The sequence below is a fragment of the Escherichia sp. E1130 genome, from assembly GCF_005781065.1.
Classification (GTDB): Bacteria; Pseudomonadota; Gammaproteobacteria; order Enterobacterales; family Enterobacteriaceae; genus Escherichia.
The window spans coordinates 1-94,125 of sequence record NZ_VATL01000021.1 but is presented as its reverse complement, the minus strand read 5'-3'; the positions used below and the strand labels follow the sequence as shown (position 1 = coordinate 94,125).

89 protein-coding genes, 5 tRNA genes and 1 pseudogene are annotated in these 94,125 nt (G+C 52.2%); 63 read left to right on the top strand and 32 right to left on the bottom strand.

The annotated features are described in order from the left end of the window. The first annotated feature begins 27 nt into the window (after positions 1-27). Positions 28-103, top strand: a tRNA-Trp gene (locus FEK66_RS19730). A 95-nt stretch (positions 104-198) separates the two neighbouring features. On the opposite strand, the gene hdfR is transcribed toward FEK66_RS19730, so the two are convergent. Next, positions 199-1,038, bottom strand: coding sequence for an HTH-type transcriptional regulator HdfR (gene hdfR, locus FEK66_RS19725; RefSeq protein WP_130209370.1), 840 nt, complete (start codon positions 1,036-1,038; stop codon positions 199-201). 118 nt (positions 1,039-1,156) lie between these two features. Between hdfR and maoP the strand changes: the two genes are divergently transcribed. Then, on the top strand, positions 1,157-1,495 hold the full coding sequence (gene maoP / locus FEK66_RS19720) for a macrodomain Ori organization protein MaoP (protein ID WP_000841001.1): 339 nt from the start codon (positions 1,157-1,159) through the stop codon (positions 1,493-1,495). A gap of 24 nt (positions 1,496-1,519) precedes the next feature. Here maoP and FEK66_RS19715 read toward each other — a convergent pair whose 3' ends face one another. Continuing rightward, entirely contained in the window at positions 1,520-3,040 is a 1,521-nt protein-coding gene (locus FEK66_RS19715) for a YifB family Mg chelatase-like AAA ATPase (protein ID WP_130209372.1), read from the bottom strand. Positions 3,041-3,390: 350 nt separating this feature from the next. Between FEK66_RS19715 and ilvL the strand changes: the two genes are divergently transcribed. From ilvL to FEK66_RS19670, 9 genes are all read left to right on the top strand, one after another. Next, positions 3,391-3,489, top strand: a complete 99-nt coding sequence (gene ilvL, locus FEK66_RS19710; protein WP_001311244.1) for an ilv operon leader peptide — start codon at positions 3,391-3,393, stop codon at positions 3,487-3,489. Between the two features lie 86 nt (positions 3,490-3,575). Continuing rightward, positions 3,576-3,626 (top strand): peptide IlvX, encoded by a 51-nt coding sequence (gene ilvX / locus FEK66_RS19705; protein ID WP_001387183.1) that lies wholly within the window; start codon positions 3,576-3,578, stop codon positions 3,624-3,626. Between the two features lie 2 nt (positions 3,627-3,628). Beyond that, positions 3,629-5,275, top strand: coding sequence for an acetolactate synthase 2 catalytic subunit (ilvG, locus tag FEK66_RS19700; RefSeq protein WP_135495435.1), 1,647 nt, complete (start codon positions 3,629-3,631; stop codon positions 5,273-5,275). Continuing rightward, the gene (ilvM, locus tag FEK66_RS19695; protein ID WP_000983255.1) at positions 5,272-5,535 is read left to right on the top strand and encodes an acetolactate synthase 2 small subunit; all 264 of its coding nucleotides are present in this window, start codon (positions 5,272-5,274) and stop codon (positions 5,533-5,535) included. The genes ilvG and ilvM overlap by 4 nt, the downstream gene beginning before the upstream one ends. Positions 5,536-5,554: 19 nt before the next feature. Beyond that, positions 5,555-6,484, top strand: a complete 930-nt coding sequence (gene ilvE, locus FEK66_RS19690) for a branched-chain-amino-acid transaminase (protein ID WP_000208520.1) — start codon at positions 5,555-5,557, stop codon at positions 6,482-6,484. Positions 6,485-6,548: 64 nt separating this feature from the next. Continuing rightward, positions 6,549-8,399, top strand: coding sequence for a dihydroxy-acid dehydratase (gene ilvD / locus FEK66_RS19685; protein WP_135495436.1), 1,851 nt, complete (start codon positions 6,549-6,551; stop codon positions 8,397-8,399). Between the two features lie 2 nt (positions 8,400-8,401). Beyond that, the gene (gene ilvA, locus FEK66_RS19680; protein ID WP_138211529.1) at positions 8,402-9,946 is read left to right on the top strand and encodes a threonine ammonia-lyase, biosynthetic; all 1,545 of its coding nucleotides are present in this window, start codon (positions 8,402-8,404) and stop codon (positions 9,944-9,946) included. Positions 9,947-10,251: 305 nt separating this feature from the next. Further along, positions 10,252-10,569 (top strand): type II toxin-antitoxin system RelE/ParE family toxin, encoded by a 318-nt coding sequence (locus FEK66_RS19675; RefSeq protein WP_167854263.1) that lies wholly within the window; start codon positions 10,252-10,254, stop codon positions 10,567-10,569. Continuing rightward, positions 10,566-10,907 carry a helix-turn-helix domain-containing protein gene (locus tag FEK66_RS19670; protein WP_130258653.1) on the top strand — a complete coding sequence of 114 codons (342 nt, stop codon included), beginning with the start codon at positions 10,566-10,568 and terminating at the stop codon, positions 10,905-10,907. Before FEK66_RS19675 ends, FEK66_RS19670 begins: the two co-directional genes overlap by 4 nt. A gap of 2 nt (positions 10,908-10,909) precedes the next feature. On the opposite strand, the gene ilvY is transcribed toward FEK66_RS19670, so the two are convergent. Beyond that, entirely contained in the window at positions 10,910-11,797 is an 888-nt protein-coding gene (gene ilvY / locus FEK66_RS19665) for an HTH-type transcriptional activator IlvY (protein WP_135403528.1), read from the bottom strand. A gap of 149 nt (positions 11,798-11,946) precedes the next feature. Between ilvY and ilvC the strand changes: the two genes are divergently transcribed. Beyond that, the gene (gene ilvC, locus FEK66_RS19660; RefSeq protein WP_000024951.1) at positions 11,947-13,422 is read left to right on the top strand and encodes a ketol-acid reductoisomerase; all 1,476 of its coding nucleotides are present in this window, start codon (positions 11,947-11,949) and stop codon (positions 13,420-13,422) included. Between the two features lie 45 nt (positions 13,423-13,467). On the opposite strand, the gene ppiC is transcribed toward ilvC, so the two are convergent. Then, positions 13,468-13,749 carry a peptidylprolyl isomerase PpiC gene (gene ppiC / locus FEK66_RS19655; protein WP_001140251.1) on the bottom strand — a complete coding sequence of 94 codons (282 nt, stop codon included), beginning with the start codon at positions 13,747-13,749 and terminating at the stop codon, positions 13,468-13,470. Positions 13,750-13,835: 86 nt separating this feature from the next. Between ppiC and rep the strand changes: the two genes are divergently transcribed. Next, a complete protein-coding gene (gene rep, locus FEK66_RS19650; RefSeq protein ID WP_001238867.1) occupies positions 13,836-15,857 on the top strand; it encodes a DNA helicase Rep in 2,022 nt (673 codons plus the stop codon). Positions 15,858-15,914: 57 nt separating this feature from the next. On the opposite strand, the gene gppA is transcribed toward rep, so the two are convergent. Both gppA and rhlB read right to left on the bottom strand, forming a co-directional pair. Further along, positions 15,915-17,399 carry a guanosine-5'-triphosphate,3'-diphosphate diphosphatase gene (gene gppA, locus FEK66_RS19645; RefSeq protein WP_135410607.1) on the bottom strand — a complete coding sequence of 495 codons (1,485 nt, stop codon included), beginning with the start codon at positions 17,397-17,399 and terminating at the stop codon, positions 15,915-15,917. A gap of 135 nt (positions 17,400-17,534) precedes the next feature. Further along, positions 17,535-18,800 (bottom strand): ATP-dependent RNA helicase RhlB, encoded by a 1,266-nt coding sequence (rhlB, locus tag FEK66_RS19640; RefSeq protein WP_130209386.1) that lies wholly within the window; start codon positions 18,798-18,800, stop codon positions 17,535-17,537. A 130-nt stretch (positions 18,801-18,930) separates the two neighbouring features. Here rhlB and trxA point away from each other — a divergent pair, with 130 nt between their 5' ends. From trxA to FEK66_RS19545, 19 genes are all read left to right on the top strand, one after another. Further along, positions 18,931-19,260, top strand: a complete 330-nt coding sequence (gene trxA / locus FEK66_RS19635; protein WP_064530526.1) for a thioredoxin TrxA — start codon at positions 18,931-18,933, stop codon at positions 19,258-19,260. Between the two features lie 139 nt (positions 19,261-19,399). After that, complete coding sequence (gene rhoL, locus FEK66_RS19630; RefSeq protein WP_032145636.1) at positions 19,400-19,498, top strand: rho operon leader peptide RhoL; 99 nt, start codon at positions 19,400-19,402, stop codon at positions 19,496-19,498. A gap of 87 nt (positions 19,499-19,585) precedes the next feature. Then, positions 19,586-20,845, top strand: a complete 1,260-nt coding sequence (gene rho, locus FEK66_RS19625; protein WP_001054527.1) for a transcription termination factor Rho — start codon at positions 19,586-19,588, stop codon at positions 20,843-20,845. Positions 20,846-21,083: 238 nt separating this feature from the next. Next, positions 21,084-22,187, top strand: coding sequence for a UDP-N-acetylglucosamine--undecaprenyl-phosphate N-acetylglucosaminephosphotransferase (wecA, locus tag FEK66_RS19620; RefSeq protein ID WP_130209388.1), 1,104 nt, complete (start codon positions 21,084-21,086; stop codon positions 22,185-22,187). An 11-nt stretch (positions 22,188-22,198) separates the two neighbouring features. Then, positions 22,199-23,245: an ECA polysaccharide chain length modulation protein gene (gene wzzE / locus FEK66_RS19615; RefSeq protein WP_130209390.1), complete on the top strand. Its 1,047-nt coding sequence runs from the start codon at positions 22,199-22,201 to the stop codon at positions 23,243-23,245. Between the two features lie 55 nt (positions 23,246-23,300). Then, positions 23,301-24,431, top strand: coding sequence for a UDP-N-acetylglucosamine 2-epimerase (non-hydrolyzing) (gene wecB, locus FEK66_RS19610; protein WP_064530529.1), 1,131 nt, complete (start codon positions 23,301-23,303; stop codon positions 24,429-24,431). Further along, the gene (gene wecC / locus FEK66_RS19605; protein ID WP_130209394.1) at positions 24,428-25,690 is read left to right on the top strand and encodes a UDP-N-acetyl-D-mannosamine dehydrogenase; all 1,263 of its coding nucleotides are present in this window, start codon (positions 24,428-24,430) and stop codon (positions 25,688-25,690) included. Before wecB ends, wecC begins: the two co-directional genes overlap by 4 nt. A 40-nt stretch (positions 25,691-25,730) precedes the next feature. Next, positions 25,731-26,405, top strand: coding sequence for a dTDP-4-amino-4,6-dideoxy-D-galactose acyltransferase (gene rffC, locus FEK66_RS19600; RefSeq protein ID WP_131162284.1), 675 nt, complete (start codon positions 25,731-25,733; stop codon positions 26,403-26,405). Positions 26,406-26,409: 4 nt separating this feature from the next. Then, positions 26,410-27,540, top strand: a complete 1,131-nt coding sequence (rffA, locus tag FEK66_RS19595; RefSeq protein WP_130209398.1) for a dTDP-4-amino-4,6-dideoxygalactose transaminase — start codon at positions 26,410-26,412, stop codon at positions 27,538-27,540. A 1-nt stretch (position 27,541) separates the two neighbouring features. Further along, on the top strand, positions 27,542-28,792 hold the full coding sequence (gene wzxE, locus FEK66_RS19590; RefSeq protein WP_138211528.1) for a lipid III flippase WzxE: 1,251 nt from the start codon (positions 27,542-27,544) through the stop codon (positions 28,790-28,792). Then, on the top strand, positions 28,789-29,868 hold the full coding sequence (gene rffT / locus FEK66_RS19585; protein ID WP_135410610.1) for a TDP-N-acetylfucosamine:lipid II N-acetylfucosaminyltransferase: 1,080 nt from the start codon (positions 28,789-28,791) through the stop codon (positions 29,866-29,868). Before wzxE ends, rffT begins: the two co-directional genes overlap by 4 nt. Beyond that, positions 29,865-31,217, top strand: a complete 1,353-nt coding sequence (wzyE, locus tag FEK66_RS19580; RefSeq protein ID WP_138211527.1) for an ECA oligosaccharide polymerase — start codon at positions 29,865-29,867, stop codon at positions 31,215-31,217. Before rffT ends, wzyE begins: the two co-directional genes overlap by 4 nt. Positions 31,218-31,219: 2 nt before the next feature. Continuing rightward, positions 31,220-31,960 (top strand): lipopolysaccharide N-acetylmannosaminouronosyltransferase, encoded by a 741-nt coding sequence (wecG, locus tag FEK66_RS19575; protein WP_130209406.1) that lies wholly within the window; start codon positions 31,220-31,222, stop codon positions 31,958-31,960. Between the two features lie 190 nt (positions 31,961-32,150). Further along, on the top strand, positions 32,151-33,536 hold the full coding sequence (locus tag FEK66_RS19570) for an amino acid permease (RefSeq protein WP_135408346.1): 1,386 nt from the start codon (positions 32,151-32,153) through the stop codon (positions 33,534-33,536). Positions 33,537-33,638: 102 nt separating this feature from the next. Then, positions 33,639-33,715 (top strand) — tRNA-Arg (locus FEK66_RS19565). A 58-nt stretch (positions 33,716-33,773) separates the two neighbouring features. Next, positions 33,774-33,849: transfer RNA gene (locus FEK66_RS19560), tRNA-His, on the top strand. A 20-nt stretch (positions 33,850-33,869) separates the two neighbouring features. Continuing rightward, positions 33,870-33,956: transfer RNA gene (locus tag FEK66_RS19555), tRNA-Leu, on the top strand. 42 nt (positions 33,957-33,998) lie between these two features. Then, positions 33,999-34,075 (top strand) — tRNA-Pro (locus FEK66_RS19550). Positions 34,076-34,221: 146 nt separating this feature from the next. Then, positions 34,222-35,457, top strand: coding sequence for an anaerobic sulfatase maturase (locus FEK66_RS19545; protein ID WP_135495438.1), 1,236 nt, complete (start codon positions 34,222-34,224; stop codon positions 35,455-35,457). 167 nt (positions 35,458-35,624) lie between these two features. Here FEK66_RS19545 and aslA read toward each other — a convergent pair whose 3' ends face one another. The 6 genes from aslA to hemC form a co-directional block, all read right to left on the bottom strand. After that, positions 35,625-37,280 carry an arylsulfatase AslA gene (gene aslA / locus FEK66_RS19540; RefSeq protein ID WP_130209412.1) on the bottom strand — a complete coding sequence of 552 codons (1,656 nt, stop codon included), beginning with the start codon at positions 37,278-37,280 and terminating at the stop codon, positions 35,625-35,627. Between the two features lie 633 nt (positions 37,281-37,913). Then, positions 37,914-38,504, bottom strand: coding sequence for a hypothetical protein (locus FEK66_RS19535; protein WP_130261204.1), 591 nt, complete (start codon positions 38,502-38,504; stop codon positions 37,914-37,916). Between the two features lie 49 nt (positions 38,505-38,553). Continuing rightward, the gene (hemY, locus tag FEK66_RS19530) at positions 38,554-39,750 is read right to left on the bottom strand and encodes a protoheme IX biogenesis protein HemY (RefSeq protein WP_135490594.1); all 1,197 of its coding nucleotides are present in this window, start codon (positions 39,748-39,750) and stop codon (positions 38,554-38,556) included. A gap of 2 nt (positions 39,751-39,752) precedes the next feature. After that, complete coding sequence (gene hemX / locus FEK66_RS19525) at positions 39,753-41,000, bottom strand: uroporphyrinogen-III C-methyltransferase (RefSeq protein WP_135495439.1); 1,248 nt, start codon at positions 40,998-41,000, stop codon at positions 39,753-39,755. A 21-nt stretch (positions 41,001-41,021) separates the two neighbouring features. Continuing rightward, positions 41,022-41,762 (bottom strand): uroporphyrinogen-III synthase, encoded by a 741-nt coding sequence (gene hemD, locus FEK66_RS19520; protein ID WP_135495440.1) that lies wholly within the window; start codon positions 41,760-41,762, stop codon positions 41,022-41,024. Next, the gene (hemC, locus tag FEK66_RS19515; RefSeq protein ID WP_130237980.1) at positions 41,759-42,700 is read right to left on the bottom strand and encodes a hydroxymethylbilane synthase; all 942 of its coding nucleotides are present in this window, start codon (positions 42,698-42,700) and stop codon (positions 41,759-41,761) included. The genes hemD and hemC overlap by 4 nt, the downstream gene beginning before the upstream one ends. Before the next feature lie 373 nt (positions 42,701-43,073). Between hemC and cyaA the strand changes: the two genes are divergently transcribed. Continuing rightward, entirely contained in the window at positions 43,074-45,620 is a 2,547-nt protein-coding gene (gene cyaA, locus FEK66_RS19510; protein WP_131162276.1) for a class I adenylate cyclase, read from the top strand. A 39-nt stretch (positions 45,621-45,659) separates the two neighbouring features. Here the strand turns inward: cyaA and cyaY are convergent, their stop codons facing one another. Both cyaY and FEK66_RS25730 read right to left on the bottom strand, forming a co-directional pair. After that, entirely contained in the window at positions 45,660-45,980 is a 321-nt protein-coding gene (gene cyaY, locus FEK66_RS19505) for an iron donor protein CyaY (protein ID WP_135495441.1), read from the bottom strand. A gap of 125 nt (positions 45,981-46,105) precedes the next feature. Further along, positions 46,106-46,285 (bottom strand): annotated as a pseudogene (locus tag FEK66_RS25730) (DKNYY family protein); the annotation flags it as partial. Positions 46,286-46,443: 158 nt separating this feature from the next. Between FEK66_RS25730 and FEK66_RS19500 the strand changes: the two are divergent. From FEK66_RS19500 to uvrD, 6 genes are all read left to right on the top strand, one after another. Continuing rightward, complete coding sequence (locus FEK66_RS19500; RefSeq protein ID WP_021581201.1) at positions 46,444-46,647, top strand: lipoprotein; 204 nt, start codon at positions 46,444-46,446, stop codon at positions 46,645-46,647. 36 nt (positions 46,648-46,683) lie between these two features. Further along, positions 46,684-47,508 carry a diaminopimelate epimerase gene (dapF, locus tag FEK66_RS19495; protein WP_052904776.1) on the top strand — a complete coding sequence of 275 codons (825 nt, stop codon included), beginning with the start codon at positions 46,684-46,686 and terminating at the stop codon, positions 47,506-47,508. Next, entirely contained in the window at positions 47,505-48,212 is a 708-nt protein-coding gene (locus tag FEK66_RS19490; RefSeq protein ID WP_130209426.1) for a DUF484 domain-containing protein, read from the top strand. The genes dapF and FEK66_RS19490 overlap by 4 nt, the downstream gene beginning before the upstream one ends. Further along, the gene (gene xerC / locus FEK66_RS19485) at positions 48,209-49,105 is read left to right on the top strand and encodes a tyrosine recombinase XerC (protein ID WP_130209428.1); all 897 of its coding nucleotides are present in this window, start codon (positions 48,209-48,211) and stop codon (positions 49,103-49,105) included. Before FEK66_RS19490 ends, xerC begins: the two co-directional genes overlap by 4 nt. Further along, positions 49,105-49,821, top strand: a complete 717-nt coding sequence (gene yigB / locus FEK66_RS19480) for a 5-amino-6-(5-phospho-D-ribitylamino)uracil phosphatase YigB (protein ID WP_130223381.1) — start codon at positions 49,105-49,107, stop codon at positions 49,819-49,821. The genes xerC and yigB overlap by 1 nt, the downstream gene beginning before the upstream one ends. 83 nt (positions 49,822-49,904) lie before the next feature. Beyond that, positions 49,905-52,067, top strand: coding sequence for a DNA helicase II (uvrD, locus tag FEK66_RS19475; protein ID WP_000383407.1), 2,163 nt, complete (start codon positions 49,905-49,907; stop codon positions 52,065-52,067). A gap of 106 nt (positions 52,068-52,173) precedes the next feature. Here the strand turns inward: uvrD and FEK66_RS19470 are convergent, their stop codons facing one another. Both FEK66_RS19470 and FEK66_RS19465 read right to left on the bottom strand, forming a co-directional pair. Beyond that, the gene (locus FEK66_RS19470) at positions 52,174-53,076 is read right to left on the bottom strand and encodes an S-adenosyl-l-methionine hydroxide adenosyltransferase family protein (protein WP_135495442.1); all 903 of its coding nucleotides are present in this window, start codon (positions 53,074-53,076) and stop codon (positions 52,174-52,176) included. Positions 53,077-53,158: 82 nt separating this feature from the next. Beyond that, the gene (locus tag FEK66_RS19465) at positions 53,159-53,923 is read right to left on the bottom strand and encodes a phosphodiester glycosidase family protein (protein ID WP_135495443.1); all 765 of its coding nucleotides are present in this window, start codon (positions 53,921-53,923) and stop codon (positions 53,159-53,161) included. A gap of 161 nt (positions 53,924-54,084) precedes the next feature. Here FEK66_RS19465 and ysgD point away from each other — a divergent pair, with 161 nt between their 5' ends. Beyond that, complete coding sequence (gene ysgD / locus FEK66_RS26045) at positions 54,085-54,141, top strand: YsgD/CorL family protein (protein WP_212723238.1); 57 nt, start codon at positions 54,085-54,087, stop codon at positions 54,139-54,141. A 150-nt stretch (positions 54,142-54,291) separates the two neighbouring features. After that, entirely contained in the window at positions 54,292-55,242 is a 951-nt protein-coding gene (gene corA / locus FEK66_RS19460) for a magnesium/cobalt transporter CorA (RefSeq protein WP_130209436.1), read from the top strand. A 40-nt stretch (positions 55,243-55,282) separates the two neighbouring features. Here the strand turns inward: corA and FEK66_RS19455 are convergent, their stop codons facing one another. From FEK66_RS19455 to yigI, 4 genes are all read right to left on the bottom strand, one after another. Beyond that, positions 55,283-55,663 carry a DUF2628 domain-containing protein gene (locus tag FEK66_RS19455; protein WP_000032581.1) on the bottom strand — a complete coding sequence of 127 codons (381 nt, stop codon included), beginning with the start codon at positions 55,661-55,663 and terminating at the stop codon, positions 55,283-55,285. A gap of 12 nt (positions 55,664-55,675) precedes the next feature. Continuing rightward, positions 55,676-56,056: a protein YigG gene (gene yigG, locus FEK66_RS19450; RefSeq protein WP_276609507.1), complete on the bottom strand. Its 381-nt coding sequence runs from the start codon at positions 56,054-56,056 to the stop codon at positions 55,676-55,678. A gap of 94 nt (positions 56,057-56,150) precedes the next feature. After that, the gene (rarD, locus tag FEK66_RS19445; RefSeq protein WP_063870049.1) at positions 56,151-57,041 is read right to left on the bottom strand and encodes an EamA family transporter RarD; all 891 of its coding nucleotides are present in this window, start codon (positions 57,039-57,041) and stop codon (positions 56,151-56,153) included. 217 nt (positions 57,042-57,258) lie between these two features. Continuing rightward, on the bottom strand, positions 57,259-57,726 hold the full coding sequence (yigI, locus tag FEK66_RS19440) for an acyl-CoA thioesterase YigI (RefSeq protein ID WP_001277142.1): 468 nt from the start codon (positions 57,724-57,726) through the stop codon (positions 57,259-57,261). Positions 57,727-57,891: 165 nt separating this feature from the next. Here yigI and pldA point away from each other — a divergent pair, with 165 nt between their 5' ends. From pldA to rhtC, 3 genes are all read left to right on the top strand, one after another. Next, the gene (gene pldA / locus FEK66_RS19435) at positions 57,892-58,761 is read left to right on the top strand and encodes a phospholipase A (RefSeq protein ID WP_130209440.1); all 870 of its coding nucleotides are present in this window, start codon (positions 57,892-57,894) and stop codon (positions 58,759-58,761) included. Between the two features lie 131 nt (positions 58,762-58,892). Beyond that, complete coding sequence (gene recQ, locus FEK66_RS19430; protein WP_130209494.1) at positions 58,893-60,722, top strand: ATP-dependent DNA helicase RecQ; 1,830 nt, start codon at positions 58,893-58,895, stop codon at positions 60,720-60,722. A gap of 63 nt (positions 60,723-60,785) precedes the next feature. Then, entirely contained in the window at positions 60,786-61,406 is a 621-nt protein-coding gene (gene rhtC / locus FEK66_RS19425) for a threonine export protein RhtC (protein ID WP_000928845.1), read from the top strand. Between the two features lie 61 nt (positions 61,407-61,467). Here rhtC and rhtB read toward each other — a convergent pair whose 3' ends face one another. Next, positions 61,468-62,088, bottom strand: a complete 621-nt coding sequence (gene rhtB, locus FEK66_RS19420; RefSeq protein ID WP_131162268.1) for a homoserine/homoserine lactone efflux protein — start codon at positions 62,086-62,088, stop codon at positions 61,468-61,470. Between the two features lie 110 nt (positions 62,089-62,198). Here rhtB and pldB point away from each other — a divergent pair, with 110 nt between their 5' ends. The 3 genes from pldB (at position 62,199) to bioP (ending at position 65,004) form a co-directional block, all read left to right on the top strand. Then, positions 62,199-63,221, top strand: a complete 1,023-nt coding sequence (pldB, locus tag FEK66_RS19415; RefSeq protein WP_135495444.1) for a lysophospholipase L2 — start codon at positions 62,199-62,201, stop codon at positions 63,219-63,221. Positions 63,222-63,228: 7 nt separating this feature from the next. Continuing rightward, complete coding sequence (yigL, locus tag FEK66_RS19410; RefSeq protein ID WP_130209446.1) at positions 63,229-64,029, top strand: sugar/pyridoxal phosphate phosphatase YigL; 801 nt, start codon at positions 63,229-63,231, stop codon at positions 64,027-64,029. 75 nt (positions 64,030-64,104) lie between these two features. Further along, entirely contained in the window at positions 64,105-65,004 is a 900-nt protein-coding gene (gene bioP / locus FEK66_RS19405; RefSeq protein ID WP_135495445.1) for a biotin transporter, read from the top strand. On the opposite strand, the gene metR is transcribed toward bioP, so the two are convergent. After that, positions 64,892-65,845 carry an HTH-type transcriptional regulator MetR gene (metR, locus tag FEK66_RS19400; protein WP_000573618.1) on the bottom strand — a complete coding sequence of 318 codons (954 nt, stop codon included), beginning with the start codon at positions 65,843-65,845 and terminating at the stop codon, positions 64,892-64,894. The two genes, bioP and metR, sit on opposite strands and share 113 nt — an antisense overlap. 117 nt (positions 65,846-65,962) lie before the next feature. Here metR and metE point away from each other — a divergent pair, with 117 nt between their 5' ends. Next, the gene (metE, locus tag FEK66_RS19395; protein WP_135495446.1) at positions 65,963-68,224 is read left to right on the top strand and encodes a 5-methyltetrahydropteroyltriglutamate--homocysteine S-methyltransferase; all 2,262 of its coding nucleotides are present in this window, start codon (positions 65,963-65,965) and stop codon (positions 68,222-68,224) included. A gap of 38 nt (positions 68,225-68,262) precedes the next feature. Here metE and FEK66_RS19390 read toward each other — a convergent pair whose 3' ends face one another. Beyond that, positions 68,263-69,078, bottom strand: coding sequence for a dienelactone hydrolase family protein (locus tag FEK66_RS19390; RefSeq protein ID WP_130209450.1), 816 nt, complete (start codon positions 69,076-69,078; stop codon positions 68,263-68,265). A 261-nt stretch (positions 69,079-69,339) separates the two neighbouring features. On the opposite strand from FEK66_RS19390, the gene udp reads away from it, so the two are divergent. Next, positions 69,340-70,104 carry a uridine phosphorylase gene (gene udp, locus FEK66_RS19385; protein WP_000045178.1) on the top strand — a complete coding sequence of 255 codons (765 nt, stop codon included), beginning with the start codon at positions 69,340-69,342 and terminating at the stop codon, positions 70,102-70,104. 212 nt (positions 70,105-70,316) lie between these two features. Here the strand turns inward: udp and FEK66_RS19380 are convergent, their stop codons facing one another. From FEK66_RS19380 to FEK66_RS19355, 6 genes are read right to left on the bottom strand one after another with little or no spacing between them, the layout of a single operon-like run. Further along, complete coding sequence (locus tag FEK66_RS19380) at positions 70,317-71,807, bottom strand: tripartite tricarboxylate transporter permease (RefSeq protein ID WP_130209454.1); 1,491 nt, start codon at positions 71,805-71,807, stop codon at positions 70,317-70,319. Positions 71,808-71,819: 12 nt separating this feature from the next. After that, complete coding sequence (locus FEK66_RS19375) at positions 71,820-72,326, bottom strand: tripartite tricarboxylate transporter TctB family protein (RefSeq protein ID WP_130209456.1); 507 nt, start codon at positions 72,324-72,326, stop codon at positions 71,820-71,822. A 16-nt stretch (positions 72,327-72,342) separates the two neighbouring features. Next, positions 72,343-73,317, bottom strand: coding sequence for a tripartite tricarboxylate transporter substrate binding protein (locus FEK66_RS19370; protein ID WP_138211525.1), 975 nt, complete (start codon positions 73,315-73,317; stop codon positions 72,343-72,345). A 24-nt stretch (positions 73,318-73,341) separates the two neighbouring features. Continuing rightward, a complete protein-coding gene (locus FEK66_RS19365) occupies positions 73,342-73,971 on the bottom strand; it encodes a 2-dehydro-3-deoxy-6-phosphogalactonate aldolase (RefSeq protein ID WP_130261216.1) in 630 nt (209 codons plus the stop codon). Next, entirely contained in the window at positions 73,961-74,965 is a 1,005-nt protein-coding gene (locus tag FEK66_RS19360) for a 2-dehydro-3-deoxygalactonokinase (RefSeq protein WP_135495447.1), read from the bottom strand. The genes FEK66_RS19365 and FEK66_RS19360 overlap by 11 nt, the downstream gene beginning before the upstream one ends. A 23-nt stretch (positions 74,966-74,988) precedes the next feature. Then, positions 74,989-75,756, bottom strand: coding sequence for an IclR family transcriptional regulator (locus FEK66_RS19355; RefSeq protein ID WP_131162263.1), 768 nt, complete (start codon positions 75,754-75,756; stop codon positions 74,989-74,991). A gap of 215 nt (positions 75,757-75,971) precedes the next feature. Between FEK66_RS19355 and rmuC the strand changes: the two genes are divergently transcribed. From rmuC to tatD, 8 genes are all read left to right on the top strand, one after another. Further along, positions 75,972-77,399 carry a DNA recombination protein RmuC gene (gene rmuC / locus FEK66_RS19350; RefSeq protein ID WP_130219483.1) on the top strand — a complete coding sequence of 476 codons (1,428 nt, stop codon included), beginning with the start codon at positions 75,972-75,974 and terminating at the stop codon, positions 77,397-77,399. A gap of 94 nt (positions 77,400-77,493) precedes the next feature. Further along, positions 77,494-78,249 (top strand): bifunctional demethylmenaquinone methyltransferase/2-methoxy-6-polyprenyl-1,4-benzoquinol methylase UbiE, encoded by a 756-nt coding sequence (ubiE, locus tag FEK66_RS19345; RefSeq protein WP_000227958.1) that lies wholly within the window; start codon positions 77,494-77,496, stop codon positions 78,247-78,249. 13 nt (positions 78,250-78,262) lie between these two features. After that, positions 78,263-78,868, top strand: a complete 606-nt coding sequence (gene ubiJ, locus FEK66_RS19340) for a ubiquinone biosynthesis protein UbiJ (RefSeq protein WP_130261219.1) — start codon at positions 78,263-78,265, stop codon at positions 78,866-78,868. Then, complete coding sequence (gene ubiB, locus FEK66_RS19335; RefSeq protein WP_135495448.1) at positions 78,868-80,508, top strand: ubiquinone biosynthesis regulatory protein kinase UbiB; 1,641 nt, start codon at positions 78,868-78,870, stop codon at positions 80,506-80,508. Before ubiJ ends, ubiB begins: the two co-directional genes overlap by 1 nt. A 78-nt stretch (positions 80,509-80,586) precedes the next feature. Next, positions 80,587-80,856: a Sec-independent protein translocase subunit TatA gene (gene tatA / locus FEK66_RS19330; protein WP_130209472.1), complete on the top strand. Its 270-nt coding sequence runs from the start codon at positions 80,587-80,589 to the stop codon at positions 80,854-80,856. Positions 80,857-80,859: 3 nt separating this feature from the next. Continuing rightward, entirely contained in the window at positions 80,860-81,375 is a 516-nt protein-coding gene (gene tatB, locus FEK66_RS19325; protein ID WP_130209474.1) for a Sec-independent protein translocase protein TatB, read from the top strand. Between the two features lie 2 nt (positions 81,376-81,377). Then, entirely contained in the window at positions 81,378-82,154 is a 777-nt protein-coding gene (gene tatC / locus FEK66_RS19320) for a Sec-independent protein translocase subunit TatC (RefSeq protein ID WP_000109937.1), read from the top strand. A 41-nt stretch (positions 82,155-82,195) separates the two neighbouring features. Further along, on the top strand, positions 82,196-82,978 hold the full coding sequence (tatD, locus tag FEK66_RS19315; RefSeq protein WP_135495449.1) for a 3'-5' ssDNA/RNA exonuclease TatD: 783 nt from the start codon (positions 82,196-82,198) through the stop codon (positions 82,976-82,978). Here tatD and rfaH read toward each other — a convergent pair. Continuing rightward, on the bottom strand, positions 82,975-83,463 hold the full coding sequence (gene rfaH, locus FEK66_RS19310; protein ID WP_130209478.1) for a transcription/translation regulatory transformer protein RfaH: 489 nt from the start codon (positions 83,461-83,463) through the stop codon (positions 82,975-82,977). The two genes, tatD and rfaH, sit on opposite strands and share 4 nt — an antisense overlap. A gap of 166 nt (positions 83,464-83,629) precedes the next feature. On the opposite strand from rfaH, the gene ubiD reads away from it, so the two are divergent. Further along, on the top strand, positions 83,630-85,123 hold the full coding sequence (gene ubiD, locus FEK66_RS19305) for a 4-hydroxy-3-polyprenylbenzoate decarboxylase (protein WP_000339804.1): 1,494 nt from the start codon (positions 83,630-83,632) through the stop codon (positions 85,121-85,123). A 45-nt stretch (positions 85,124-85,168) separates the two neighbouring features. Then, positions 85,169-85,870 (top strand): NAD(P)H-flavin reductase, encoded by a 702-nt coding sequence (gene fre / locus FEK66_RS19300; RefSeq protein WP_130209480.1) that lies wholly within the window; start codon positions 85,169-85,171, stop codon positions 85,868-85,870. A 459-nt stretch (positions 85,871-86,329) separates the two neighbouring features. Here fre and fadA read toward each other — a convergent pair whose 3' ends face one another. Further along, entirely contained in the window at positions 86,330-87,493 is a 1,164-nt protein-coding gene (fadA, locus tag FEK66_RS19295; protein WP_138211524.1) for an acetyl-CoA C-acyltransferase FadA, read from the bottom strand. A 9-nt stretch (positions 87,494-87,502) separates the two neighbouring features. Next, positions 87,503-89,692 carry a fatty acid oxidation complex subunit alpha FadB gene (fadB, locus tag FEK66_RS19290; protein ID WP_135495457.1) on the bottom strand — a complete coding sequence of 730 codons (2,190 nt, stop codon included), beginning with the start codon at positions 89,690-89,692 and terminating at the stop codon, positions 87,503-87,505. Positions 89,693-89,880: 188 nt separating this feature from the next. On the opposite strand from fadB, the gene pepQ reads away from it, so the two are divergent. The 4 genes from pepQ to hemG are packed head-to-tail and all read left to right on the top strand — an operon-like array spanning position 89,881 to position 93,873. Then, positions 89,881-91,212 (top strand): Xaa-Pro dipeptidase, encoded by a 1,332-nt coding sequence (gene pepQ, locus FEK66_RS19285; RefSeq protein ID WP_130261222.1) that lies wholly within the window; start codon positions 89,881-89,883, stop codon positions 91,210-91,212. Then, a complete protein-coding gene (locus FEK66_RS19280) occupies positions 91,212-91,826 on the top strand; it encodes an IMPACT family protein (protein WP_001296979.1) in 615 nt (204 codons plus the stop codon). Before pepQ ends, FEK66_RS19280 begins: the two co-directional genes overlap by 1 nt. A 38-nt stretch (positions 91,827-91,864) precedes the next feature. Beyond that, positions 91,865-93,316, top strand: coding sequence for a Trk system potassium transporter TrkH (gene trkH / locus FEK66_RS19275; RefSeq protein ID WP_000545680.1), 1,452 nt, complete (start codon positions 91,865-91,867; stop codon positions 93,314-93,316). 11 nt (positions 93,317-93,327) lie between these two features. After that, positions 93,328-93,873, top strand: coding sequence for a menaquinone-dependent protoporphyrinogen IX dehydrogenase (hemG, locus tag FEK66_RS19270; protein WP_130209490.1), 546 nt, complete (start codon positions 93,328-93,330; stop codon positions 93,871-93,873). Positions 93,874-94,125 lie beyond the last annotated feature (252 nt).

Below are 94,125 nucleotides of genomic sequence, written 5' to 3'. Positions count from 1 at the left end.
AGTCCCGTCCGTTCCGCCACCCTAATTAGGGGCGTAGTTCAATTGGTAGAGCACCGGTCTCCAAAACCGGGTGTTGGGAGTTCGAGTCTCTCCGCCCCTGCCAGAAATCATCCTTAGCGAAAGCTAAGGATTTTTTTTATCTAAAATAAGCCTCTCCGAAGTAAATCCTTCCACCGGCGTCCTTGCCAGCCATTCAGATTAATACACTTCATCTAGTACGTTAATTTTCAATAGATCTCGAATCAGCGCGTGTTTGTCGCTATTTTGCAGCCATATGGCATAGAGCGGCCGTGAAAGTGTTGTACTGTCGACAACAGTATGCAAACCGCCTTTTTTGCGCGCCCAACTTACCGGTAGCCAGGTGCAGCCATTAAGCATTTCAATCTGTTGTTGTGCCAGTTCAGCAGAACTGGTTGTCAGGATTGGAACTTCATCAGCACCGATCAAACCTGTCTCATGCTGTTGAAAATCCGGCCCCCATTCCAGACGCAGATAGTTAAGATCACCCTTTAACTTAGAGGGGGCGCTGGCATAGAGCGCTAAAGTGAAATGTCCCAACAACTGGCTACTAAATTCGTCCATTTTGGGCGCTTCAGTGGTAATAAGAAGATCAAGTTGACGTTCATGTAGCTGTTTTACCAGAGACTGTCGTTGAGCAATCCGCGCTTCAAATTGCAAGCCTGTGTGGGCATCCTGATTCTGATACAAGCGCCCCAGCCACTGATTAAGCATACACTCCCACAGCGAGGCGCTGGCACCGATAGAAAACTCATTATGTCGTGAGGTATGCGCCACCTCCTTGCGGGCGGCCTGCCAGGTGCTCATGAGCGTTTCTGCATAAGGCAGAAGCTTTTCTCCGGCAGCGGTTAAACGGATATTGTTTCTATGGCGGGTGAAAAGATTCACACCTAGTTGATTTTCCAGTTGTCTGATTCGAAAGCTCACGGCTGATTGGGTCAGATAGAGCGATTCCGCCGCTCGACCAAAGTGACGCGTTCGGCTAACTTCCAGGAAAGTTTTTAACAATTCCGTATCCACAGTGCTCTCCGCAAAATTATTTGTCGTTATGATTTAAATGTTTTGTTTTACACTCTGTCAAGCGTAACTAATACTCCGCGCCATAACTAGCTCGGTCAAAGAATTAGGAGCGTGCAGGATGGCGGAAAGCTTTACGACGACTAATCGATATTTCGACAATAAACATTATCCACGTGGATTCTCTCGTCATGGTGATTTCACCATCAAAGAGGCACAACTGCTTGAGCGTCATGGTTATGCCTTCAATGAGCTGGATCTCGGCAAGCGCGAGCCGGTTACCGAGGAAGAGAAACTCTTCGTAGCAGTATGCCGTGGCGAACGTGAGCCAGTGACAGAAGCAGAACGCGTGTGGTCCAAGTATATGACGCGTATTAAACGTCCAAAACGTTTTCATACCCTTTCCGGCGGTAAACCGCAGGTCGAAGGTGCTGAAGACTACACCGATTCCGACGATTAATAAAAAGGGCGAAATGCCCTTTTTTTATGTCAGCAGTTTTTGCAAATGGATGAGCAAGCGGTCAATCGCACGATAGCTAACCGCCTCCTGCAAATGCTGGCGTGTGATGATGTCAGACTGATCAATATCAGCAATGGTTCGTGCTACTTTCAGTAATCGCTGCCAGGCACGAATCGATAACCCCAGATGGATCAGCGTTTCTTCCAGCCACTGCGCATCTGCGCTCTCAAGCTTGCAGAATTGCCGTATTTCCGGGCTATCCAGCCAGGCATTCAGTTTATTCTGCCGCTTAAATTGGCGCTCTCTGGCGGCCATTACACGTTGTTTAACGGTGGCGCTGCTTTCTCCTGGCACTACCGCTTTACTCAAAATGCCGGGGGGCGGTAATGGGATCTCCAGTGAAAGGTCAAAGCGGTCAAGAAAGGGACCAGAGAGTCGGTTGAGATAACGTAATGTTTGTTCTGGTGTGCAGCGGTTATGGTTTCCCTGATAATGTCCGGTAGGGCTGGGGTTCATCGCCGCGACAAGCTGGAAACGGGCTGGATAGGTTATTTTTGCTCGCGTGCGTGAAAGATGGATCTGCCCGGATTCAATCGGCTCTCGCAAGGCATCCAGTGTACGCCGTTCAAATTCAGGTAGCTCATCAAGAAAAAGCACGCCGTTATGCGCCAGCGAAATTTCACCTGGACCTGGAATTGCACCACCGCCCACCATCGCAGTTAACGACGCACTGTGATGCGGTGAGCGGAACGGGCGCTGCCGCCATTGTTTTTGCACTGACTCGGCATTCACCAGGCTTAATATTGCGGCACTCTCCAGAGCTTCTTCATTACTTAAATCTGGCAATAAGCCATTAATACGGCTGGCGAGCATTGTTTTACCTGTTCCTGGTGGTCCAATCAGTAAAAGGTTGTGGCCCCCTGCGGCGGTAATTTCCAGCCCTCGCTTTCCTTGCTCCTGACCGACAACATCACTGAGATCATGTTGTAATATCCGGGATACAACATCAGTTGGTGACGGGCGTTCGAGAGCATGCTTACCTTCGAGAAACGCACAGACAGCCTGCAGATGATCGGCTATCAGGCATCCTTCACCGTTAATTAGCCCCACTTCATCTTCGTTATCTTTCGCGACGATAATTTTTCTGCCTGACTTAATGGCTTCAGTTGCACTGGAGATTGCGCCAGGAACGCCGCGCAGAGCGCCTGTAAGCGCCAGTTCCCCGACTAATTCATATTCATGCAACTTATTGGCTGTAAGCTGTTCAGAGGCTGCCAGCAAAGCAATAGCAATAGGTAAATCATATCGCCCTCCTTCTTTCGGCAGGTCGGCTGGTGCAAGGTTAATGGTGATTTTTTTCGCCGGATATTCATATCCGCTATTGATAATGGCGCTGCGCACGCGATCGCGTGCTTCTTTTACCGTTGTTTCTGGTAAGCCCACCATCGTTAATCCTGGTAGACCTTTACTGATATGAACCTCAACAGTGATCGGGGGTGCGTTTACTCCCAGAGCTGCACGAGTATGAACAATTGACAGTGACATAAGCCCTCCTTGAGCCACTATTATGAGCATAAGAGATCGCTGCTGTAGTCTGCTAGATTGCGTTAATTAGCGGCTGATTCCCGTTTATTTATGCAACGTGAACTGAGTTGTATGAGTGATGGAATAACTCTCGCAAAAATGAGAAGTAAAAAAATTAGCCTCTGAGCGAGGGTAAGAAATATACGGAAATTGAATTTTTTTCACTCACCTTTTTTTATATAAAAAACAATGGTTTTTATCGAAATGATTGGGAATTCAACAAAATATGATTAAAAAATATCTTGTGCTATTCGCAAAATCTATGGTAACTCTTTAGGCATTCCTTCGAACAAGATGCAAGAAAAGACAAAATGACAGCCCTTCTACGAGTGATTAGCCTGGTCGTGATTAGCGTGGTGGTGATTATTATCCCACCGTGCGGGGCTGCACTTGGACGAGGAAAGGCTTAAAGATCAAGCCTTAACGAACTAAGACCCCCGCACCGAAAGGTCCGGGGGTTTTTTTTGACCTTAAAAACATAACCGAGGAGCAGACAATGAATAACAGTACAAAATTCTGTTTCTCAAGATTCAGGACGGGGAACTAACTATGAATGGCGCACAGTGGGTGGTACATGCGTTGCGGGCACAGGGTGTGAACACCGTTTTCGGTTATCCGGGTGGCGCAATTATGCCGGTTTACGATGCATTGTATGACGGCGGCGTGGAGCACTTGCTGTGCCGACATGAACAGGGCGCGGCAATGGCGGCTATCGGTTATGCCCGTGCTACCGGTAAAACTGGCGTATGTATCGCCACGTCTGGTCCGGGCGCAACCAACCTGATAACCGGGCTTGCGGACGCACTGTTAGATTCCATCCCTGTTGTTGCCATCACCGGTCAGGTGTCTGCACCGTTCATCGGCACCGATGCATTTCAGGAAGTGGATGTACTGGGATTGTCATTAGCCTGTACCAAACACAGCTTCCTGGTACAGTCGCTGGAAGAGTTGCCGCGCATCATGGCCGAAGCGTTTGAGGTTGCCAGCTCAGGTCGTCCTGGTCCAGTTCTGGTCGATATCCCAAAAGATATCCAGTTAGCCAGCGGCGATCTGGAACCGTGGTTCACCACCGTTGAAAACGAAGTGACTTTCCCACATGCCGAAGTCGGGCAAGCGCGCCAGATGCTGGCAAAAGCGCAAAAACCGATGCTGTACGTTGGCGGTGGCGTGGGCATGGCACAGGCGGTTCCGGCTTTGCGTGAATTTCTCGCTGCCACAAAAATGCCTGCCACCTGTACGCTGAAAGGGCTGGGCGCAGTTGAAGCGGATTATCCGTACTATCTGGGAATGCTGGGAATGCACGGCACCAAAGCGGCGAACTTCGCGGTGCAGGAATGTGATTTACTGATCGCCGTAGGTGCACGTTTTGATGACCGGGTGACCGGCAAGCTGAACACCTTCGCACCACACGCCAGTGTTATCCATATGGATATCGATCCAGCAGAAATGAACAAGCTGCGTCAGGCACATGTGGCATTACAGGGTGATTTAAACACGCTGTTGCCTGCGTTACAGCACACGTTAAATATCAATGACTGGCAGCAATACTGCGCGCAGCTGCGTGATGAACATGCCTGGCGTTACGACCATCCCGGTGATGCTATCTACGCGCCGTTGTTGTTAAAACAACTGTCGGATCGTAAACCTGCGGATTGCGTCGTGACCACAGATGTGGGGCAGCACCAGATGTGGGCTGCGCAGCACATCGCCCATACTCGCCCGGAAAATTTCATCACCTCCAGCGGCTTAGGCACTATGGGATTCGGTTTACCGGCAGCGGTTGGCGCGCAAGTCGCACGACCGAACGATACCGTTGTCTGTATCTCCGGTGACGGCTCTTTCATGATGAATGTGCAAGAGCTGGGCACCGTAAAACGCAAGCAGTTACCGTTGAAAATCGTCTTACTCGATAACCAACGGTTAGGGATGGTTCGACAATGGCAGCAACTGTTTTTCCAGGAACGATACAGCGAAACCACCCTTACCGATAACCCCGATTTCCTCATGTTAGCCAGCGCCTTTGGCATCCCTGGCCAACACATCACCCGTAAAGACCAGGTTGAAGCGGCACTCGACACCATGCTTAACAGTGATGGGCCATACCTGCTTCATGTCTCAATCGACGAACTTGAGAACGTCTGGCCGCTGGTGCCGCCTGGTGCCAGTAATTCAGAAATGTTGGAGAAATTATCATGATGCAACATCAGGTCAATGTATCGGCTCGCTTCAATCCGGAAACCTTAGAACGTGTTTTACGCGTGGTGCGTCATCGTGGTTTCCACGTCTGCTCAATGAATATGGCCGCCGCCAGCGATGCACAAAATATAAATATCGAATTGACCGTTGCCAGCCCACGGTCGGTCGACTTACTGTTTAGTCAGTTAAATAAACTGGTGGACGTCGCACACGTTGCCATCTGCCAGAGCACAACCACATCACAACAAATCCGCGCCTGAGCGCAAAAGGAATATAAAAATGACCACGAAGAAAGCTGATTACATTTGGTTCAATGGGGAGATGGTTCGCTGGGAAGACGCGAAGGTGCATGTGATGTCGCACGCGCTGCACTATGGCACCTCGGTTTTTGAAGGCATCCGTTGCTACGACTCGCACAAAGGACCGGTTGTATTCCGCCATCGTGAGCATATGCAGCGTCTGCATGACTCCGCCAAAATCTATCGCTTCCCGGTTTCGCAGAGCATTGATGAGCTGATGGAAGCTTGTCGTGACGTGATCCGCAAAAACAATCTCACCAGCGCCTATATCCGTCCGCTGATCTTCGTCGGTGATGTTGGCATGGGCGTAAACCCGCCTGCGGGATACTCAACCGACGTGATTATCGCCGCTTTCCCGTGGGGAGCGTATCTGGGGGCAGAAGCGCTGGAGCAGGGGATCGATGCGATGGTTTCCTCCTGGAACCGCGCAGCACCAAACACCATCCCAACCGCGGCAAAAGCCGGTGGTAACTACCTCTCTTCCCTGCTGGTGGGTAGCGAAGCGCGCCGCCACGGTTATCAGGAAGGTATCGCGCTGGATGTGAACGGTTATATCTCTGAAGGCGCAGGCGAAAACCTGTTTGAAGTGAAAGACGGTGTGCTGTTCACCCCACCGTTTACCTCTTCCGCGCTGCCGGGTATCACCCGTGACGCCATCATCAAACTGGCGAAAGAGCTGGGAATTGAAGTGCGTGAGCAGGTGCTGTCGCGCGAATCACTGTACCTGGCGGATGAAGTGTTTATGTCCGGTACGGCGGCAGAAATCACGCCAGTGCGCAGCGTAGACGGGATTCAGGTTGGCGAAGGCCGTTGCGGCCCGGTTACCAAACGCATTCAGCAAGCCTTCTTCGGCCTCTTCACTGGCGAAACCGAAGATAAATGGGGCTGGTTGGATCAAGTTAATCAATAAATACAAAAAATGGGACGGCACGCACCGTCCCATTTACGAGACAGACACTGGGAGTAAATAAAGTATGCCTAAGTACCGTTCCGCCACCACCACTCATGGTCGTAATATGGCGGGTGCTCGTGCGCTGTGGCGCGCCACCGGAATGACCGACGCCGATTTCGGTAAGCCGATTATCGCGGTTGTGAACTCGTTCACCCAATTTGTACCGGGTCACGTCCATCTGCGCGATCTCGGTAAACTGGTCGCCGAACAAATTGAAGCGGCTGGCGGTGTTGCCAAAGAGTTCAACACCATTGCGGTGGATGATGGGATCGCCATGGGCCACGGGGGGATGCTTTATTCACTGCCATCTCGCGAACTGATCGCTGATTCCGTTGAGTATATGGTCAACGCCCATTGCGCCGACGCCATGGTCTGCATCTCTAACTGCGACAAAATCACCCCGGGGATGCTGATGGCTTCCCTGCGATTAAACATTCCGGTGATCTTCGTTTCCGGCGGCCCGATGGAGGCCGGGAAAACCAAACTGTCCGATCAGATCATCAAGCTCGATCTGGTTGATGCGATGATCCAGGGGGCAGACCCGAAAGTTTCTGACTCCCAGAGCGATCAGGTTGAACGTTCCGCCTGCCCAACCTGCGGTTCCTGCTCCGGGATGTTTACCGCTAACTCGATGAACTGCCTGACCGAAGCGTTGGGCCTGTCGCAACCGGGTAATGGCTCGCTGCTGGCGACCCACGCCGACCGTAAGCAGCTGTTCCTCAATGCCGGTAAACGCATTGTTGAATTGACCAAACGTTACTACGAGCAAAACGACGAAAGTGCACTGCCGCGTAATATCGCCAGTAAGGCGGCGTTTGAAAACGCCATGACGCTGGATATCGCAATGGGCGGTTCTACCAACACGGTACTTCACCTGCTGGCGGCGGCGCAGGAAGCGGAAATCGACTTCACCATGAGTGATATCGATAAACTTTCCCGAAAGGTTCCGCAGCTGTGTAAAGTTGCGCCGAGCACCCAGAAATACCATATGGAAGATGTTCATCGTGCTGGTGGTGTTATCGGTATTCTCGGTGAACTGGATCGCGCGGGATTACTGAACCGTGATGTGAAAAACGTACTTGGCCTGACGTTGCCGCAAACGCTGGAACAATACGACGTTATGCTGACCCAGGATGACGCGGTAAAAAATATGTTCCGCGCTGGCCCTGCGGGTATTCGTACTACACAAGCATTCTCGCAGGATTGCCGTTGGGATTCTCTCGATGACGACCGCGCAAACGGCTGCATCCGCTCGCTGGAGCACGCGTACAGCAAAGACGGCGGCCTGGCGGTACTCTACGGTAACTTTGCGGAAAACGGCTGCATCGTGAAAACCGCAGGCGTCGATGACAGCATCCTCAAATTCACCGGCCCGGCGAAAGTGTACGAAAGCCAGGACGACGCGGTAGAAGCTATCCTCGGCGGTAAAGTCGTCGCGGGTGATGTGGTAGTAATTCGCTATGAAGGCCCGAAAGGCGGCCCTGGCATGCAGGAAATGCTCTACCCAACCAGCTTCCTGAAATCGATGGGACTCGGCAAAGCCTGTGCGCTGATCACCGACGGTCGTTTCTCCGGCGGGACTTCCGGCCTCTCCATCGGCCACGTTTCACCGGAAGCGGCAAGCGGGGGCAATATCGCGATCATTGAAGATGGCGACCTGATCGAAATCGACATTCCGAATCGCGGCATTCAGTTGCAACTGAGCGAGCAGGAAATTGCCGCGCGTCGTGAAGCGCAGGAAGCGCGTGGCGACCAGGCCTGGACGCCGAAAAACCGTGAACGCCAGGTTTCCTTTGCCTTGCGCGCCTACGCCAGCCTGGCAACCAGCGCCGACAAAGGTGCGGTGCGCGATAAATCGAAACTGGGGGGTTAATGATGGCAGACTCACAACCCCTCTCCGGCGCTCCGGAAGGTGCCGAATATTTAAGGGCGGTGCTACGCGCACCGGTCTATGAAGCGGCGCAGGTCACGCCGCTACAAAAAATGGAAAAGCTGTCGTCGCGTCTTGATAACGTGATTCTGGTTAAGCGCGAAGACCGCCAGCCAGTGCACAGCTTTAAGCTGCGTGGCGCATACGCCATGATGGCGGGCCTGACGGAAGGACAGAAAGCGCATGGCGTGATCACCGCCTCGGCGGGTAACCACGCGCAGGGCGTGGCGTTTTCTTCCGCACGGTTAGGCGTGAAGGCGCTGATCGTCATGCCAACCGCCACCGCTGACATCAAAGTTGATGCGGTGCGCGGCTTCGGTGGCGAAGTGCTGCTTCACGGCGCAAACTTTGATGAAGCGAAAGCCAAAGCAATTGAACTGTCGCAGCAGCAGGGCTTCACCTGGGTACCGCCGTTCGATCATCCGATGGTGATCGCCGGGCAAGGCACGCTGGCGCTGGAACTGCTCCAGCAGGACGCCCATCTTGATCGCGTATTTGTACCGGTCGGCGGCGGCGGCCTGGCGGCGGGTGTGGCAGTGCTGATCAAACAGCTGATGCCGCAAATCAAAGTGATCGCCGTAGAAGCGGAAGACTCCGCCTGCCTGAAAGCGGCGCTGGATGCAGGTCATCCCGTTGATTTGCCGCGCGTAGGGCTATTTGCTGAAGGCGTTGCGGTAAAACGCATCGGCGACGAAACCTTCCGTTTATGCCAGGAGTATCTCGACGACATCATCACCGTCGACAGCGATGCTATCTGTGCGGCGATGAAAGACCTGTTCGAAGATGTGCGCGCGGTGGCGGAGCCGTCTGGCGCGCTGGCGCTGGCGGGGATGAAAAAATACATCGCCCAGCACAACATTCGCGGAGAACGACTGGCGCATGTACTTTCGGGGGCAAACGTCAATTTCCACGGCCTGCGCTACGTCTCGGAACGCTGCGAACTGGGCGAACAGCGTGAAGCGTTGCTGGCGGTGACCATCCCGGAAGAAAAAGGCAGTTTCCTCAAATTCTGCCAGCTGCTTGGCGGGCGCTCGGTCACCGAGTTCAATTATCGCTTTGCCGATGCCAAAAACGCCTGCATCTTTGTCGGCGTGCGCCTGAGCCGTGGCCTTGAAGAGCGCAAAGAAATTTTGCAGATGCTCAACGATGGCGGCTACAGCGTGGTTGATCTCTCCGACGACGAAATGGCGAAGCTACATGTGCGCTATATGGTCGGCGGGCGTCCATCGCATCCGTTGCAGGAACGCCTCTACAGTTTCGAATTCCCGGAATCGCCCGGTGCGCTGCTGCGCTTCCTCAACACATTAGGCACGCACTGGAACATCTCTTTGTTCCACTATCGCAGCCATGGCACCGACTACGGGCGCGTGCTGGCGGCGTTCGAACTTGGCGATCATGAACCGGATTTCGAAACGCGGCTGAATGAGCTGGGCTACGATTGCCACGACGAAACCAATAACCCGGCGTTCAGGTTCTTTTTGGCGGGTTAACTCAGCGTTTCGGTTTTCAGGCCCACAAAGTAAAGTGGGCCTAATATCCAGATATGATCTTCCCTCAGTTATTGGGCTTTTCTGCCAGTCCGAAGCATCCACTCATTCAATTTTGCGAGACGTTTTCCAGAAGGCGCTCAACCTGCTTGTGGTGAAACTCGGCTCACAATATCGTTAGCACCGCCATTTTGGTTATTTTTGCACCGCTATCACTTGCACCAGTCAAAAGCAATGTATAAAATTTTATACACAAGGATATTATGTTACTCTCCCTAGCTCTCTCCAATGAAAAAGAAATTCGATGGGTGGGATCTTCTCTGGAGGATCTCCTGGCTTTTCCCAAAACGGTACGTAAAGCCGTCGGTTATCAGCTTCACAAAATTCAGTATGGAATTGAACCCGATGACTGGAAACCGTTTTCAGAAATTGGGGCTGGGGTAAATGAAATTCGTATTCGTGACAACAATGGCATCTATCGCGTTATGTATGTTGCGAAGTTCGTAGAAGCGCTCTACGTTTTGCATAGTTTCCAGAAACAGACGCAACAAACCAGTCAGCACGATAAAAACATCGCCAGAACGCGTTATAACCGGGTGGTGCAACAACGGAGAAACAGCCTGTGATTGCCAAAACTGATAGTGATATTCGCCATGTGACGCCATCTGGCGGTAATGTTTTTGCTGATTTGGGGTTTGATAAGCAGGAAGCTGAAAAGCTTTACGCTGATTCCCTGAGTGAAATTGAAAACACGTTAGTCATCAAAGAACAGCTCATGGAAGAAATTACCCTCTGGATTAAGCAAAACCAGATGAAGCAAGCCGAGGTGGCAACCGTTTTACATATATCACGGCCGCGCGTCTCTGATGTCGTCAACAAGAAATGCAGCAAATTCACCATCGATGCTTTGGTGAATATGCTAAGTCGTATTGGGAAGCCCGTTCGGGTAATGGTGGGGCCGTAAAACTAATTCGGCAAAATCTTCCAGAACGCCTCAATCAGCGGCTCATGCAGCCGCTTTTTTTGTGCGCAAACGCCCAGCTCAAACGGCGTTTTCTCATCGCTGCGCTCTAAAATCATCACGCGGTTACGTACTGGTTCCGGGCTGTTTTCCAGCACCACTTCCGGCAACAAGGCCACGCCGCAGCCGAGCGCCACCATCGATACCATCGCTTCATGTCCGCCAACCGTGGCGTAAATCATCGGGTTGCTGATTTTATTGCGTCGAAACCACAGTTCAATGCGGCGGCGTACCGGTCCCTGATCGGCCATGATAAACGGCACTGTAGACCAGTCCGGCTTCTCTACCGAAACCTGATTACGCACCGGGCACGGTAGGGCAGGCGCGATCAGCACCACCGTCAGATTCTCCAGCATCGAAAACGCCACTGCGCCGGGCAAGGTTTCCGGTTTACCAGCAATTGCCAGATCCGCTTCGCCAGTGACCACCTTTTCCATCGCATCTGCCGCATCACCAGTAGTGAGTTTAATCTCCACTGACGGATGTTCCGCGCGGAAGCGGTCGAGAATCGGAGGAAGATGGCTGTAAGCGGCGGTCACCGAGCAGAAGATATGTAATTCTCCAGAGAGCGACGGCCCTTGCTGATCGATGGTGTGGCGCAGTTGCTGATACTGCAACAACGTTTGCTGGGCGAAAACACGCAGCTCTTCCCCCGCTTCCGTCAGCGTTACCGTGCGGTTATCGCGCACAAACAGCGGCTGACCAAGATCTTCTTCCAGGCGCTGAATCTGCCGTGAGAGCGTGGATGGGCTTACGTGCATCGCCCGCGCGCTGCGGCCAAAATGGCGGCTTTCCGCCAGATGCAGGAAGGTTTTCAGATCGCGTAAATCCAATGGCGCAGCCCTCAATCTTGACGTTGCAGAAATTGCAATGTGACGTTGTGAATATATCAATTTCCGCAATAAATTTCCTGTCATATAGTGAATTCAATCTCGCAAACGCGAACCGAACAATAAGAAGCACAACATCACGAGGAATCACCATGGCTAACTACTTCAATACACTGAACCTGCGCCAGCAGCTGGCACAGCTGGGCAAATGTCGCTTTATGGGGCGCGATGAATTCGCCGACGGCGCGAGCTACCTTCAGGGTAAAAAAGTGGTCATCGTCGGCTGTGGCGCACAGGGTCTGAATCAGGGCCTGAACATGCGTGATTCTGGTCTCGATATCTCCTACGCTCTGCGTAAAGAAGCAATCGCTGAGAAACGCGCATCCTGGCGTAAAGCGACCGAAAATGGTTTTAAAGTGGGTACTTACGAAGAACTGATCCCGCAGGCGGATTTGGTGGTTAACCTGACGCCGGACAAGCAGCACTCTGATGTAGTGCGCACCGTACAGCCACTGATGAAAGACGGCGCGGCGCTGGGTTACTCGCACGGTTTCAACATCGTCGAAGTGGGCGAGCAGATCCGTAAAGACATCACCGTAGTAATGGTTGCGCCGAAATGCCCTGGCACCGAAGTACGTGAAGAGTACAAACGTGGATTCGGCGTACCGACGCTGATTGCCGTTCATCCGGAAAACGATCCGAAAGGCGAAGGCATGGCGATCGCTAAAGCATGGGCGGCAGCAACCGGTGGCCACCGTGCGGGCGTGCTGGAATCTTCCTTCGTTGCGGAAGTGAAATCTGACCTGATGGGCGAGCAAACTATTCTGTGCGGTATGTTGCAGGCTGGCTCTCTGCTGTGCTTCGACAAGCTGGTGGAAGAAGGCACCGATCCGGCATACGCAGAAAAACTGATTCAGTTCGGTTGGGAAACCATCACCGAAGCGCTGAAACAGGGCGGCATCACGCTGATGATGGACCGTCTCTCTAACCCGGCGAAACTGCGTGCTTACGCGCTGTCAGAACAACTGAAAGAGATCATGGCACCGCTGTTCCAGAAACATATGGACGACATCATCTCCGGCGAATTCTCCTCCGGCATGATGGCGGACTGGGCCAACGACGATAAGAAACTGCTGACCTGGCGTGAAGAAACCGGCAAAACCGCGTTCGAAACCGCGCCGCAGTATGAAGGCAAAATCGGCGAGCAGGAGTACTTCGATAAGGGCGTACTGATGATCGCGATGGTAAAAGCTGGCGTTGAGCTGGCGTTTGAAACCATGGTTGATTCAGGCATCATTGAAGAGTCTGCCTACTATGAATCACTGCACGAACTGCCGCTGATTGCCAACACCATCGCCCGTAAGCGTCTGTACGAAATGAACGTGGTTATCTCTGATACCGCCGAGTACGGTAACTATCTGTTCTCTTACGCTTGTGTGCCGCTGCTGAAACCGTTTATGGCAGAGCTGCAACCGGGCGACCTGGGTAAAGCTATTCCGGAAGGTGCGGTAGATAACGCGCAGCTGCGTGATGTGAATGAAGCGATTCGCAGCCATGCGATTGAGCAGGTAGGTAAGAAACTGCGCGGCTATATGACGGATATGAAACGTATTGCTGTTGCGGGTTAATAGCGATTCAGAGTTCAAGGCCTTCTCCTGGAGAAGGCCTTGCTGTTAGTTGCGGTATAACACCTTAATGATGTGGTAACCGAACTGGGTGTGCAGCGGGCCGGTTGGCTCCAGTACAGGACAAGAGAAAACCACTTTATCGAACGCCGGAACCATCTGACCCTGGCGGAATTCACCTAAATCACCGCCGCGTTTGCCTGATGGGCAAATGGAGTGTTTCTTCGCCAGCTTGCCGAAATCGGCACCGTTCTTAATCTGCTCGAGAAGATCCAGAGCCAGTTTCTCTTCTTTTACAAGGATATGCAGTGCTGCTGCTGTTTTTGCCATGATCGTGCCTTGAGTGGTAAGGATGAGGCTGGCTATACTACCACGCTGTTATTTTCCCCTCCCGACTTTCATTGAGCGATTTTCCTATGCGTCTAAACCCCGGCCAACAACAAGCTGTCGAATTCGTTACCGGCCCCTGCCTGGTGCTGGCGGGCGCGGGTTCCGGTAAAACTCGTGTTATCACCAATAAAATCGCCCATCTGATCCGCGGTTGCGGTTATCAGGCGCGACATATCGCGGCGGTGACCTTTACCAATAAGGCGGCGCGCGAGATGAAAGAGCGTGTCGGGCAGACGCTGGGGCGTAAAGAGGCGCGCGGGCTGATGATCTCCACCTTCCACACGCTGGGGCTGGATATCATCAAACGCGAGTATGCAGCATTGGGGATGAAGGCAAACTTCTCGTTGTTTGACGATACCGATCAGCTTGCTTTGCTTAAAGAGTTGACCGAAGGGCTGATCGAAGATGATAAAGTTCTCTTGCAACAGCTAATTTCGACCATCTCCAATTGGAAAAACGATCTAAAAACACCGGCGCAGGCGGCGGCAGAGGCAAAGGGCGAGCGGGATCGAATTTTTGCCCATTGTTATGGACTGTATGATGCGCACCTGAAAGCGTGCAATGTTCTCGACTTCGACGATCTGATTTTATTGCCGACGTTACTTCTGCAACGCAATGAAGAAGTACGCGAGCGCTGGCAGAACAAAATTCGCTACCTGCTGGTGGATGAATATCAGGACACCAACACCAGCCAGTATGAGCTGGTGAAACTGCTGGTGGGCAGCCGCGCGCGCTTTACCGTGGTGGGTGACGATGACCAGTCGATCTACTCCTGGCGCGGCGCACGTCCGCAAAACCTGGTGCTGCTGAGTCAGGATTTCCCGGCGTTGAAGGTGATTAAACTCGAGCAGAACTACCGCTCTTCCGGGCGTATTCTGAAAGCGGCGAATATTCTGATCGCCAATAACCCGCACGTCTTTGAAAAGCGTCTGTTCTCCGAACTGGGCTACGGCGCGGAGCTAAAAGTTTTAAGCGCGAATAACGAGGAACATGAAGCCGAGCGCGTCACCGGTGAACTGATTGCGCATCACTTCGTCAATAAAACGCAGTACAAAGATTACGCCATCCTTTATCGCGGTAACCATCAGTCGCGGGTGTTTGAAAAATTCCTGATGCAAAACCGCATCCCGTACAAAATATCCGGTGGTACGTCGTTTTTCTCTCGTCCTGAAATCAAGGATTTGCTGGCTTATCTGCGCGTGCTGACTAACCCGGACGATGACAGCGCATTTCTGCGTATCGTTAACACGCCGAAGCGAGAGATTGGCCCGGCTACGCTGAAAAAGCTGGGTGAGTGGGCGATGACGCGCAATAAAAGCATGTTTACCGCCAGCTTTGATATGGGCCTGAGTCAGACGCTTAGCGGACGTGGTTATGAAGCATTGACCCGCTTCACTCACTGGTTGGCAGAAATCCAGCGTCTGGCGGAGCGGGAGCCGATTGCCGCGGTGCGTGATCTGATCCACGGCATGGATTATGAATCCTGGCTGTATGAAACATCGCCCAGTCCGAAAGCTGCCGAAATGCGAATGAAGAACGTTAACCAGTTATTTAGCTGGATGACGGAGATGCTGGAAGGCAGCGAACTGGATGAGCCGATGACGTTAACCCAAGTGGTGACGCGCTTTACTCTTCGCGACATGATGGAACGGGGGGAAAGCGAGGAAGAACTGGATCAGGTGCAACTGATGACCCTGCACGCGTCGAAAGGGCTGGAGTTTCCCTATGTCTACATGGTCGGTATGGAAGAAGGATTTTTGCCGCACCAGAGCAGCATCGATGAAGACAATATCGATGAGGAGCGGCGGCTGGCCTATGTCGGCATCACCCGCGCCCAGAAGGAATTGACCTTTACGCTATGTAAAGAGCGTCGTCAGTACGGTGAACTGGTGCGCCCGGAGCCGAGCCGATTTTTACTGGAGCTGCCGCAGGATGATCTGATTTGGGAACAGGAGCGTAAAGTGGTCAGCGCCGAAGAACGGATGCAGAAAGGGCAAAGCCATCTGGCGAATCTGAAAGCGATGATGGCGGCAAAACGAGGGAAATAATCACTCCCTGGGGAAGCCGGAAAAGATGCGTCAGCATCGCATCCAGCACCTTGCACGTTAATGCACTTCCAGCGGCCAGTGGACATAGCTCTGCCACTGGCTTTCCTGATCGATAACCTCTGTACCCAGCGGATGCTGGGTCAGCCAACCTTGTGGCAGCGTTAAGGTCAACTGCTCATGATCGGCCTGTAATTTAATATCTGGTACTAAATCATCACGACGACGGCTGGCAAAAATGATGGCGAGGCGCAGTAAACGACAGAGTTGTTCTGCGACGCGCGGCGGTACGGCATTTTGCTGATGCAGCGATGAGAGATCGACCGGATTCGTCTGGTTGAGTAATAACGTCGCCAGCAGCTTTTTCTGCGCGGGGGTAAAACCGGGAAGATCCAGGTTACGCACCAGATAAGCGGCATGTTGCGGCGCTTGTTTGAAATCAACGCTAAGGCCAATTTCATGAAGCTGACAGGCACTGACCAGTAAATCGCGGCTAATCGCTTCAAGATGCCAGGTATTTTCGACCTGATCGAACAAGTTAGCGGCGAGTTTAGCCACACGCTGTGCTTGATCGGTATCAATCATAAAGCGACGTTGAATATTACGCAGTGTTCGGCTGCGAATATCCTGCTCGACCGCCAGATGTAACATGCCGTAAACCAGGCCTTCACGTAGTGCGCCGCCGGCCAGCGTCATACACTGGATATTCAGCTCGGTAAAAATGGCTATCAGGATCGCCAGACCACTTGGGAATACTAACGCGCGTTCCAGCGTCAGCCCTTCGATTTCCAACTCTTCCAGCCTGCCACAGTGAATAGCGCGCTGTTTCAGTTGCTGCAATTTCGCCAGGGTAATGCGTTCATCCATACCCTGCGCCATCATGATTTCCTGCAAAGCCTGCACGGTGCCGGAAGCACCAACGCACACCTTCCAGCCGTGATAGCGCAATTCATCGGCAACTGGACGTAGCACTTCGCGCGCGGCTTGTTCGGCTGCGACAAAGTTTTCTTGCCCCAGATTACGATCGGCAAAATAGCGCTCAAGCCAGGTAACGCAGCCCATAGACAGGCTGAACAAGGACGTCGTTTGTGCGCCGGTGCCGGTTACCAGTTCAGTACTGGCGCCGCCGATATCTACCACCAGGCGCTGATCGGCACCGCCAGTGGTGTGAGCAACGCCCTGATAAATCAGGCGTGCTTCCTCTTCACCGCTAATGACCTGTACCGGACAGCCAAGGATTTCCTGCGCTTTAGCGATGAAATCACCAGCATTGACGGCAAGACGTAACGTCGCCGTGGCGACAACGCGAATTTGCGAGGGAGGGATATCTTGCAAACGTTCAGCAAACAGACGCAGGCATTGCCAGCCGCGCTCCATTGCTTCATTAGACAGGGCATTTTCGCTGTTCAGGCCAGCAGCCAGACGCACTTTGCGTTTAATTCGCGTCAGCGTCTGGATACTGCCAGCCACCTCGCGCACAACCAGCATATGAAAACTATTCGAACCGAGATCAATAGCGGCATAAAGCGACGAGGTGGAACCCATACTCTTCATCCTTCAATCTGTCTCTGCGTTGGCTGCGTTCTTTCACCCAAATCACTTACTACAATAAGCTCGTCGGGATTCATTCTCTTGCCATCTTGATACAGTTTGAATGATTTTGAGTATGACATTTTTTATTTAACCTGAACGACGACGATTACGCGGAGCGCCAGTACGACGCGGACCATTGCCTGTACGCGGGCGCGTGAGGCGCAGCGGTTTTGGCAGATCGGTCATCAATGCGTCCGGATTGTATTTGCTTACCGGAATTGAGTGACCAATATAGGTCTCAATAGCAGGCAAATTCAATGCATACTCTTCACATGCCAGGCTGATGGAATGACCACTTGCGCCAGCGCGACCTGTACGACCAATACGGTGAACGTAATCTTCACAGTCATCGGGTAAATCGTAGTTAAAGACGTGCGTCACAGCCGGGATATGCAGGCCACGCGCGGCAACATCGGTGGCAACCAGAATATCCAAATCACCACGGGTAAATTCATCAAGAATACGCAGACGTTTTTTCTGCGCTACATCACCCGTTAACAGGCCAACACGATGACCATCTGCCGCCAGGTGACCCCAGATCTCTTCACAACGATGTTTGGTGTTGGCGAAAATAATCGCTCTGTCTGGCCACTCTTCTTCGATCAGCGTTTGCAATAAACGCATCTTTTCTTCGTTAGAAGGGTAGAAAAGTTCTTCTTTAATGCGGTGGCCCGTTTTCTGTTCCGGTTCCACTTCAATATATTCGGCATTGTTCATCTGCTCGAACGCCAGTTCACGTACCCGGTACGAAAGCGTGGCGGAGAACAGCATGTTGAGACGCTGGTTTGCAGGCGGCATACGGCGGAACAGCCAGCGGATATCTTTAATAAAGCCCAGATCGTACATACGATCGGCTTCGTCCAGCACCACTACCTGAATGGCGCCGAGGTTGATGTGGTTCTGTTTGGCGTAGTCGATCAAACGACCCGTAGTGCCAATCAAAATGTCAACGCCGCTTTCCAGCACTTTCAGCTGTTTGTCGTAGCCGTCGCCACCGTAAGCCAGACCCAATTTCAGGCCAGTAGCTTGCGCCAGTGGCTCCGCATCGGCGTGGATCTGCACGGCAAGTTCACGCGTCGGTGCCATAATTAAGGCACGCGGTTGATTCACCTTGCGATCGGCAATCGCAGGATGAGAGAGAAGATAATGAAACGTTGACGTAAGAAACGCCATCGTTTTTCCGGTACCGGTTTGCGCCTGCCCGGCTACGTCACGACCCACCAGCGTTAGCGGAAGGGCCAGTGCCTGAATGGGCGTACAGTTATGAAACCCTTTTTTTTCAAGGGCTTCTACAACTTTCGGATGCAGGGCGAAGTCGGAAAACTTCTGTTCTGTTAAATGTGTTTTGCTCATAGTGTGGTAGAATATCAGCTTACTATTGCTTTACGAAAGCGTATCCGGTGAAATAAAGTCAACCTTTAGTTGGTTAATGTTACACCAACAACGAAACCAACACGCCAGGCTTATTCCTGTGGAGTTATATATGAGCGATAAAATTATTCACCTGACTGACGACAGTTTTGACACGGATGTACTCAAAGCGGACGGGGCGATCCTCGTTGATTTCTGGGCAGAGTGGTGCGGTCCGTGCAAAATGATCGCCCCGATTCTGGATGAAATCGCTGACGAATATCAGGGCAAACTGACCGTTGCAAAACTGAACATCGATCAAAACCCTGGCACTGCGCCGAAATATGGCATCCGTGGTATCCCGACTCTGCTGCTGTTCAAAAACGGCGAATTGGCCGCAACCAAAGTGGGCGCACTGTCTAAAGGTCAGTTGAAAGAGTTCCTCGACGCTAACCTGGCGTAAGGGAATTTCATGTTCGGGTGCCCCGTCGCTAAAAACTGGACGCCCGGCGTGAGTCATGCTAACTTAATGTTGACTTCGTATTAAACATACCTTATTAAGTTTGAATCTTGTAATATCCAACGCTTCCTGTTTTTCTTAAATGCGAAGTGAACAGATTTCTGGCTCGTCACTCAATCCGTCTTGTCGTTTCAGTTCTGCGTACTCTCCTGTGACCAGACAGCGAAAAGACATGAGTTGATGACCGTAAACAGGCATGGATGATCCTGCCATACCATTCACAACATTAAGTTCGAGATTTACCCCAAGTTTAAGAACTCACACCACTATGAATCTTACCGAATTAAAGAATACGCCGGTTTCTGAGCTGATCACTCTCGGCGAAAATATGGGGCTGGAAAACCTGGCTCGTATGCGTAAGCAGGACATTATTTTTGCCATCCTGAAGCAGCACGCAAAGAGTGGCGAAGATATCTTTGGTGATGGCGTACTGGAGATATTGCAGGATGGATTTGGTTTCCTCCGTTCCGCAGACAGCTCCTACCTCGCCGGCCCTGATGACATCTACGTTTCTCCTAGCCAAATCCGCCGTTTCAACCTCCGCACTGGTGATACCATCTCTGGTAAGATTCGCCCGCCGAAAGAAGGTGAACGCTATTTTGCGCTGCTGAAGGTTAACGAAGTTAACTTCGACAAACCAGAAAACGCCCGTAACAAAATCCTCTTTGAGAACTTAACGCCGCTGCACGCAAACTCTCGTCTGCGTATGGAGCGTGGTAACGGTTCTACCGAAGATTTAACCGCACGCGTACTGGATCTGGCATCGCCTATCGGTCGTGGGCAACGTGGTCTGATTGTGGCACCGCCAAAAGCGGGTAAAACCATGCTGCTGCAGAACATTGCTCAGAGCATCGCTTACAACCATCCAGACTGCGTACTGATGGTTCTGCTGATTGACGAACGCCCGGAAGAAGTGACCGAGATGCAGCGTCTGGTTAAAGGTGAAGTTGTTGCTTCTACCTTCGACGAACCAGCATCTCGCCACGTTCAGGTTGCGGAAATGGTGATCGAGAAGGCAAAACGCCTGGTTGAGCATAAGAAAGACGTTATTATTCTGCTCGACTCCATCACTCGTCTGGCTCGTGCCTACAACACCGTCGTACCGGCATCCGGTAAAGTGTTGACCGGTGGTGTGGACGCCAACGCCCTGCATCGTCCGAAACGCTTCTTCGGCGCAGCACGTAATGTGGAAGAGGGCGGCAGCCTGACCATCATTGCAACGGCGCTAATCGATACCGGCTCCAAAATGGACGAAGTTATCTACGAAGAGTTTAAAGGTACAGGTAACATGGAACTGCACCTCTCTCGTAAAATCGCTGAAAAACGCGTCTTCCCGGCAATCGACTACAACCGTTCTGGTACTCGTAAAGAAGAGTTGCTTACCACTCAGGAAGAGCTGCAGAAAATGTGGATCCTGCGCAAAATCATTCACCCGATGGGCGAAATCGACGCAATGGAATTCCTCATTAATAAACTTGCGATGACCAAGACCAATGATGATTTCTTCGAGATGATGAAACGCTCATAAGTTAGTGTTACAGCAAAACGCCACGTGTTTACGTGGCGTTTTGCTTTTATATCTGTAATCTTAGCGGTATACCTGTGATGGTGTGAAAATTCCTGGTTTTTGCGGGTGTTTTATGCGGTTTACATATCAATTGGTTGATTTTTGCTCATTTCTGAGAGATTCAGAAAGTAGTTTCCCTTCTGAATAAAGGTCTTCGTGGGTATACTTCAGCTAATAATTTTCTCTGAGAGCATGCATTGTGAATTTACTGACAGTGAGTACTGATCTCATCAGTATTTTTTTATTCACGACACTGTTTCTGTTTTTTGCCCGCAAGGTGGCAAAAAAAGTCGGTTTAGTGGATAAACCTAACTTCCGCAAACGTCACCAGGGATTGATACCGCTCGTTGGGGGTATTTCGGTTTATGCAGGGATTTGCTTCACATTCGGAATTGTCGATTACTATATTCCACATGCAGCTCTCTATCTCGTTTGTGCCGGTGTGCTTGTGTTCATTGGCGCGCTGGATGATCGTTTTGATATCAGCGTAAAAATCCGTGCCACCATACAGGCAGCTGTTGGCATTGTTATGATGGTGTTCGGCAAACTTTATCTCAGTAGTTTGGGTTATATCTTTGGCTCCTGGGAGATGGTGCTTGGACCGTTTGGTTACTTCCTGACGCTGTTTGCTGTCTGGGCGGCGATTAATGCCTTCAACATGGTTGATGGTATTGATGGCTTGCTGGGCGGGTTATCCTGTGTCTCGTTTGCGGCAATCGGTATGATTTTGTGGTTTGACGGGCAAACCAGCCTCGCTATCTGGTGCTTTGCCATGATCGCCGCCATCCTGCCTTATATCATGCTCAACCTTGGTATTCTGGGGCGTCGCTACAAAGTCTTTATGGGCGATGCGGGGAGTACGCTGATTGGTTTTACTGTTATCTGGATCCTGTTGGAAACTACCCAGGGTGCCACACATCCAATCAGCCCGGTTACCGCCTTATGGATCATTGCTATCCCGCTGATGGACATGGTGGCGATTATGTATCGTCGTTTGCGTAAAGGCATGAGTCCATTCTCACCTGACCGTCAGCATATTCACCATTTGATCATGCGTGCCGGGTTTACTTCCCGCCAGGCATTTGTGCTGATTACCCTTGCTGCAGCGCTACTCGCTTCTATTGGCGTACTGGCAGAATATTCTCATTTTGTCCCGGAATGGGTCATGCTGGTGCTCTTTTTGCTAGCATTCTTCCTCTATGGATATTGCATTAAGCGTGCCTGGAAAGTTGCTCGCTTTATTAAGCGCGTAAAACGCAGACTGCGTAGAAATCGTGGTGGCAGCCCCAATTTAACCAAATAAATGAGGATGTGATGACACAACCAATGCCTGGGAAACCGGCCGAAGACGCTGAAAATGAACTGGATATTCGTGGGTTGTTTCGTACCTTGTGGGCTGGGAAGCTGTGGATTATTGGCATGGGGCTGGCGTTTGCCTTAATCGCGTTAGCGTATACTTTTTTTGCGCGTCAGGAGTGGAGTGCGACGGCGATTACCGATCGTCCAACCGTGAATATGCTGGGCGGGTACTACTCGCAGCAGCAATTTTTGCGTAACCTGGATGTTCGTTCAAATATGGCCCCTGCCGACCAACCATCGGTTATGGATGAAGCCTATAAAGAGTTTGTTATGCAACTGGCATCGTGGGATACCCGCCGCGATTTCTGGTTGCAGACTGACTATTACAAACAGCGGATGGTCGGTAACAGTAAAGCCGATGCGGCTCTGCTGGATGAAATGATCAACAACATCCTGTTTATTCCTGGTGATTTCGCCCGCTCGGTCAATGACAGCGTTAAGCTGGTTGCCGAAACTGCCCCCGATGCTAATAACCTGCTTCGTCAATATGTTGCTTTTGCCAGCCAGCGTGCAGCCAGTCATCTGAATGATGAGCTGAAAGGCGCATGGGCGGCGCGCACTATTCAGATGAAAGCTCAGGTGAAGCGTCAGGAAGAAGTGGCTAAGTCCATCTACGACCGCCGGATGAACAGTATTGAACAGGCACTTAAAATCGCCGAGCAACACAATATTTCTCGCAGTGCGACAGACGTGCCAGCCGAGGAATTACCTGATTCAGAAATGTTCCTGTTGGGGCGTCCGATGCTCCAGGCGCGACTGGAAAATTTACAGGCTGTCGGCCCAGCCTTTGATCTCGACTATGATCAGAATCGGGCCATGTTAAACACCCTTAATGTTGGTCCAACCCTGGATCCGCGTTTTCAGACCTATCGCTATTTGCGTACACCGGAAGAACCGGTAAAACGCGATAGCCCACGTCGTGCCTTCCTGATGATTATGTGGGGCATTGTCGGGGGGCTGATCGGGGCTGGTGTCGCATTAACCCGCCGTTGCTCGAAATAGCAACACAGCTGTGGTGAGCGCAAAGGCGCTCGCCGCTTATTCGAAGAGAATCGATGTGAAAGTACTGACTGTATTTGGTACGCGCCCGGAAGCCATCAAGATGGCGCCGTTGGTGCATGCGTTGGCAAAAGATCCTTTTTTTGAGGCTAAAGTTTGCGTCACTGCGCAGCATCGGGAGATGCTCGATCAGGTGCTGAAACTCTTTTCCATTGTACCTGACTACGATCTCAACATAATGCAGCCAGGACAGGGCCTGACAGAGATAACCTGTCGGATTCTGGAAGGACTAAAACCTATTCTTGCCGAGTTCAAACCAGACGTTGTACTGGTTCACGGTGATACTACCACCACACTGGCAACCAGCCTGGCAGCGTTTTATCAGCGAATTCCTGTTGGTCACGTTGAGGCCGGACTGCGCACGGGCGATCTCTATTCGCCGTGGCCGGAAGAGGCTAACCGTACATTGACCGGGCATCTGGCGATGTACCATTTCTCACCAACTGAAACTTCCCGGCAAAATTTGCTGCGTGAAAACGTCGCTGACAGCCGAATATTTATTACCGGTAATACAGTAATTGATGCGCTGCTGTGGGTGCGCGACCAGGTAATGAGCAGCGATACGCTGCGTTCAGAACTGGCGGCAAATTACCCGTTTATCGACCCCGATAAAAAGATGATTCTGGTGACCGGTCATAGGCGTGAGAGCTTTGGTCGTGGTTTTGAAGAAATCTGCCATGCGCTGGCTGAAATTGCTACCACTCATCAGGACATCCAGATTGTTTATCCGGTACACCTTAACCCGAATGTCAGAGAGCCGGTCAATCGCATTCTGGGGCATGTGAAAAATGTCATTTTGATTGATCCCCAGGAGTATTTACCGTTTGTCTGGTTGATGAACCATGCCTGGTTGATTTTGACTGACTCTGGCGGCATTCAGGAAGAAGCACCTTCTCTGGGTAAACCGGTGCTGGTGATGCGCGATACCACCGAACGCCCAGAAGCGGTGACCGCAGGTACGGTACGTCTGGTGGGGACGGATAAGCAACGGATCGTCGAGGAAGTGACGCGTCTTTTAGAAGACGAAGATGAATATCAAACTATGAGCCGAGCCCATAACCCATATGGTGATGGTCAGGCATGCTCTCGCATTTTGGAAGCGTTAAAAAATAATCGGATATCACTATGAGTTTTGCGACCATTTCTGTTATCGGACTGGGTTATATCGGGCTGCCAACGGCGGCTGCGTTTGCCTCACGGCAAAAACAGGTGATTGGTGTTGATATCAACCAACAAGCGGTTGATACCATCAATCGTGGCGAAATCCATATCGTCGAACCTGATTTAGCGAGCGTGGTAAAAACTGCCGTAGAAGGTGGTTTTTTACGAGCGAGCACGACGCCGGTTGAGGCTGATGCCTGGCTGATTGCTGTCCCAACGCCATTTAAAGGCGATCATGAGCCGGATATGGCCTACGTCGAATCGGCTGCCCGCTCCATTGCGCCAGTGCTGAAAAAAGGCGCGTTGGTGATCCTTGAATCCACCTCGCCGGTGGGTTCAACCGAGAAGATGGCAGAATGGTTAGCAGAGATGCGTCCGGACCTGACTTTCCCGCAGCAGGTGGGTGAGCAGGCGGACGTCAATATTGCTTATTGCCCGGAACGCGTGTTGCCGGGCCAGGTGATGGTCGAGCTGATTAAAAACGATCGCGTCATTGGCGGCATGACGCCAGTTTGCTCGGCGCGCGCCAGCGAACTGTACAAAATTTTCCTCGAAGGTGAGTGTGTCGTCACTAACTCGCGGACGGCGGAAATGTGTAAGCTCACAGAAAACAGCTTCCGCGACGTGAATATTGCTTTTGCTAACGAACTGTCGCTGATTTGTGCCGAGCAAGGAATTAACGTCTGGGAACTGATTCGTTTGGCGAATCGCCATCCACGAGTCAATATTCTCCAGCCTGGTCCGGGTGTGGGCGGTCACTGCATTGCCGTCGACCCGTGGTTTATCGTGGCGCAGAACCCACAGCAGGCGCGGCTTATCCGTACCGCGCGTGAAGTGAACGATCACAAACCTTTCTGGGTGATTGATCAGGTGAAAGCGGCGGTCGCTGATTGTCTGGCTGCCACTGATAAACGCGCCAGTGAACTGAAAATTGCCTGCTTTGGTCTGGCGTTTAAACCGAATATTGATGACCTGCGCGAAAGCCCGGCGATGGAAATCGCTGAACTGATCGCCCAGTGGCACAGCGGCGAAACGCTAGTTGTTGAACCTAATATTCACCAGTTGCCGAAAAAACTGACCGGACTTTGCACGCTGGCGCAGCTTGACGAGGCGCTGGCGACGGCAGATGTGCTGGTGATGTTGGTAGATCACAGCCAGTTTAAAGCCATTAGCGGCGATGATGTTCAGCAGCAGTATGTGGTGGATACCAAAGGAGTCTGGCGCTGATACTGATTACAGTAAACGACTGTGTTGAGGGAGATAGAGAATGCCCGTCCGCGCCAGTATTGAACCACTAACCTGGGAAAACGCCTTTTTTGGCGTTAACAGCGCCATCGTGCGCATTAGTCCTGACGCACCGCTCCTGACGCCAGGCGTTTTGGCGCCGTGGTCACGAGTACAGGCCAAAATTGCCGCATCCAATACCGAAGAACTAGATGTCCTGCAACAGCTGGGATTCTCGCTGGTCGAAGGAGAAGTGGATTTTGCGCTCCCCGTGATCAACGTCAGTGAAAGCCGTGCGGAAGTGGCTCAAGAAGCAGATATTCCAGTACTACGCCAGTTAGCCCGCGAAGCATTCGCCCAAAGCCGTTTTCGTATGCCGTGGTATGCACCCGATGCCAGTGGTCGCTTTTACGCGCAGTGGATTGAAAATGCCGTGCGCGGCACCTTTGATCATCAATGCCTGGTTTTACGCGCGGCGTCCGGCGAGATTCGCGGCTATGTTTCTCTACGAGAGTTGAATGCCACTGACGCGCGCATTGGTTTACTGGCAGGACGCGGCGCAGGTGCTGAACTGATGCAAACGGCGCTAAACTGGGCGTATGCTCGCGGTAAAACAACATTGCGGGTGGCGACCCAGATGGGCAACACCGCCGCGCTTAAACGATACATACAAAGTGGTGCGAATGTAGAAAGCACCGCGTACTGGTTATACAGGTGATCACATGATTCCATTTAACGCACCGCCGGTGGTGGGCACCGAACTCGACTATATGCAGTCGGCAATGGGTAGCGGCAAACTGTGCGGCGATGGCGGTTTTACCCGTCGCTGCCAGCAGTGGCTGGAGCAACGTTTTGGCAGCGCCAAAGTACTGCTGACGCCATCCTGCACCGCTTCTCTGGAGATGGCGGCGCTGCTTCTGGATATCCAACCGGGCGATGAAGTGATCATGCCGAGCTACACCTTTGTCTCCACCGCCAACGCCTTTGTGCTGCGTGGAGCAAAAATTGTTTTTGTTGATGTTCGCCCGGACACCATGAACATCGACGAAACGCTGATTGAAGCGGCGATCACCGACAAAACGCGCGTTATTGTGCCGGTGCATTACGCGGGCGTGGCCTGCGAAATGGACACCATTATGGCGTTAGCGAAAAAGCATAATCTGTTTGTGGTGGAAGATGCCGCTCAGGGCGTGATGTCCACTTACAAAGGGCGAGCGCTGGGAACCATTGGCCATATTGGCTGCTTTAGCTTCCATGAAACCAAAAACTACACGGCGGGCGGTGAAGGCGGGGCGACGCTGATTAATGATAAGGCGTTGATTGAACGTGCCGAGATCATCCGTGAAAAAGGGACTAACCGCAGCCAGTTCTTCCGTGGTCAGGTTGATAAATATACATGGCGCGATATCGGCTCCAGCTATTTGATGTCCGATCTGCAAGCTGCGTATCTGTGGGCGCAACTGGAAGCAGCCGAACGTATCAACCAGCAACGTCTGGCGTTGTGGCAAAATTACTACGATGCGTTAGCACCTCTGGCGAAAGCCGGGCGTATCGAACTGCCGTCGATTCCGGATGACTGCGTGCAGAACGCGCATATGTTCTACATCAAGCTGCGGGATATTGATGACCGGAGCGCGTTGATTAGCTTCCTGAAGGAAGCGGAAATCATGGCGGTGTTCCATTACATTCCGCTGCACGGTTGCCCTGCGGGTGAACGCTTTGGTGAGTTTCACGGTGAAGATCGCTACACCACCAAAGAGAGCGAGCGCCTGCTGCGCCTGCCGTTGTTCTACAACTTGTCGCCCGTCAATCAGCGCACGGTGATTGCGACCTTGTTGAACTACTTCTCCTGATATGTCGCTGGCAAAAGCATCCTTGTGGACGGCGGCCAGTACGCTGGTCAAGATTGGCGCTGGGTTACTGGTTGGTAAATTATTGGCGGTGTCATTTGGTCCGGCAGGACTAGGGTTGGCGGCAAATTTCCGCCAGTTGATAACCGTGCTCGGTGTGCTTGCCGGGGCGGGCATCTTTAATGGCGTAACCAAATACGTTGCCCAGTACCACGATAATCCGCAGCAGCTGCGCCGTGTGGTCGGCACTTCATCTGCGATGGTGCTTGGCTTCTCCACGCTGATGGCGCTGGTCTTTGTGCTGGCGGCTGCGCCAATCAGCCAGGGATTGTTTGGTAATACCGACTATCAGGGGCTGGTGCGTTTAGTGGCGCTGGTGCAAATGGGGATCGCCTGGGGCAACCTGTTGCTGGCGTTGATGAAAGGCTTTCGCGATGCCGCGGGTAATGCGTTATCGCTGATTGTCGGCAGCCTGATTGGCGTTATCGCTTATTATGTCAGTTACCGTTTTGGCGGTTATGAAGGCGCGTTGTTTGGTCTGGCGCTGATTCCCGCGCTGGTGGTAATGCCTGCCGCCGTCATGTTAATTAAGCGTGGCGCTATCCCGTTAAGCTATCTAAAACCCAGCTGGGATAACGGTCTGGCAGGGCAGTTGAGCAAATTTACACTCATGGCGTTGATTACGTCGGTGACCTTGCCCGTTGCGTACATCATGATGCGTAAACTGCTGGCGGCGCAGTATAGCTGGGATGAAGTGGGGATCTGGCAAGGGGTGAGCAGTATTTCCGACGCCTACCTGCAATTTATTACCGCATCGTTCAGTGTATATTTACTGCCCACGTTGTCGCGGCTAACGGAAAAACGCGATATCACTCGGGAAGTGGTGAAGTCGCTGAAATTTGTTTTACCGGCCGTGGCAGCAGCGAGTTTCACCGTCTGGCTACTGCGTGATTTTGCCATCTGGCTACTGTTGTCGAATAAATTTACCGCCATGCGGGATCTCTTTGCCTGGCAGTTGGTCGGCGATGTGTTGAAAGTGGGCGCTTATGTCTTTGGTTATTTAGTGATCGCCAAAGCGTCGCTGCGTTTTTATATTCTGGCGGAAGTCAGCCAGTTCACTTTATTGATGGTATTTGCCAACTGGTTGATCCCCGTGCATGGCGCCCTGGGCGCGGCGCAGGCCTACATGGCAACCTATATCGTCTATTTCTCTCTTTGTTGTGGCGTGTTTTTACTCTGGCGTAGGCGGGCATGACTGTACTGATTCACGTACTGGGATCGGATATCCCTCACCATAACCAAACCGTTCTGCGGTTTTTCAATGACGCGCTGGCCGCGACGAGCGAGCACGCGCGCGAGTTTATGGTTGCTGGCAAGGACGACGGCTTAAGTGATAGTTGTCCGGCGCTTTCTGTGCAATTTTTCCCTGGGAAAAAATCACTGGCAGAAGCCGTTATCGCTAAAGCGAAAGCTAACCGCCAGCAACGGTTTTTCTTCCACGGCCAGTTCAATCCCAAGCTGTGGCTGGCGCTGCTTAGTGGCGGAATCAAGCCCAGCCAGTTTTACTGGCATATCTGGGGGGCAGATCTCTATGAAGTTTCCAGTGGATTGAAATATAAACTCTTTTATCCTCTGCGCCGACTGGCACAAAAGCGAGTGGGCTGTGTGTTTGCCACTCGGGGAGACTTGAGCTTTTTTGCCAAAACGCATCCAAAGGTGCGGGGCGAACTGATTTACTTCCCAACCCGGATGGACCCTTCTCTCAATACAATGGCGAACGATCGGCAACGTGAAGGGAAAATGACCATTTTGGTAGGGAACTCCGGCGATCGCAGCAATGAGCATATCGCCGCCTTGCGCGCTGTTCATCAGCAGTTTGGCGATACGGTAAAAGTCGTGGTGCCGATGGGATATCCATCTAATAACGAAGCGTATATCGACGAAGTTCGTCAGGCGGGGCTCGAGTTATTCAGCGAAGAAAATCTGCAAGTTCTGAGCGAAAAACTGGAATTTGACGCCTATCTGGCGCTACTTCGCCAGTGCGATCTCGGCTACTTTATTTTTGCCCGCCAGCAGGGCATTGGTACGCTGTGCTTACTGATTCAGGCGGGCATTCCTTGTGTGCTTAACCGGGAAAATCCGTTCTGGCAGGATATGACAGAACAGCATTTGCCGGTGCTGTTTACCACTGACGATCTCAACGAAGATATTGTGCATGAAGCGCAGCGCCAGCTGGCGTCGGTGGATAAAAACACCATTGCCTTCTTTAGCCCGAACTATCTGCAAGGCTGGCAGCGGGCGTTGGCTATTGCCTCCGGGGAGGTCGCATGAGTCTGCTGCAATTCAGCGGCCTGTTTGTTGTCTGGCTGCTCTGCACGCTGTTTATCGCCACGCTGACATGGTTTGAGTTTCGCCGCGTGCGCTTTAACTTCAATGTCTTCTTTTCATTGCTGTTTTTGCTGACCTTTTTCTTCGGCTTCCCGCTGACCAGCTTGCTGGTGTTTCGCTTTGATGTTGGTGTCGCGCCGCCAGATATCTTGTTGCAGGCGTTACTTTCTGCGGGGGGATTTTACGCAGTTTACTACGTCACTTACAAAACACGTTTACGCAAACGCGTTGCTGATGCACCGCGCCGTCCTGTGTTTACCATGAACCGCGTGGAAACCAATCTCACGTGGGTGATTCTGATGGGTATCGCGCTGGTGAGCGTTGGCATCTTTTTCATGCATAACGGTTTTTTGCTGTTCCGGCTTAACTCCTACAGCCAGATCTTCTCCAGCGAAGTCTCTGGCGTGGCGTTAAAGCGTTTCTTTTACTTTTTCATCCCGGCAATGTTAGTGGTCTACTTTCTGCGCCAGGACAGTAAAGCGTGGCTGTTTTTCCTCGTCAGCACGGTCGCCTTTGGTTTGCTGACTTACATGATTGTCGGCGGCACTCGCGCCAATATCATTATCGCGTTCGCTATCTTCCTGTTTATCGGCATTATTCGCGGCTGGATTTCGTTGTGGATGCTGGCGGCGGCGGGCGTGCTGGGGATTGTTGGCATGTTCTGGCTGGCGCTAAAACGCTATGGAATGAGCGTCAGCGGCGATGAGGCGTTCTATACGTTTCTCTATCTTACCCGCGACACCTTCTCGCCGTGGGAGAATCTGGCGCTGCTGTTGCAGAACTACGACAACATCGACTTCCAGGGCCTGGCTCCAATTGTCCGTGATTTCTATGTCTTTATCCCTTCTTGGCTGTGGCCGGGTCGCCCGAGTATGGTGCTGAACTCCGCCAACTACTTTACCTGGGAAGTGCTGAATAACCACTCCGGGCTGGCGATCTCGCCTACGCTTATAGGCTCACTGGTTGTTATGGGCGGCGCGTTGTTCATCCCTCTCGGGGCGATTGTGGTTGGTCTGATCATCAAGTGGTTCGACTGGTTGTATGAGCTGGGCAACCGCGAAACTAATCGCTATAAGGCTGCGATTCTCCACAGTTTCTGCTTCGGGGCGATCTTCAATATGATCGTGCTGGCGCGCGAAGGGTTGGATTCGTTTGTCTCGCGTGTCGTCTTTTTTATCGTGGTCTTCGGCGCAAGCCTGATGATTGCAAAACTGCTGTACTGGCTTTTTGATAGCGCCGGACTCATTCATAAACGAATAAAATCATCGCTCCGGACGCAGGTTGAAGGATAACAATGAATAACACCACCACGGCACCGACCTATACGCTGCGTGGCTTACAGTTGATCGGTTGGCGTGATATGCAGCATGCCCTCGATTATCTGTTCGCTGATGGGCAGCTTAAGCAGGGAACGCTGGTTGCCATTAATGCCGAAAAAATGCTGACCATTGAAGATAACGTCGAGGTCAGGGAGTTAATTAACGCTGCCGAATTTAAATATGCCGATGGCATTAGCGTTGTGCGGTCGGTGCGTAAAAAGTACCCGCAGGCACAGGTTTCCCGCGTTGCCGGTGCCGATCTCTGGGAAGAAGTAATGGCGCGCGCAGGCAAGGAAGGGACGCCGGTATTTCTTGTGGGCGGTAAACCTGATGTGCTGGCGCAGACCGAAGCTAAACTGCGCGACCAGTGGAATGTGAATATCGTTGGCAGCCAGGATGGTTATTTTAAACCCGAGCAGCGTCAGGCGCTGTTTGAGCGTATTCACGCCAGTGGTGCGCAAATTGTCACTGTCGCAATGGGGTCACCAAAGCAGGAGATCTTCATGCGCGACTGCCGCCTGGTGCACCCTAATGCGCTGTATATGGGCGTTGGTGGAACGTACGATGTCTTTACCGGTCACGTAAAACGCGCGCCGAAAATCTGGCAAAAACTGGGACTGGAGTGGCTTTATAGACTGCTTTCGCAGCCGAGTCGCATTAAGCGCCAGCTTCGTTTGCTGCGTTATTTACGCTGGCATTACACCGGCGATCTCTGATTTTCCTCTCTCTGTAAAGCGACGGAGTGGTCACTTCGTCGCCTGCCTGTCTTTTTATTACACAAAGCATTCAAATTTTTAATGCTTTATTTGCCATTTCTCCTGAATTACGAAAACATTCGCAACACTCGATGTACCCATAACGATAACCGGTAACACCGGAAAGCATGCAAACACAACACGAGGATTTATGGCAGATAACAAACCAGAGCTACAGCGTGGGCTGGAAGCTCGACATATCGAACTCATCGCCCTGGGGGGCACCATTGGCGTCGGCCTGTTTATGGGGGCCGCCAGTACCCTGAAATGGGCCGGGCCATCCGTATTGTTGGCCTATATCATCGCCGGGCTGTTCGTCTTTTTCATCATGCGTTCAATGGGCGAAATGTTGTTCCTCGAACCGGTTACCGGTTCGTTCGCCGTTTATGCGCATCGTTACATGAGCCCGTTCTTTGGCTATCTCACCGCCTGGTCTTACTGGTTTATGTGGATGGCTGTGGGGATCTCAGAAATCACCGCCATTGGCGTTTATGTCCAGTTCTGGTTCCCGGAGATGGCGCAGTGGATACCCGCATTGATCGCAGTGGCGCTGGTGGCACTGGCGAATCTGGCAGCGGTGCGGTTGTACGGTGAAATCGAGTTCTGGTTCGCGATGATCAAAGTCACCACGATTATTGTGATGATTGTCATTGGTCTGGGCGTGATTTTCTTTGGCTTTGGCAACGGCGGGCAGTCGATTGGTTTTAGCAATCTCACAGAGCATGGCGGTTTTTTTGCGGGTGGCTGGAAAGGTTTCCTGACCGCATTGTGTATTGTGGTGGCGTCCTACCAGGGCGTGGAGCTGATTGGCATTACTGCCGGTGAAGCGAAGAATCCGCAGGTGACGCTGCGCAGTGCCGTAGGCAAGGTGTTGTGGCGAATCCTGATTTTCTACGTAGGCGCGATTTTCGTTATCGTCACCATCTTCCCATGGAATGAAATAGGCAGCAACGGCAGCCCGTTTGTACTGACTTTCGCCAAAATCGGCATTACCGCAGCGGCGGGCATTATCAACTTTGTGGTGCTGACGGCTGCGCTCTCTGGCTGTAACAGCGGCATGTACAGTTGCGGACGTATGCTCTATGCGCTGGCGAAAAACCGTCAGTTACCGGCGGCGATGGCGAAAGTTTCCCGTCACGGTGTGCCGGTTGCAGGAGTGGCGGTATCCATTGTTATCCTGCTAATTGGCTCATGCCTGAACTACATCATCCCTAACCCACAGCGCGTGTTTGTCTACGTCTACAGCGCCAGCGTGCTTCCGGGCATGGTGCCGTGGTTTGTGATTTTGATAAGCCAGCTGCGTTTTCGTCGTGCACACAAAGCGGCGATTGCCAGCCATCCGTTCCGCTCAATTCTGTTCCCGTGGGCCAACTACGTAACAATGGCATTCCTGATTTGCGTTTTGATCGGTATGTACTTTAATGAAGATACCCGTATGTCGCTGTTTGTCGGCATCATCTTCATGCTGGCGGTGACGGCGATTTATAAACTTTTTGGCCTTAATCGCCACGGTAAAGCGCACAAACTGGAGAAATAATCAGCAAAGCGCACAAACCGTAACCAAACGCGCATTTTATTTAAAAAGGGACTAGACAGAGGGGTGGGAAGTCCGTATTATCCACCCCCGCAACGGCGCTAAGCGCCCGTAGCTCAGCTGGATAGAGCGCTGCCCTCCGGAGGCAGAGGTCTCAGGTTCGAATCCTGTCGGGCGCGCCATTTAGTCCCGGCGCTTGAGCTGCGGTGGTAGTAATACCGCGTAACAAGATTTGTAGTGGTGGCTATAGCTCAGTTGGTAGAGCCCTGGATTGTGATTCCAGTTGTCGTGGGTTCGAATCCCATTAGCCACCCCATTATTAGAAGTTGTGACAATGCGAAGGTGGCGGAATTGGTAGACGCGCTAGCTTCAGGTGTTAGTGTTCTTACGGACGTGGGGGTTCAAGTCCCCCCCCTCGCACCACGACTTTAAAGAATTGAACTAAAAATTCAAAAAGCAGTATTTCGGCGAGTAGCGCAGCTTGGTAGCGCAACTGGTTTGGGACCAGTGGGTCGGAGGTTCGAATCCTCTCTCGCCGACCAATTTTGAACCCCGCTTCGGCGGGGTTTTTTGTTTTCTGTGCATTTCATCACTCTCCCTTCGCAATAAACGCCCGTAGTAACTCATTGCCACACGGTATGATTTCGCCCTTAACTTATTGAAGGATGACTTCAGGCAAGGAGCGACCATGCTGCAACAGGTTCCAACGCGTGCGTTTCACGTGATGGCGAAACCGAGCGGTTCCGATTGTAATCTGAACTGTGACTACTGTTTTTATCTCGAAAAACAATCCCTTTACCGTGAAAAGCCAGTCACGCATATGGACGAAGACACGCTGGAAGCGTATGTCCGTCACTATATCGCCGCCAGCGAACCACAAAACGAAGTCGCTTTTACCTGGCAGGGCGGTGAGCCAACGCTGATGGGGCTGGAGTTTTACCGCCGTGCCGTAAAGTTACAGGCGAAATACGGTACTGGCAGGAAGGTAAGTAACAGCTTCCAGACTAACGGTGTGCTGCTCGATGACGAATGGTGTGCATTTCTGGCAGAAAATCATTTTCTTATTGGGTTATCTCTGGATGGTCCGGCTGAGATCCACAATCAATATCGCGTGACCAAAGGTGGCAGACCAACGCATAAGCTGGTGATGCGTGCCCTGATGCTGCTGCAAAAGCATCATGTCGACTATAACGTGCTGGTCTGCGTCAACCGCACCAGCGCGCAGCAACCGTTGCAGGTTTATGATTTTTTGTGCGATGCGGGAGTCGAATTCATCCAGTTTATTCCGGTGGTCGAGCGCCTGGCTGATGAAACAGCTGCCCGCGATGGACTGAAACTACATGCGCCCGGCGATATTCAGGGCGACCTGACGGAATGGTCGGTACGCCCCGATGAGTTCGGTGAGTTTCTGGTGGCGATATTCGACCACTGGATCAAACGCGACGTCGGCAAGATTTTCGTGATGAATATCGAATGGGCGTTTGCCAATTTTGTCGGTGCGTCGGGTGCGGTTTGCCATCATCAGCCAACCTGTGGGCGCTCGATGATTGTTGAGCACAACGGCGACGTTTACGCCTGCGATCACTATGTTTATCCGCAATATCGACTGGGAAATATGCTTCAGCAGACCCTCGCAGAAATGGTAGATTCTCCGCAGCAGCAGACTTTTGGTGAAGATAAATTTAAGCAGTTACCGGCGCAGTGTCGCAGTTGTAACGTGTTAAAAGCGTGCTGGGGAGGCTGCCCGAAACACCGCTTCATGCTCGATACCAGCGGAAAACCGGGGCTGAATTATTTGTGTGCCGGGTATCAGCGTTATTTCCGCCATCTACCGCCGTATCTTAAAGCAATGGCTGATTTGCTGGCGCACGGTCGTCCGGCCAGCGACATTATGCAGGCGCATTTGATGGTGGTGAATAAGTAAAAAAGCGGCCATTTTGTGGCCGCCTGCGGTTGATTGCCGGATGCGGCGTAAACGCCTTATCCGGCCTACATGATCGTGCAAATTCAATAAATTGCAGTGTTCTGTAGGCTGGATAAGATGCGTCAACATCGCATCCGGCAAAGGCAGATCACTGCGATAGCGCCGGATTAGTCAGATTTAATCTGCGCGCGTGGAGGATATTTCTTCAGGATCTCCATATACGCGTGCATTTCGGTTTGCAGTGGTACTCCCATCGGGATATGGCGCACGCCGATAGAATCGCTTTCCTGTGGATCGGTGTAGAGGTTAAACACCGACGATCCGGCTGTTTGCATTACCGTGCCGGTGAACCCACCCTGATACCCGCTCTGGGTATAAGCGTAAGGCTGCTGAATCAGGACGTGATACTTGAACTCATCCATACGCACAGCAGAGAGTTTGCCGTTGAGGAAGTAGTGCTCGGCCTTACGGTTAGACTGGCCGTTTGTTCCCAGGAAGAAAGATGTCTGGTCCACACCATCGATAAAGGTGGTTTTCGGCACTAAATTCGCAACTTTCGCCCCAGGATGCCCCGCCAGATCCAGTGCTGTTGGGAAGAGATCTGCCAGATCAACAATACCGTCAGATTTACGCGGTTGGATCATGCCTTTCCAGTACACGAAAGTCGGAACGCGAACGCCGCCTTCCCAGGTAGATCCTTTCGCTCCACGGAACGGTGTGCGACCGTGCGGAGGCACTTCGGCTTCCGGACCGTTATCGGAGGTGAAGACAATAAGCGTGTTATCCAGCTGACCGTTTTTCTCCAGCGTTTTGTAGAGATTAGCGAACACATCGTTCATCTCTACCATGCAGTCACCATACGAGGTGCGTGCCGGAGAGCTACCCGCATATTTGGCGTTCGGGTAGTTATCGAAGTGACAGCCGCGAGTGCCGTAATAGAGGAAGAAAGGTTTATCACTCTTCGCCATCTTGTCGAGGAACTTAACGCCATATTCCATCCAGCGTTGATCCAGGTCTTCCATATATTTCGGCGTGATGTCAGCAATGGCCTCCTGTTCGCCGCCGCGTACAGCATGAACATCATCTTTGCTAAATGGTAATTGCTTGATGTATTCAGAACGGTCCGGACTCAGGGCGACTTCCGGGTTGACGTGAACATCGCGCCATTCGGTATACATATCGGACACGGAGTTGAAGCCACGGAAATCATCAAATCCGACGTTCTGCGGCTGCGACTCTTTGTTTTCCCCCATATGCCATTTCCCGATAGCCTGGGTGACGTAACCCTGGTCGTGCAGCAATTGCGGCAGGGTGGTTAACCCTTGCAGACCGCCCGGTTGCCCGTACATCGGCGGCATCAGAATGCCGTGGTGGATGGAGTATTGTCCGGTGAGAATGGTGGCGCGGGTAGGGGAAGAACTTGGTTGAGAATATGCAGAGGTTAAAATCAATCCCTGGCTGGCAACGGCGTCAATATCTGGCGTTGGGTTACCTACCGCCACGCCACCGCCATTAAAGCCGACATCCATCCAGCCCACGTCATCCAGTAAGAAAACAACCACGTTCGGTTTCTTACCGGTCTTTTTCTCTAATTCCGCCAGCTTCTGCTGGGTTTCTTTATCCTGTGCCGGATGCTGCATCACAGGCATCATATTATCGGCAATGGTGGTCGCCGGTTTAACCAGGTACTGGTTAGGGTGATCATACCCGGCATAACCTTCGCGCGCGGTAGCGGTTGACGGGGTATCTGCAGCACTGGCCAGCAAAGGAATAGCGGCGGCGATTGCGATCACCAGTAGTTTGGGTGAAAACGAAATTTCCATGCAAAATGCTCCGGTTTCATGTCATTAAATGGATGACGTAATTAAGCATTGATAATTGAGATCCCTCTCCCTGATAAAATGGGTATATAAATAATTATGATGAAAATATATTATTTATTTGCCATGAGAATGAATCGAAAGATCAGGAGAGCGTTTTCAATCCTACCCCTGGTGCGGGGGATATGTAAGGCAGGTTTATTGTATAGTGTTGATTATTGATGCTGTTTTTGATTAGGAGTGTAATTAATATATATATTGGTTATTGAATATTTTTAACAATTCACAGTATTTATAATTAAAGAGAGTAAGGTGCTGGATAATATTTGCTCAGGTAATTATTGCGAATGAAAGAAACCTGGATTGCAGAATTTTCTCATAACAAGTATTAAAGGATGTTATTTCCCGGGCCTGTATGGCATAATAATTGGGTAGATGCTCATTCCATCTCTTATGTTCGCCTTAGTGCCTCATAAACTTAGGAATGACGCAGAGCCGTTTACGGTGCTTATCGTCCACTGACAGATGTCGCTTATGCCTCATCAGACACCATGGACACAACGTTGAGTGAAGCACCCACTTGTTGTCATACAGACCTGTTTTAACGCCTGCTCCGTAATAAGAGCAGGCGTTTTTTTATGGCTGAATAAACAACAGGCTACGTCGCTCTTGCGTCATTGGTTGTGCATTTAGCACCCTTACAAGAGAGCCTACCGTGACGATGGGAAGAAACTGATTATTCTCTATTCCGGTTAAATCGCGTCCGCAGCGAGCGGCGATATCTTCGACCAGCTCTTCTAACTCAACGGCATCGTTTACCAAATCCAGATCTTCGTCCAGTTTATCGTCGGCTTTAAGTGGCAGTGGGTAGCCGATATAGCCGTTTTCTTGCAAGGTATTCCACACAGCCCGAATGATCCATGTATCTACGGTACGAGGGTTAAACTGGCGTGCAAACTGACAAATGGAAAGCCCCTGACGTTTATCGGCCATGATTCGGCGTTTCTCGAGGAGCTTGATTTTATCCTGCTTCGCGGCGGCTATCAGAGACACAATAAAAAGTGATAACCAGAAGATGAAGGTGTTGCCCGTACGCACGAAGGAAATAGTCAGCCAGCCTACGCCAGCCAGAGCAGCACATATCAAAAAGCAGAGTAACAACCTTACCCGAACAGGATTACTTTCAGGCGATGGCAAGCGGAAAAGGTAGCGGGAAGGCATGCGCATTTTTGACATCCTTGTAAAAAAATATCGCCTCTGAACGAGGCGATATAAATTACTGCGGCGGGTTGTTCTGCAACGTCAACATCAAACCGTCGCGGCGCATCGATGCGGCTTCTTCCGGTTTGTGCAGTCTGTCCAGCGCGTCGGCAAGCCATGCGTAATCGTAGGCGTCCGGGCGTTGTTTCAGTGCCGCGCGGAAGGCGAGCGATGCTTCCTGCCATTCACCGTGTTTCATCAGCGACTGACCCAGCGTGCTCCACAACAGCGGGCGATCGCCGACGTTTTTGATTTGCTGGCGTAGCACTTTTTCAAGCTGTTCCGGATTGTTGGTTTTCAGTCGTGGGATCGGCAGCAGTAGGCGATCATCATACTGGCGTTTCAGGCCGTCGATGATAATTTGCTGGGCAGTATCATGATCGTCACATTCAATAAGATGTTCCGCCATTGCCACCTGCAAAGCCACCTGATGACGCGTTTTCCGGCTTTGGTTTTTCCACCAGTTACGTAAACCTTCGCTGCCGTCATCGGCCCGTGCCTGATTCATCAGACCAATCCATGCCTGTTGTTCCAGTATTGCGCGATGTTCTTCATCACCAACGTGGGCTTTCGCCATTGACGGGATTATGTCCAGCAGTGAACTCCACGCGCCGGTACGGATATACGCTTGTTCTGCCAGACGCAGCACTTCCGGATGGCGTGGTGTGACTTCGAGTAACTTATCCACGCCGTGGCGTGCCGCATGATTTTCATTACGCGCCAGTTGCAGGCGAACGCGGGCGATTTCCACCGGAATGGTGTCGTTGCCCGCAAGTTCCGCTGCGCGTTCCAGATGCTGATTGGCGCGCGCTTCATCGCCGCGTTGCTGTGCGGCTTCGGCAGCCAGCAGGTAGTTCACCACCGGCTGTTCAGCGTGATCGGCATTTTTTGACATCAGCTTTTCAACTTGCTGATAATCGCCTTCCGCTAGTTTTAGCAGTGCCTGTTCAGTCTGCTTACGTGCGCGGCGACGCTTACGTCCGACAAACCAACCCCGGGTGTGCGCGCCGGTGCGGAAGATCCGCCGCAGTAGCCACTCAATGGCAAACAGCACGACCATCGCCAGAATCAAAATGATCGCCAGGCCAGTCACGCTGGTTTCGATATTGTAGTTGTCGGTCTGGATCAGTACGTAACCCTGATGACCGGCAATCATCGGGCCGACCACGATCCCCGCAATCAGCAACACAAAGAGCAATAACACTTTTAGCATGGTTATTCTCCTTGCGGCGCGGCTGCCGGAGTATCAGCTTGCGGTGCAGGTGCAGGTGCAGGTGCAGGTGCAGGTGCAGGTGCAGGTGCAGGTGCAGGTGCAGGTGCAGGTGCAGGTGCAGGTTTAGCTTCCGTTGCCCCTGCTGCCGGTTGTGCCAGCAGGTTACGCACGCGAGTCTGCATCAGTTTTTCCAGCATCGCCTGGCTTTGCAGTGTTTCCGGGAGATCCATCGAGATATTTTGCTGGCTTAACTGGTCCACCTCGTCGAGAAACGCTTTGGTGGTGGCATCTTCAGTATCGTAATAAGCACGAACCCAGGTGGAGACGTTCTCCAGCGCCTGGCGGTACGTCTCTTCCTGATGACGCGGCACAGCTTGTGCGGCGACCAGCAGACGGGAACGAATATTTTCGCGCAGATAGATATCCTGATTCGGCGCTAACAGCGGTACGGCAGTATCATCACGACGGCGAATCGTAATGAAGTTGTCCATAAAACTCTGCCAGCTTTTTTGCAGATTGACGCGCCATTCGCTGATGGAGCTGGAAAGCTCTTCACCATCGGAATCCATTGGCGAACCGTCGCTATCATTGTCGGCCAGACGCAGGTTATCCACTTGATTAGAGAGCTGATTCAACTTGAGGATAATACCGTCATAATCCACCTGTGATACCGCAGAAAGGCTGGCGATATCATCGGTAATTGCCCGACGAACAGCAATAAGGCTGGGGTCATTCATATCTGCCAGGCTGGCATCAGCGCTTTTCAGTAACGCTGCTGCGGTGGTGACGTCCTGATCGCTCCAGAGTTTACGTCCGGCAAGTTTTACCAGAAAGTCCGCCTGTGCCAGAAGCCAGGTTTTGGCATCGCTACCAGAGATGGTAGCGACCTTTTGTTGGACTTCATCCAGCTGTTTTGCCAGCGTTTCTTGCTGTCGATTCGCTTGCTCTAACTGTACAGCCTGTTGCTTAATAATGCCTTCCAGCTCCGCTTTTTGGCTTTCCTGGGCTTTTTGCAGTGCCGTGAGTTGGCTCGCCAGGGCATCGCTGGTGGCAGTCTGACTGACGGCCTGTTGTTTACCCCAGCCATACAAACCGACGCCTGCTGCCAGAGCAATGGCGATAGCCACCGCACTGAGAATCAGAGCGGTACTATTCTTACTCTTCTTTTCTGCAACGACAGGTTGTGGCGTGGTGTCCACGGCCTCCCTGGTATCTTCAACCACGGCGGAGGTTTTTTCTTGTTCCGTCATTATGGCTTCCTGTTATGAGAGTTATTGTAATGCCCGTAATAGCGCATCGTTGTCAGCGTTATCGGCGACCTTAATGTCATTCCAGCCCAGTTCCCGGGCGAGTTTCGCCAAACGCTCACTGACGACCAAAAGCCGACAGCGTAGTAACCAGTGCTCACGATACCATTGTGGGATCAATGACCAGAATTGATGCAACATTTCACCGCTGGTAACAACGACGGTCGTCACCTCGCGGGATTGCCAACGCATCGCCTCTTCTGCACCGTCATAATGAATGGCGCACCGTTGATAACATTCACAAAAAGTGACTTCAGCACCGCGTGCCGTCAGAGTTTCTCCAATCAGCTCACGACCGCCGTTGCCACGTAATATCAGCGCACGTTTGCCCGCAATACTTTGTAATTCCGGTAATTGTAGCAAGACTTCACTGATTTCCCGATCCTGCGGATAACGAACCTGGTGCCCGCTCACGGTATGCAGCGCCAGCGCAGTGGTGCGGCCGATGGCGAAATAACCAGCAAGTAATGGCCATTTAAGAGCTTGCTGATGCAGTTGTGATTGGGCAAAAGCAACGGCGTGTTGCGAAAGGGCAAACAATAGATCGCCTTTACCAAGTGCTGATAGCTGGTCGGCAAGTTGTGGCAATTGCCGACCCGGGGAAAACTCTATCAGCGGAAAATGCCAGGCCACCTGCCCCAGTGTGCGCAGACGGCTCACTAACTCTTCTCCAGCTGGAGATGGGCGGGTGACCAGGATACTCATGCTGGCGCGTCTCCGTTGTAGACTTCAGCGAGAATCTCCCGTGCGCCGTTATTCAGTAGCTCTTCCGCCAGTGAAATCCCCATTTGCTCGGCATCCTGCGGCGCACCGCGGCGTTCACCACGAATAATCTGCGAACCGTCCGGCGCACCGACCAGCGCACGCAACCAGATTTTGCCGTCGACAAGTTCGGCATAGCTGCCAATCGGCACCTGACAACCCCCTTCCAGACGGGTATTCATCGCACGTTCAGCGGTGACGCGTAGCGCGGTTTCATGGTGATTAAGTGCGGCAAGAAGCTCGCGGGTACGCGTATCATCAAGGCGGCATTCAATACCTACGGCACCTTGTCCGACTGCCGGAAGAGAAATTTCTGGGGGCAGCGCAGCGCGAATGCGGGACTCCAGCCCTAAACGTTTTAATCCAGCCACGGCAAGAATAATGGCATCGTATTCGCCGTTATCCAGCTTGCTAAGGCGTGTTCCAACGTTCCCACGCAGAGAGCGGATAATCAGGTCCGGGCGGCGTTCCGCCAGTTGGCACTGGCGACGTAAGCTGGAAGTCCCGACGATACTGCCAGCCGGTAACGCATCCAGACTGTCATAATTATTGGACACAAAGGCATCACGCGGATCCTCGCGTTCGCAAATGGTGACCAGCCCCAGACCTTGCGGGAATTCAACCGGCACATCTTTCATCGAATGTACGGCGATATCGGCGCGGTTTTCCAGAAGCGCGACTTCCAGCTCTTTAACAAATAAGCCTTTTCCGCCAACTTTCGCCAGCGGCGTATCAAGAATTACATCGCCGCGCGTCACCATCGGTACTAGTTCAACGACTAATCCCGGATGGCTCGCCATCAACTTGTCTTTGACATAGTGTGCCTGCCAGAGTGCAAGTGGGCTTTGGCGTGTGGCAATTCTTAAAACATTGTCTAACATGCTTGTTACCGTCATTATCATCCGTGGTCCATCCTAACATCCTTGCTGGAGCGATGTCAGTGTTGTGGTGAAACGTTGACGTTAATGCAAAACGTAAATTGAATCCTGACAGGCGCTTCAAGCCGTCGTAATAAGGAATTTACAGAGAATAAACGGTGCTACACTTGTATGTAGCGCATCTTTCTTTACGGTCAATCAGCAAGGTGTTAAATTGATCACGTTTTAGACCATTTTTTCGTCGTGAAACTAAAAAAACCAGGCGCGGAAAGTGGTAACAGTTACCTTTGACATACGAAATATCCCGAATGCCGCGTGTTTCCGTTGATGTTGCCGGAATCACAGACATGACGGGTAGCAAATCAGGCGATACGTCTTGTACCTCTATATTGAGACTCTGAAACAGAGACTGGATGCCATAAATCAATTGCGCGTGGATCGCGCGCTTGCTGCCATGGGGCCTGCATTCCAACAGGTTTACAGTCTGCTGCCGACATTGTTGCACTATCACCATCCGCTAATGCCGGGTTACCTTGATGGTAACGTTCCCAAAGGCATTTGCCTTTACACGCCTGATGAAACCCAACGCCACTACCTGAACGAACTTGAACTGTATCGTGGAATGTCAGTACAGGACCCGCCGAAAGGCGAGCTTCCGATTACTGGTGTATACACCATGGGCAGTACTTCGTCGGTAGGGCAAAGTTGTTCCTCTGACCTGGATATCTGGGTCTGTCATCAATCCTGGCTCGATAGCGAAGAGCGCCAGTTACTACAACGTAAATGCAGCCTGCTGGAAAGCTGGGCTGCCTCGCTGGGTGTGGAAGTTAGCTTCTTCCTGATTGATGAAAACCGTTTCCGCCACAACGAGAGTGGCAGTCTGGGGGGCGAAGATTGCGGTTCCACCCAGCATATACTGCTTCTTGATGAATTTTACCGTACCGCCGTGCGTCTCGCCGGTAAGCGTATTCTGTGGAATATGGTGCCTTGCGACGAAGAAGAGCATTACGATGACTACGTGATGACGCTCTACGCGCAGGGCGTGCTGACGCCAAATGAATGGCTGGATCTCGGCGGCTTAAGCTCGCTTTCTGCTGAAGAGTACTTTGGTGCCAGCCTTTGGCAACTCTACAAAAGTATCGATTCCCCGTACAAAGCGGTGCTGAAGACACTGCTGCTGGAAGCCTATTCCTGGGAATACCCGAACCCACGCCTGCTGGCGAAAGATATCAAACAGCGTTTGCACGACGGCGAGATTGTGTCGTTTGGCCTCGATCCGTACTGCATGATGCTGGAGCGTGTTACTGAATACCTGACGGCGATTGAAGATTTCACCCGTCTGGATTTAGTACGCCGCTGCTTCTATTTAAAAGTGTGCGAAAAACTCAGCCGTGAACGCGCCTGCGTAGGCTGGCGTCGTGAAGTGTTAAGCCAGTTGGTGAAAGAGTGGGAATGGGACGATGCTCGTCTGGCAATGCTCGATAACCGTGCTAACTGGAAGATAGATCAGGTGCGTGAGGCGCACAACGAGCTGCTCGACGCAATGATGCAGAGCTACCGTAATCTGATCCGCTTTGCGCGCCGCAATAACCTTAGCGTCTCCGCCAGCCCGCAGGATATCGGCGTGCTGACGCGTAAACTGTACGCCGCGTTTGAAGCATTACCGGGTAAAGTGACGCTGGTAAATCCGCAGATTTCACCTGATCTCTCGGAACCGAATCTGACCTTTATTTATGTACCGCCGGGCCGTGCTAACCGTTCAGGTTGGTATCTGTATAACCGTGCGCCAAATATTGAGTCGATCATCAGCCATCAGCCGCTGGAATATAACCGTTACCTGAATAAGCTAGTGGCCTGGGCGTGGTTTAACGGCCTGTTGACTTCACGTACACGCTTGTACATTAAGGGCAATGGCATTGTTGATCTGCCGAAGTTGCAAGAGATGGTGGCCGATGTGTCGCACCACTTCCCATTGCGTCTGCCCGCACCGACGCCAAAAGCGCTCTACAGTCCATGTGAAATTCGCCATCTGGCAATAATTGTTAATCTGGAATATGACCCGACGACGGCATTCCGTAACCAGGTAGTACATTTCGATTTTCGTAAGCTGGATGTTTTCAGCTTTGGTGAAGAGCAAAAATGCCTGGTGGGTAGTGTTGACTTGCTGTACCGCAACTCGTGGAACGAAGTGCGTACGCTGCACTTCAACGGTGAGCAGTCGATGATTGAAGCCCTGAAAACCATTCTCGGCAAAATGCATCAGGACGCCGCACCGCCCGATAGCGTGGAAGTCTTCTGCTACAGCCAGCATCTGCGCGGTTTAATTCGCACCCGCGTGCAGCAACTGGTTTCTGAGTGTATTGAACTGCGTCTTTCCAGCACCCGCCAGGAAACTGGGCGCTTCAAGGCACTGCGCGTTTCTGGTCAAACCTGGGGTTTGTTCTTCGAACGCCTGAATGTATCGGTACAGAAACTGGAGAACGCCATCGAGTTTTATGGCGCTATTTCGCATAACAAACTGCACGGCCTGTCAGTGCAGGTTGAAACCAATCACGTCAAATTACCGGCGGTGGTGGACGGCTTTGCCAGCGAAGGGATCATCCAGTTCTTCTTCGAAGAAACGCAAGACGAGAATGGCTTTAATATCTACATTCTCGACGAAAGCAACCGAGTTGAGGTGTATCACCACTGCGAAGGTAGCAAAGAGGAGCTGGTGCGTGACGTCAGCCGCTTCTACTCGTCATCGCACGACCGTTTTACCTACGGCTCTAGCTTCATTAACTTCAACCTGCCGCAGTTCTATCAGATTGTGAAGGTCGATGGTCGCGAACAGGTGATTCCGTTCCGCACAAAATCTATTGGCAACATGCCACCTGCCAATCAGGACAACGATACGCCGCTGTTACAGCAGTATTTTTCGTGATGAGCGAGCCGGAAAGCGAGGCTTATCCGGCATGCAATTTTAGCGGAAACTGACTGTTTCACCCGCCTGCTGCGTTGCCGCCTGTTCCAGCAAATCCCAGAAGGTTTCACCGCTACGGTCGCAAATCCACTCGTCGCCTTTCAGATCAAAATGGTAGCCGCCCTGTTTGGTTGCCAGCCATACCTGGTGCAGCGGTTCCTGGCGGTTGATAATGATTTTGCTGCCGTTCTCAAAGGTAATGGTCAGCACGCCACCGTTGATTTCGCAGTCGATATCGCTGTCGCCATCCCAGTCGTCCAGATGCTTTTCAATGGTTAGCCACAGTTGGTCAGCCAGGCGATGAAATTCACTGTCGTTCATTGTTGTATCCTGTTTTTAAGTGATGGCGGCAGTATAGCGGCATGGGGTCAGGGCTTCAAAGGTTGCACCTCTGCTGCTGCGTTCCGGCATGATTCATCCGTCACCGGAATAATAATGTCTCTGTATAGCGAAAGATTTGTCTCTTCATTAGGGCGCAGGTACACCACGCCTTTCCCTGTTTCTGGTAAACATTATGATCAGGTTCACCGAGCGAGCATCCCTACGCTGACGGAACTAAAAAAAGACAACAAACAAACCACATTGCGATAGTGCATAAAGCCATCCTGGCGCGAGGTGCCGATCACGAAACTACCAGCAAAACATAAATCCCCACGTGTAAGCGTTATACTCGCAGCAAATCCTCACTTTTCAGACTTCATAAAGAGTCGCTAAATGCTTGCTTTTACGCCTTCTCCTGCGATGATAGAAAGCAGAAAGCGATGAACTTTACAGGCAATCCATAATGAAAAACGTGTTTAAGGCACTCACTGTATTACTTACTCTCTTCAGCCTGACGGGCTGCGGTCTGAAAGGTCCGCTCTATTTCCCGCCTGCAGATAAAAACGCACCGCCGCCGACCAAACCGGTAGAGACGCAAACGCAATCCACGTTGCCGGATAAAAACGACCGCGCCACAGGCGATGGCCCATCCCAGGTGAATTACTAAAAGTCAGTTTCTGTACCCGCGTGATTGGAGTAAATGATGCAGTTCTCGAAAATGCATGGCCTTGGCAACGATTTTATGGTCGTCGACGCGGTAACGCAGAATGTCTTTTTTTCACCGGAGCTGATTCGTCGCCTGGCGGATCGGCACCTGGGGGTAGGGTTTGACCAGTTGCTGGTGGTTGAGCCGCCTTACGATCCTGAACTGGATTTTCACTATCGCATTTTTAATGCTGATGGCAGTGAAGTGGCGCAGTGCGGCAACGGCGCGCGCTGCTTTGCCCGTTTTGTGCGTCTGAAAGGGCTGACCAATAAGCGCGATATCCGCGTCAGCACTGCCAACGGGCGGATGGTTCTGACCGTCACCGATGATGATCTGGTCCGCGTAAATATGGGCGAGCCCAACTTCGAACCTTCCGCTGTGCCGTTTCGCGCTAACAAAGCGGAAAAAACCTATATTATGCGCGCCGCCGAGCAGACAATCTTATGCGGTGTGGTGTCGATGGGAAATCCGCACTGCGTGATTCAGGTCGATGATGTCGATATCGCGGCGGTAGAAACGCTTGGCCCTGTTCTGGAAAGCCACGAACGTTTCCCGGAGCGCGCCAATATCGGTTTTATGCAAGTGGTTAAGCGCGAGCATATTCGTTTACGCGTTTATGAGCGTGGGGCAGGAGAAACCCAGGCCTGCGGCAGCGGCGCGTGTGCGGCGGTTGCGGTAGGGATTCAGCAAGGTTTGCTGGCCGAAGAAGTACGTGTGGAACTCCCTGGTGGTCGTCTTGATATCGCCTGGAAAGGTCCGGGTCATCCGTTATATATGACGGGTCCGGCAGTACATGTTTACGACGGATTTATTCATCTATGAAGCAACCAGGGGAAGAACTACAGGAAACACTCACGGAGCTTGATGACCGGGCGGTTGTCGATTATCTGATTAAAAATCCTGAGTTTTTTATCCGCAATGCGCACGCAGTAGAAGCGATACGTGTGCCGCATCCGGTACGTGGTACCGTTTCGCTGGTCGAGTGGCATCTGGCTCGCGCGCGTAACCATATTCATGTTCTGGAAGAGAACATGTCGCTGTTGATGGAACAGGCTATCGCCAACGAAGGCCTGTTTTATCGCTTACTCTACTTGCAGCGTAGTCTCACCGCCGCCAGCAGTCTCGACGATATGCTGATGCGTTTTCACCGCTGGGCGCGTGATTTAGGGCTGGCGGGCGCGAGTGTGCGCCTGTTTCCGGATCGTTGGCGCTTAGGTGCGCCGTCGAACCATACTCATCTGGCATTAAGCCGTCAGGCTTTTGAACCACTGCGTATTCAGCGGCTGGGGCAGGAGCAGCATTATCTGGGGCCGCTTAACGGGCCGGAGTTGCTGGTGGTGCTACCGGAAGCGAAAGCGGTGGGATCGGTGGCGATGTCGATGCTGGGAAGCGATGCTGATTTAGGCGTAGTGCTGTTCACCAGCCGCGATGCCAATCACTATCAACAAGGACAGGGAACGCAGTTACTTGATGAAATTGCGCTGATGATGCCGGAGCTTCTGGAGCGTTGGATTGAACGCGTATGACCAATTTACATACCGATGTAGAACGCTATCTACGTTATCTGAGCGTGGAGCGTCAGCTTAGCCCAATAACTCTGCTTAACTACCAGCGCCAGCTTGAGGCGATCATCAATTTTGCCAGCGAAAATGGCCTGCAAAGTTGGCAGCAATGCGATGTGACGATGGTGCGCAATTTTGCTGTACGCAGTCGCCGTAAAGGGCTGGGCGCGGCAAGCCTCGCATTACGCCTCTCTGCGCTACGTAGCTTTTTTGACTGGCTGGTCAGCCAGAACGAACTCAAAGCCAACCCGGCAAAAGGTGTTTCGGCACCGAAAGCGCCGCGTCATCTGCCAAAAAATATCGACGTCGATGATATGAATCGGCTGCTGGATATTGATATCAACGATCCCCTCGCCGTGCGCGATCGGGCAATGCTGGAAGTGATGTACGGCGCGGGTCTGCGTCTTTCCGAGCTGGTGGGGCTGGACATCAAACACCTCGACCTGGAGTCTGGCGAAGTGTGGGTGATGGGGAAAGGCAGTAAAGAGCGCCGCCTGCCAATTGGTCGCAACGCTGTGGCGTGGATTGAGCACTGGCTTGATTTGCGCGATCTGTTTGGCAGCGAAGACGACGCGCTTTTCCTGTCGAAACTGGGCAAGCGTATCTCCGCGCGTAATGTACAGAAACGCTTTGCCGAATGGGGCATAAAACAAGGGCTGAATAATCACGTTCACCCGCATAAATTACGTCACTCTTTCGCTACGCATATGCTGGAGTCGAGCGGTGATCTTCGTGGTGTGCAGGAGCTGCTGGGTCATGCCAACCTCTCCACCACGCAAATCTATACTCATCTTGATTTTCAACACCTTGCCTCGGTGTACGATGCGGCGCATCCACGAGCCAAACGGGGGAAATAATGCGTTTTTACCGGCCTTTGGGGCGCATCTCGGCGCTCACTTTTGACCTGGATGATACCCTTTATGATAACCGTCCGGTGATCCAACGTACCGAGCAAGAAGCTCTTATCTTTGTGCAAAATTATCATCCGGCGCTGCGCAGCTTCCAGAATGAAGATCTGCAACGTCTGCGTCAGGCGGTACGGGAAGCGGAACCCGAGATTTATCACGACGTAACGCGCTGGCGTTTTCGTTCGATTGAACAAGCGATGCTCGACGCCGGGCTGAGCGCGGAGGAAGCCAGTGCCGGCGCACACGCGGCAATGATCAACTTTGCCAAATGGCGTAGCCGGATCGATGTTCCGCAGCAAACCCACGACACCTTAAAACAGCTGGCGAAGAAATGGCCGCTGGTGGCGATCACCAACGGTAACGCCCAGCCGGAGCTGTTTGGCCTGGGCGACTACTTTGAGTTTGTGCTGCGTGCTGGCCCACACGGGCGCTCAAAACCGTTCAGCGATATGTACTTCCTGGCGGCGGAAAAACTCAACGTGCCGATCGGCGAGATCTTACATGTCGGGGACGATCTCACCACTGACGTGGGCGGGGCAATTCGCAGCGGAATGCAGGCCTGTTGGATCAGACCGGAAAATGGCGATCTGATGCAAACCTGGGACAGCCGTTTACTCCCGCATCTGGAAATTTCCCGGTTGGCATCTCTGACCTCGCTGATATAATCAGCAAATCTGTATATATACCCAGCTTTTTGGCGGAGGGCGTTGCGCTTCTCCGCCCAACCTATTTTTACGCGGCGGTGCCAATGGATGTTTCTTACCTGCTCGATAGCCTTAATGACAAACAGCGCGAAGCGGTGGCCGCGCCACGCAGCAACCTTCTGGTGCTGGCGGGCGCGGGCAGTGGTAAGACGCGCGTACTGGTGCATCGTATCGCCTGGCTGATGAGCGTGGAAAACTGCTCGCCATACTCGATTATGGCGGTGACGTTTACCAACAAAGCGGCGGCGGAGATGCGTCATCGTATCGGGCAACTGATGGGCACCAGCCAGGGCGGCATGTGGGTCGGCACCTTCCACGGGCTGGCGCACCGCCTGCTGCGTGCGCACCACATGGACGCCAACCTGCCGCAGGATTTCCAGATCCTCGATAGTGAAGACCAGCTGCGCCTGCTTAAGCGTCTGATCAAGGCGATGAACCTCGACGAGAAGCAGTGGCCACCGCGCCAGGCAATGTGGTACATCAACAGCCAGAAAGATGAAGGGCTGCGCCCGCATCACATTCAGAGCTATGGTAACCCGGTGGAGCAGACCTGGCAGAAGGTGTATCAGGCGTATCAGGAAGCGTGTGACCGCGCGGGCCTGGTGGACTTCGCCGAGCTGCTGCTGCGCGCCCACGAACTGTGGCTTAACAAGCCGCATATCCTGCAACACTACCGCGAACGTTTTACCAACATCCTGGTGGACGAATTCCAGGATACCAACAACATTCAGTACGCGTGGATCCGCCTGCTGGCGGGCGACACTGGCAAGGTGATGATCGTCGGTGATGACGACCAGTCAATCTACGGCTGGCGCGGGGCGCAGGTCGAGAACATTCAGCGTTTCCTCAATGATTTCCCCGGTGCTGAAACTATCCGTCTGGAGCAGAACTACCGCTCTACCAGCAATATTCTGAGCGCCGCTAACGCCCTGATTGAAAACAACAACGGGCGTCTGGGTAAAAAACTGTGGACCGATGGCGCGGACGGCGAGCCGATTTCCCTCTATTGTGCCTTTAACGAACTCGATGAAGCGCGTTTTGTGGTTAACCGCATCAAAACCTGGCAGGACAACGGCGGGGCACTTGCCGAGTGCGCCATTCTCTACCGCAGCAACGCCCAGTCGCGTGTGCTGGAAGAGGCGTTATTGCAGGCGAGTATGCCGTACCGTATTTACGGCGGGATGCGCTTCTTCGAACGTCAGGAAATCAAAGATGCGCTCTCGTATCTGCGCCTGATTGCCAACCGCAACGACGACGCGGCCTTTGAGCGTGTGGTGAATACGCCAACGCGGGGTATTGGTGACCGGACGCTGGACGTGGTACGTCAGACATCGCGCGATCGCCAGTTAACACTCTGGCAGGCGTGCCGTGAACTGTTGCAGGAAAAAGCCCTCGCCGGACGTGCAGCCAGCGCCTTGCAACGGTTTATGGAATTAATCGACGCCTTAGCGCAGGAAACTGCCGATATGCCTCTACATGTACAGACTGACCGGGTAATTAAAGACTCCGGCCTGCGCACCATGTACGAGCAGGAGAAGGGCGAAAAAGGCCAGACGCGTATCGAAAACTTAGAGGAACTGGTGACGGCAACGCGCCAGTTCAGCTACAACGAAGAAGACGAAGATTTAATGCCGCTGCAGGCGTTCCTCTCCCATGCGGCACTGGAAGCAGGTGAAGGGCAGGCGGATACCTGGCAGGATGCGGTGCAGTTGATGACGCTACACTCGGCGAAAGGTCTGGAGTTTCCGCAGGTGTTTATCGTTGGTATGGAAGAGGGCATGTTCCCAAGCCAAATGTCGCTGGATGAAGGCGGGCGTCTGGAAGAAGAACGGCGTCTGGCCTACGTTGGCGTAACCCGCGCGATGCAGAAACTGACGCTGACCTACGCGGAAACTCGCCGTCTGTATGGCAAAGAGGTTTACCATCGCCCGTCGCGCTTTATTGGCGAGCTGCCGGAAGAGTGTGTGGAAGAGGTGCGCCTGCGCGCCACGGTAAGCCGCCCGGTCAGCCATCAGCGGATGGGTACGCCAATGGTCGAGAATGACAGCGGCTACAAACTCGGCCAGCGCGTGCGCCACGCCAAGTTTGGTGAAGGCACTATCGTCAATATGGAAGGCAGCGGCGAGCATAGCCGTTTGCAGGTGGCATTCCAGGGCCAGGGAATTAAATGGCTGGTGGCAGCTTACGCCCGGCTGGAGACGGTGTAATTTACGATTCCGTTGCGGGATGAGGTGCTGCGCACCTTATTCGGCCTACAGAAATGGCACCCGGTAGGCCGGATAAGGCGTTTACGCCGCATCCGGCATCAGCACCTTACTTAGCGCACTTCTTCACATCAATATTCCAGTCAGCACCAGACGCAACCTGATGTTTCTGCGCGAAATTATCCATATTCAGCGCCACGGAAACATTCAACAAGCTGTTCAGATACACCATCGGCTGGCCTTCCGGCACATCGCCGAAGCTGGCGACATACGGCATTTTCCCTGCGTACTTTTGCTGGGAACCTTCGGAAATGGTCACACATAACGTATCGTTGAGTTTGATCCCCGCCTGATTCAACAACTCGTCGCTGATATTGCTCCAGACGTTACCGTACTGAATATCAAGAATCGGGATATTGCCCTTCACTTCACCTTTTGTCGCTTTCGCTTTCTGATAAGGCAGTTCGACAACTTTTGCCGGAAGCTCAGGCCCCACCTGCTCAAAGGAAATCGCTCCGGAAGCCAGACGCGCACTGGTGTAGGCATATACATCGCGACCATGGAAGGTATATGACTTTTCGGAACCTTTCAGGCGGTTGGTTTTTTCATCGATTTGCCGGACGCTCTCAATACCCAGCGATTCCGCCACCAAAGTGAGCGTACCGTTATCTGGTGAAACGAAGTACTGACCGTTTTTGGTTTTCAGCACCACCGATTTACGGTCAGTGCCTACGCCCGGATCGACCACACTGACAAACACCGAACCTTGCGGCCAGTAACTGGCAGTCTGATACAGGCGATAAGCACCTTCCCAGATGTTATACGGTGGAATTTCGTGGGTTAAATCAAAGATTTTAAGATTATGGTCAACGCCGAAAGCGACGCCTTTCATCGCCGAGACGGCCCCATCTTTCAGGCTAAAATCCGTTTGTAAAATCAAAGCGTTATCCGCATAAGCGGACGATGATCCCAGACACGTTAATAAAAATAACGTTGCGAGCGTTTTTTTCATTTTTGTTTCCCTTCATTTATCTGATGATTTTCCAGCTGTGTAGCCAGCCCCAGTTTGTCTGGCCTCCTCGAGTGTACAATGCTTAACTTTTCCGCTCGACGGAAATCATGGTAACAAAAGGATAGCGTTGCCACGGGATTGCCCCGCCTTTCACATACATATGTGAAATCGTGCCATCAAGATAAAGCAGCTGCTCGACGTCCAGTTTCGCTTTGGCATAACAGGCAAAATCATAAAAATTTGTCGCCTGCTGGCTCAACAAAAACACAGCGTTCCCTTGTTTATTAATCCCCACACCGTTACGGATTTTGCGTGAGGCGACGTTGGGATGAATACGCGGATTAATTACGCCATTTTCCATCAGCATTGGCCCTGACTGCACCGCAAACTGAATCTCTTTACTGGCTTTAAAGGCATCCAAACGAACGATGCCGACTTTATTTCCCGCAACATAAAAAACGCCGCCAGGACGGATAAAGAAATTACCTTCCCCCGAGGCGAGATTTAACGCCACTTTCTGCTGACCGTTTTCGATGTACAAACCGAGCGGCGCATAGCTTTCATCATAGATGCCGCCGTTCATCACCATCTGAACCTGATCCTGATTATTAACATCAGCCAGCAGCGCATGTAACGTTCCCCACGCTTCGCCATTGGCTTTTTGCCAGTACATTTTCACCCGTTCGGTTTGAGGATTAACGGTATACGCCTGCACAGTCAGCGTTGGGTCAGAGAGCGCGCAGTCATCAGCAGCAACAGCAAACAAGGGGAGCAAGGTGAGAGCGAGAAAAATCCGTTTGAGATTCAAGGTGATCATTCCTTTACCAATGAGTAGCTGATGCGCCATTATAGGTCCTGGATGTGGGATTTTTTTATCCTGTTAATGACCTTGACGAGTACCAAAAAGCGCGAAGTTCAACTATTGTTCTGTGGTGTTCTGTTGCGTGTTGACGGCAAAATTTTGCTGGCGTAACATGCGCGCACGATCACTCTAAGAGGACATTCGCCTTGGACACACCCAGTAGATACTGGCTCATTATCCTGTCATCCAGGATCAACTCCTAAGGCTATCCCCTTTTGCTGATAGCCTTAGCGGTTGTCAGCGACCTCAATTTTCCCGTCGCGCTGAGTCAGGCTGTTTAATGGTCTGAAACCCAATTTGTTTCTGTGTGCCCACCGAACTGTCCGATATTTTAAGCATTGGGAGTCCCGGTCATGCTGAGCGCATTTCAACTGGAAAATAACCGACTGACCCGGCTGGAAGTCGAAGAGTCACAACCCCTTGTAAATGCAGTATGGATTGATCTTGTCGAACCGGATGACGACGAGCGACTGCGCGTACAATCTGAACTTGGCCAGAGCCTGGCAACTCGCCCGGAACTGGAAGACATCGAAGCATCGGCGCGTTTCTTTGAAGACGATGACGGCCTGCATATTCACTCCTTCTTCTTCTTTGAAGATGCGGAAGATCACGCCGGTAACTCTACTGTAGCATTTACCATCCGCGATGGTCGTCTGTTTACACTGCGTGAACGCGAGCTGCCTGCATTCCGTCTGTATCGTATGCGCGCCCGCAGCCAGTCGATGGTAGACGGTAACGCTTACGAGCTGCTGCTGGATCTGTTCGAAACCAAAATCGAACAGTTAGCGGATGAAATTGAAAACATCTACAGCGATCTGGAGCAACTGAGCCGGGTGATTATGGAAGGGCGTCAGGGCGATGAGTACGACGAGGCACTCTCCACATTGGCAGAACTGGAAGATATCGGCTGGAAAGTTCGCCTGTGTCTGATGGATACCCAGCGCGCGCTCAACTTCCTGGTACGTAAAGCACGCTTACCGGGTGGGCAACTGGAGCAGGCGCGTGAAATCCTGCGAGATATCGAGTCCCTGCTGCCGCATAACGAATCCTTGTTCCAGAAGGTGAACTTCTTGATGCAGGCAGCGATGGGCTTTATCAACATCGAGCAGAACCGCATCATCAAAATCTTCTCGGTGGTATCCGTCGTGTTCCTGCCGCCAACGCTCGTCGCTTCCAGCTACGGGATGAACTTTGAGTTTATGCCAGAGTTGAAGTGGAGCTTCGGCTACCCGGCAGCGATTATCTTTATGATCCTCGCGGGCCTGGCACCGTATCTGTACTTTAAGCGCAAGAACTGGCTGTAAAAAGAAGGCGGTGGCTTAGCCTGGCTAAGCCACCTGTTATTCAAAGGCTCCAGGTATTTAACCCTTTTACTTCTTTCTCATAGAACCATTTGTTCGTGTTAACAGCAACATAGGCTGCTACGGCAATTCCCAGAATGTTAACGCCAATTAGTGCACCAACAAATAGAGATAGAATACCAAGTAATAGAACTATAATTGCTTTTTTCCATAATCCCAGGACAAATAAATATATCCAGGAACAGAAGAAAGCAATGAAATTCATTTGAATAGTTAAGCGTTGTCTTACTTTTAATGCTTTAAATGCTGCTTTATATTCTGGTGTTGCCCCCCAGAATCCAGGAAAACCATGTTGATCATAAAAATTAAATCGATATTTCCATTTTTCACTTAATGAACCATCGTTCATATATTCCTTACTCATAAATACTCCGTACTATTGTTTTGATGAATCAGTAGGTGCAAGCATTAGCATACTGAAAGTGGAAAAGTAGAAAATTAAAAAAATCATCGAACCATTGCCTGAACAGGCAAAATCTTCGGCTATCATTGTGATGATAGAGATGATATATACTGCTAATGTACCAAAAACATAAGTTTTTATATATATGAAACCACTATCACGGAGTCGTTGGCAATTCATATTGATAACGAGATAATGGAGTGCGATGGTAGAGACTATAACAAGAAAACCAGCTTCCCCATTGTTAAAAAAAACAATAAGAAAGGCAAAAATGAAATTTATTAAAATAAAGGAAAATATATATCGGCGTCTGGAAATCTTACCGTTCGATGTTGGGATAAACATACGTAACATAAATTTTACATCCTTGTGTGAGTCTCCTGTCAGCATGGCAATATGCCCACTCTCATGCAAGAGCAGGCATATTTTTTCAGAATATATTTATTTTTTATCTGGACGTTCTACGCTGCGTATAAATCGCATCCATCACAAAAATTGCCAGCGCTACCCAAATAAAGGCGAAAGTCACCATCTTATCGGCACCCGGTTTTTCACCATAAAACGTCACAGCCAGCAGGAACATCAGCGTCGGGCCAATGTACTGGAAAAAGCCTAACGTTGAGAGACGCAGGCGCGTGGCTGCGGCGGTAAAACACAACAGCGGTACGGTAGTGACAATACCGGCGGCGATCAGCAGTAAATTCAGCGACATAGGGTTTTGTCCCATATGGCTGGTTGAGCTGTCGGCAATAGCAAACAGGTAAATCGCCGCCACGGGCAGCAACCACATGGTTTCGATTAACATGCCGGTTTGCGCTTCAACGGCAATTTTCTTGCGTACCAGGCCGTAGAAGGCAAAACTAAACGCCAGCCCCAGCGCGATAATAGGTAGCGAACCAAAAGTCCACAGCTGGACCAACACGCCACATATCGCCAGAATCACCGCCAGCCATTGCATCCGGCGGAATCGCTCGCCGAGGAAAATCATCCCCAGCACAATGTTCACCAGCGGGTTAATAAAGTAACCAAGGCTCGCTTCCAGCATATGGTGATTGTTCACCGCCCAGATAAACAGTAGCCAGTTGCCGCCAATCAGCACGGCAGAGACTGCCAGCATAAAAATTTTCTGTGGCGTCTGAATCAGCGTTTTTAAATAGGACCACTGGCGGCAGATGCTCATCAGCACCACCATAAAGAAAAACGACCAGATCACGCGATGCGTCAGGATCTCATCGGCGGGCACGTAGTAAATCAGCTTGAAGTACGCTGGGGCGATACCCCAAATAAAATAAGCGGCAAGAGCGAGTAATACGCCCTGCCGCGTTTGTTTTGCATCCATTGGAAAACTCATTTTTTGTTGTTGATAGCAGTTGACCTGCTCAGTTTGCTGACAAAGTGTGCTTTGTTCATGCTGGATGCGGCGTTAACGCCTTATTCAGCCTACAAAACCATGCAAATTCAATATATTGCATTTCTCTGGTAGGCCTGATAAGCGTAGCGCATCAGGCAATTTTGCGTTTGTCATAAGTCTCAGCAGTTTACCTGCTTTTATGTATTCAACCTACCATATAGGTGGCGGTAGCACTGGCAATATAAAGCTGTTCTTCATTGTGCAGTTCAACGCGGGCGACGGCGACTTTATTACCCGCACGCAGCAGGCTACTGGTAGCTGTAAAACGCTCGCCTCTGCCTGGACGTAGATAATCGACGCGAAGATCAATTGTCCCCATCCGCGATAGCCGCTGGCGCAGTTCATCCTCACTGATGGTTTCGTGGCGGGTTAAGGTGCTACCTACACACACCAGACCCGCGGCGACGTCCAGCGCCGACGCAATGACCCCACCGTGCAAAATGCTTTGCGCCCAGTTACCAACCATCATCGGCTGATTTTTAAAGGCCAGCTGTGCAAATTCTTTTTCGTAACGCTCCAGCTCCATCCCCAATGCGCGGTTAAATGGCATGTGATAAACAAACATTTCACCCACTAATTTCAGGGCTTGTTCGGCGGTCAGTACGGCAGACATATCATCCTTACACTTCATTGGTTAATGAAATGTTGATTTTATGCTTCTTTGTTGTTGGTTTCTACTTTAGGAAGGGATAACTAACGGCAATTGAGTTAAGTATGTAAAATAGCCCGCAGAAAAAATATTCATCTAATCAATAATTCGTTACGGAGAACACGATCGATGCGGACTCTACTGGGCTGCTTGTTGCCGATGTGTATGCTGCCGATAGTGGCAAATGCGCAAGAGGCAACGGTGAAAGATGTGCATGACGCGCCAGCAGTACGTGGCAGCATTATCGGCAATATGTTGCAGGAGCATGACAATCCTTTCACCCTTTATCCTTACGACACCAACTACATCATCTACACCCAAACCAGCGATCTCAATAAAGAAGCTATTGCCAGTTACGACTGGGCAGAGAACGCGCGTAAGGATGAAGTAAAGTTCCAGTTGAGCCTGGCGTTTCCGCTGTGGCGGGGGATTTTGGGGCCAAACTCTGTACTGGGCGCTTCCTACACACAGAAATCCTGGTGGCAGCTTTCTAATAGCGATGAGTCATCACCGTTTCGTGAAACCAACTATGAACCGCAATTGTTCCTCGGGTTCGCCACCGATTACAGCTTTGCAGGCTGGACGCTGCGCGATGTAGAGATGGGTTATAATCACGACTCTAACGGACGTTCTGACCCAACTTCCCGTAGTTGGAACCGTATCTACACCCGCCTGATGGCAGAGAACGGTAACTGGCTGGTAGAAGTGAAGCCGTGGTATGTCGTCGGTAATACGGACGATAACCCGGACATCACCAAATATATGGGTTACTACCAGCTTAAAATTGGTTATCACCTCGGTGATGCTGTGCTGAGCGCGAAAGGGCAGTACAACTGGAACACCGGTTATGGTGGTGCGGAGTTAGGCTTAAGCTACCCGATCACCAAACATGTGCGTCTTTATACCCAAGTCTACAGCGGCTATGGCGAATCGCTCATCGACTATAACTTTAACCAGACCCGCGTCGGTGTGGGAGTTATGCTAAACGACCTGTTCTAATGCGAGTTGATTGAAAGGCAAATCTGGAATCCAGCATCCAGGATTATCCTCTCAGAGACTAAAAGCATTGCAGTTTCTCGCGCAGGCGCTGAAAATAGCGCCTGTTTTTATTTCAGGCAATCGGGGTGAATGTGGCGCAGGCGGAAGTGTTGAATCTGGAGTCAGGAGCTAAGCAGGTTTTACAAGAAACCTTTGGCTACCAACAGTTTCGCCCTGGTCAGGAAGAGATCATCGATACCGTACTTTCTGGTCGCGATTGCCTGGTCGTCATGCCCACTGGTGGCGGAAAATCCCTTTGCTATCAAATTCCTGCCTTATTGCTAAACGGCCTTACCGTGGTTGTTTCACCGCTGATTTCGTTGATGAAAGATCAGGTGGATCAACTGCAAGCCAACGGCGTGGCGGCGGCGTGCCTTAACTCGACGCAAACCCGAGAGCAGCAACTTGAAGTGATGACAGGCTGCCGTACCGGGCAAATTCGTCTGCTCTATATCGCGCCGGAACGCCTGATGCTGGATAACTTCCTTGAGCATCTGGCGCACTGGAATCCGGTGTTATTAGCCGTTGATGAAGCGCACTGTATCTCCCAGTGGGGCCACGATTTCCGCCCGGAATATGCCGCGCTCGGTCAGCTGCGTCAGCGTTTTCCGACGCTGCCGTTTATGGCGCTAACCGCCACCGCCGACGACACCACGCGGCAGGATATCGTGCGCCTGCTGGGGCTGAACGATCCGCTAATTCAAATCAGTAGTTTTGACCGTCCGAATATTCGCTACATGCTGATGGAGAAGTTCAAACCTCTCGATCAGTTGATGCGTTACGTGCAGGAACAGCGGGGAAAGTCGGGCATTATCTACTGCAACAGTCGGGCGAAAGTAGAAGACACAGCCGCGCGTCTGCAAAGTAAAGGAATTAGCGCGGCGGCGTATCATGCCGGCCTGGAAAACGATGTTCGCGCCGATGTGCAGGAGAAATTCCAGCGCGATGACCTGCAAATTGTGGTGGCGACCGTGGCGTTCGGCATGGGCATCAATAAACCGAACGTCCGCTTCGTGGTGCATTTTGATATTCCGCGCAATATCGAATCCTATTATCAGGAAACCGGTCGCGCCGGGCGTGATGGCCTGCCCGCGGAAGCGATGCTGTTTTACGATCCGGCTGATATGGCGTGGCTGCGCCGTTGTCTGGAAGAGAAGCCGCAGGGGCAGTTGCAGGATATCGAGCGCCACAAACTCAATGCGATGGGCGCATTTGCCGAAGCGCAAACCTGCCGCCGTCTGGTGTTGCTGAACTATTTTGGCGAAGGTCGTCAGGAGCCGTGCGGGAACTGCGATATCTGCCTCGATCCGCCGAAACAGTACGACGGTTCAACCGATGCGCAGATTGCCCTTTCCACTATTGGTCGCGTAAATCAGCGGTTTGGGATGGGCTATGTGGTGGAAGTGATTCGTGGCGCCAATAACCAGCGTATTCGCGACTATGGTCATGACAAACTGAAAGTCTACGGCATGGGCCGCGATAAAAGTCATGAACACTGGGTAAGCGTGATCCGCCAGCTGATTCACCTCGGCCTGGTGACGCAAAATATTGCCCAGCACTCCGCGTTACAGCTGACAGAAGCCGCGCGCCCGGTACTGCGTGGCGAATCCTCTTTGCAACTTGCCGTGCCGCGTATTGTGGCGCTCAAACCGAAAGCGATGCAGAAATCGTTCGGCGGCAACTATGACCGTAAACTGTTCGCTAAATTACGCAAACTGCGTAAATCGATTGCCGATGAAAGCAATGTCCCGCCGTACGTGGTGTTTAACGACGCAACCTTAATTGAGATGGCGGAACAGATGCCGATCACCGCCAGCGAAATGCTCAGCGTTAACGGCGTTGGGATGCGCAAGCTGGAACGCTTTGGTAAACCGTTTATGACGCTTATCCGCGCGCATGTTGACGGCGACGACGAAGAGTAGTCAGCGGCATAAAAAAGTGCCAGGATGAAGATTCCGTAAACGTTTTCCCCGCGAGTCAATTGTATGTTGATGTTATTCCTCACCGTTGCCATGGTGCACATCGTGGCGCTTATGAGCCCCGGTCCCGATTTCTTTTTTGTCTCTCAGACCGCCGTTAGTCGTTCCCGTAAAGAAGCGATGATGGGTGTGCTGGGCATTACCTGCGGCGTAATGGTTTGGGCTGGGATTGCGCTGCTTGGCCTGCATCTGATTATCGAAAAAATGGCCTGGCTGCATACGCTGATTATGGTAGGTGGTGGCCTGTATCTCTGCTGGATGGGTTATCAGATGCTGCGTAGTGCACTGAAAAAAGAGGTTGTTTCTGCACCTGCGCCACAGGTAGAACTGGCGAAAAGCGGGCGTAGTTTCCTGAAAGGTTTACTGACCAATCTCGCCAATCCGAAAGCGATTATCTACTTTGGCTCGGTGTTCTCGCTGTTTGTCGGCGATAACGTCGGCACCACCGAACGCTGGGGCATTTTCGCGCTGATTATTGTCGAAACGCTGGCATGGTTTACCGTCGTTGCCAGCCTGTTTGCCCTGCCGCAAATGCGCCGTGGTTATCAACGTCTGGCGAAGTGGATTGATGGTTTTGCCGGGGCATTATTTGCCGGATTTGGCATTCATTTGATTATTTCGCGTTGATGCCAGACGCGTCATCAGAGTAAGTCGGATAAGGCGTCTACGCCGCATCCGACATTATTTTTTAAGCATGTCTCGCCGATGCCAACAGCGCTCCCACCAGCATAAACAGCGAGCCGAAAATCTTATTCAATGCCTTCATTTGTTTCGGCCCTTTTATCCATAACGCGATCCGTTGGGCGAGGGTGGCGTAACCGATCATCACAATAATATCGACCACAATGGTGGTGACGCCGAGCACGATATACTGCATAACTTGCGGCTGCTGCGGCATGATGAATTGCGGAAATAGCGCTGCCAGAAACACAATACTTTTGGGATTGGTGAGATTCACAAACACGGCCCGTTGGTACAGATGACGCCGTGATTGGGTCGGGGTCAGCGATTTAAGGTCAATTGCACCAGCGGTGCGCCACTGCTGGATCCCCAGCCAAATCAGGTAAGCCGCTCCCGCCCACTTCAACACTTCAAACGCAATCAATGAGCGGGAAAATAGCGTCCCCAATCCCACGCCAACCAGCACGATATGAATCGCCAGCCCGGTTTGCAAACCAGCAATAGACGCCACTGCACCACGATAACCGTGGTTAAGGGAAGTGGTCATGGTATTGATTGCGCCAGAGCCTGGCGACAAGCTTAAAATGATCGATGTCAGCAGGTAGGCAAACCACCATTCTAAAGTCATGATGAACTCCCGGTGTGTCTATTTTTGTGCCACAATACGCTACTGTCGCAGCGTTGTGTCAGGCACGCTTAAAAAAACGATTTTACGTGGTTTAAGAGGCTGATTACCCGATGTTTCAGCAGCAAAAAGACTGGGAAACAAGAGAAAAAGCGTTTGCTGCTTTTACCATGGGACCGCTGACTGATTTCTGGCGTCAGCGTGATGAAGCAGAGTTTACTGGTGTGGATGACATTCCGGTGCGCTTTGTCCGTTTTCGCGCGCAGCACCATGACCGGGTGGTCGTCATCTGTCCAGGGCGCATTGAGAGCTACGTAAAATATGCGGAACTGGCTTATGACCTGTTTCACCTGGGGTTTGACGTATTAATCATCGACCATCGCGGGCAAGGGCGTTCTGGTCGTCTGTTAGCCGATCCACATCTCGGCCATGTTAATCGCTTTGATGATTATGTTGATGATTTGGCGGCGTTCTGGCAACAAGAGGTCCAGCCAGGTCCGTGGCGTAAACGCTATATACTGGCCCACTCGATGGGCGGCGCAATCTCCACTCTGTTCCTGCAACGCCATCCTGGCGTGTGCGATGCCATTGCACTGACCGCGCCAATGTTCGGCATTGTGATTCGCATGCCGTCATTTATGGCGCGGCAGATTCTAAATTGGGCCGAAGCGCACCCACGTTTTCGCGATGGCTATGCGATAGGTACCGGGCGCTGGCGCGCCTTGCCGTTTACCATCAACGTGCTTACCCACAGCAGGCAGCGATATCGGCGCAATCTACGCTTCTATGCTGATGACCCAACGATTCGTGTCGGCGGGCCGACATACCATTGGGTACGTGAAAGTATTCTGGCCGGAGAACAGGTGTTAGCCGGAGCAGGTGATGACGCCACGCCAACGCTTCTCTTGCAGGCTGAAGAAGAGCACGTGGTGGATAACCGCATGCACGACCGTTTTTGTGAACTTCGCGCCGCCGCGGGCCACCCTGTAGAAGGAGGTCGACCGTTGGTAATTAAAGGTGCGTACCACGAGATCCTTTTTGAAAAGGACGCAATGCGCTCAGTCGCGCTCCACGCCATCGTTGATTTTTTCAACAGGCATAACTCACCCAGCGGAAACCGCTCTACAGAGGTTTAAATTTCTTATGTACCAGGTTGTTGCGTCTGATTTAGATGGCACGTTACTTTCTCCCGACCATACGTTATCCCCTTACGCCAAAGAAACTCTGAAGCTGCTCACCGCGCGCGGCATCAACTTTGTGTTTGCGACTGGTCGCCACCACGTTGATGTGGGGCAAATTCGCGATAATCTGGAGATTAAGTCTTACATGATTACCTCCAATGGCGCGCGCGTTCACGATCTGGATGGCAATCTGGTTTTTGCTCATAACCTGGATCGCGACATTGCCAGTGACCTGTTTGGCGTAGTCAACGACAATCCGGACATCATTACTAACGTTTATCGCGACGACGAATGGTTTATGAATCGCCACCGCCCGGAAGAGATGCGCTTTTTTAAAGAAGCGGTATTCAAATATGCGCTATATGAGCCGGGGTTGCTGGAACCAGAAGGTGTCAGCAAAGTGTTCTTCACCAGTGATTCCCATGAAAAACTTCTGCCACTGGAGCAAGCGATTAACGCTCGCTGGGGCGATCGCGTCAATGTCAGTTTCTCTACCTTAACCTGCCTGGAAGTCATGGCTGGCGGCGTTTCAAAAGGCCATGCCCTGGAAGCGGTAGCGAAGAAACTGGGCTACAGCCTGCAAGATTGTATTGCCTTTGGCGATGGAATGAACGATGCCGAAATGCTGTCGATGGCGGGTAAAGGCTGCATTATGGGCAGCGCACATCAACGGCTGAAAGATCTGCATCCAGAGCTGGAAGTGATTGGTACTAACGCCGAAGACGCAGTGCCGCATTATCTGCGTAAGCTCTATTTATCGTAATCGTTCTTTATTTGGTCAGTTGTCAACCTGATACTTCGCTACAATGGATACTCGTTAATCAAAGAGTTTTCCATTGTGGCGCTACTTATCATCACCACGATTCTGTGGGCCTTCTCCTTTAGCTTTTATGGCGAGTACCTTGCGGGCCACGTCGATAGCTATTTTGCGGTGCTGGTGCGCGTTGGCCTGGCGGCACTCGTTTTTCTGCCGTTTCTGCGTACCCGTGGCAATAGCCTGAAAACGGTCGGCCTGTATATGCTGGTGGGCGCGATGCAGCTTGGCGTGATGTATATGCTGAGTTTCCGTGCTTATCTCTACCTGACGGTCTCCGAACTGTTGTTGTTCACCGTGCTGACGCCGCTCTACATCACGCTGATTTATGACATCATGAGCAAGCGCCGCCTGCGCTGGGGCTATGCCTTTAGCGCCTTGCTGGCGGTGATTGGCGCCGGAATTATTCGCTACGATCAGGTCACCGACCATTTCTGGACCGGCCTGCTGCTGGTGCAACTCTCCAATATCACTTTTGCCATCGGCATGGTGGGTTACAAACGCCTGATGGAAACTCGTCCGATGCCGCAGCATAACGCTTTTGCGTGGTTCTATCTCGGCGCGTTCCTGGTGGCGGTGATTGCATGGTTCTTGCTGGGAAATGCGCAGAAAATGCCGCAAACCACGCTGCAATGGGGCATTCTGATGTTTCTTGGCGTGGTGGCTTCCGGGATTGGCTACTTTATGTGGAACTACGGCGCGACGCAGGTGGACGCCGGAACGCTGGGCATTATGAATAATATGCACGTTCCGGCAGGGCTGCTGGTAAACCTGGCTATCTGGCACCAACAGCCGCACTGGCCAACGTTTATTACAGGCGCGCTGGTGATCCTGGCCTCACTGTGGGTGCATCGTAAGTGGGTCGCTCCGCGCTCTTCACAAACGGCAGATGATCGCAGGCGTGATTGCGCGCTGAACGAATAAACGCTTCTGTAATCGGCTGACGCTGCTCGCCATCGCGCACGGCGGCGTACAGTCGGCTCCACAAGCCTTCGCCCAGGGTTTTGGTGACCACCAGACCCTGGCGTTCAAAACTCTCCACTACCCAATGCGGTAGTGCGGCAATACCCATCCGTGCGGCAACCATCTGAATCAACAATAAGGTGTTATCGACGCTTTTCAGTGACGGGCTGACGCCTGCTGGCTGAAGAAAATGCCGCCAGACATCCAGTCGGCTACGCTGCACCGGATAAATCAACAGCGTTTCGCTGGCGAGATCTTCCGGTGTAATACGCGTTTTTGCCGCCAGTGGATGGTCAGGTGCTAACACCAGACGCACTTCATAGTCGAACATCGGCGAATAATGCAGACCACTGCGCGGCAGAATATCGGACGTCATCACCAGATCCAGCTCGCCCTGTTGCAACGCAGGCTGCGGATCAAACGTTACGCCCGATTTAAAATCCATCTCCACCTGCGGCCAATTCTTATGGAAATTTTCTAATGCGGGCGTCAGCCACTGAATACAGCTATGGCACTCTATGGCAATGCGCAGGCGCGTCTGCTGCGGTTCATTGCAGGCTTGCAGTGCCTGGCTAATTTGCGGCAGCACCTGATTTGCCAGTTGTAGCAGGATTTCTCCTTGCGGTGTAAAGCGAAGCGGCTGGCTTTTACGCACAAATAGCCGGAAGCCGAGGCGTTGTTCCAGATCGCTAAACTGGTGAGACAGGGCGGATTGCGTCTGATGCAACGTCGCCGCAGCGGCTGCGAGCGAGCCGCAGTTCCGCAACGCTTGTAGCGTTTTCAGGTGTTTTACTTCGATCATGAAAGTCCTTCACTTCGGCATGAATAATTTGCGCTTGAGGAATATACAGTAACTGGCAAATATGGATGTGTAAACATCTGGACGTCTAAATACTAAAAATTCCACAAGGGGCATATAATGACAATTCTTAATCACACCCTCGGTTTTCCTCGCGTTGGCCTGCGTCGCGAGCTGAAAAAAGCGCAAGAAAGTTATTGGGCGGGGAACTCCACGCGTGAAGAACTGCTGGCAGTAGGGCGTGAATTGCGTGCTCGTCACTGGGATCAACAAAAGCAAGCGGGTATCGACCTGCTGCCGGTGGGCGATTTTGCCTGGTACGATCATGTTCTGACCACCAGCCTGCTGCTGGGTAATGTTCCAGCGCGTCACCAGAACAAAGATGGTTCGGTAGATATCGACACCCTGTTCCGTATTGGTCGTGGACGTGCGCCGACTGGCGAGCCTGCGGCAGCGGCGGAAATGACCAAATGGTTTAACACCAACTATCACTACATGGTGCCGGAGTTCGTTAAAGGCCAACAGTTCAAACTGACCTGGACGCAGCTGCTGGAGGAAGTGGACGAGGCGCTGGCGCTGGGCCACAAGGTGAAACCTGTGCTGCTGGGGCCGATTACCTACCTGTGGCTGGGTAAAGTGAAAGGTGAGCAATTTGACCGCCTGAGCCTGCTGAACGACATTCTGCCGGTTTATCAGCAAGTGCTGGCAGAACTGGCAAAACGCGGCATTGAGTGGGTACAGATCGACGAACCCGCGCTGGTACTGGAACTGCCGCAGGCGTGGCTGGACGCATACAAACCCGCTTACGACGCGCTCCAGGGGCAGGTGAAACTGCTGCTGACTACCTATTTTGAAGGCGTCACACCAAACCTCAACACGATTACTGCGCTGCCTGTTCAGGGGCTGCATGTTGACCTCGTGCATGGCAAAGATGACGTTGTTGAACTGCACAAGCGTTTGCCTTCTGACTGGCTGCTGTCTGCTGGTCTGATCAATGGTCGTAACGTCTGGCGCGCCGATCTTACCGAGAAATATGCGCAAATTAAGGACATTGTCGGCAAACGTGATTTGTGGGTGGCATCTTCCTGCTCACTGCTGCACAGCCCCATCGACCTGAGCGTGGAAACGCGTCTTGATGCAGAAGTGAAAAGCTGGTTTGCCTTCGCCCTGCAAAAATGCCATGAACTGGCGCTGCTGCGCGATGCGCTGAACAGTAGTGACACGGCAGCTCTGGCAGAGTGGAGCGCCCCGATTCAGGCGCGCCGCCAATCTACCCGTGTACATAATCCGGCGGTAGAAAAACGTCTGGCGGCGATCACCGCCCAGGACAGTCAGCGTGCTAATGTCTATGAAGTGCGTGCCGAAGCCCAGCGTGCGCGTTTTAAACTGCCCGCGTGGCCGACCACCACGATTGGTTCCTTCCCGCAAACCACGGAAATTCGTACTTTGCGTCTGGATTTCAAAAAGGGCAATCTTGACGCCAATAACTACCGCACGGGCATTGCGGAACATATCAAGCAGGCCATTGTTGAGCAGGAACGTTTGGGACTGGATGTGCTGGTACATGGCGAGGCTGAGCGTAACGACATGGTGGAATACTTTGGTGAGCATCTCGACGGTTTTGTCTTTACGCAAAACGGTTGGGTACAGAGCTACGGTTCCCGCTGCGTGAAGCCACCGATTGTTATTGGTGACGTTAGCCGCCCGGCACCGATTACCGTGGAGTGGGCATCGTTCGCGCAATCGCTGACTGATAAACCGGTGAAAGGGATGCTGACTGGCCCGGTGACGATTCTCTGCTGGTCGTTCCCGCGTGAAGATGTCAGCCGTGAAACCATCGCCAAACAAATTGCGCTGGCGCTGCGTGATGAAGTGGCGGACCTGGAAGCCGCTGGAATTGGCATCATCCAGATTGATGAACCGGCACTGCGCGAAGGTTTACCGCTGCGTCGTAGCGACTGGGACGCCTATCTCCAGTGGGGCGTAGAGGCCTTCCGTATCAATGCCGCCGTAGCGAAAGATGAAACGCAAATCCACACTCACATGTGTTATTGCGAGTTCAACGACATCATGGATTCGATTGCGGCACTGGATGCAGACGTCATCACCATCGAAACCTCGCGTTCCGACATGGAGTTGCTGGAGTCATTTGAAGAGTTTGATTATCCGAATGAAATTGGCCCAGGCGTCTATGACATTCACTCGCCAAACGTACCGAGTGTGGAATGGATTGAAGCCTTGCTGAAGAAAGCGGCAAAACGCATTCCGGCAGAGCGTCTGTGGGTCAACCCGGACTGCGGCCTGAAAACGCGTGGCTGGCCAGAAACCCGCGCAGCGCTGGCGAACATGGTGCAGGCGGCGCAGAATTTGCGTCGGGGGTAAATCCAAACCGGGTGGTAATACCACCCGGTCTTTTCTCATTACAGCGACTTCTTGCCACCATACTGCCTGAACCATTCCAGCATTCGCTGCCAGCCGTCTTTCGCTGACTCGGCATGATAGCTCGGACGATAATCGGCGTTGAATGCATGTCCTGCATCCGGGTAAACGATAATCTCTGCTTTCGCGTTTGCTGCCCGCAGCGCCTGGCGCATCGTTTCCACGCTCTCCTGCGGAATGCTGTTATCCTGGCCGCCATATAAGCCGAGAACCGGAGCGTTAAGATCGGTTGCGATATCAACAGGTTGTTTCGGTGAATTCAGTGACTTATCGCCCGTCAGTTTGCCGTACCACGCCACTGCGGCTTTTAACTGTGGATTATGCGCGGCATACAGCCAGGTGATGCGTCCGCCCCAGCAAAATCCGGTGATCATTAAACGATGGACATCGCCGCCGTTGCGTGACGCCCAACTGGCAACATGATCGAGATCGGCCAATACCTGTGAGTCAGGTACTTTTGCCACCAGACCACTTAGCAGCGTTGGGATATCGGCGAAATCATTCGGATCGCCTTCGCGGAAATAGAGTTCTGGTGCGATAGCCAGATACCCCTCCAGCGCCAGACGGCGACAAATATCGCGGATATGTTCATGCACGCCAAAAATTTCTTGCACTACAATGACCACTGGCAGTGGGCCATCGCTCTGCTTTGGGCGAGCATGGTAAGCAGGCATGTTATCCCCTTGTGAAGGGATAGAGGTGAACCCTGCCACAATCGCATCTTCCGGGGTCTGAACGATGGTCGAGGCGAGGGGCGATGCAGCAGGTGCAAATCCAGATTGTTGTGTTGTTGCCATGGTATTCTCCGTACCCTTATAAAAATTTTGCGCAATGTTAACTATAGTCAGCATGCAACAAATCACATTGCCTGAATCGGCTCATCTTTTATGCAGCAACACACGGTAAAGAGTTATTTATGTGATTTAAATCACTTTTATCAGGTAAATGCATGCAACACATTTGCGTCATGGTGATGGGTGTCACGAAAAAATGTTAAATCCTTCGGTAAAGTGTCTTTTTGCTTCTTCTGACTAAACCGATTCACAGAGGAGTTGTATATGTCCAAGTCTGATGTTTTTCATCTCGGCCTCACTAAAAACGATTTACAAGGGGCTACGCTTGCCATCGTCCCTGGCGACCCGGATCGTGTGGAAAAGATCGCCGCGCTGATGGATAAGCCGGTTAAGCTGGCATCTCACCGCGAATTCACCACCTGGCGCGCAGAGCTGGATGGTAAACCTGTTATTGTCTGCTCTACCGGTATCGGCGGTCCGTCTACTTCTATTGCTGTTGAAGAGCTGGCACAGCTGGGCATTCGCACTTTCCTGCGTATCGGTACGACGGGGGCTATTCAGCCGCATATTAATGTTGGTGATGTCCTGGTTACCACGGCGTCTGTTCGTCTGGATGGCGCGAGCCTGCACTTCGCTCCGCTGGAGTTCCCGGCTGTCGCTGATTTCGAATGTACGACTGCACTGGTAGAAGCCGCGAAATCAATTGGTGCCACCACTCACGTAGGCGTGACGGCTTCTTCTGACACCTTCTACCCGGGCCAGGAGCGTTACGATACTTACTCTGGTCGCGTAGTCCGTCACTTTAAAGGTTCTATGGAAGAGTGGCAGGCGATGGGCGTGATGAACTATGAAATGGAATCTGCAACTCTGCTGACCATGTGTGCAAGCCAGGGCCTGCGCGCCGGTATGGTGGCGGGCGTTATCGTTAACCGTACCCAGCAAGAGATCCCGAACGCCGAGACGATGAAACAAACTGAAAGCCATGCGGTGAAAATCGTAGTGGAAGCGGCGCGTCGTCTGCTGAAATAAAAAAATGCTCCCTGGCTTAGGGGAGCATTCTGATTGTTGTTAACGTGTGCTTTGTTCATGCCGGATGCGGCGTGAACGCCTTATCCGGGCCTACAAAAGCATGCAAATTCAATATATTGCATTTCTGTGGTAGGCCTGATAAGCGCAGCGCATCAGGCAATTTAGCGTTTGTCATCAGTCTCATACTCCCCAACTTCGGAGAGCGATATCTGTTACTGACGCCGTAAGCGCATAATTTTGCGGATTATTGGTGTCAGTAGCGTAAAGGCTGCCAGAGTCAGCAATGCCAGGGTGATCGGTCGGGTATACAGAAAGTCGAGTGAACCACCCGAAAGCGACAGCGCCCGGCGAAAATTACTTTCTGCCATTGGCCCCATAATCAATGCCAGGACCACTGGCGACGCCGGATATCCCCCTTTCTGCATGAAATAGCCCACTACGCCCGCAATCAGCATAATGCCGACATCAAACAGGCTATTGTTCAGCGCATAAGTCCCAACAACACAAAGCGCGAGGATCATCGGCGTGAGAATATTGCCGGGGATTTTCACCACGTTGCCGATGACTTTCAAAGAGAGCAGCCCAAGCACTAGCAGCATGAAGTAACAGAAGATCATGCCGACAAACAGCGTATAAACCATATCGCCGTGGTCGGTAAACATCAGTGGGCCTGGCTGCATCCCTTGTAACGTTAACGCGCCCAGCATGATGGCGGTTACCGCATCGCCAGGGATCCCCAGCGTCAGCATAGGTAACAACGCGCCACCGGTGCAGCCATTCGCGCCTGCCTCACTGGACGCCACAGCTTTAATTTCACCCTTACCAAAGTTTTCTGGTGTCTTACTGAAACGACGAGTTTCGTTATAGGCAACAAAAGCTGCAATATCCGCCCCCGCACCGGGGATCATGCCGATAAAAACCCCTAATCCTGATGAGCGCAAAATGGTTAATGCGATGCGACGTAGCGTTTGCCAGGGCAGTAACAGACTGCCGATAGCCACCTTCGCCCCCTGACGAATTTGCTGGTTTTGCTCCATAGAGCGGAATGCCTCTGAAGCAGCAAATAAACCAATCATCACCGGGATAAATGGCACATTCATCAGCTCCACAAATCCACCTGTAAACCGTGGAAAACCGCCCATTGGATCAAGGCCTATCGTTGCGATCAGCAATCCGCCAACTCCGGCAATCAGTCCTTTAATCAACGACTCGCCAGAAATACTGGCAATAATACTCAGCCCGAAGGTTGCCAGGGCGAAGGACTCTGAAGCACTAAACTTCAACGCCCAACTGGCAAGTACCGGAGAGAGAAACATCAGCACAATAATGCTGATTGTTCCGCCGCTAAAGGAAGAGAACGTGGCGGCACTCAACGCCAGCCCGGCTTTTCCCTGCTTCGTCAGCTCATAACCGTCAATTGCGGTGGCTGCGGCTGCGGGTGTGCCTGGAATTTTGAGCAAAATTGCGGTGATAGAACCGCCATAGACGCCGCCAAAAAAGACGCCGCAAATCATCAACAAGCCAGAAACAGGCTCCATGCCGTAGGTGAAAGGCAGTAAAATCGCCACCCCCATGGTCGCTGTTAAACCGGGCAGGGCGCCAATCACAATACCCAGCATCACCCCAAACGTGGCAAACAGCAGCGCCTGAGGATTACTGAGTAATGTCGAAAAACCCTGAGTTAAAAGTTCACTTTCAAACATTGCTGGCCCCTGTTATTCGAAAAATGTGCCGACAGGCAATGGCACCTGTAACGCTTCGACGAACAGCAACCAGAGGATTGCCGTTAACAAGAGCGCAATACCCGGTGTGAGTACCCATCGCCTGTAGCCCATCAACGTCATAATGACGATGAGGAAAACAGGAGTAGTAATGAGATAACCGCAGTAGCTCATCGCCACAATATAAAACGCGGTTGCCGCAATTCCCGTTGCCGTTTTCCTGAATGCCGGTTTTTCCTGTGCGTTGGCGCAAGATTCTGGTTTTGCCAGCAAAAGATCGCGTATCACCAGCAAGACAGCGAGCACAATCAGGGCGCAGGCATAGAAGGTAGGGAAGGCACTTGCACCGGGATCCGTTTCAATGGCAGTTGCTGGAAAATCAGCGGCATTAATCATCACTGTGCCAGCAACTACGCAAAGTAACAGCGCCACCACCACGGTGGATGAAAGGCGCTTGCGGTGCGGTACGGCGAGTTGAGCAACAGACTGTTTTGTGTTCATCGACCGTACCTCGGGATTATTTTTTCAGGCCCAGGCGAGTTAGCAGCTCGTCAAAATACTGTTCCTGCTCGCTGATTTGGGTCTGGAAGCTGGCGCCATCAAGCCATGCATAGTTGAGATTCAACTTTTGCAGAGCATCCTGAAATACAGGCTCTTCAGCCGTCTCTTTTGCTGCCTTCGCCAGAACATCCACCACATCCTGCGGCGTTTTTTGCAACACAATCAGACCGCGCCAGGTGCCGATGGAGAGATCAACGCTTTTCTCTTTTAACGTCGGTACGTCAGGCATGGCTTTCACACGTTCATCCGCCATCACCACCAGTGTCTTCAGCTTGCCGCCTTTCACATGGTTGATAACTTCACCTGGGCTTACAGAAACCGCTTCAATGTGCCCGCCTAACAGACCTGTAATGGCAGGGGCTGCGCCGTCATACGGGACATGGGAAAACTTTGCGCCCGTCTTATCTTCCAGTGCAGCCGCCGCCAGATGCCAGATAGCCCCGGTGCCTGAGTTACCAATGCGTACTTTTCCGGGATTCGCTTTGGCGTAAATCATAAATTCTTCATAGCTATTCCACGGCGCATCGGCACGGACGGTGATAGCCGCCGGATCCGCATTCAGACGGGCGATGGGTTTGAAGTCGCTGGTTTTAAAACGCACCATTCCGAGGCCGGGAAGGGTGGTCAGTTCAACCGTGCCTAAACCGATTTTGTAACCGTTAGGGCGGGCAGCGGCGATTTCGCTCAGGCCAATAGCGCCGCCACCGCCTGGTTTATTGATAACCCCGATGCTGACGGGTAAATGGTTTTTGGCGGCATCAGCAAAGGCTCGGGCAACCAGATCCGTACCGCCTCCGGCAGCGTAGGGTACGACTAACTCGATCTGTTTGGTTGGGTAGGAAGCCGCCTGTACGGGTGCAGTGCTGAGGGCAGCGCCTGCAAGAAGTACCATCGCAGCCATTTTTTTCGGTAAGGTAAGATGTTTTATCATTGGTTTTATATCCTTATTTATCAGTTAGTTATTATTTAAATTGTTCCATGCGTTCATAAACAGCACTGCATTTTCATAGACCTGCTCTGGCGTCATGCCGGGGCGATATAGCGCAGAACCGAGGCCAAAACCGTTTGCGCCGTGGCTCAGATAACGCGCCATTGTTTCCGGTGTGATACCGCCAACCGGTAACATCGGAACGGATTGCGGAATAACCGCACGCCAGGCTTTGGTGACTTCTGGCGTAATTTGTTCGGCCGGGAACAGCTTGATGGCATTGGCGCCGTGTTCAATGGCAGCAAAGGCTTCAGTGGGCGTAGCGACGCCAGGCGCGCAATACATACCCAGCGCACGGGCGCGACGGATCACCGCAGTATCGCAATGCGGCATCACGATAATCTGGCCTCCAGCCTCTTTAACCGCGACCACCTGCTCTACTGAAAGCACAGTTCCGGCTCCGACCAGGCAGTCCTTAGGCAGGGCGTCGCGCAGTAGACTGATACTTTGCAACGGCTCCGGCGAGTTCATGGGAATCTCAATCAGGCGGAATCCGGCGGCGTACAGCTTTTCACCGATGGCGACAATCTCATCCGGTTTCACGCCGCGTAAAATGGCGACTAACCCGGTTTTTTGCAAAAGCGTATTAAATGGCATGAGTACATTCCCTGGCGTTGGTGGAGAGTAGCCCGGCAGCGTGGGCGATTCGCCATAATCCCTGTTCAGTGGCATTAGGAATGGCGTGAAACTGTCTGTCGGGAAAAACGTGGCTGAACGCCCGTGAATAGCGGCTGTTCAGGGTGGCGCTACCGATTAAGGCGATCGGCGTTGTGGCGGGTAAATCACGCAGCAAGCTGGATGCCAGACCACATAATTCATGGCCTATCAGTAATCCAGAAAGATAATCTCCCTGTGAGGACGGCGTAAGATTATCGGTCAGCAAGCGCGAACGGGTCGAAAACAGCGTCGATAATAATCCGGTCTGATGATGCTCCAGTGCCGCTGTCAGTCCTTGGGCAAAGGCATCCCAGTGCGGCTCATCTCCCGAATGCATGGTGGCGCCAAGAATCGAATGGCGGGATAAAACATCAAATAATTCGCCCGTCATAAAGGTTCGGAAATCGGTAATGGTGTTATTTTCAACCACCGCCCATTTCGCATGAGTGCCAGGTAAGCCAATCAGCACCGGCACACCCTTACGGATTGCGTCTTGCAGAGCAGGTTCCATTGTGATGGCACCGAAGATTTGTGTCTCTTCGCCACGCATCACTTCGGGCATTTCACCTTCTTTAATCACGCCAGGAATGATGTGCAGCATTGTCTGCTGCTGGTGGATAACCGGCGTCAGTTGCTTCGCCAGTCCATCGAGAGTGACCGGGCAAGGTAAATAAGCTGCTGGTTGCCACCCTTGCGCACTGCCGATCATGCCACAAGCCAGAACCGGGCAGGGGGATTGTGCCAGCCAGTCTCCACAGACACGTAAAAATGTATCGTGGAAAGCGTCCTCACGTGTTGCTGCCTGGGAGGGTAATTTCATGATTCCCCAAGGGAATTCACGTTTTTCTTGTGGATCTGGTGAGTCACCAAAACGCCATGCCCGAAGCGATGACGTTCCCCAGTCCAGGGCAATAAATGAGGTATTTCCCGACATTAGCCGTTTCCTTTAATCATGGTTTAATTATCTTTGCGGACGTGCTTACCCCAGCCCAGTTCAGCGGAGATCTCTTCTGCACAGGATTTGACGTAAGGTGCCAGTTCTTCCAGGCGCGCCAGCGACATATACGTGGTGGTACTGGCGACAGAAATGGCCGCCACAATTTCATTCCGGGCGTTGTAAATCGGCGCTGCAACGCAACGGATAGTGGGCTCGTTCTCTTCCAGATCAAAAGCAAAACCACTGGCGGCATAACGGCGCATGTTTTGTATAAATGCGCCCAGTTTTGTTTCATCACCACAAGTCAAAAATAGTGTGCGCCACTCTTCTTCTGTTCGGTTGAGGATCAACGCCTTGCCGATGCCGGTGATTGCCAGTGGCATGCGATGGCCTGGGCGTGAGCGCATTTCCAGCCCGCGCTGACTGTTGATCTTCTCCAGATACAGCACTTCGTCGCCTTCAACGATCCCCAGATGCACGGTGTCCAGGGTGTAACGGGCCAGACGTTGCAAAACGGGCTGTGCAACTTCATACAATGAAGTGCTTTCCAGCGCTCTGGCGCCGAGTTCGATCAGTTTGGCGCCCAGTTGGTAGCCCTGAGTTGGGACATGGCGCAGATAGCGTTGCTCCACCAAAACAGAGACTAAACGATGGGTTGTACTCCGCGTCGTGCCGGTGAACTCGCCGATGCTTTTCAGGTCATGGCAACCGTTATAAACAGCATTAATAACCGCCAGTCCGCGTAATAACGTTTGTGCGCCAGCGGTGGTTGAAGAGGTTTCTGCCATAGATGTCTCCTGATGATATTGCCGAGTGTTTCACAGAATAAAGTGGGGAAAAGGTGATGTGTCCCACAATATAAACTTAGTCTCATATTGTGGGATAAAATAAGCAAAATAAACGATCGTTTTGCGTAGCGCCTCGCAGGAAACTTCTTTCAAACTGGACGTTTGTACAGCACAATTCTATTTTGTGCGGGTAAGTTGTTGCGTCAGGAGGCTTTGTGGATTTCTCAATCATTGTTTATGCCATTATTGCGCTGGTCAGTGTGGCCATCGGTTGGCTGTTTGCCAGTTATCAACATGCGCAGCAAAAAGCCGAGCAATTAGCTGAACGTGAAGAGATGGTCGCGGAGTTAAGTGCGGCAAAACAACAAATTACCCAAAGTGAGCACTGGCGTGCAGAGTGTGAATTGCTCAATAACGAAGTGCGTAGTCTGCAAAGTATTAACACCTCGCTGGAGGCAGATCTGCGTGAAGTGACCACGCGGATGGAAGCTGCACAGCAACATGCTGACGATAAAATTCGCCAGATGATTAACAGCGAGCAGCGTTTGAGCGAGCAGTTTGAAAACCTCGCCAACCGTATTTTTGAGCACAGTAATCGCCGTGTAGATGAACAAAATCGCCAGAGTCTGAACAACCTGCTATCGCCGCTGCGTGAACAACTGGATGGTTTTCGCCGACAGGTACAGGACAGCTTTGGTAAAGAAGCACAAGAACGCCATACCCTGACCCACGAAATTCGTAATCTACAGCAACTCAACGCGCAAATGGCCCAGGAAGCGATCAACCTGACGCGCGCGCTGAAAGGCGATAACAAAACCCAGGGGAACTGGGGCGAAGTGGTACTGACGCGGGTGCTGGAGGCTTCCGGACTGCGTGAAGGGTATGAATACGAAACCCAGGTAAGCATCGAAAATGATGCTCGCTCGCGGATGCAGCCGGATGTCATCGTGCGGCTGCCGCAGGGGAAAGATGTGGTGATCGATGCCAAAATGACGTTGGTCGCCTATGAACGCTACTTCAACGCGGAAGACGACTACACACGCGAAAGCGCATTGCAGGAGCATATTGCTTCGGTACGTAATCACATCCGCTTACTTGGGCGCAAAGATTATCAACAGCTGCCGGGGCTACGAACGCTGGATTACGTGCTGATGTTTATTCCCGTTGAACCAGCGTTTTTACTGGCGCTTGATCGCCAGCCAGAGCTGATCACCGAAGCGTTAAAGAACAACATCATGCTGGTTAGCCCCACCACGCTGCTGGTGGCGTTGCGTACTATCGCCAACCTGTGGCGTTATGAGCATCAAAGCCGTAACGCCCAGCAAATCGCCGATCGTGCCAGCAAGCTGTACGACAAGATGCGTCTGTTTATTGATGATATGTCCGCGATTGGTCAAAGTCTGGACAAAGCGCAGGATAACTATCGCCAGGCGATGAAAAAACTCTCTTCAGGTCGCGGAAATGTGCTGGCGCAGGCAGAAGCGTTTCGCGGTTTAGGGGTAGAAATTAAACGCGAGATTAATCCGGACTTGGCTGAACAGGCGGTGAGCCAGGATGAAGAGTATCGACTGCGGTCGGTTCCGGGGCAGCCGAATGATGAAGCTTATCAACGCGATGATGAATATAATCAGCAGTCGCGCTAGCCCATTAGGGGTAGTTAAGCCGGGTAGAAATCTAGGGCATCGACGCCCAATCTGTTACACTTCTGGAACAATTTTTTGATGAGCAGGCATTGAGATGGTGGATAAGTCACAAGAAACGACGCACTTTGGTTTTCAGACCGTCGCGAAGGAACAAAAAGCGGATATGGTCGCCCACGTTTTCCATTCCGTGGCATCGAAATATGATGTCATGAATGATTTGATGTCATTTGGTATTCATCGTTTGTGGAAGCGATTCACGATCGATTGCAGCGGTGTGCGTCGTGGGCAGACCGTACTGGATCTGGCTGGCGGTACCGGCGATCTGACGGCGAAATTCTCCCGCCTGGTTGGTGAAACGGGCAAAGTGGTTCTCGCCGATATCAATGAATCCATGCTCAAGATGGGCCGTGAGAAACTGCGCAATATCGGTGTGATTGGCAACGTTGAGTATGTTCAGGCGAACGCAGAGGCGCTGCCGTTCCCGGATAACACCTTTGATTGCATCACCATTTCGTTTGGTCTGCGTAACGTTACCGACAAAGATAAAGCACTGCGTTCGATGTATCGCGTGCTGAAACCGGGCGGTCGCCTGCTGGTGCTTGAGTTCTCGAAGCCGATTATCGAACCGTTAAGCAAAGCCTATGACGCTTACTCCTTCCATGTGCTGCCACGTATTGGTTCGCTGGTGGCGAACGATGCCGACAGCTACCGCTATCTGGCCGAATCCATCCGTATGCATCCCGATCAGGATACGCTGAAAGCCATGATGCAGGATGCCGGATTCGAAAGTGTCGATTATTACAACCTGACGGCTGGCGTTGTGGCGCTGCATCGTGGTTATAAGTTCTGACAGGAGTACGACTATGCCTTTTAAACCTTTAGTGACGGCAGGAATTGAAAGTCTGCTCAACACTTTCCTGTATCGCTCACCCGCGCTGAAAACAGCCCGCTCGCGTCTGCTGGGTAAAGTATTGCGCGTGGAGGTAAAAGGCTTTTCGACGTCGCTAATTCTGGTGTTTAGTGAACGGCAGGTCGATGTGCTGGGCGAATGGTCTGGCGATGCTGATTGCACCGTTATCGCCTACGCCAGCGTGTTGCCGAAACTTCGTGACCGCCAGCAGCTTGCCGCACTAATTCGTAGCGGTGAGCTGGAAGTGCAGGGCGATATTCAGGTGGTACAGAATTTCGTGGCGTTGGCAGATCTGGCAGAGTTCGACCCTGCGGAACTGCTGGCCCCTTATACCGGTGATATCGCCGCTGAAGGCATCAGCAAAGCCCTGCGCGGCGGCGCAAAGTTCCTGCATCATGGTATTAAACGCCAGCAACGTTACGTGGCGGAAGCTATCACCGAAGAGTGGCGTATGGCGCCAGGTCCGCTTGAAGTGGCCTGGTTTGCGGAAGAAACAGCCGCTGTTGAACGTGCCGTTGATGCGTTAATCAAACGGCTGGAAAAACTGGAGGCAGTTTAATGACGCCAGGTGAAGTACGGCGCCTGTATTTCATCATTCGCACTTTTTTAAGCTACGGACTTGATGAACTGATCCCTAAAATGCGTATCACCTTGCCGCTGCGGTTATGGCGATACTCATTATTCTGGATGCCGAATCGGCACAAAGACAAACCATTAGGTGAGCGACTACGACTGGCGCTGCAAGAATTGGGTCCGGTATGGATCAAGTTTGGGCAGATGCTATCGACCCGTCGCGACCTTTTTCCGCCGCATATTGCTGACCAACTGGCACTCTTGCAGGACAAAGTCGCACCGTTTGATGGCAGACTGGCGAAGCAACAGATTGAAGCTGCAATGGGCGGTTTGCCGGTGGAAGCGTGGTTTGACGATTTTGAAATCGAGCCGCTGGCGTCGGCCTCTATCGCCCAGGTTCATACCGCGCGATTGAAATCGAATGGCAAAGATGTGGTAATTAAAGTCATCCGTCCGGACATTTTGCCGGTGATTAAAGCGGATCTGAAACTTATCTACCGCTTGGCTCGCTGGGTGCCGCGTTTGCTGCCGGATGGTCGCCGTCTGCGCCCAACTGAAGTGGTGCGCGAGTACGAAAAGACCTTGATTGATGAATTGAATTTGCTGCGGGAATCTGCCAACGCCATTCAGTTACGACGCAATTTTGAAGACAGCCCGATGCTCTACATCCCGGAAGTTTACCCTGACTATTGCAGCGAAGGGATGATGGTGATGGAGCGCATTTACGGCATTCCCGTTTCTGATGTCGCGGCGCTGGAGAAAAACGGCACTAACATGAAATTGCTGGCGGAACGCGGTGTGCAGGTGTTCTTCACCCAGGTTTTCCGTGACAGCTTTTTCCATGCCGATATGCATCCAGGCAACATCTTCGTAAGCTATGAGCACCCGGAAAACCCGAAATATATCGGCATTGATTGCGGGATAGTCGGCTCGCTAAACAAGGAAGATAAACGCTATCTGGCGGAAAACTTTATCGCCTTCTTTAACCGCGACTATCGCAAAGTGGCAGAGCTGCATGTCGATTCAGGCTGGGTACCGCCAGATACCAACGTTGAAGAGTTCGAATTTGCCATTCGTACCGTTTGCGAACCTATCTTTGAGAAACCGCTGGCGGAAATTTCGTTTGGACATGTGCTGTTAAATCTGTTTAATACGGCGCGTCGCTTCAATATGGAAGTGCAGCCGCAACTGGTGTTACTTCAGAAAACCTTGCTCTATATCGAAGGGGTAGGACGGCAGCTTTATCCGCAGCTCGATTTATGGAAAACTGCAAAACCTTTCCTTGAATCGTGGATTAAAGATCAGGTCGGTATTCCCGCGCTGGTGAGAGCATTTAAGGAAAAAGCGCCGTTCTGGATCGAAAAAATGCCAGAACTGCCTGAATTGGTTTATGACAGTTTGCGCCAGGGCAAGTATTTACAGCATAGTGTTGATAAGATTGCGCGCGAGTTACAGTCGAATCATGTGCGTCAGGGACAATCTCGTTACTTATTGGGGATTGGTGCAACGTTAGTATTAAGCGGCACATTCTTGTTGGTCAGCCGACCGGAATGGGGGCTGGTGCCCGGCTGGTTAATGGCGGCCGGTCTGATCGCCTGGTTTGTCGGTTGGTGCAAAACACGCTGATTTTTTCATCGCTCAAGGCGGGCCGTGTAACGTATAATGCGGCCTTGTTTAATCATCATCTACCACAGAGGAACATGTATGGGTGGTATCAGTATTTGGCAGTTATTGATTATTGCCGTCATCGTTGTACTGCTTTTTGGCACCAAAAAGCTCGGCTCCATCGGTTCCGATCTTGGTGCGTCGATCAAAGGCTTTAAAAAAGCAATGAGCGATGATGAACCAAAGCAGGATAAAACCAGTCAGGATGCTGATTTTACTGCGAAAACAATCGCCGATAAGCAGGCGGATGCGAATCAGGAACAGGCTAAAACAGAAGACGCAAAGCGCCACGATAAAGAGCAGGTGTAATCCGTGTTTGATATCGGTTTTAGCGAACTGCTATTGGTGTTCATCATCGGCCTCGTAGTTCTGGGGCCGCAACGACTGCCTGTGGCGGTAAAAACGGTAGCGGGCTGGATTCGTGCGTTGCGTTCACTGGCAACAACGGTGCAGAACGAACTGACCCAGGAGTTAAAACTCCAGGAGTTTCAGGACAGCCTGAAAAAGGTTGAAAAGGCGAGTCTCACCAACCTGACGCCCGAACTGAAAGCGTCAATGGATGAGCTGCGCCAGGCCGCGGAGTCGATGAAGCGTTCCTACGTTGCGAATGACCCTGAAAAGGCGAGCGATGAAGCGCACACCATTCATAACCCGGTGGTGAAAGACAATGAGGCTGCGCATGAAGGCGTCACGCCTGCCGCTGCACAAACGCAGGCCAGTTCGCCGGAACAGAAGCCAGAAACCACGCCAGAGCCGGTGGTAAAACCTGCTGCGGACGCTGAACCGAAAACCGCTGCACATTCCCCTTCGTCGAGTGATAAACCGTAAACATGTCTGTAGAAGATACTCAACCGCTTATCACGCATCTGATTGAGCTGCGTAAGCGTCTGCTGAACTGCATTATCGCGGTGATCGTGATATTTCTGTGTCTGGTCTATTTCGCCAATGACATTTATCACCTGGTATCCGCGCCATTGATCAAGCAGTTGCCGCAAGGTTCAACGATGATCGCCACCGATGTGGCCTCGCCGTTCTTTACGCCAATCAAGCTGACCTTTATGGTGTCGCTGATTCTGTCAGCGCCGGTGATTCTCTATCAGGTGTGGGCATTTATCGCTCCTGCACTCTATAAGCACGAACGTCGCCTGGTGGTGCCGCTGCTGGTTTCCAGCTCTCTGCTGTTTTATATCGGCATGGCATTCGCTTATTTCGTGGTCTTCCCGCTGGCGTTTGGTTTCCTTGCCAATACCGCGCCTGAAGGGGTGCAGGTATCCACCGATATTGCCAGCTATTTGAGCTTCGTGATGGCGCTGTTTATGGCATTTGGTATCTCCTTTGAAGTGCCTGTGGCGATTGTGCTGCTGTGCTGGATGGGGATTACCTCGCCAGAAGACTTACGCAAAAAACGTCCGTATGTGCTGGTTGGCGCATTCGTCGTCGGGATGCTGCTGACGCCGCCGGATGTCTTCTCGCAAACGCTGCTGGCGATCCCGATGTACTGCCTGTTTGAAATTGGCGTCTTCTTCTCGCGCTTTTACGTTGGTAAAGGCCGAAACCGGGAAGAAGAAAACGACGCTGAAGCAGAAAGCGAAAAAACTGAAGAATAAACTCAACCGCCCGTCAGGGCGGTTGTCATATGGAGTGCAGGATGTTTGATATCGGCGTTAATCTGACCAGTTCGCAATTTGCGAAAGACCGTGATGATGTCGTAGCGCGCGCTTTTGCTGCGGGAGTTAATGGGCTACTCATCACCGGCACTAACCTGCGCGAAAGCCAGCAGGCGCAAAAGCTGGCGCGTCAGTATTCGTCCTGTTGGTCAACGGCGGGCGTGCATCCTCATGACAGTAGCCAGTGGCAAGACGCAACAGAAGAAATGATTGTGGCGCTGGCCTCGCAGCCAGAAGTGGTGGCGATTGGTGAGTGTGGCCTCGACTTTAACCGCAACTTTTCCACACCAGAAGAGCAGGAACGCGCTTTTGTTGCCCAGCTACGTATTGCCGCAGAGTTAAACATGCCGGTATTTATGCACTGCCGTGATGCCCACGAGCGGTTTATGACGTTGCTGGAGCCGTGGCTGGATAAACTGCCTGGCGCGGTGTTGCACTGTTTTACCGGCACACGCGAAGAGATGCAGGCGTGCGTGGCGCGCGGAATTTATATCGGCATTACCGGTTGGGTTTGCGATGAACGACGCGGACTGGAGCTGCGAGAACTGTTGCCATTTATTCCGGCGGAGCAATTGCTGGTTGAGACAGACGCACCGTATTTGCTTCCGCGCGATCTCACGCCGAAGCCATCGTCACGGCGTAATGAGCCAGCCTATCTGCCCCATATTTTGCAACGTATTGCACACTGGCGTGGGGAAGATGCCGCATGGCTGGCTGCCACCACGGATGTCAATGTCAAAAAGTTATTTGGGATTGCGTTCTAGAGTTTGCGGAACTCGGTGTTCTTCACACTGTGCTTAATCTCTTTATTGATAAGATTAAGCAATAGCATAGAGCGAGCCTCGCCGTCGGGTTCGGTGAAAATAGCCTGAAAACCTTCGAAAGCGCCTTCGGTGATAATCACCTTATCACCAGGATATGGCGTCGCCGGATCAACAATGTCTTCCGGTTTATACACCGACAGTTGATGAATAACCGCAGATGGGACTATCGCCGGCGATGCGCCAAAGCGCACAAAGTGGCTTACGCCGCGGGTCGCACTGATGGTTGTGGTATGAATCACTTCCGGGTCAAATTCCACAAACAGGTAGTTGGGGAACAATGGTTCACTGACTGCGGTACGTTTGCCTCGCACGATTTTTTCCAGGGTGATCATCGGCGCCAGGCAATTCACCGCCTGTCTTTCGAGGTGTTCCTGGGCACGTTGAAGTTGCCCGCGCTTGCAGTACAGTAAATACCAGGATTGCATAATGACTCTTATCCGTTTAATCGGGGCGCAAGGATAGCAAAAGCTTTACGCTAAGTTAATTATATTCCCCGGTTTGCGTTATGCCGTCAGAGTTCACGCTAATTTAACAAATTTACAGCATCGCGAAGATGAACGCCGTATAATGGGCGAAGATTAAGAGGCTACAATGGACGCCATGAAATATAACGATTTACGCGACTTCCTGACGCTGCTTGAACAGCAGGGTGAGCTAAAACGTATCACGCTCCCGGTGGATCCGCATCTGGAAATCACTGAAATTGCTGACCGCACTCTGCGTGCCGGTGGACCTGCGTTGTTGTTTGAAAACCCCAAAGGTTATTCGATGCCGGTGCTGTGCAACCTGTTTGGTACGCCAAAGCGCGTGGCGATGGGCATGGGCCAGGAAGATGTTTCGGCGCTGCGTGAAGTCGGTAAATTATTGGCGTTTCTGAAAGAGCCGGAGCCGCCAAAAGGTTTCCGCGACCTGTTTGATAAACTGCCGCAGTTTAAGCAGGTGTTAAACATGCCGACAAAGCGATTGCGTGGTGCGCCTTGCCAACAAAAAATCGTCTCTGGTGATGACGTCGATCTTAACCGCATTCCCATTATGACCTGCTGGCCGGAAGACGCCGCGCCGCTAATTACCTGGGGGCTGACCGTAACGCGCGGCCCGCATAAAGAGCGGCAGAATCTGGGTATTTATCGCCAGCAGCTGATTGGTAAAAACAAACTGATTATGCGCTGGCTGTCGCATCGTGGCGGCGCACTGGATTATCAGGAGTGGTGCGCGGCGCATCCGGGCGAACGTTTCCCGGTTTCTGTGGCGCTGGGTGCCGATCCCGCTACGATTCTCGGTGCAGTGACGCCAGTCCCGGATACATTGTCGGAATACGCCTTTGCCGGATTGCTGCGCGGCACCAAGACCGAAGTGGTGAAGTGTATCTCCAATGACCTTGAAGTGCCCGCCAGTGCGGAGATTGTGCTGGAAGGGTATATCGAACAAGGCGAAACGGCGCCGGAAGGGCCGTATGGCGACCACACCGGTTACTATAACGAAGTCGATAGTTTCCCGGTATTTACCGTGACGCATATTACCCAGCGTGAAGATGCGATTTACCATTCCACCTATACCGGGCGTCCGCCAGATGAACCCGCGGTACTGGGCGTGGCGTTGAACGAAGTGTTCGTGCCGATTCTGCAAAAACAGTTCCCGGAAATTGTCGATTTTTACCTGCCGCCGGAAGGCTGTTCTTATCGCCTGGCGGTAGTGACAATCAAAAAACAGTACGCCGGACATGCGAAGCGCGTCATGATGGGGGTCTGGTCATTCTTACGCCAGTTTATGTACACTAAGTTCGTGATCGTCTGCGATGATGATGTTAACGCACGCGACTGGAACGATGTGATTTGGGCAATTACCACCCGTATGGACCCTGCGCGGGATACGGTGTTGGTAGAAAATACGCCTATTGATTATCTGGATTTTGCCTCGCCCGTCTCCGGGCTGGGTTCAAAAATGGGGCTGGATGCCACGAATAAATGGCCAGGGGAAACCCAGCGTGAATGGGGGCGTCCCATCAAAAAAGATCCAGATGTTGTCGCGCATATTGACGCCATCTGGGATGAACTGGCTATTTTTAACAACGGTAAAAGCGCCTGATGCGCGTTTGTTTTGCCCTATTTATCGATCCGACAGAGAAAGCGCATGACAACCTTAAGCTGTAAAGTGACCTCGGTAGAAGCTATCACCGATACCGTATATCGTGTTCGCATCGTGCCAGACGCGGCCTTTTCTTTTCGTGCTGGTCAGTATTTGATGGTGGTGATGGACGAGCGCGACAAACGCCCGTTTTCAATGGCTTCGACGCCGAATGAACAAGGTTTCATTGAGCTGCACATTGGCGCTTCGGAGATCAATCTCTACGCCAAAGCCGTTATGGATCGCATCCTTAAAGATCATCAAATCGTGGTGGATATTCCCCACGGTGAAGCGTGGCTGCGCGATGATGAAGAACGTCCGATGATTCTGATTGCGGGCGGCACGGGGTTCTCTTATGCGCGCTCGATTTTGCTGACAGCGCTGGCACGTAATCCCAATCGCGATATCACCATTTACTGGGGCGGGCGTGAAGAGCAACATCTTTATGATCTGTCCGAGCTTGAGGCGCTTTCTCTGAAGCATCCTGGTTTGCGTGTGGTGCCGGTAGTTGAACAACCGGAAGCGGGCTGGCGTGGACGTACTGGCACCGTGTTAACGGCGGTATTGCAGGATCACGGTACGCTGGCGGAGCATGATATCTATATCGCTGGCCGCTTTGAGATGGCGAAAATCGCCCGTGACCTGTTCTGCAATGAGCGTAATGCGCGGGAAGATCGCCTGTTTGGCGATGCGTTTGCGTTTATCTAAGCCATAAAAAACCCGCCCCTGACAGGCGGGAAGAACGGCAACTAAAACTTTATACAGTGGCATTTGGATCTATGTCGCATCCGGAAAACAATGCCTGATGCGACGCTTGCGCGTCTTATCAGGCCTACAAATAGTCCTGAACCGTGGGCCGGATAAGGCGTTTACGCCGCATCCGGCAAACAATGCCCGATGCGACGCTGACGCGTCTTATCGTGCCTACAAATAGTCCTGAACCGTAGGCCGGATAAGGCGTTTATGCCGCATCCGGCAAACAATGCCCGATGCGACGCTGGCGCGTCTTATCGTGCCTACAAATAGTCCTGAACCGTAGGCCGGATAAGGCGTTTATGCCGCATCAGGCAAACAATGCCCGATGCGACGCTAGCGCGTCTTATCGTGCCTACAAATAGTCCTGAACCGTAGGCCGGATAAGGCGTTTATGCCGCATCCGGCAAGTGGTTAAACCCGCTCAAACACCGTCGCAATACCCTGACCCAGACCGATACACATCGTCGCCAGACCAAACTGGGCATCTTTGCGCTCCATCAGATTCAGCAGCGTGGTACTGATACGAGCACCTGAACAGCCCAGCGGATGACCCAGCGCGATCGCGCCACCGTTGAGGTTGATCTTCTCGTCGATCTGCTCCATCAGCCCCAGATCTTTAATGCACGGCAGGATCTGCGCGGCAAAGGCTTCGTTCATCTCAAACACACCGATATCGCTGGCAGAAAGCCCCGCTTTTTTCAGCGCCAGTTTTGAGGCCGGGACCGGGCCGTAACCCATAATCGACGGGTCACAACCGACGACCGCCATCGAACGTACGCGGGCGCGCGGCTTAAGACCTAATTCACGGGCGCGGCTTTCACTCATCACCAACATGGCAGCTGCACCATCGGAAAGCGCAGAAGATGTACCCGCCGTTACCGTACCGCTGACGGGATCAAACGCCGGACGCAGCGTGGCGAGGGCTTCCACGGTGGTTTCCGGGCGAATCACTTCGTCGTAATTAAACTGCTTCAATACGCCGTCGGCATCGTGACCACCGGTCGGGATGATTTCATTTTTAAATGCGCCCGACTGCGTGGCGGCCCAGGCGCGGGCGTGTGACCGCGCGGCAAAGGCATCCTGCATTTCACGGCTGATACCGTGCATACGCGCCAGCATTTCTGCCGTTAAGCCCATCATGCCCGCCGCTTTGGCGACATTGCGGCTCAGGCCGGGGTGAAAATCGACGCCATGACTCATCGGCACATGGCCCATATGCTCCACGCCGCCAACCAGGCATGCCTGTGCATCGCCAGTCATGATCATTCGTGCTGCATCATGCAGTGCCTGCATGGATGAACCACACAGACGGTTGACGGTAACCGCCGGGACAGAGTGTGGTACTTCAGCCAACAGCGCCGCGTTACGGGCGATATTAAAACCCTGCTCCAGCGTCTGCTGCACACAGCCCCAGAAAATATCGTCGAGGGCCGCCGCTTCCAGCGCCGGATTACGCGCCAGCAAGCTACGCATTAAATGAGCGGAGAGATCTTCCGCACGTACGTTACGAAAAGCACCGCCCTTCGAACGGCCCATCGGGGTGCGAATTGCATCGACAATGACAACCTGTTCCATTGTGACTCCTTAAGCCGTTTTCAGGTCGCCAACCGGACGGGCTGGCTCAACCGAGGGATAGTACGGTTCGTTATGACGCGCTTTATTACGCAGACCTTCCGGCACTTCATACAGCGGGCCGAGGTGCTGATATTGCTGTGCCATATCGAGGTATTTTGCGCTACCGAGGGTGTCCAGCCAGCGGAACGCGCCGCCGTGGAACGGAGGGAAGCCCAGGCCGTAGACCAGCGCCATATCCGCTTCTGCCGGAGTGGCGATAATGCTTTCTTCCAGACAGCGCACCACTTCGTTGACCATCGGGATCATCATGCGGGCGATAATCTCTTCTTCGCTGAAATCGCGCTTCGGCTGGCTCACTTCTGCCAGCAGGTCGTCAACGACGGCGTCTTCTTCTTTCTTCGGCTTACCTTTGCTGTCTTCTTTATAACGCCAGAAACCGAGGCCGTTCTTCTGACCAAAGCGGTTGGCATCAAACAGCGCGTCGATGGTATCGCGATAATCTTTCTGCATCCGCTGCGGGAAGCCTGCTGCCATGACAGCCTGGGCATGATGCGCGGTGTCAATGCCCACGACATCCAGCAGATATGCCGGACCCATCGGCCAGCCAAACTGTTTTTCCATCACTTTGTCGATCTTGCGGAAATCCGCGCCGTCGCGCAGCAACTGGCTGAAACCGGCGAAGTAGGGGAACAGCACGCGGTTAACGAAGAATCCGGGGCAGTCGTTAACCACAATCGGCGTTTTGCCCATCTTGCTCGCCCAGGCGACGACTTTCGCGATGGTTTCGTCGGAGCTTTTCTCGCCGCGAATAATTTCTACCAACGGCATTCGGTGGACCGGGTTAAAGAAGTGCATCCCGCAGAAGTTTTCCGGACGTTCCAGCGCGTTGGCCAGTTCGCTGATAGGAATGGTTGAAGTGTTAGATGCCAGTACGGTATCCGGGCGTACTTTCTGCTCGGTTTCTGCCAGCACGGCTTTTTTCACTTTCGGGTTTTCGACAACCGCTTCTACCACAACATCCACGCGGTCAAATCCGGCGTAGTCGAGCGTTGGGTGGATTGTGGAGATCACGCCAGCCAGTTTCAGACCATCGATCTTGCCGCGCTCAAGCTGCTTGTTCAGTAGTTTCGCGGCTTCAGTCATGCCGAGGGCTAACGACTTATCGTTGATATCTTTCATGACAACCGGCACGCCTTTCCACGCGGACTGGTAAGCGATGCCGCCACCCATGATGCCTGCGCCCAGTACAGCGGCCTGTTTCGGTGTTTCAACGTCTTTGGTGAGTTTCTTCGCTTTGCCTTTTACATATTGATCGTTAAGGAAAATGCCGACCAGTGCGCGGGCTTCGTTGGTATGCGCCAGCGGGACAAAGCTTTTGTTTTCCAGATTTAATGCTTCTTCACGACCAAAACGGGCCGCAGCTTCAATGGTTTTTACTGCGGTGATGGGGGCCGGATAATGTTTCCCCGCCGTTTGTGCGACCATCCCTTTAGCGATGGTGAAGCTCATGGTGGCTTCAATCTTGCTCAGTTTTAGCGGTTCTAGCTTCGGCTGACGTTTCGCTTTCCAGTCGAGGTCGCCGTTAATGGCCTGGCGTAAAATCGCCATCGCCCCTTCAATCAGTTTTTCTGCTTTGACTACGCCATCCACCAGACCGATTTTCAGCGCCTGATCCGCGCCGACATCTTTACCGGCGGCAATGATTTCCAGCGCACTGTCAGCGCCCAGCATACGAGGCATACGTACAGAACCGCCAAAGCCCGGCATGATGCCCAGTTTGGTTTCCGGCAGACCGATGCGCAGATCCGGCGTCGCCAGACGATAATCGGTCGCCAGTACACATTCGCAGCCACCGCCCAGCGCATAGCCGTTGACGGCGGCAATGGTCGGCACCGGCAGATCTTCCAGGCGATTAAACACGCTATTGGCAAAATGCAGCCACTGGCTTAACTGTTCTTCAGGAACGAGGAACAGGGACAAAAATTCGGTGATATCAGCACCGACGATAAAGGCTGCTTTGTTCGAACGCAGCAGCAGCCCTTTTAGATCTGATTGCTGTTCCAGCACGCCGATGGCCTCGCCGAGGCTGGCGACGGTCGCAGTGTCGAGTTTATTAACTGAACCTGGGGCATCAAATACCAGTTCGGCAATGCCATCTTCCAGCCAGTCAAGGTACAGGGTGTCGCCTTTGTAAAGCATGTCAGTCTCCTGAATCCGCAAGGTGATCTGGTCGTACCAGATGCATCGAAGTGTGTATTTTGTGTTAAAAATATGCAAACAAAAGATTAAAGAAATGCCGATCTGATCACGCTCGGCAGAAATCACGCTCTGAATGAACGATGTGCTAAGATGCGGAGACTTAAGGTCAAAAAACAGAAGGGTAAAAAATGGAATCACTGGCCTCGCTCTATAAAAATCATATAGCTACCTTACAAGAACGGACTCGCGATGCGCTGGCGCGCTTCAAGCTGGATGCATTACTTATTCACTCCGGCGAGCTGTTCAATGTTTTTCTCGACGATCATCCCTATCCGTTTAAAGTGAACCCGCAATTCAAAGCGTGGGTGCCGGTAACTCAGGTGCCAAACTGCTGGTTGCTGGTGGATGGCGTGAACAAGCCGAAACTGTGGTTCTATCTGCCAGTTGATTACTGGCACAACGTCGAACCGCTGCCGACCGCCTTCTGGACTGAAGATGTGGACGTGATCGCGCTGCCGAAAGCCGATGGCATTGGTAGCCTGCTGCCTGCTGCGCGCGGCAATATTGGTTATATCGGTCCGGTGCCGGAACGTGCGCTGCAACTGGGCATTGAGGCCAGCAATATCAACCCGAAAGGGGTGATCGACTACCTGCATTACTACCGCTCCTTCAAAACCGAGTACGAACTGGCCTGTATGCGTGAAGCGCAGAAAATGGCGGTCAACGGTCATCGCGCGGCAGAAGAAGCGTTCCGTTCTGGCATGAGCGAGTTCGATATCAACATTGCCTATCTGACCGCGACCGGTCATCGTGATACCGACGTACCTTACAGCAACATTGTGGCGCTCAACGAACACGCTTCGGTGCTGCATTACACCAAACTGGATCATCAGGCACCGGAAGAGATGCGTAGCTTCCTGCTGGATGCCGGGGCAGAATATAACGGCTATGCGGCTGACCTGACCCGAACCTGGTCGGCAAAAAGCGACAACGACTACGCACAGCTGGTGAAAGACGTTAATGATGAACAACTGGCGCTGATCGCCACCATGAAAGCAGGCGTCAGCTATGTGGATTACCACATCCAGTTCCATCAGCGCATTGCCAAACTGCTGCGTAAACATCAAATCATCACCGATATGAGTGAAGAAGCGATGGTCGAAAACGATCTCACCGGACCGTTTATGCCGCACGGTATCGGCCATCCGCTGGGCCTGCAGGTGCATGACGTAGCAGGTTTTATGCAGGATGATAGCGGTACGCACCTCGCGGCACCGGCAAAATATCCGTACCTGCGCTGCACCCGTATTCTCCAGCCGGGCATGGTGTTAACCATTGAGCCGGGTATCTACTTCATCGAATCGTTGCTGGCACCGTGGCGTGAAGGGCAGTTCAGCAAACACTTCAACTGGCAGAAAATTGAAGCACTGAAACCGTTCGGCGGCATTCGTATCGAAGACAACGTGGTGATCCACGAAAACAACGTGGAAAACATGACCCGGGATCTGAAACTGGCGTGATGGAAAGCTGGTTAATTCCTGCGGCACCGGTCACGGTCGTTGAAGAGATCAAAAAGAGCCGCTTCATAACGATGTTGGCGCATACCGATGGCGTTGAGGCGGCGAAAGCGTTTGTTGAATCGGTGCGGGCAGAACACCCCGATGCCCGCCACCATTGTGTGGCGTGGGTGGCGGGGGCGCCGGATGATTCTCAACAGCTGGGTTTCTCTGACGACGGGGAACCGGCGGGAACGGCAGGTAAACCGATGCTCGCCCAACTGATGGGCAGCGGCGTCGGGGAAATTACCGCTGTGGTGGTGCGTTACTACGGCGGCATATTGCTTGGCACCGGTGGGTTAGTGAAAGCGTATGGCGGCGGCGTGAATCAGGCGTTGCGCCAGCTAACGACCCAACGCAAGACGCCATTAACCGAATATACTTTGCAATGTGAATATAGTCAGTTAACCGGCATTGAAGCGTTGCTGGGGCAGTGTGACGGCAAAATTATCAACAGTGATTATCAGGCATTCGTTCTGCTGCGGGTGGCGCTTCCAGCGGCGAAAGTGGCTGAATTTTCCGCAAAGCTGGCGGATTTTAGCCGTGGTTCATTGCAATTGTTAGCGATTGAAGAATAATCCCCACTTCGTTTTGCAGAACTAAGGAAGCGGCAGAGATGCATTTTCGCGCCATTACCCGAATCGTTGGACTACTGGTCATCTTATTCTCAGGGACAATGATTATCCCTGGGCTGGTAGCACTCATCTACCGGGATGGGGCGGGCCGCGCATTTACCCAGACCTTTTTTGTCGCCCTCGCTATTGGCTCTATGTTGTGGTGGCCTAACCGTAAAGAGAAGGGCGAACTGAAATCCCGTGAAGGGTTTCTGATCGTGGTGCTGTTCTGGACCGTGCTGGGTAGCGTCGGTGCGCTCCCTTTTATCTTCTCGGAAAGCCCGAACCTCACGATCACCGATGCGTTTTTTGAATCTTTCTCCGGCCTGACCACCACGGGGGCCACTACGCTGGTGGGGCTGGATTCGCTCCCTCACGCAATCCTCTTTTATCGCCAGATGCTGCAATGGTTTGGCGGGATGGGGATCATCGTGTTGGCGGTTGCGATACTGCCTATCCTCGGCGTTGGTGGGATGCAGCTCTATCGCGCGGAAATGCCCGGCCCGCTGAAAGATAACAAAATGCGTCCGCGAATTGCGGAAACGGCGAAAACCCTGTGGTTGATTTATGTCTTGTTGACCGTCGCCTGTGCACTGGCGCTGTGGTTTGCTGGAATGGATGCCTTTGATGCCATCGGTCATAGCTTTGCGACAATCGCTATTGGCGGCTTTTCGACGCATGATGCCAGCGTTGGCTATTTCGATAGCCCGACTATTAACACTATCATTGCTATCTTCCTGCTGATCTCCGGCTGTAACTACGGTCTGCACTTTTCACTGTTAAGTGGGCGTAGTCTGAAGGTCTACTGGCGCGATCCGGAATTTCGCATGTTTATCGGCGTACAGTTTACGCTGGTGGTTATTTGTACCCTCGTGCTGTGGTTTCATAATGTCTACAGTTCGGCGCTGATGACAATTAACCAGGCATTTTTCCAGGTGGTGTCGATGGCGACAACCGCCGGGTTTACGACTGATAGCATTGCCCGCTGGCCGCTCTTTTTGCCGGTACTGCTTTTATGTTCAGCTTTTATCGGCGGTTGCGCCGGGTCAACGGGCGGTGGCCTGAAAGTGATCCGCATCCTGCTGCTGTTCAAACAGGGGAACCGTGAGCTGAAACGACTGGTGCATCCGAACGCCGTCTATAGCATTAAGCTGGGGAATCGCGCACTGCCGGAACGTATCCTCGAAGCCGTTTGGGGATTTTTCTCCGCCTATGCATTGGTGTTTATTGTCAGTATGCTGGCGATAATCGCCACGGGCGTGGATGACTTTTCTGCCTTTGCCTCGGTTGTTGCGACATTGAATAACCTGGGGCCAGGGCTTGGCGTGGTTGCTGATAACTTTACCAGCATGAACCCGGTGGCTAAATGGATCCTGATTGCCAACATGCTGTTTGGTCGTCTTGAGGTCTTTACATTGCTGGTGCTCTTTACCCCGACTTTCTGGCGTGAATGATGGAGTAATACGTGAAAACATTAATTCTTTTCTCAACAAGGGACGGACAAACGCGCGAGATTGCCTCCTACCTGGCTTCGGAACTGAAAGAACTGGGGATCCAGGCGGATGTCGCTAATGTGCACCGCATTGAAGAACCACAATGGGAAAACTACGATCGCGTGGTGATTGGCGCTTCTATTCGCTACGGTCATTACCATTCTGCGTTCCAGGCATTTGTCAAAAAGCATGCCACCCGGCTGAACTCAATGCCGAGCGCCTTTTACTCCGTCAACCTGGTGGCACGCAAGCCGGAGAAGCGGACTGTGCAGACCAACAGCTACGCACGAAAGTTTCTGATGAGTTCACAATGGCGCCCCGATCGCTGTGCCGTTATTGCCGGGGCGCTGCGTTATCCACGCTATCGTTGGTACGACCGCTTTATGATCAAGCTGATTATGAAGATGTCAGGCGGAGAAACAGATACGCGCAAAGAGGTTGTGTATACCGATTGGGAGCAGGTCGCGAATTTCGCCCGAGAAATCGCTCAATTAACCAACAGATCGGCGTCGAAATAAGCATAAAGAATAAAAAACGCGCATTCGGAAAATTATTTTAAATTTCCTCTTGTCAGCTCAGAATAACTCCCTATAATGCGCCACCACTGACACGGAACAACGGCAAACACGCCGCCGGGTCAGCGGGATTCTCCTGAGAATTCCGGCAGAGAAAAGCAAAAAAAAATGCTTGACTCTGTGGCGGGAAAGCGTATTATGCACACCCCGCGCCGCTGAGAAAAAGCGAAGCGGCACTGCTCTTTAACAATTTAT

What these genes read in the sequence shown, in the direction of transcription:
- ilvM (WP_000983255.1), top strand. Translation starts at nt 5,272, where the DNA reads ATGATGCAACATCAGGTCAATGTATCGGCTCGCTTCAATCCGGAAACC.
- FEK66_RS19360 (WP_135495447.1), bottom strand. Translation starts at nt 74,965, where the DNA reads ATGTCGGGAAATACCTCATTTATTGCCCTGGACTGGGGAACGTCATCG.
- ilvE (WP_000208520.1), top strand. Translation starts at nt 5,555, where the DNA reads ATGACCACGAAGAAAGCTGATTACATTTGGTTCAATGGGGAGATGGTT.
- aslA (WP_130209412.1), bottom strand. Translation starts at nt 37,280, where the DNA reads ATGGAAATTTCGTTTTCACCCAAACTACTGGTGATCGCAATCGCCGCC.
- corA (WP_130209436.1), top strand. Translation starts at nt 54,292, where the DNA reads ATGCTGAGCGCATTTCAACTGGAAAATAACCGACTGACCCGGCTGGAA.
- ubiE (WP_000227958.1), top strand. Translation starts at nt 77,494, where the DNA reads ATGGTGGATAAGTCACAAGAAACGACGCACTTTGGTTTTCAGACCGTC.
- pldA (WP_130209440.1), top strand. Translation starts at nt 57,892, where the DNA reads ATGCGGACTCTACTGGGCTGCTTGTTGCCGATGTGTATGCTGCCGATA.
- wecG (WP_130209406.1), top strand. Translation starts at nt 31,220, where the DNA reads ATGAATAACACCACCACGGCACCGACCTATACGCTGCGTGGCTTACAG.
- rfaH (WP_130209478.1), bottom strand. Translation starts at nt 83,463, where the DNA reads ATGCAATCCTGGTATTTACTGTACTGCAAGCGCGGGCAACTTCAACGT.
- ubiD (WP_000339804.1), top strand. Translation starts at nt 83,630, where the DNA reads ATGGACGCCATGAAATATAACGATTTACGCGACTTCCTGACGCTGCTT.
- ppiC (WP_001140251.1), bottom strand. Translation starts at nt 13,749, where the DNA reads ATGGCAAAAACAGCAGCAGCACTGCATATCCTTGTAAAAGAAGAGAAA.
- FEK66_RS19380 (WP_130209454.1), bottom strand. Translation starts at nt 71,807, where the DNA reads ATGTTTGAAAGTGAACTTTTAACTCAGGGTTTTTCGACATTACTCAGT.
- rhtC (WP_000928845.1), top strand. Translation starts at nt 60,786, where the DNA reads ATGTTGATGTTATTCCTCACCGTTGCCATGGTGCACATCGTGGCGCTT.
- trkH (WP_000545680.1), top strand. Translation starts at nt 91,865, where the DNA reads ATGCATTTTCGCGCCATTACCCGAATCGTTGGACTACTGGTCATCTTA.
- FEK66_RS19470 (WP_135495442.1), bottom strand. Translation starts at nt 53,076, where the DNA reads ATGAAAAAAACGCTCGCAACGTTATTTTTATTAACGTGTCTGGGATCA.
- FEK66_RS19535 (WP_130261204.1), bottom strand. Translation starts at nt 38,504, where the DNA reads ATGCGCATGCCTTCCCGCTACCTTTTCCGCTTGCCATCGCCTGAAAGT.
- rhtB (WP_131162268.1), bottom strand. Translation starts at nt 62,088, where the DNA reads ATGACTTTAGAATGGTGGTTTGCCTACCTGCTGACATCGATCATTTTA.
- FEK66_RS19365 (WP_130261216.1), bottom strand. Translation starts at nt 73,971, where the DNA reads ATGCCATTTAATACGCTTTTGCAAAAAACCGGGTTAGTCGCCATTTTA.
- FEK66_RS19490 (WP_130209426.1), top strand. Translation starts at nt 47,505, where the DNA reads ATGAAGCAACCAGGGGAAGAACTACAGGAAACACTCACGGAGCTTGAT.
- ilvG (WP_135495435.1), top strand. Translation starts at nt 3,629, where the DNA reads ATGAATGGCGCACAGTGGGTGGTACATGCGTTGCGGGCACAGGGTGTG.
- dapF (WP_052904776.1), top strand. Translation starts at nt 46,684, where the DNA reads ATGCAGTTCTCGAAAATGCATGGCCTTGGCAACGATTTTATGGTCGTC.
- ubiB (WP_135495448.1), top strand. Translation starts at nt 78,868, where the DNA reads ATGACGCCAGGTGAAGTACGGCGCCTGTATTTCATCATTCGCACTTTT.
- FEK66_RS19280 (WP_001296979.1), top strand. Translation starts at nt 91,212, where the DNA reads ATGGAAAGCTGGTTAATTCCTGCGGCACCGGTCACGGTCGTTGAAGAG.
- yigL (WP_130209446.1), top strand. Translation starts at nt 63,229, where the DNA reads ATGTACCAGGTTGTTGCGTCTGATTTAGATGGCACGTTACTTTCTCCC.
- udp (WP_000045178.1), top strand. Translation starts at nt 69,340, where the DNA reads ATGTCCAAGTCTGATGTTTTTCATCTCGGCCTCACTAAAAACGATTTA.
- metR (WP_000573618.1), bottom strand. Translation starts at nt 65,845, where the DNA reads ATGATCGAAGTAAAACACCTGAAAACGCTACAAGCGTTGCGGAACTGC.
- cyaY (WP_135495441.1), bottom strand. Translation starts at nt 45,980, where the DNA reads ATGAACGACAGTGAATTTCATCGCCTGGCTGACCAACTGTGGCTAACC.
- rhoL (WP_032145636.1), top strand. Translation starts at nt 19,400, where the DNA reads ATGCGAAGTGAACAGATTTCTGGCTCGTCACTCAATCCGTCTTGTCGT.
- hemD (WP_135495440.1), bottom strand. Translation starts at nt 41,762, where the DNA reads ATGAGTATCCTGGTCACCCGCCCATCTCCAGCTGGAGAAGAGTTAGTG.
- rho (WP_001054527.1), top strand. Translation starts at nt 19,586, where the DNA reads ATGAATCTTACCGAATTAAAGAATACGCCGGTTTCTGAGCTGATCACT.
- wecC (WP_130209394.1), top strand. Translation starts at nt 24,428, where the DNA reads ATGAGTTTTGCGACCATTTCTGTTATCGGACTGGGTTATATCGGGCTG.
- yigB (WP_130223381.1), top strand. Translation starts at nt 49,105, where the DNA reads ATGCGTTTTTACCGGCCTTTGGGGCGCATCTCGGCGCTCACTTTTGAC.
- yigG (WP_276609507.1), bottom strand. Translation starts at nt 56,056, where the DNA reads ATGTTACGTATGTTTATCCCAACATCGAACGGTAAGATTTCCAGACGC.
- maoP (WP_000841001.1), top strand. Translation starts at nt 1,157, where the DNA reads ATGGCGGAAAGCTTTACGACGACTAATCGATATTTCGACAATAAACAT.
- wzxE (WP_138211528.1), top strand. Translation starts at nt 27,542, where the DNA reads ATGTCGCTGGCAAAAGCATCCTTGTGGACGGCGGCCAGTACGCTGGTC.
- ubiJ (WP_130261219.1), top strand. Translation starts at nt 78,263, where the DNA reads ATGCCTTTTAAACCTTTAGTGACGGCAGGAATTGAAAGTCTGCTCAAC.
- rhlB (WP_130209386.1), bottom strand. Translation starts at nt 18,800, where the DNA reads ATGAGCAAAACACATTTAACAGAACAGAAGTTTTCCGACTTCGCCCTG.
- ilvL (WP_001311244.1), top strand. Translation starts at nt 3,391, where the DNA reads ATGACAGCCCTTCTACGAGTGATTAGCCTGGTCGTGATTAGCGTGGTG.
- wzyE (WP_138211527.1), top strand. Translation starts at nt 29,865, where the DNA reads ATGAGTCTGCTGCAATTCAGCGGCCTGTTTGTTGTCTGGCTGCTCTGC.
- rffT (WP_135410610.1), top strand. Translation starts at nt 28,789, where the DNA reads ATGACTGTACTGATTCACGTACTGGGATCGGATATCCCTCACCATAAC.
- tatD (WP_135495449.1), top strand. Translation starts at nt 82,196, where the DNA reads ATGTTTGATATCGGCGTTAATCTGACCAGTTCGCAATTTGCGAAAGAC.
- metE (WP_135495446.1), top strand. Translation starts at nt 65,963, where the DNA reads ATGACAATTCTTAATCACACCCTCGGTTTTCCTCGCGTTGGCCTGCGT.
- rffA (WP_130209398.1), top strand. Translation starts at nt 26,410, where the DNA reads ATGATTCCATTTAACGCACCGCCGGTGGTGGGCACCGAACTCGACTAT.
- FEK66_RS19375 (WP_130209456.1), bottom strand. Translation starts at nt 72,326, where the DNA reads ATGAACACAAAACAGTCTGTTGCTCAACTCGCCGTACCGCACCGCAAG.
- ilvA (WP_138211529.1), top strand. Translation starts at nt 8,402, where the DNA reads ATGGCAGACTCACAACCCCTCTCCGGCGCTCCGGAAGGTGCCGAATAT.
- wzzE (WP_130209390.1), top strand. Translation starts at nt 22,199, where the DNA reads ATGACACAACCAATGCCTGGGAAACCGGCCGAAGACGCTGAAAATGAA.
- fre (WP_130209480.1), top strand. Translation starts at nt 85,169, where the DNA reads ATGACAACCTTAAGCTGTAAAGTGACCTCGGTAGAAGCTATCACCGAT.
- xerC (WP_130209428.1), top strand. Translation starts at nt 48,209, where the DNA reads ATGACCAATTTACATACCGATGTAGAACGCTATCTACGTTATCTGAGC.
- FEK66_RS19545 (WP_135495438.1), top strand. Translation starts at nt 34,222, where the DNA reads ATGCTGCAACAGGTTCCAACGCGTGCGTTTCACGTGATGGCGAAACCG.
- rffC (WP_131162284.1), top strand. Translation starts at nt 25,731, where the DNA reads ATGCCCGTCCGCGCCAGTATTGAACCACTAACCTGGGAAAACGCCTTT.
- hemX (WP_135495439.1), bottom strand. Translation starts at nt 41,000, where the DNA reads ATGACGGAACAAGAAAAAACCTCCGCCGTGGTTGAAGATACCAGGGAG.
- pepQ (WP_130261222.1), top strand. Translation starts at nt 89,881, where the DNA reads ATGGAATCACTGGCCTCGCTCTATAAAAATCATATAGCTACCTTACAA.
- tatA (WP_130209472.1), top strand. Translation starts at nt 80,587, where the DNA reads ATGGGTGGTATCAGTATTTGGCAGTTATTGATTATTGCCGTCATCGTT.
- hemY (WP_135490594.1), bottom strand. Translation starts at nt 39,750, where the DNA reads ATGCTAAAAGTGTTATTGCTCTTTGTGTTGCTGATTGCGGGGATCGTG.
- rarD (WP_063870049.1), bottom strand. Translation starts at nt 57,041, where the DNA reads ATGGATGCAAAACAAACGCGGCAGGGCGTATTACTCGCTCTTGCCGCT.
- FEK66_RS19715 (WP_130209372.1), bottom strand. Translation starts at nt 3,040, where the DNA reads ATGTCACTGTCAATTGTTCATACTCGTGCAGCTCTGGGAGTAAACGCA.
- tatC (WP_000109937.1), top strand. Translation starts at nt 81,378, where the DNA reads ATGTCTGTAGAAGATACTCAACCGCTTATCACGCATCTGATTGAGCTG.
- hemC (WP_130237980.1), bottom strand. Translation starts at nt 42,700, where the DNA reads ATGTTAGACAATGTTTTAAGAATTGCCACACGCCAAAGCCCACTTGCA.
- FEK66_RS19465 (WP_135495443.1), bottom strand. Translation starts at nt 53,923, where the DNA reads ATGGCGCATCAGCTACTCATTGGTAAAGGAATGATCACCTTGAATCTC.
- pldB (WP_135495444.1), top strand. Translation starts at nt 62,199, where the DNA reads ATGTTTCAGCAGCAAAAAGACTGGGAAACAAGAGAAAAAGCGTTTGCT.
- ilvD (WP_135495436.1), top strand. Translation starts at nt 6,549, where the DNA reads ATGCCTAAGTACCGTTCCGCCACCACCACTCATGGTCGTAATATGGCG.
- gppA (WP_135410607.1), bottom strand. Translation starts at nt 17,399, where the DNA reads ATGGGTTCCACCTCGTCGCTTTATGCCGCTATTGATCTCGGTTCGAAT.
- yigI (WP_001277142.1), bottom strand. Translation starts at nt 57,726, where the DNA reads ATGTCTGCCGTACTGACCGCCGAACAAGCCCTGAAATTAGTGGGTGAA.
- uvrD (WP_000383407.1), top strand. Translation starts at nt 49,905, where the DNA reads ATGGATGTTTCTTACCTGCTCGATAGCCTTAATGACAAACAGCGCGAA.
- rep (WP_001238867.1), top strand. Translation starts at nt 13,836, where the DNA reads ATGCGTCTAAACCCCGGCCAACAACAAGCTGTCGAATTCGTTACCGGC.
- fadA (WP_138211524.1), bottom strand. Translation starts at nt 87,493, where the DNA reads ATGGAACAGGTTGTCATTGTCGATGCAATTCGCACCCCGATGGGCCGT.
- FEK66_RS19370 (WP_138211525.1), bottom strand. Translation starts at nt 73,317, where the DNA reads ATGATAAAACATCTTACCTTACCGAAAAAAATGGCTGCGATGGTACTT.
- ilvC (WP_000024951.1), top strand. Translation starts at nt 11,947, where the DNA reads ATGGCTAACTACTTCAATACACTGAACCTGCGCCAGCAGCTGGCACAG.
- FEK66_RS19355 (WP_131162263.1), bottom strand. Translation starts at nt 75,756, where the DNA reads ATGGCAGAAACCTCTTCAACCACCGCTGGCGCACAAACGTTATTACGC.
- FEK66_RS19570 (WP_135408346.1), top strand. Translation starts at nt 32,151, where the DNA reads ATGGCAGATAACAAACCAGAGCTACAGCGTGGGCTGGAAGCTCGACAT.
- FEK66_RS19390 (WP_130209450.1), bottom strand. Translation starts at nt 69,078, where the DNA reads ATGGCAACAACACAACAATCTGGATTTGCACCTGCTGCATCGCCCCTC.
- FEK66_RS19500 (WP_021581201.1), top strand. Translation starts at nt 46,444, where the DNA reads ATGAAAAACGTGTTTAAGGCACTCACTGTATTACTTACTCTCTTCAGC.
- FEK66_RS19455 (WP_000032581.1), bottom strand. Translation starts at nt 55,663, where the DNA reads ATGAGTAAGGAATATATGAACGATGGTTCATTAAGTGAAAAATGGAAA.
- trxA (WP_064530526.1), top strand. Translation starts at nt 18,931, where the DNA reads ATGAGCGATAAAATTATTCACCTGACTGACGACAGTTTTGACACGGAT.
- fadB (WP_135495457.1), bottom strand. Translation starts at nt 89,692, where the DNA reads ATGCTTTACAAAGGCGACACCCTGTACCTTGACTGGCTGGAAGATGGC.